Source organism: Caulobacter sp. 1776 (genome assembly GCF_040545685.1).
In the GTDB taxonomy this organism is placed as follows: Bacteria; Pseudomonadota; Alphaproteobacteria; order Caulobacterales; family Caulobacteraceae; genus Caulobacter.
Genome location: NZ_JBEPMI010000001.1, coordinates 57,672 through 168,332, shown reverse-complemented (window position 1 = coordinate 168,332; position 110,661 = coordinate 57,672). Strand labels below are relative to the sequence as shown.

Genomic DNA, 110,661 nt, shown 5'->3' with positions numbered 1-110,661 from the left:
ACGACAACGGCCCGGTGCTGGTCGTGCTGCCCAAGTGGCGGGCCGTTCCCGATCCGCGCCATCGCGGCTGGGTCAGGACCCTCGACGTCGAGGCCGAGCAGGGGGCCTTGAGCGTCTTGCCGGAGGCGCTGCGCAAGGGCCTGGTCCTAAAGACCGGCGCCGGCGAGCACGCGGTGCGGCTGTCGCGGCCCACCGGCCAGGCGATGGGTGGCCGGGTGCGGATCCGGTCGCCACGCACCCTGGCCGGTCCCGGCTGGACGCCGGTGCTGCTGAACGAGACGGGCCAGCCGGTGCTGGTCATGCACGCCAAGACCCAGACCTACGTCTTGGCCGATCCGGACTTCCTGAACACCCAGGGCCTGAAAACCCTGGACGGCGCCCGAACCGCCGTGGCGATCCTGGGCCTGATCCGCGCGCCGGACACGCCGGTGATCTTCGACCTCACTTTGCACGGCTTCAAGCGCACCCGCAGCCTGATCCGCCTGGCCGTGGAGCCGCCGCTGCTGGGCGCGACCCTGGTGCTGGTCGCCCTGGGCCTCCTGGCCGGCGGTCAGGCGGCGGTGCGCTTCGGCCCCGCCCGGCCGACCCGCCGGGCCGTGGCCCTGGGCAAGACCGCCCTGGCCGACAACACCGCCGGCCTGATCCGCCTGGCCCGGCGCGAGCATCGCATGGCCCCGCTCTATGCCGGCCTGATCCGGACCTCGGCGGCGCGGGCGATCGGCGCGCCGCGCGGGCTGGAGGGCCAGGCCCTCGACGACTTCCTCGACCGCGCCAGCACGACCGTCGGCGCGGCCCATACCTATTCGGCGCTCGCCGACCGCGCGCGGGACGCCAGCGCGTCCGACCTGATGCGGGTGGCGCGCGACCTTCATGCTTGGAAACAGGAGCTGATCCGTGGACGCCCATAAAGTCGACGTCGCCGAGGTGGGGGCGCTGGCCGCCAGGATCCGCGCCGAGATTGGCAAGGCCGTGATCGGCCAGGACGAGGCGGTCAACCTCTTGCTGGTCGCCCTGTTCGCCGGCGGCCACGTGCTGCTGGAAGGCCCGCCCGGCACCGCCAAGACACTGCTTGCCCAGAGCTTCGCGCGTAGCGTCGCCCTGGACTACGGCCGCATCCAGTTCACGCCGGACCTGATGCCCGGCGACGTGATCGGGGCCAACCTGTTCAACTTCCAGACCTCGACCTTCACCCTGACGCGCGGGCCGGTGTTCTGCGAGCTGCTGCTGGCCGACGAGATCAACCGCACGCCGCCCAAGACCCAAGCCGCCCTGCTGGAGGCCATGCAGGAGCGCCACGTCACCATCGATGGGATCTCGCACCCGCTGAGCCCGCGCTTCACCGTGGTGGCGACCCAGAACCCGATCGAGCAGCAGGGCACCTATCCGCTGCCCGAGGCCCAGCTGGACCGCTTCCTGTTCAAGCACGTGCTGGACTATCCGACCCCGGAGCAGGAGCGGGCGATCATCGTCGGCCACGGCGCGCGCTCGGGCCAGATGGACCCGGCGGCGTTCGGCGTCACGGCGGTGCTGGAGCGGGCGGCGATCGACGCGGCGGTCGCGACCGTCGCCCAGGTGCGGCTGACCGACGAGGTGGTCGGCTACATCGTCGACCTGGTCAGGGCCACGCGCGAATCCACCGACATCGAGACCGGCGCCTCGCCGCGCGCCGGGGCCATGCTGGCGGTCGCCGCCCGCGCCGCCGCCGCGCTTGACGGCCGCGACTATGTCGTGCCGGACGACGTCAAGAGCTTGGCCATTCCGGCGCTGCGCCACCGGCTGGTGCTGTCGGCCGCCGCCGAGATCGAGGGCCGCAAGGTCGATCTGGTTCTCAAGGGCCTGGTCGAGCGGGTGGCGGCGCCCCGGTGATCTATCCCACGCGCCGCGCGGTGCTCGCCGCCGCCGCCGGCCTGCCGGTGGCGCTAATCGTCGGCGTGCTGACGCCGGCCGGCTGGCTGGCGGGGCCGGCCTGGATCGCGGCGGTCGCCTTGGCCCTGGCCCTGGACGCCCTGTCCGGCGGCTCGCGCGGCAAGCTGAGCCTGGACGCGCCCGAGCGGCCGTTCCTCTCGGTGGCGCGGACGGCGGAGGCGGGGTTCACCGCGCGCTTCGCCGGCCGCGCGCCGGCGCGGGCCGAGGCGGCGCTGGAGGCCGATCCGCGTCTGGGCCTGGCCTCGCCGTTCGCCCGGGGCGAGGTCGAGGACGGCGCGGCGACCTTCGGCTTCCCCCTGACGCCTGAGCGGCGCGGGGACGGCCGGCTGAGCCGGCTGTGGGTCCGCTGGACCGGGCCGCTGGGGCTGGCCTGGAAGCAGAAGGTCTTCGCGCTCGACCTCGACGCCTCGGTCGGGACCGACGTGCGCGGCGTGCGCGAGGAAGCCGTGAAGATGCTGGCCCGCGACGCCCTGATCGGCGCTAAGTCGCAGGTCGATCGCGGCGAGGGCTCGGAGTTCGAGTCCCTGGGCGAGTTCCGGCCCGGCATGGACCGCCGCGCCATCGACTGGAAGCAGTCGGCCCGCCACGCCCACCTGCTGGCCAAGGAGTTCCGCACCGAGCGCAACCACCACGTGGTCCTGGCCATGGACTGTGGCCGGGCCATGTGCGAGCCGGTCGGCGGGGCGCCGCGCATCGACCGGGCCATCAATGCCGGCCTGCTGCTGGCCTATGCCTGCCTGCGCTCCGGCGACCGCGCCGGCTTCTTCGCATTCGACTCCGCGCCGCGCCTGCTGACCGGCGTGGTCGGCGGCGCCGACGCCTTCCGCCAGCTGCAGCACGCGGCGGGCAGGATCGACTACTCGACCGAGGAGACCAACTACACCCTGGCCCTGACCACCCTGGCCACCAAGCTGGGGCGGCGCTCGCTGGTGGTGGTTTTCACCGACTTCACGGACCCGACGGCCGCCGAGCTGATGATCGAGGCTTCGGCGCGGTTGATGAAGCGGCATCTCGTGCTGTTCGTGATCATGCAGGACGAGGAGCTGGAGGACATGGTCGCCGCCGAGCCGGCCGCGCCGGCCGACGTCTCGCGCGCCGTGGTCGCCGCCGGCCTGCTGCGCGAGCGCGACACGGTGGTGGCCCGCCTGCGCCGCCTGGGCGCGCACATCGTCGAGGCCCCGGCGGCCCGGATCGGCCCGGCCCTGATCAACGCCTATGTCGACCTCAAGCGGAGGGAGCTGCTGTGATCGACCTCAAGATCGACCCGCGCTTGAAAAGCCAGCGCTTCCGCCAGGCGCGCGAGGAGGACTGGCGGCGGCTGGAACGGCTGATCGGCAAGGTCGAGAAGGGCGGAGTCGCTGACCTGTCCGACGAGGACATCCTGGCCGCGCCGGTGCTGTACCGCTCGGCCCTGTCGGCCCTGTCGGTGGCCCGCGCCACCTCGCTGGACCGGGGTTTGATCGACTATCTGGAGACCCTCTGCGCGCGGGCCTATTTTTTCGTCTACGGCTCGCGCGAGACGCTGCGCGGACAGCTGGCCGGCTTCTTCCGCCAGGCCTGGCCCGAGGCGGTCAGGGGGCTGTGGCGCGAGACCCTGGCCAGCTTCGCCCTGATGGCCGCCGGCGCCCTGATCGCCGCTTGGCTGGTGAGCCACGAGAGCGACTGGTATTACGCCTTCATGCCGAAGGCGATGGCCGGCGGGCGCGACCCGGCCGCCTCGACCCAGGCCCTGCGCGACACCCTGTTCAGCGGCGGCAAGGACGGGCTGTCGTTCTTCGCGACCTTTCTGTTCACCCACAACGCCCAGATCGCCATCCTGGCCTTCGCGCTGGGCTTCGCCCTATGCCTGCCGACGGCGGCCCTGGTGCTCTACAACGGCGCGACCTTGGGCGCGTTCTTCACCCTGTTCGCCAGCCGAGGCCTGGGCGTCGAGGCCGGCGGCTGGCTGCTGATCCACGGGGTCACCGAGCTGTTCGCGGTGATCCTGAGCGGGGCGGCGGGCCTGCGGATCGGCTGGGCGGTGGCGTTTCCGGGCGAGGCGCGGCGGCTGGACGCCATCGCCCAGGCCGGACGCCAAGCGGCCACGGTCATGGGCGGGGTGGTGGTCATGCTGTTCCTGGCCGGCCTGTTGGAGGGCTTTGGTCGCCAGCTGATCACCCTGACCCCGGCGCGCTACGCGGTGGCGGCCGCCACGGCGGTCATGTGGGGCGCATATTTCTACGGAAGCCATTTCGTCGGGACACGCGGAGCGCGCCACGATGGCTAAGGCCGCCGCCGTTCCGCCCGACGCGAAGATGACCCGCGCTTTCGTCACGCCCGAAGGCGTCGACCTGCGGCTGGAGCTGGGCGACGCGGGCCAGCGCGCGGGCGCCTTCCTGCTGGACGCGGTGTTCATCGTCGGCGCGCTGCTGGCCGTCTCGCTGGCGGTGCTGCTGCTGGGCCTGGGCGCACTGGGGGCCATGGGCCTGAAGGGCGCGGAGATCATGGCGGTGATCTGGCTGCTGGGCTTCTTCCTGCTGCGCAACTTCTACTTCGTCGGCTTCGAGCTGTCGGCCGCCGCCGCGACGCCCGGCAAGCGGATCATGGGCCTGCGGGTCGCCGCCCGCGATGGCGGCCGGCTGCGGCCCGGCGCGATCTTCGCCCGCAACGCCATGCGCGAGCTGGAGGTTTTCCTGCCGATCAGCATCCTGTTCGCCCCGACCGGCGACGGCGGGGTCGAGAGCTGGATGTACCTGCTGGGCTTCGCCTGGGCGGCGATCTTCGCGCTGTTCCCGCTGTTCAACGCCGACCGGCTGCGGGTCGGCGACCTGGTCGGCGGCACTTGGGTGGTGCGTACGCCCAAGCGGACCCTGACCCGCGACATGGCCGACGAAGGCGCCCAGCGCCTGACCCGCTATGCGTTCAGCGTCGAGCAGATGGACGCCTACGGGGCCAAGGAACTGCACGTGCTGGAGGACGTCCTGCGCCAGCGCGACCGCCGCACCGTGCGGGCCGTGGCCGAGCGCATCGCCGGCAAGATCGGCTGGGCCCGGGCGGCGGACGAGGACGACTACGACTTCCTCAGCGCTTACTACGCGGCCCTGCGCAAGCGGCTGGAGGCGCGGCTGCTGATGGGCGTGCGCCGCCGCGACAAGCACGACGTCTAGCGACCGCCCTCAGTCGAAGACGGCCGCCATCTGCTCGGGCGGGACGCCTTCCTTGGTGGTGCGCAGCTCGTAGTAGATCGAGGCCACGCCCGCCGCGACCAGAACGCCCTGAGCGCCGTTGACCAGCGCCGACAGGAAGGTCGAGATCAGGACCATGGGCGTGACGACGTCCAGGGCGCCGCTCGGCGTCGCGCCGCGCAGCGTGCTGAAGCCCGCTGCGGCGCTGACGCCGCCGATCACCGCCCCGACGATCATGCTGAGAACCATGTAGACCAGGAACAGCCCGACGATGGACCAGCGGTGGCCCCGGGTGAGGTCGCGACTGCGTTGCAGGCTCTCGAAGATCCCGCGCTTCTCGACGATGAGGCTGGGGGTCGTGACGGACCACATCACGCTGAGGATGACGCCGGGCACGACGAGCAGCAGCAGGCCGATCATCACGCCCAACCCTTGGATGATCCCCAGTCCCAGCAGCGGAAGCGCGAAGCGTAGCGCCACGCTCAGAGAATCGCCGAATCCCACCGCGCGACCGTTCATGCGGGCGATGACGGTGTGGACCACCAACGCCTGCAGGATCAGACTGCCGAAGGTCGCGACGATCGTTCCGGCCACGAGGCCGACGGAGAAGAAATCGCCAGCCAGCCGCGACTTCAGGCTGACGACCGTGCCGACGAAGATGGGCGTGGAGACCAGGACCAGGGCGCTCAAGGCGAACAGCCCGAGGTTCTGACCCACGACCTTGAAGGTCCGTTGCACCACGCGGCCGAAATCGAACGAGCCGCCGACGGCGTCCAAGGTCGTCATTTGTGTCCACTCACCCCAGGATTGAGGCGAGCTTAGAGGGCCGCCTGTCGAGCCGCAACGGGCTTCAGCCTTTCTTCTTGCGCGAGGCGCCGATCTCTTCGGCGGTCAGCTTGCGCACCGCGGTCACCGGATAGCGGCGCAGGCCGACGATGTCGCCGGGCACCACGATCTCGGCGTCGTATCCCTCGCAGACCCAGGACCGTCCGCGCGAGTCGATGCCGATGCGCAGCGACCAGTCGATGTCGGGCGACGGCGCGAACAGGGTCAGGCGGTAGACGTTTTTCGGGGTGATGGTGACGTCGACGGTCTGGTCGTCAATGACCGTGAAGCCGTTGACGTCCTCGGTCCGGAAACAGGACCGTTCGGGCTTCGGCGCGCCGGCCGCCGGGGCGGGTCCGGCGACGAGCAGGGCGCAAAGCGCGGCGGATCCGATCAGGAAACGCATGTCAGTTCTCTCCAGTTGGCGCCCGCCAGCGGCATCCTCGCGCTGGGGCGACGAAGCCGCAAGGGACCTCTTGGAACTCGAAGTCGGATCCCTACCTTCAAGGCGCTCGCGGATGGCGAGCGGCCACTTGGAATGGAGAGCACTATGCGTAGCGTGTTCGTAGTCTCCCCCTTCGATGGGGGCTGGTGTCTAAAGATCGCCGACACCGGAGAAGTCCTGTTCTTCGACACCGGAGGCCAGGCCGAGCGCCGGGCGCGGGCCATGGCCGAGGAGGCCCGGAGCCTAGGCCGCCCCGCCGAGGTCTGGGTGCACGACCGCGCCGGCCGGCTGGTCGGTCGCTGGGTCGACGATCACTATGTCATCGAGCAGGCGGTCGAGGCCGCCTAGGGCCCTCGCGAGGGCGGGACATCGACGGTCTCGCCTTCCAGGGCGGTGGCGCGCATCGAGGGCCGCTGGGCGAAGGCGTCGTACCAGGCGGTCAGGCGCGGGCAGGTGGCGCGGAAGTCGTGAATGTCCCGGAACTCCAGCCAGCTCAGCGCCGTGGCGGCGGCGACCTCGGCCAGGCCGGGCGTCTCGCGGGGCGTGAAGCGCGCCTCCAGAAAGGCGCAGCCGGCCGCGACCTTGGCCAGATGGCCCTCGGCCAGCGGCGGATAGCGCAGCGCGGGCGGACGGCGGATGGTCTCCCAGCGCACCAGGATCCCGGCCTCGGACAGGCCGTCGGCCACGGCTTGCAGCCGCAGGGCGGCGATGCGCTCGGCCGGGTCGGTCGGGATCAGCGGCGGGCCGGCGCGCAGGCCGTCCAGGTACTGGCAGATCACGCCGGAATCGAAGATCGCCTCCCCGGCGTCGGTGATCAGCACCGGCACCTTGCCCAGCGGGTTGAGCGCGAAGACCTCGTCGTTGCGGGCCGTGGGGCTGGTCTCGTGGTGGACGACCTCGATACGGTCGGCGAGGCCCGCCTCGTGGGCGAAGACCAGGGCCTTGCGGGCGAACGGCGAGTGGGTCTGGTAGAGGAGCTTCACGACAGGGGTCCTTCGGTCAGGAAGATCAGGGGCCGGGCCTCGGCCCGAGGGGCGGCGGCCAGATAGGCGGCGAAGCCGGCCGCGCCCGACGGCGTGGTGGCCAGGCCGGCGAAGGCCAGGTGATCGGCGGCGGTGCGGGCGGCGGCGTCGCTGACGCTGGCGTAGTCGACGTCGCAGCTGGCCAGGATCGCGTGGGCCAGGGTCGATGGGGCCTTGCAGTCCAGCCGGCCCATCACCGAGTCCGGGCCCTCGACCCGCGTCGGCCGGCCAGCGCGGGCGCTGGCGGCCAGGCACGGGGCGGCGTCGGGCTCGACGACGACGATGCGCGGCTGCTGGCGCCAGGTGGCGCGGATCATGTGGGCGATGGCGCCGGCCAACCCGCCGACCCCCGCCTGCAGATAGACCTCGGTCGGCCAGCGGCCCGAGACCTCGAACACCGCCCGCAGTTCCTCGGCGATGATCGTATAGCCCTCCATGACCAGGGCCGGCGGCCGGACGTGGTCGTGGTCGGCGGTGTCGGACAGCAGGATCGCGCCGGTCGCCGCCGCATCGGCTTGGGCGTCCAGAAGACTGTCGTCATAGCGGCCGTCGCTGATCACCACCTCGGCCCCCGCCCCCGCCAGGCGCTCGACGAACACCGAGGGCGTCGCGCGGGAGAGGTGGATCCGGGCCTTGGCCCCGAACAGCCGCGCCCCCGTGGCCACCGCGAAGCCGTGGTTGCCGGCGCTGGCGCAGACGAAGGTGGGAGTGGCGTTCGGATCCTCGCGGCGGATCTCGGCCAGCAGCACCGCCACGGCGTGGATGCCGCCCACGGCCTTGAAGGCTCCCAGCCCCATCCGGTCGCGCTCGTCCTTGACCAGCACGGCGGGGCCCGTCGGCTGGACCAGTGTACGCAGCGGCGTGGCGGCGAAGCCGGGCAGGCCGCCAAGGGTCCGCAGCGGCGCGCGGGGATCGGGGCGGAAGGTCTGGGTGTCGATCATGCCGCAAGGCTAGCGAAGATCGATGCGCTGTTTATCTCGCTCGCTACGACTTGATCGACTAAGTTTCCCGAAATCGAACTTCAATGTGAGTGAAACCGATCATGGCTGTCTCGACGCTGGACCAGGCCGACCGCATCCTGCTGGACCAGCTGCAGCGGGACGCCACCCAGGGCATCGACGCCCTGGCCCACGCCTGCGGCCTGTCGGTCGCCTCGGTGCAGCGGCGATTGAGGCGGCTGCGCGCGGCGGGCGTGATCGAGCGCGAGGCGGCGGTGCTGGACCCGGCGGCCTTGGGCTATCCCATGACCTTCGTGATCATGGTCGAGCTGGAGCGGGAGCGGCGCGAGCAGCTGGCCGCCTTCCGCGCCGCGATCCGTGACGAGCCGCAGGTGCAGCAGGCCTATTACGTGACCGGCGAGAGCGACTTCGCCCTGGTCTGCCTGGCCAGGGACATGGCCGACTTCGAGGCCCTGACCCACCGGCTGTTCTTCGAGAACGGCAATGTTCGGCGCTTTCGGACCTCGGTGGTGATGGAGCGGACCAAGGTCGGCCTGACCGCGCCGGTGGACGTGGAGACCTAGCCGCCCGCGATCAGAGGGTCCTCAGGAACCGGTTGGCGAAGAACAGACCCACGAGGCCCAGGCCGCAGGCGACATAGGCGCCGCCCGCCAGGAACTGGCCCCACGCGATGTCCAGCTTGGCGAACGACTTCACCAGCAGCAGCGAGATGCTGCCGATATAGCCGAACGAGTCGGCCACGTAGATCAGGAACCCGGCCGTCCCGACCCTGCCGGTGGCGGCGATCATCCGGTCGAACAGCATGGCGTTGAACGGCGTGTAGCCCATGTAGAGCCCGGCCCCGGCCAGCACCATCCACCAGACCGGCGGCAGCACATGCAGCTGGTAGGCCAGGGTGGAGACGCCGAGCAGCGCAAAGCCCAGGGCCACGAAGCCAATGTTGAAGGCGACGGCCTTGCGGTTGTCCTTGACCCCCATCAGGGCGGCTAGGCCGACCAGCACGATGGCCGCCACCGGCAGCTCCGACAGGGTGAAGATCGAGGCGGCGTTCTTGAAGCCCAGCTCGGTCCAGATCTCGGCCGAGAAGTTGTCGCGGAAGTCGCGCAGGGCGGTCAGGATCACATAGACGGCGATCAGCAGGATCAGGGCCGGGGCGTGGGCGGCGAACAGGGCTGCGCGGTCCTTCGCGCTCATCGGCGCGCGGCGCACCCGCTCGGCCTCGTCTTGTGGCGTGGGCGGCGGCAGCTGGGCCAGGGCGATCACGGCGACCAGCATCAGCGGCGCGAAGATCAGGCCCGACACGAAGGGCATCCAGCGCTCGTCGACATGGGCCAGTAGCAGCATCTTGCCGACCGACTTGGCGACGCCCGACGACAGGATGAAGCTGGCGCACAGCATGGCCCCCAGCACCTCGGTCAGGCGGCGGCCTTCCAGGAAGCCGAACACCAGGCCCCAGATCATCCCCAGGCACAGACCGTTCAGGTACATGGCCATCGGGCCGATCACGGTGGGCAGGACGCCGAACAGCAGCAGCGCCATCTCCGCCCCGAAGATCAGCGTCAGGATCATCATCGCCCGCCGGCCGGGCTGCATCTCGGAGATCACCTTGACCCCGATGAACTTGGCCGTGGCGTAGCCGGCGACCTGGGCGATCACCAGGGCGATCTTGAAGTCGACGGCGAACGGCCAACCGTCCGGATGGGCGAAGGCGGCGGCCGTGAACGGCTTGCGATAGCCGAACATGGCGAAATAGACGGCGAACGAGGACAGGCCCCCGTAGAGCGCGAACAGCCAGGGCGGGGCCGTGGTCAGGAATCGGGTGACCGGGCTCTTCGGAGCGGCTGCGTCCATGCTGGTTTCGTCTTCCGTCCCGTTGCCAGCCTCCAGCTAGCCCGCTTCGTTCGGCGGGGGCAATCGGAACCGGGATCAGGCGACGGCCGCGCCGCCGCCTGACAGGTTTCAGAGCCGTCTTAGTTGATCGCGAACTTGATCGGGATGCGGACCTTGCCGCCCGCGGTCGGCTTGCCGTCCAGGGTGGCGGGCTTCATCTGGAAGATGGGAGCCAGCTGCAACGCCGCTTGGCCGAAGCCAGCCTGTTCCGGGCCCTCCCGCAGCACGGAGCAGCCGCTCAGGCGGCCCTCGACGGTCACGCCACAATCCAGAACCGCCATGCCCTCGAGCTTGGCCTTGGCCGCCTCGGCAGGATAGTAGCGCGCCATGTCCTGACCGGTCGGCTTCGCGGCCCAGTCCGGGGCGATCACATAGCCGGCGGGCGCGGGATTGGCGGCCCAGACCGCGCCGGCGCCGGCCAGGCCGATGGCGCCGACCAGAACCAGGCCGACCCTGCGCCGCAAGGGCGTCGTGGAGACAGGTTTCAGCATCATCAATCGCTCCTTCAGGGGATGGACGCCGGTCGCCGGCCAGTGGCAGCCGAACGGCGCGGAAAAAGGGGTCAGGGCGGCGCCGAGCAGGAGCTCGGCATAGAGGCGCTGGTCGTCGGGGCGGCGCGCCAGCACGGCGGCGTCGCAGGCGATTTCCTGGTCGATGCGCAGTCGGCGAGCGCCGATGTGGACCAGCGGGTTGAACCAGGCCAGGCACCGCAGGACGACGACCAACCCATTGATCGCCGCATCGCCGCGCCGCAGGTGGACGGTCTCGTGCGCCAGCACCAGGCCGCGCGCAGGGCCGGGGAAACGCTCGTCGAAATCGGCCGGCACGACGATCCGGGGCCGCAGGGCGCCCAGCAGCATCGGGCCCGCGCCGCGATGCTGGCCGCGCAGCACTCTCGGGTCGTCCGTCGAGGGCGTCAGCCGGCCCAGCGAACGGACGAACCGGGCCTGGCGCGAAGCGAAGCCGCCGGCCGCGACGAGGACGCCGATCGCCCACAGGGCCACGAGCGCCGTCGCCAGGTCCGGGGTCCGCTTGAGCGATGCGGCGATATGGGGCCCGCTCGCGACCAGTCGCACCAGGGGCGCGACACTCGCGGGCGGCGCATAGGCGGGCAGCACGCTGGCCGCCAGGCACAGGGGCGCGGCCAGCCACAGGGCATAGGCCGCCAGCGGGCCGAACGTCCGCCGCACCGGGCGGCGCAGGCACAGGATCAGGACGATCGCGCCGGCCAGGGCCAGTTCACCGCGCGCCAGGATCGGCAGGATCGCCGCGCTCATTTGCCCATCTTCTCGATCAGGGCCTTCAGCTCGGCGATGTCCTCGTCGCTGAGCGTCTCGGTCTCGGAGAAGTGGGTGACCAGCGGCGCCAGGCGGCCGCCGAACAGGCGGTCCAGCAGGCCTTGGCTCTCGGTCCCGACATAGGCCTGGCGCGAAACCAGCGGCGAATAGAGATAGCGACGGCCATCGGCCTGGGCGGCGACGGCCTTCTTCTTGACGAGGCGGCTGATCAGCACCTTGACCGTGCCCTCGGTCCAGCCCTGCGGCGCGCCGACCTCGGCGATGATCGCCTCCGAGGTCAAAGGGCTGCGCCGCCACAGCGCCTCCATCACCACGCTTTCCGCCGAACTGATCTTCATGGCCGCCTCTCGATGACAAGTGTCAACGAGTCGACGTTGACACTTGTCATCGGTGTGGTCAACCGGCGTTCGCCGAGAAGCGCCAGCGACACAAGGCGGTGGGCCGGGTCGGCGAGGCGAGCCCCCGCGGGCCTATTTGACCGTGACGACGACCTTGCCCCGGGCGCGCCCGGAGTCGAGATAGGCCATGGCTTCGTTCAGCGCGTCGAAGCGGAAGGTGCGGTCGATCACCGGCTTGATGGCCCCCGCCTCGATCAGCGCGGTGATCTGGTCGAGCTGACGCCCGTCGGCGCGCATGAACAGGAAGGCGTAGCTTACGCGCGCCGCCTTGGCCTTCGCGCGTATGCCGCGGCTCAGCAAGCCCATGACCAGGCGCAGGACGCCGTCGAGCCCAGCCTCCTTGGCGAACCGCGGATCGGGCGGACCCGAGATCGAGATCAGCTTGCCGCCGGGCTTGAGGACGCCGAGCGACTTTTCGAGCGTCTGGCCATCGAGGCTGTTGAGGGCGACATCGTAGCCGGACAGCACCTTCTCGAAAGCCTCGCGCTTGTAGTCGACCGCGACGTCGGCCCCCAGGCTCTTGACCAGCCCGAGATTGGCCGTGCTCGTGGTGGTGGCGACCGTGGCGCCGAGGTGCTTGGCCAATTGAATGGCGAAGGTCCCGACGCCCCCCGAGCCGGCGTGGATCAGGACCTTCTGGCCCTTCTGGAGCTGAGCGCGCTCGACCAGCGTCTGCCACGCGGTCAGGCCGATCAGCGGGATTGAAGCCGCCTCCGCCATGCTGAGAGTCTTGGGCTTCAGCGCCGCGTCCGCCTGGTCGATGGCGATGAACTCGGCGAACGTTCCGATGCGGCCGTCGCGCGGGCGGGCATAGATCTCGTCGCCCACCTTGAAGGCGTGAACCTTGGACCCGACGCGCACGACGGTCCCGGCCACATCGTGGCCCAGGATGAACGGCGGGCGATAGGGCAGGATCGGCTTGAACGCGCCGTCGCGGATCTTGGAATCGAGAACATTGAGCGCGGCCGCATGCACCTCGACGAGCACGTCGTTGTCGCCGGGTTCGGGCAGGGGCGCATCGCCCAGCCGCAAGGCGCCCTTCTTGCCGTATCGATCGAGAAAATAGGCTTTCATGGCGGTCCGTTTCTCCAGCCCCGTCCACGGGTGCGGTCGGCGCGAGGTCTCGGCGCGCACAACCGTCGCCGATATTCATGATGATTATCATGATTGTTGCCAAATATGATCGCCATCATGTAAGTGTCAACAGGGCGTACGGAGGTTTTTTGGATGAAGGTCAGCCGCGATCAGATGCAGGCCAACCGCGTCCGGATCCTGGAGTCCGCCAGCCGGCTGTTCCGCGAGAAAGGTTTCGAGGCGGTCAGCGTGGCCGAGGTCATGAAGGCCGCCGGTCTCACGCACGGCGGCTTCTACGGTCATTTCGAGTCGAAGGACGACCTGATCGCCCAGGCGGTCGCGCATATCTTCGCCGCCTCGGAAGGCGGTGGGCCGGGCGGGCTGGCGGCCTATCTGGACGCCTATCTCTCTCCCGAGCACCGCGACGGCGTGGGAGCGGGGTGCCCGACGGCGGCGCTGGTTTCGGACATCCGCCGCCAGACGCCCGCGGCGCGGGCGGCGATGGCGGAGGGCTTCAAGTCCCAGATCGACCACGTTGCCGCGGCGCTGGGCGACACGGGCGGCGATTCACGGCGGCGGGCCATCGGAACCTGGGCGTCCATGGTCGGCGCCGTGGTCCTGGCCAGGGCCATCGAGGATCCTGGGCTGGCCAAGGAAATTCTCGATGAGACGCGGGCCTGGATCGACGACGGGACGCGCCCAAACAAAAACGCCCCCCGCTGAGCGGGGGGCGTCTTGGTGTTCGTCGATCGAGGAACCGCTTAGGCGGCCTTGACCAGCGACTTGGTCAGGATGCCGATGGCGGCTTCGCGGTCGATGCGCTCGATGGCGGCGACTTCGCGGGCCATGCGGTCTAGGGCCGATTCATACAGCTGGCGTTCCGAATAGGACTGTTCCGGCTGGTTCTCGGCGCGGTGCAGGTCGCGGACCACCTCGGCGATCGAGATCAGGTCGCCCGAGTTGATCTTGGCTTCGTATTCCTGGGCGCGGCGCGACCACATGGTGCGCTTCACGCGGGCGCGGCCCTTCAGGGTGGTGAGGGCCTGGTTGACGACATTGCCTTCCGCCAGCGGGCGCAGACCGGCCGTCTTGGCCTTCTTGGTCGGGACGCGGAGCGTCATTTTTTCATGGTCGAAGGTGATGACGTAGACTTCGAGCGACATTCCGGCCACTTCCTGGGTCTCGACCGCTTGAATGGTGCCAACGCCGTGCGCGGGGTAAACGACGTGGTCGCTGACCGAGAATTCCAGACCGCTCTTGCTCATGTTCGTCCTCATCAATGCGGACCCGCCAGGTCCGAACACAGTCTTAACTTCCAAGCCAAAGGCGACAGGTTCCCGCTCCGCCGAATACTGAGTGCGGGGCCAAGCCTGTCAGGATTTGGAATAGACCTCTAAGACACCCTTCGCCTTCGATCGGGCGAGCCGGTTCAAATTGGCTTTCTTGAAACGGCTTCTTCGACAAGACGGACCGTCGCGAAGAGCCGCAACCGTCACGTCGGCAGCGACAATAGCATAAAATTCAGCCCTATGAAAGGGTTGCGTCCCGGTATGCAGGAACGCGCCGCCAAGCTTTCGCGGCTCGGCGGCGCTTCAGCGTCGAGAAATCGCGGCGGGTGTCAGGAGCCCTTGCCTGGCTTTTCGCTGAAGTACTTCTCGAACTTGCCGGTCTCGCGCTCGAAGTCCTCGCGGTCGGCGGGCGGCTCGCCCTTGACCGTGATGTTCGGCCAGACCTTGGCGTAGTCGGCATTGACCTTCAGCCACTTGCCGTCGGCCTCGTCCTCGGTGTCCGGCTTGATGGCGTCGACCGGGCACTCGGGCTCGCAGACGCCGCAGTCGATGCATTCGTCGGGATTGATGACGAGGAAGTTCTCGCCCTCGTAGAAGCAATCGACCGGGCACACCTCCACGCAGTCCATGAACTTGCAGCGGACGCAGGCGTCGGTGACGATGTAGGTCATCGAAAACTCGGATGAGATCGGACGGAGTTAGGCGCGGGCGTTTTCGAAGTCCCGGGGCCGCTTGTCAATGCGGCTTGGTCGCCGCCGAACCCAGGAATTCTCTAGGCGCGGCCAGAGCGGTCGTCTTTCTGGCGCCGCGCGACATCGGGTCGTCTGGACGCAAACCATTTCTTATTGAACGAACATGAGTATGCCGCCCGGGAAACGTCTAATAAAAACAAGGTCGGAAAGCCGACACATGAGAACTGAAGCCTTGGCTATCCAAACCAGCGTGGAAGCCGACCCCGCCACGCGCGCCCTGGCCAGGGCGCGTGCGCGCGCATTCGGCGAATTCGTTCGCCAAGTTCCGTTCGCCGCCGCGCTCTTGGACCGTGATCTGGCCCTGGTGGCAGTCAGCCGCGAATGGGCGGCGCAAGGCGTCTCGGCCGGCCTCGCGGTCGGCGACGACGCCGCAGCTGGCGGCCTGGTGGCGCCGGGCGACGTCGCGGCCTTGCTGGCCTGCGCCGAGGAGGGGATCGCCTTCTCGCGCTACCTGCCGGCCGTCGACAAGGACGGCGTCCAGCACGTCTGGCGCACCGAGTTCAGCGCCTGCCGCGACGGCCTCGAGGGGGCGGAGGAAACCTACGCCGTGATGGTCACGGCGCGTGACGTCACCGGCTATGCCGACAGCGTGCTGCGCGCCGAGCGCGACAAGCAGCGTCTGACCATGGCGCTGGAGCTGGATGAGCTGCTGGTCCGCGAATACGATCTGAAGACCGGCGAGATCTATTTCTCGGGCGCCGCGCCCGAGCTGCAGAAATACTGCGCGTTCGACAAGGACCCGCTGGAGATCGTCCATCCCGAGGACCGCCAGCGCTGCGCCGACGCGGTGGCCACCCGCAAGCTGGGCGAGGCGCGGGTGTTCGAGTTCCGGCTGAACCGCGACGACGGGGTCGAGACCTGGGTCCGCTCGGTCGGCAAGGTGTTCGTCGGCCAGGACGGCAAGCCCGACAAGCTGGTCAATCTGTTCAAGGACATCACCGACCGCCGTCGCCAAACCGAGGCGATCGAGACGCTGGCGTTCAAGGATTCGCTGACCGGCCTGCCCAACCGCGCCCTGTTCCAGCACCGCTTCCAGGAGGCGGTGACGGCGTCCGAGACCTTGGGCGAGATGTTCGGCCTGATCATGATCGACGTCGATCACTTCAAGGACATCAACGACACGCTGGGCCACGACGCCGGCGACGCGCTGCTCAAGCGTCTGGCCGGCATGCTGCAGCACGCCTTCCGGGCCGGCGACACGGTCGCGCGCCTGGGCGGCGACGAGTTCGCGGTGATCCTGCGCGGCCTGCACGGCGAGGCCGACATGATGCGGCCGATCGCGACCCTGCAGGAGCTGTTGCGCCGGCCGATCGAGCACGCCGGCCGCAGCTTCACGGCCAGCGCCAGCATCGGGGCGGCCCTGCACGGCGACCCGGACGCCGATCCGGCCCACATGATCAAGAACGCCGACATCGCCCTCTATCGGGCCAAGGAGGCCGGGCGCAACCGCAGCATCCTGTTCGAGCCGTCGATGCGGTCCGAGGTCGAGCGGCGGATCGAGCTGCTGCGCGACGTCCGCGCGGCCCTGACCGAAGACGAGTTCGTCCTCTACTATCAGCCCGTCGTCGACATCCGCGAGGGCAAGGTCGCCGGCTTCGAGGCGCTGATGCGCTGGAACCACCCGGAGCAGGGCGTGCTGCCGCCGGCCCGGTTCATGGCCGCCTTCGAGGACCAGGACCTGTCGCTGAAGCTGGGCGACGTCGCCTTCGAGCGGGCTCTGAAGCAGATGCGCGCCTGGATGGACGCCGGCGTCGAGTTCGGCCGGGTGGCGGTCAATATCTCGGCCGCCCAGTTCCGCAGCGGCCGCCTGGCCGAGGAGGTGCAGGAGCGCCTGGCCCGCTGGAACGTGCCGTGCGACCGCCTGACCATCGAGGTCACCGAGAACGTCTATATGGGTTGGGGCTCGGACCTGGTCAGCGACACGGTCCGCCGCCTGCACAAGGCGGGGGTGATGATCGCCCTGGACGACTTCGGCACCGGCTACGCCAGCCTGGCCAACCTGCGCCAGTTCCCGATCGACCGCCTGAAGATCGACAAGTCCTTCGTTCAGAACACCGAGGACGAGGCGATCGTGAAGGCCGTGATCACCCTGGGCTCGTCGATGGGCATGAAGGTGGTGGCCGAGGGCGTCGAGGACGCGGCCCAGCTGAAGGCGCTGGAGCACTACGGCTGCGACCAGGTGCAGGGCTACCACTTCGGCCGGCCGATGCCGGCGGACCAGGTGGCGGCGTTCCTGGCGGGGTTTACGATTTAGAGGCGGACGCGGCTGTTTCCATCTCGCCCTCCGCTCTAGGTTTTCCGCCTCCTGGCGCGATCAGGTCGCGAGACGATCCTTGAGCATCCGCAAAGTGGCGATCACCCCGTGGGCGGGCCAGTCATAGGCGATCGAACCGCCCAGTTGGGCGGACATGCCTCTGACGACCATCTTGCTGCCGAACCCAGATCCCTCGGGCGGCTTGACCGGCGGGCCGCCCCGTTCGGTCCAGACCACCACGACGTCCTGGTCCTGGGCGGTGCAGGACACATCCAGTGTTCCCGCGGCGACCGACAAGGCGCCATATTTCAGGGAGTTCGTGGCCAGCTCATGGATGACCAGGGCCAGCGTCGTGGCCGCCCCCTCGCCAACGCCCATCCGCGGGACGGACACCCGAATGCGTCCGCTGAAGGCGCCCAGGTCGTCATAGGGCGCCAGGAGGACCGAAAGCAGATCGCCAAGCAGCGCCGCCTTGCCCTCTTGGCCAGGAATGGGGCGAACGAGATCGTGGGCGCGGCCCAGGGCCGTTAGCCGATCGGTCAATTCGCGCGCCATGTCGGTCGCTGTCTCGGTCGAGCGCGAGGTGATCGCCGTCAGGGCCGAGGCTATGGTCAGCAGGTTCTTGACCCGGTGGCTCATCTCACCCGCCAGCAGCTCGTTGGCTTCTTCGGCCTGTTTGCGACCGGTGACGTCGAGAAAGACCCCGACCATGATACGGCCGATCATGCCGGCGTCGTCGCCTTGTCCGCGCGCCGAAATCCATCGGACATCGTCTACGACCAGGATCCGGAAGTCGATTTCATAGGGGCCGACGATCCCACGCGTCGCCGCGAACGCGGCGCGGACGCGATCGCGATCGGCGGGGTGGATGTGGGCGGACAGATCTTCGAAGCGAACCGCCGTCGTGATCGGCACGCCCCATAGGCCATAGCCCAGCGCGTCCATGACCAATTGATCGGTGTCGACATTCCATGACCAAAGGGCGACGCCCGCCGCGTCGACCGCCCGCCGGAGCTGCTCGGTGTTCCAGACGTGGGGCGCGGACTCTGGATCGGACAATGGCGTGCTCTCGGACGTTGGCCGTCAGCAGTATCACGGCGCGAGCGTGGCCGTGGATATATCCGGCCGTCACCGAGGGCCGCGTCAGGGGTCTTTCCCTATCGCGGATGCTCGGCGGGTCCGCGTTCCGGTCAAGGGGGCTGTGTTCCGAGAAATAGCCGGTGGCGCTCTAAGCCTACGGCTTGAGCCGCACCGGCGCGATCTGGCCGCTGCCGACCACCCACAGCTCGCCCTTGCCCGTGGTGACGTACATCGGCTGCCGATAGAGCAGACTGAGGAACACGTGGGTCTCGAGCGGGGTCGGCGAGACCAGGTGCGAGACCACCATGCCCTCGGTCTTGGCGCCGGGGGGCAGCTTGGGTTGGGTGACGGTCAGGCAGCTGGCCGACAGGGCGTCGCGCTCCTCGACCGTCGAGCCGTCGGCGCTGATCGTGAAGCGGTAGTGGCCGCCGACCGGAATGACGCCCTGGCCGGGGCTGGGGGCCAGCATCCAGACCAGCCAGCCGTCGCCGTCGGGATCCTTGAGAATGGCGCTGTTGTAGCCAGGCCGGCACGCGCCGGACAGGAAGGACGCGGCGGTCTGGCGGGCGGCGAACATCGCCCGCTCCTCGCCGGTCAGGCGGCGGTTCGCCGGCTCGGTGACCGGGCCGACGCCCTTAGCGCTGACCTCGACGTCGTAGCCGACCTCCAGGCCCTCGCCGACGTCGCGCAGGAAGCGGACCTTGGCGACCGTGCCGTCGTCCTCGACCAGCCAGCCCTTGAGGCCGGCGGCCGCCAGGTCGGGGACCTTGGCCGCCACCGCGTCCGTGGCGCGCCAGGCCGACAGGTCCTGCCGGTACAGGGCCACGCCCATGCGCTGCAGCTGGGGCAGGTCGAAGGCGCGGATCGGCGCCTGGGTCTCGGCCAGCGCCGGCGTGGCGGCGACGAAGCCGGCCAAGGCCAGCCCGAAAAGGTGGGGTCGAAGACGCGTCATGGTTAAGCTCCTCGCCCCGCGATGACCCAGGGTAGCGGATCGGGCGCGAAGGTCTACCCGTCCACCGCCTCGTATAGCCCGCGCGCCTCGCTGGCGGGTCCGCGCCTTTCGCCGCAGTCCAGCACCCGCACGGCGATCAGTCGCCCGGCGAGGCCGAACACCAGGACGTCGCCAGGCTTCACGCTCCGCGATGGCTTATCGACCCGGCTCTCGGCGCCCGAGCGGGTCAGGCGGATCCGGCCTTCGTCGACGAACTTGGCGGCCAGCGAGCGGGTCTTGAAGAACCGCGCCCGCCACAGCCAGATGTCCGCCCTCACCGAATCCTTGGCCGCGTCGTTCGTGGCGTCGGTCATGACGCGGCCTGCCTAGCGGCCTTCTGGGCGGCCGGTTTGCGACGGCGAGGCTTCTTCCGTCGCGGCGGCGGCTCGGTCAGCTTGGCCAGGGCGGCGAACGGCGAGTCCGGTCGCGCCTTGATCGGTTTCTGCTCCAGCTTGGCCGCGCCGCGCCGCTTCCAGACGATCGGCGCGTCCGGCTTGGCGCGGATGGCCGGCGTGTAGTCCAGGGCCCGCAGCACGGCCGAGGCCTGGGGCGCGGTCCAGCCCAGCTCGGCCAAGGCCGCGTCGGTCAGCACCACCCCGCCGGGCCGCTGCTCGGCGCGCAGCAGGGCGTCCAGCTTCTCCAGCGCCTCGATCGGGATGCTGAAGCCGGCCACGGCGCGCAGGCCGCTGGCCGACAGCTCGCGCGGCGACGGCTCGGGCTTGGGCAAGGGCTCCAGCGTGGTCAGGGCCCCGCGCCAGCCTGATGGATTGAGCGCCCGCGCGCAGGCCACGGCCTCGGCCTTCAGCACGCCGGGGCAATAGAGGCTGAACGCCCCGATCCGCACGCCCAGGCTCTTCAAGGTGCGCCGCTCGCCCTGGCTCAGGGCCTTCAGTTCCGGATCGACCGGACCCTTGTCCAGCACCCCGCCGGCCTCGAGCAGGCGGTGGGCGATGCCGCGCGGCAGGCCGCGCAGTTCGCCGCCGGCCAGGGCGCGCTCCAGCTTGCGCAGCGGCGCCAGGCTGCGGTCGACCTCGCCGGCCAGGAAGGCGTCCAGCCGCCGCTCGGCGCGTTCGCGGGCGGGCAGGGGGCCCAGCTCACCCAGCAGGCGGGCGCGCGGCGACAGCAGCGGCAGATCGCGGCGCACCGCCCCGGCCACCTCGCCGCGCCACAGGATCGCGCCGTCGGGCGTCAGGGCGAAGGCGTCGTCGGCCTCGCTGGCCAGCAGGCCCAGGCGGCGGGCGATCTCGGGCCCGACCGCGCGCTGGGCGGCGTTGCGCAGCGCCTTCTCCTCCAGCGGCGAGGCGCCCTTCTCGGGCGTGAAGGCGACGCCGGCCAGGTGGCCGACCACATGGCCCTCCACCGTCACCTCGCCGTCCTGCCCGACCCCGGCCAGCAGGGTCTCGCGCTCGCCCAGCTGCTTCATCAGCACGCTGGTGCGGCGGTCGATGAACCGGGCCATCAGCTTTTCGTGCAGGGTGTCGCTGATCCGATCCTCCAGCTGGCGGGTCAGGCCCTGCCAGTGGGCGGGATTGGCCACCCAGTCGGGACGGTTGGCGATGTAGCTGAGGGTCCGCACGCCCGACAGCCGCGCGGCCAGGCTGTCGATCTCGCCGTCGACGCGGTCCAGCGCCTTGAACTGGCCGCCGACCCAGTCCTCGGGCAGACGCTTGCGGCCGGTGGTCAGGTCGTCGAACAGGGTCCGCGCCATGCGCTGGTGGTCGTCGTCGGTGGTCTTGCGGAAGTCCGGCGTCTGGCAGACGTCCCACAGCCGCAGCAGGGCCGAGCGGTCGGTCTTGCAGCGGGCGATGACCTCGTCCTGCTTGGCCAGGGCCCGCAGGGTGCGCTCGTCCAGCGCCTCCTGCGACAGCGACAGGCCGTTGCGGCGCGGCGTCTCGGCCAGCGACCGCAGCAGGCCGGGCAGCGAGCCGAAGTCCAGGCGCGCGTTGCGCCATTCGGCGGCGACGATCGGCTCGAACGTGTGGCTCTCGACCGCCTCGACCAGATCCTCGTCGATCTCCTCGCAGTCGCCGGTGACGCCGAAGGTGCCGTCGCGGGTGTAGCGGCCGGCCCGGCCGGCGATCTGGCCGACCTCCTGCGGATAGAGCCAGCGGGTGCGCTTGCCGTCGAACTTGCGCAGGCCGGCGAAGGCCACGTGGTCGACGTCCATGTTCAGGCCCATGCCAATGGCGTCGGTGGCCACCAGGAAGTCGACCTCGCCAGACTGGTAGAGCGCGACCTGGGCGTTGCGGGTGCGGGGGCTAAGGCTCCCCATCACCACGGCCGCCCCGCCCCGCTGGCGGCGGATCAGCTCGGCGATCGCGTAGACCGCGTCGGTGGAGAAGGCGACGATCGCCGTCCGCCGGGGCAGGCGGGTCAGCTTCTTGGAGCCGGCGTAGGACAGGTTCGAGAACCGCTCGCGCCCGACGATCTCGGCGTCCGGCAGCAGGCGGCGAACTAGATGGGCCATGGTCCCGGCCCCCAGGAACATGGTCTCGAACTTGCCGCGTGCGTGCAGCAGGCGGTGGGTGAAGATGTGGCCGCGCTCGGGATCGGCGCACAGCTGGATCTCGTCGACGGCGAGAAAGTCGACCTCGCGCCCCAGCGGCATGGCCTCGACCGTGCAGACGAAATAGGCCGCGCGCGGCGGGACGATCTTTTCCTCGCCGGTGATCAGGGCGACGCTGGCCTTGCCGCGCAGCTTGACGATCCGGTCATAGATCTCGCGCGCCAACAGGCGCAGCGGCAGGCCGATCATCCCCGAGGCGTGGCCCAGCATCCGCTCGACGGCCAGATGGGTCTTGCCGGTATTGGTGGGCCCCAAGACCGCGGTGAGCTTGGAAGGGGCCAGGCCGGCCGAACGGTCACTCATGGAGTCAAGGTGGGGCGGGAATCGAGCGGGGGCAAGGCGGGCCTAAGATGTTCCTGAGTGCTCATCAAGCTTGAACAAAAACGGCCCCTTCGCCCCGGCCAAAGACAACAACGGCAACGCCGCGTCGCTACCTTCTCTGTCAGCCATATCCAGCCAATGAGCGACCGCTGCAGTTGCCTCGGCAAAGTCATTCGAAGAGTGATTGGCTATAAAGGTAAAAGCGCTTTGCGATTCATTCTTATATTCGGCATTGAACATGCCGGGGTAGCGAGCGCTAAACCAAAGTAAGTATAGCTTTGTCTCAAAATGCTCTTCTTCGTAAATTTCATAAAAATTACGACAACATTCAAATATCAAGAACTCCGTTGCCGGTGGGTGGTAGTTCTCATTCTTGGTATTCAGGTCCTTGCTTCCGTGCTTCATAAAGTTGTAATTTGTATTCAAGGTGTTGAGGAAAGCGGACTTCGCGTCATCCTTTACCAGTTCGGAAACGGTTGCTCGAAAAGATTTAACGCCATTGGCTGTAGCCGTTGCTTCGATTATCTCATTAGCGGCGCCAGCCAGAACGTGCGCAGAAATCATATCGTGCTGGCATATAAAAAGGCGGATTGCGCGTGCGAGAAGCGAGCAGACGACCTGCTTCTTTGTGATCGTCCATGAACCTTCATGTGGCTGGCCGAGTTTAAGCGTTTTGTTGTTCCGGCCAGCCATTGGACTCCATCCGCATTTGCAATGGGCTGTCTGCCCAGGCAGCCGACCTCCCGGTCGGTGCGATCCTTAAATCTCTTAGAGGCTGCAGCGTGCGGGGCTGTTCAGGTCTGTCAAGGACGACGCTTCGCGTCGCCACGCGTGGCCGCCGGAGGCGGTCCTTGACTGACCTGAACAGCCCCGCGATCGTCTCGCCGTGAGATGTAAGGATGGTTCCTTCCCGAGGCGGGAAGGGTTCTCACACAGCTCCCAAACTCCCGTCATTCCCGCCCTTGTGGCGGGAACCCCTCTGTCCGCCGCAAAGGCGGATGGGTGGCGGGCCAGCCCGCCAATGCGCTTCACGTGTCGGCTGAACCAGGGGTTCCCGCCACAAGGGCGGGAATGACGGATGATGGGGTTGGCGAATAGGAAGCACGGGGATTGATCGCGCTGTATCCCCGGCGTTCGCGAAACAGAACCCAACATAATCAACAGCTTCTCACTTTTACACGCCCCTGAATGATCCGCGTTCAGCGCCAGGCCATACTTCTCCCTGCCCCGTCGCGGGGGAGGGCGTTCAGCTGGCGACCGAACGAGCGATGGGGGCGATCGAGCGGGTAGCGCTCGTCGGGGTCTCCTCGGAGACGCCTTCGCGACCGATCCAGCGGCGGGTTCCCTGAAACATGGGGCGAAGCTCTGGCGGCGAGGGTTCGACGGACGCGCCAGGCGCGGGCTGAAATCGCCCGCGCGGTCCGGAGGGAACGCATCTCTCTCCGCCCGCCGGGGGCCTCTTTCGGAAGCGGGTTAAGACCCCGCGCGTCGAAGGCTCATCGGATAACGATCGCGCGGAGCGCTCCGGCCCAGGCCGAAACGGTACTCCATCAAACCCTACTCCGGGCCTCGCCCGGTCGCTTCTCCATCGCCTCCCCAACACCTTCAGCGGAAAGCCGCGTGAAGCCGATGTCCCTTGCCCCCACCGGGGGAGGAGCGCGCAGCGCGGAGGAGGCCAGTGACCTCACCGTTCGAACACCACCTTGCCGTCCACCACCGTCAGCACGGGCTGGGCCGTCAGGATCGCCTTGGGCTCCACCGTCATCAGGTCCTTGTCGAACGCGGTGACGTCGGCCTTCTTGCCGGCTTCCAGCGTGCCCAGCTCCTTCTCGCGGAACACCGCGTAGGCGGGGGCTAGGGTCAGCATCTTCAGAGCCTCGGCGCGGGTGACGGCTTCCTCCAGATGCCAGTCGGCATTGGCGAAGCCGGTCAGGCTGTGGCGGTAGACGGCGGCGTAGAATTCGATGCGCGGGTCGCCGACCTCGACTGGGGCGTCCGAGCCGGCGGCCACGACGACCCCGGCCTTGAGGAAGTCCTTCCAGCGATAGCCCTCGTGCAGGCGGGCCTGACCCAGGCGGGCGGGCGCGAAATAGAGGTCGCCGATAGCGTGGCTGGGCTGCATCGAGGCGATGACCCCCAGCTTGGCGAAGCGCGGCACGTCGGTGTCGGCGACGATCTGCGAGTGCTCGATGCGCCAACGGGCCTGGGTGTCGCCAGCCAGGCTCTGTTCGAACCAGTCCAGGGTCATGCGGTTGCCGCGGTCGCCGATGGCGTGCATGGCGACCTGGGCCCCGACGGCCTTGGCCTGCTTCATCAAGGCCAGGCCCTTGTCCTGTGGGGTCAGCTGCAGGCCCAGGCCTTCCGCGTCGCTGTAGGGCTCGAGCAGCGCCGCGCCGCGCGAGCCCAAGGCCCCGTCCATATAGAGCTTGATCCCCCGCACCCGGATCAGGCCGGTCGGGTCGACCTGCGGGCCCTTGGCGAGCACCTCGGCCGCGCCGCTGGGGTCCATGTAATTGTCGACCCGGATGTGGAACGCGCCCTTGGCGGCCTCGTCGCGCAGCAGGGCCAGGTCGTCGCCCATGACGCTCATATTGTCGAGGCCGGTCCAGCCGCGCGCCGCGTAGAGCGCCCCGGCCTTGCGCAGGGCCTCGCGCTTCAGGGCTGCGCTAGGCGGCGGGATGACGCCCTCGACCAGGGCCTGGGCGTGGTCGATCAGCATGCCGTCGGGCGCGCCGTCGGGACCTTTCAGGATCTTGCCGCCAGCCGGGTCGGCCGTGGCCGTCGCCACCCCGGCCTTGGCCAGGGCGGCGCTGGAGGCGACGCTGGCGTGGCCGTCGGCCCGCTCCAGCACCATGATCCGGCCCGGCGCGGCGGCGTCGAGATCGGCCTTGGTCGGGAAGCGCTTCTCGGGCCAGTGGGTCTCGATCCAGCCCCGGCCGAAGATCGGCCCGTCCGGATGGGCGGCGGCGTAGGCTTTTACCGTGGTGACCAACTCGGCCAGGGACTGGGTCTGGTCCAGGTTCAGGGTCAGCTCGCGCAGGCCGATGCCGGTCAGGTGGGCGTGGGCGTCGACGAAGCCCGGATAGGCGGCCGCGCCCTTCAGGTCGAGATCGCGAACGCCCTTGGCCGCCTTGGCCTTGGCGGCGGCCAGCGGGCCGACGAACAGGATCCTGTCGTCGCGGATCAGCACCGCCTCGGCGGTCGGGGCGGCGTCGACGCCGGTGTGGATCGGGCCGCCGTGGATCAGCAGGTCTCCGGCCCAACTTTTGGAAGGCGGCGCGGCGGTCATAGAGGTCGCGGCCAGCAGGGCGGCGAGAACAAAACGGCGCAAGAGCGACCTCCAAGCGTAGCAAGAAACGGAAAACGTATGGCGCACCCCTCGAAACTCGCAACAGGCCTGCTATTTTTTCCGCATGACCGCCCAGGGTTTCGCTCTCTTCGACACGGTGATCGGACGCTGCGGCCTCGCCTGGGGCGAGCGCGGCCTGATCGGCGTGCAATTGCCGGAAAGCTCGCCGGGCGCGGCCTGGGCGCGGCTGCGGCGGCGCTTTCCCGACGCGGTCGAGGCCGAACCGCCGCCCGAGATCGAGAAGATCATCGAACGGATCCGCGGCCTGCTGGCCGGCGGTCGTGACGATCTCTCCGACGTCCCGCTCGACCTGGGCCAGCAGCCGGCCTTCAACCTGCGGGTCTACGAGATCGCCCGGGCGATCACGCCGGGCGAGGTCTCGACCTATGGCGAGGTCGCCAAGGCCATGGGCGAGCCGGGCGCGGCGCGGGCCGTCGGCAAGGCCCTGGGCGAGAACCCCTGGCCGATCGTGGTGCCCTGCCACCGCGTGCTGGGGGCTTCGGGAAACATGGGCGGCTTCTCGGCCCCGGGCGGCGCCGAGACCAAGGCCAAGCTGCTGACGATCGAGCGGGCCAAGACCAGCGAAGCGCCGACCCTGTTCGATCTGGAATTCTCGGTGGCCCCGCCGCGCGGGGGGTAAGACGCCGACGCGCAACGGAGAGAATAAAAGAGGGGATGAGAGCTAGCTCAATGACCATCCGTCCACGCGTCTTAACGCGCGGTAACGCTTGCCCGAACAGGGGCGAAACGAATCAGGACCGAATCGGCGACGTTCGCCAATTCGGTGTTTGTTCCCTACAAGCTATTGTATCTCAAAGCGCATTAACCACAAATTGGTTTCGCCGGGACGCTTTGGGCAGGGCCGCTACTTCGCGGCCGTTTCGCCAGGCGGACACTCGGCGGAGATCCGCTTGGCGCGCAGGTCGCCGGCCAGGGGCATGCCGCTGATCGTCTTGATGTGGATGTCCATCTTGAAACTCTCGGGCGCGTAGACGCCTTCGGCCGACACCGGCGAGACCCGGTCCTTCTTGTCGGTCCAGGTGCCCTTGAGCTGGATCTTGCCGTCCTTCACGACATTGGTCGTGTAGTCGCAGCGATAGCGGCGGGTGCAGATGCCGCGCGAGAACTGCTCGGCGTCGGCGGGTTTCAGGCACTTGGTCTCACTGCTGACCGGAATGCCCGCCAGCCGGTAGCCGTACTCCCAGTAGCCCGGGAGAATCGTCGACGGGGCCGCGGCGCGGGCCGTGGCGCGCACGACGGGCTGGGCCAGGCTGAAACCGGCGATCGCGACGCCGGCGGCGAGCGCCAGGGCGGAAGCGGCGAGGGCGGTGGAACGCATACGGCGGGTCTCCTTCATGCCGTTCCTATATAGAGAGCCAAATGAACCGTGCTTGAAGGCGGTGATGAGGCGGCGGGTTCCTTCGCCGATGCGAGAGAGGCTTGGCCGAACGGGCCAGACCAGCCTTGACTCGGGGTGGACCCTTCGCCTATATCGCCCGCTCTCGCGCGGTCGGCCCTCAAGTCAGCCGCGTGTCCGAATTCATATCTTAGCGGGGCCAGGTTCTTTGTTGAGCCAGGCGGCTTCGCCCAAGCCAAGGTAACCACCATGTCGCGCCGTTGCGAACTTACCGGTATCGGTCCGATGGTCGGCCACAATGTGAGCCACTCGAACATCAAGACCAAGCGCCGCTTCCTGCCGGCTCTGTCGCCCGCCACGCTCCAGTCGGAGTCGCTGGGCCAGAGCTTCAAGCTGCGCATCAGCAACGCGGCCCTGCGCACCCTGGACTTCAAGGGCGGCCTGGACGTGTTCCTGCTGGGCGCCAAGGACGAGCAGCTGTCGCCGCGCGCCCTGAAGATCAAGTCGCAGGTCAAGGCCAAGGCCAAGGCCGCCGCCCAAGCCGCCTAAGGCTCGCGACGGTCTAGACTGACGACAAAAAGCCCGCCGGGAGCGATCCTGGCGGGCTTTTCGTCGTGGGCGCGGGGCGGGCTATCCACAACGGCAGGCCATCGACCAGACAAGCAAAACCCGCCGCGACTGAGCCGCGGCGGGTTTGGAAGGCTTGTACTCTACGGGTCGCTTAGCGGGCGACGACGGCGCCCGAGGCGGGGTTGGCCGAGTTGTAGGCGTTCAGGGCCGGGTTGTTCAGCTTCGCCACCGCGTCGTTGACCGAGGCGCGGATGCAGGCCGGGTACAGGTAGCCGGCGAGGGCTTCGCCACGGACGTCCTGCCAGCACACGGTCGAGGCGGCCTTGACGATTTCGGCGCGGACTTCGGCGGCCGACTTGCCGGCGACCTTGACGCGCATTTCCGCGGCCGAGGCCGGAGCGGAAGCGAACAGAGCGATGGCCGAGGCGGCCAGGACGATGGAGCGGATCATGTCGATGTTCCGAAAGAGGGTTGTGAGCAACCCCCTCCAGACGCGTTCCCCTGACGGTCCGTTTTCGGTCTGGCGCCTGTTGAGCCCGTCGCGTTGCATATAGCAACGTTCTGCTGACTTATCAATGGTTATGTTGCAATGCGTCCTTCGCGTGCAAACTAGTATGGTTCGCGTGCGAACAACCGATTGCGGGCCTCGCGAGACGCGAAAAAGCCCGCGAAACCGAAGTCTCGCGGGCCTCTTTTCGGGTCGCTGATCGCGGATTAGCGGGTGGCGACGCGCATGAAGTAGACGCTGCGGCCCAGGGCCTTGTCGTAGGCGACCAGGTCACGGCTGTTGGTGCGGCTGATGGCGTCGCGCGCGACTTCGCGGACGCAGTAGGGGGTGATGTCGGCGGCGTTCGGATTGCCGGCCAGGTCGTCCGCGCAGATCTGCTTGGCGGCGTTGACGATGTCGGCATGCACGGCGGGCGTGGCGCGGCCGGCGACCTTGACGGTGATTTCACCGGCGCTGGCCGAGGTGGCGGCGGCGGTGGCCATCAGGGCGCTGATGGCGATAGCGAGCAAACGGATCATCTTGATAGTCCTGAAAAGGAGGTTGGATTCAACCGCCTCCAGGTGCGTTCCTCTGACGGCCCCCAGGATCTCGCCTCGTCGTCCGTCGAAGACATCCGTATATGGTACCGGTACCTTTCGCAAGTGCGAAATTCAAAAATACCGGAAAAAGTTCAATACAATCATATAGTTGTTAACGAAACCGTCTCGTTCGCAACGAAATCGCTTAGCGTCTGCGAACGGGGCGTTTCTTCACCGGCGCGGGCATCGCCGGCGGAGCGGGGGGCGCGATCCAGTCGAAGGCCAAGAGCAGGGTGCGCTGGTTGGCGCCGACGGCCTGGTCATCCGAGATCAGATAGAGGCGCGTCGCGCCGGGCGCCGCGCCCTGGGGCGCGCTGGTCAGGGAGACGCCCTCGAAGTTGTCGCGCGGCATGGCGCCGTCGATGTGCAGGGCGGCGGACGTCCGCTGCTGGGCCAGGGGACGGGTCGGATCCGAGATGAAGCGCACCACGGACCGCCAGCCCCGGATCGGATCGAAACCGCGGTGCAGGGTGGCCACGGCGGTTCCGGCGAACGGCGCGAAGCCGGTCAGGCCCCAGGTGAAGTCCGGGCCCGATTGGGGCGGCAGCGACTTGCAGTCGGCCGACAGGCGGCACAGCCAGACCTCGCCCTCCTCGCCGCCCACCAGATAGGCGTCGGGGCCGGCGGCGGGATAGGCCGAGATCGCCTCCATGCCCTCGTTGTTCGGGAAGATGGTGGCGGGCTTGGGGACGGAGCGCGGCGTCCCCCAACCGCCGTCCGGCTGGGCCGGATACAGCCAGATCCGGTGATGGCCCTCGAAGCTGACCAGACGGTCGCCGTTCGGCAACACGGCCAGGCCCTCAGCGTCGCCCTCCTGCTTGTTCGGCAACGGCTGGCCGTTCAGGCCGGGCAGGGGGCGAAGCTTGGTCTCGCTGAGGCCGACCAGGCGCCCGGCGGCGTCCAGCTGGATCTTGGCCTCGAAGACGTCGCCCTCGTCGGTGATCGCCGTCAGGCGGCCGTCGGCGGTCACCGACAGGTCCGAGAGGCCGTGCAGGCGGGTGGTGTCGGCGCTGGTCAGGACCAGGCCGCCGGCATAGGTGAAGCCGCCTTCCAGCGTCGTCTTGGCCGGGTTGGCGACGTCCAGCGGCACGGGCGTCGTGGTCACGCCGATCTCGGGCCCGGCCTTGACCGGGGCGGGCGGCGTAGCGACCACCGGCGGCGGCTTGCGAGGCGTGCACTGGGTGGCCAAGCCGCCCAGGCCGCCGATCATCGACAGGACGAGGGCCGAGCGCAGTCCGATCACGCCACGACCTTGGCGGCTTTCGGCGGCTGGGGCGTGACGACGGGCGGCGGCGCGAGGAGGCCGCGTGAGCGCATCACGGCGCGCGGCTCTTCCTCGAACAGGGCCGCCAGTTGCTCGACCAGGACGCCGCCCAGCTGCTCGACGTCGACGATGGTCACGGCGCGGCGGTAGTAGCGGGTGACGTCGTGGCCGATGCCGATGGCGATCAGCTCGACCGGGCTCTTACCCTCGATCTCGGCGATGACCTGGCGCAAATGGCGCTCCAGATAGTGGCCCGAATTGACGCTGAGGGTGCTGTCGTCCACCGGCGCGCCGTCGGAGATCACCATCAGAATGCGGCGGGCTTCGGGCCGGCCGACCAGGCGCTGGTGCGCCCACATCAAGGCCTCGCCGTCGATGTTCTCCTTCAGCAGGCCCTCGCGCATCATCAGGCCCAGGTTCTTGCGAGCCCGACGCCAGGGGCTGTCGGCGGCCTTGTAGATGATGTGGCGCAGATCGTTCAGACGGCCCGGCGCGGCCGGCTTGCCGGCCTTGATCCACTCGTCGCGGCTGGTTCCGCCCTTCCAGGCGCGGGTGGTGAAGCCCAGCACCTCGGTCTTGACCCCGCAGCGCTCCAGGGTGCGCGCCAGGATGTCGGCGCAGATGGCCGCCACCATGATCGGCCGTCCCCGCATCGAGCCGGAATTATCGATCAGGAGGGTCACGACCGTGTCGCGGAACTCCTGGTCCTCTTCCTGCTTGAACGACAGCGGCGCGGTCGGGTCGATGATCACCCGGGTCAGGCGGGCGACGTCCAGCATCCCTTCCTCGAGATCGAAGGTCCAGGCGCGGTTCTGCTGGGCCAGCAGACGGCGCTGCAGCTTGTTGGCCAGGCGCGAGACCACGCTGGAAAGGGCCGACAGCTGCTGGTCCAGATAGGCCCGCAGACGGGTCAGCTCCTCGGCGTCGCACAGATCCTCGGCCTGGACGATCTCGTCGTGGGCCGTGGTGTAGATTTTGTAGAGCGGCTCCGCGCCTTGGGAGGGGCCGGTGTCCGGACGGGCGGGCTTGGCGCCGTCGCCCATGTCGGGGGTCTCGTCGCTCTCCTCGACCTCGCCGTCCTGGTCGGACTGGACCATCTCCTCGTCGCCGGCCTCGGTCTCGCGGTCCGAGGCCTCGCTCTCCTGAGGTGAGGAACCCTCGGGCTGCTCGCCTTCGCCCTCGCCCTGATCCTCGTCGGAATTCTCGGTCGGGCTGTCGTCCTCGCCGTCGTCCTCGTCGGAACTCTCGGTGGCCTCGGACATCTCTTCGCCAAGATCGAGGTCGCGCAGGATCTCGCGGGTCACCCTGGCGAAGGCGGCCTGGTCATCAATGGCGGCGGCCAGACGATCCAGGTCCTTGCCGGCCTTCATCTCGATGTCGTTGCGCAGGATGTCCACGAGGGCCTTGGCCCCGTCGGGCGGCGCGTCGCCGGTCAGGCGCTCGCGCACCATCAGGCCCAGGATCTCGGCCATCGGCGCGGACTGGCGATCGGTGGCGATGGCCCGAGTCAGGCCCTGCTTCTCCAGCCGCGCCTCGAGGGCGGCGGTGAGGTTCTGGCGCACGCCGCCCAGGGCGTTGGCCCCGATGGCTTCCAGCCGCGCCTGCTCGATCGACTCGAAGGCCGCCTGACCGTCGGGCGAGGCGGGACGCGCGCGGGCGTGAGCCATAGGGTCGTGGTGGGCCAGGCGCAGAGCCATCTGATCGGCCAGGCCCCGGATGCGCGCGGCTTCCTTGGCGTTCAGGTCGCGCGGCGGGTGGGGCAGGACCGCCCGCTTGCCCAAGAGCTGGGGACCGTCGCCCGAGAACACGACCTCCAGATCCGGCGTCTCGGCGAGCGAGCGCGCGGCGTGCGCCAAGGCGCGCTTGAAGGGTTCGGTCGGGCTTTCGGGCTTGGAGGCCATGGGCTTCGAGTTAGCGGCGCCGGGCGGCGAAAACAAGGAACGGCGTGCGTCGACGGGACGTTGATTTTCCAACGACGCCATCCGTGCGTCCTTGGAAGGAAACCAAAATGCTCAAGTGGGCCATCATCCTCGCCATCGTCGCCCTGATCGCCGGCGCGCTCGGTTTCACGGGCGTCGCCGGCGCGGCGGCGGGGATCGCCAAGATCCTGTTCTTCCTGTTCCTGCTCGGCTTCGTCGTCGTGATGCTGCTGGGCGCGACCGTGTTCAAGGCGGCGGGCGGTTCGAGATAGCCTCCGCCGCCTTGCGCGGGCCGGAGCGGATGTCGACCCCGCCGCCGGCATTCGATGGCGCTAGGACCCGTGGGTGGGTCCTAGCGTCCCGCGTAGGTCTTGGCCTGCCGGTCGGCCAGGGCGTTCAGGTCGCCCATCTCCAGATTCACATCGATCAGGTGCAGGCCCCAGTCCTTCAAGACATTGCCGGCCACCACGATGTCGCCGGTGATTTCGTCGGTGCGCGCATCGGCCGGATCGGCGTTCACCTTGACCGCTAGATAGGTGAAGTCGCCGTCGCTGACGCAACGCGCCGAGATCAGGCCGGGCAGCGACACGAACGGCGTCGAGACCGTCACGTCCTTGGCGAACGGCTTGGGCGGCGGGCTCGACAGGAAGGGCTTGGTCCCGAGATAGGCGTGCAGCGTCGCCTCGTCGGTCGAGGCCTTGCCGGCCAATAGGGCGGCGGGGTTCACGCAGCCCGCGCGGCGGCCCTGCTCGTCGGTCTTGCCAAAGCGACTGTTGGCCGGCGGCGGCGCGGTGTCGCGGAACGAGACATAGGTCACCAGGCATCCGGCCTGATCGGCCTTCTCGCAGAGCGGGATCGAGCCGTACTTGCCGTCCGTGACGGGCGTGTTCATGCCCAGGACATAGGCCGAGATCATCTGCTTCTGCGCCGGCTTGCCGTCGATTTCGTTCTTCAGCAGGTCCAGCAGCATCCGCGAGCCCTGGCTGTGGCCCATCAGGACCACCCCGCGCCCTTTGTTCTCGTGCGTCAGGTACCAATTCCAGGCGTCGCGCACATCGCCATAGGCCAGGGCGCCGTCGCCGGGGGAGGGCCGGCCCATCATCACCGCGCGCAGCGCCGCCAGGGTCACCTGGCGGTACATCGGCGCGAACACCCGGCATTGGCCGCCAAAGCGGGCCAGCTGCTCCTCGACCACCCGCCGCTCGGCGTCGTCGATGACCATGTCGCTGTTGCCGCCCGGATCGGTCGAGACGGTCGGATAGATGTAGAAGCAGTCATAGGCCGGCTTGGCGGCCAGTTTGAAGGCCTCGATGGAGGTCTTGCCGTCGGCCTGGACGATGGTCGTGGTCTGGTCGACCGCGCAGGCGTCCTGGCGGCCGGGCAGGCACAGCCAGTTCTCGGTCTTGCCGTAGTCGTTGGGGCCGGTCGGAACGGCGGGCGCCTGGGCGCAGGCCGCGGTCGTCAGGGCCAGACCCGCCATCAGGCCGGCCGCCGCCAGAAACTTCGCCATCGTTATCTCCCCAGGACTTGGCCCCTTCGGGCTCAAACGCTCGTTTGGCGCGGAGCATGGCCAAAAGAACGCCAATAGCCAAGAGGGAGGCGCCAAGGGGGGCGGGGGTGGTTTTGGCCCGAGGGTTGCGGGAACAACCTCGAGTCGTCCCACCCCGGGACGGCAAAGCTTTAAGTATCGAGGTGGGTGATGAGCCTCAGGACCCTTTTGATCGCGGGCGCGGCGACGGTTTTCGCCGGGGCGGCCCTGGTTTCGCCTGTTCTGGCCGACGGTTTCCCGGGCGCGCCGGTTCGCGGCGCCCACAAGCCCGTCCATGTCCCGAAACGAGCCACGCCGAGGCCGCGCGTGAAGATCGTCTATGTGGACCGGCCGGTCGTCGTGGAAAAGCGCGTGCCGGTCTATGTCGACCACCCCACGGTCGTCGAGAAGGTGGTCGAGAAGCCGGTGATCATCGAACGTCCGGTCGTCGTCGAGAAGCGCGTCGAGGTGCCGGTCGAGAAGCTGGTCCAGGTGCCCGTGGATCGCATCGTCGAGAAGCCGGTCTATGTCGACCGTCCCGTCGACCGGATCATTGAGAAGCGGGTCGAGGTGCCGGTCGAACGCATCGTCGAGAAGCCGGTCTATATCGATCGCCCCGTCGACCGGGTCATCGAGAAGCGCGTGGAAGTGCCGGTCGAACGGATCGTCGAAAAGCCCGTCTATATCGATCGCACGGTTCGCGTGGACCGCGCGCCGCCGATCCGCGACTGCGATTGCGGTCCGCGTCGCGAACATCGCGACTATCGCGGCGGGGCGGCCGTCGAGACCTACGAGGAAAGCTACGAGTCCGAGAGCTCACGCTACGAGGAAAGCAGCGACAGCTCGTACTACGGCGGCTCGGGGTCCTATTCGGGTTCGCGCTACGGCTTCGGCGGCGGTTGGAACGCCCACGCCGAACCGGCCAGCGCCTGGGGCTATGTCGCGCCGCCGCCACTGCCGATGGGCTATGTCGGGCGGCCGTCGGGCGGACGCGGCGGCGGCTATGGCGGCGTCGGCTATTCGGGCGGCGGTGGCTGGTCGAGCGGCTATGCGAGCGGGTCGGCGTCGAGCGCGGCGTCGGCCTCGGCGTCCGCCTCGTCCTCGGTGCACGTCGGCGGCGGCTATTCGGGCGGCGGCGGCTGCGGCGCCTGCGGCGGCGGCAAGCACCACTAGCTCAGGCGCCACTAGCTCAGAGCGACAGCCAGCGGCGCGGGTTCTTGTCGCCCAGGGACCGCGCCTCACCGGGCTTCAGGCCCAGATCGCGCATGCGATAGGCGACGATCTCGCGCAGCGCCTCGACCGGCTCCTGGCCGCCCACGGGACTGGACGCCACCGCGCCGGCGTTCTGCGCCAGGTCCACGGCCGTCCATTCGGCCTGGGCCCGGTCGGCCTTGCCGACGGCGAAATAGTGACGGACCGGCGCGCGCTCGCCCGGGACCTCGACCATCACGCCGATGACCCAGCCTTGAACGATCAGATCGGCGTCGGGGCGCTGGCGGAACATGGCCCGGATGTAGCCATCCGCGCGCGCTTCGCAAAGGGAAGTTCAACCGATCAGCTGAAACGCCGCCTGACTGATCAGGCCCAGCACCAGCCAGGCCGACAACGCGATGACGACCACGGTCGTCCGGGACTGCCGGCGACGACGGTGGTTTGGAAATTCACGCACGAACGCCATCGATCGCCTCCATGCCTTCAATCTTGGCCGGAGCTGTTAACGCCTGTGGCGAAAATTGGATGCGAGGCGAATTTGGTCGTCACGGGAAGGTGAGGGCGCTGTCATCTGAACTAGCGACGGCGTGAGTTTCGTCACAGTCGCTCCCGGTCGGCGAGCCCAGCCTTCTCCCGCGAAAACAAGCATATAGGGAGGCTGCGATGACCAAGCTGCCGCATGACGGGTTTGTCCGGTTCCATGCCTATCTCGATCCCGCCAACCAGTGGGTCATCGGGCGGGGCACGGAATACCGCAACGGCATCGGGATGGCCGTGTTGAGGCCGCTCAGCCAATACAACGACCTGAGCACGGTGTGGGGCGTCTACTACGTGAACGACACCCAGTTTAAGTTGCGGTGCGCGGACTCCCCCCAGATTTTCCTGGCCTGGAACGTCGACCGCGACGCCCTGCGACTGGTGTCGGAGATGAACTCCCACGGCCGGGACTCGCTGTTCACGATTGATGACCTCGATCCCCATCCGTGGTTCGCCCTGAACAACTGGGACAAGTCGCGTGTGGCCGACATCAGCGAAAGCATGATGGTCAATAACCGCTACGTCATCCGGTTTCCCTGGAACGGCGGCGACAATCAAAAATGGCGCTTCGAGGTGGCGCACCGCTGACGGGCGCGAAAAAGGGCGGAGCCTCGCGGCCCCGCCCTTCGTCTTTTTCAGCGTTTAGCCAACAGGACTTCTTAGAAATCCATGTCGCCGCTCGGGATCGGCATGCCGATCCCGACCTCCTTAGAGGATGGGTGACTTTATGGATTTCTCTTAGAAATCCATGTCGCCCATGCCGCCCATGCCGCCGCCCGGAGGGCCACCGGCGCCGCCGCCCTTCTTGGGGGCTTCGACGATCGCGGCTTCCGTGGTGATCAGCAGGCCGGCCACCGAGGCGGCGTCCTGCAGAGCCGTGCGGACGACCTTGGCCGGGTCGATGACGCCGTCGGCGACCAGGTCGACATATTGCTCGGTCTGGGCGTTGAAGCCGAACGAGGCGCTGTCGCTTTCCAGGACCTTGCCGACCACGATCGAGCCTTCGACGCCGGCGTTCTCGGCGATCTGACGGATCGGCGCCTGCAGGGCGCGACGGACGATGGCGATGCCGGCGGTCTGGTCGTCGTTGTCGCCGGTCAGGTTCGCCAGGACCTGGGAGGCCTTCAGCAGAGCCGTGCCGCCGCCCGGAACGATGCCTTCATCGGCGGCCGCGCGGGTCGCGTTCAGGGCGTCGTCGACGCGGTCCTTCTTTTCCTTCACTTCGACTTCGGTCGAGCCGCCGACGCGGATGACCGCGACGCCGCCGGCCAGCTTGGCCAGGCGTTCTTGCAGCTTTTCCTTGTCGTAGTCCGAGGTGGTGTCTTCGATCTGGCGCTTGATCTGGGCGATGCGGGCCTCGATCGCTTCCTTCTCACCGACGCCATCCACGATCGTGGTGTCGTCCTTGGTGATCGAGACCTTCTTGGCCTTGCCGAGCATGTCGAGCGACACGTTCTCGAGCTTGATGCCCAGGTCTTCCGACACGACTTGCGCGCCGGTCAGGATGGCGATGTCTTCCAGCATGGCCTTGCGGCGATCGCCGAAGCCCGGGGCCTTGACGGCGGCGACGCGCAGGCCGCCCCGCAGCTTGTTGACGACCAGCGTGGCCAGGGCCTCGCCTTCGACGTCCTCGGCGATGATGACCAGCGGGCGGCCCGACTGGACGACGGCTTCCAGCACCGGCAGCAGCGGTTGCAGCGACGACAGCTTCTTTTCGAACAGGAGGATCAGCGGCTCTTCCAGCTGAACTTCCATCTTGTCGCCGTTGGTGACGAAGTAGGGCGACAGGTAGCCGCGGTCGAACTGCATGCCTTCGACGACGTCGAGTTCGGTTTCGGCGGTCTTGGCTTCCTCGACGGTGATGACGCCTTCGTTGCCGACCTTGTCCATGGCGCGAGCGATCATGTCGCCCACTTCCTTGTCGCCGTTGGCCGAGATGGTGCCGACCTGGGCGATTTCAGCGTTGGTCGTGACCTTCTTCGACGACTTCTTGATCTCTTCGACGACGATGTGCACGGCCTTGTCGATGCCGCGCTTCAGGTCCATCGGGTTCATGCCGGCGGCGACCGACTTGAGGCCTTCCTGGACGATGGCTTGGGCCAGCACCGTGGCGGTGGTGGTGCCGTCGCCGGCCTTGTCGTTGGTCTTGCTGGCCACTTCGCGGATCATCTGCGCGCCGAGGTTCTCGAACTTGTCAGCCAGTTCGATTTCCTTGGCGACCGAGACGCCGTCCTTGGTCGAGCGCGGGGCGCCGAACGACTTTTCGATGACGACGTTGCGGCCCTTGGGGCCCAGGGTCACCTTCACCGCATTGGCGAGGATGTTGACGCCGCGCAGCATCTTGTCGCGCGCGTCGGAGGAGAAATAGACGTCTTTAGCGGCCATGTTAGAGCCCTTCTAAAAGAGAAACGTGGAGTCGAAAGCGATTGGGAACGGGGGAGGCTTAAGCCTCGACCACGCCCAGGACGTCGCTTTCCTTCATGATCAGCAGGTCTTGACCGTCGACCTTCACTTCCGTGCCCGACCACTTGCCGAACAGGATGCGGTCACCGGTCTTGACGTCCAGAGCGACGACGTCGCCCTTGTCGTTGCGAGCGCCGGGACCGACCGCGACGACTTCGCCTTCCTGCGGCTTTTCCTTGGCGGTGTCGGGGATGATGATCCCGCCCTTGGTCTTCGTTTCTTCTTCGACGCGCTTCACGAGGACGCGGTCGCCCAGGGGACGAAATTTCATTGTTGTTCTCCGTCGGAACGGTTTGTGTAAGGGCTTCGTCAGCGAGGGGAACGGCGCTGTTAGCAGTCGCGCCCCTTGAGTGCCAACGCCGAGCGTGAGTTAGGCGCCGTCCTCCGGGGAGTCAAGGACGTCGCTGACGAACTTTTTTCGACGCGATCAATGCGGGAGGGTTCGATGTTCGATCATGTGGGGTTCGGCGTGGCCGACTTCCAGCGTTCGGCGGCCTTTTATGACGCGGCCCTGGCGCCGCTCGGAGTTCGCCAGCTGTATGTCGTGCCCAAGGAATTCACCGGCGGAGTCGACGCCGTCGGCTATGGGATCAAGCGGCCGATGTTCTGGATCTCCGAGCAGAACGCGACCCAGGGCAAGCTGCATGTCGCCTTCGCCGCGACGTCCCGGGCCCAGGTCGACGCCTTCTATGAAGCCGCCTTGAAGGCCGGAGGTCGCGACAATGGCCCGCCCGGACTTCGCCCACATTACGATAAAGACTATTACGGCGCGTTCGTGCTGGATCCGGACGGTTTCAACGTCGAAGCCGTCTGCCGCGCGTCTGAGTAACGGGGAGCCCTAGGGCATGTCGAGCTACGTCCTGTCGCTGTTTCTGGCGGTCCTGGCCTGCGTGATCGGCGGAACGCTGGGCGGCATGATCCTGGCGCGGCCGCAGACCATGTTGGCTCTGGCGGGCCTGGCCGACGAGGACACGCCCAAGCCGCCGCTGTTCGCCGAGGGGCGCGCCCTGGGCGGGGTGCTGATCGCCTCGCACGGCGTGGCGGCGCTCTATCTCGGCTATCAGCCCCGGATCGGGGCGGCCATGGCCCTGGCCCTGGCGGTCGCCTGGCTAGGCGCGGCGGCGGGACGAGCCCTGTCGGCCGCCCTGGACGGCGATGCGGGGCGCTACAATGGCGGCGCGATGATCTTCAACGCCCTGATCGGGATCACCCTGAGCCTGCCGTTCTTCCAGGTCGGCCGGGTCGTGGTGCGCGGCATGGGGCTGGCCTAGAGCGGCCGAAACCCTTCGTGGGCCAGCAGCCAGCGCTTGCGTTCGATGCCGCCGCCATAGCCGGTCAATGTCCCGTCCATGCCGATCACCCGGTGACAGGGCGCGACGATGCTCAAGGGATTGGAGCCATTGGCGTGGCCGGCGGCGCGGACCGCGGCCGGGCGGCCAGCGCGGCGGGCCAGTTCCGAATAGGTGATCGTCTCGCCGGCCGGGATTTCCGTCAGCGCCGTCCACACCGCGTGTTGGAAGGCCGTGCCGTTGGTCGCCCAGGCGATCCGGCCCAGGGCCGCGAACTCGCCGGCGAAATAGGCGGCCATGGCCTCGCGGATCGCGCGGGGCGCGGCGCCGGGCTTGGGACGCAGGGTCCGGTAGTGGGTCCGCAGGAGCCGATCCAGCCGGTGCTCATGGTCATGAAAATCGAGGGCGCGCAGGGCGCCGGTCTCGTCGGTGACGATCAACAACTCGCCGATCGGCGAGGGCGCGCGGTCCAGGATCAGGCGGTCGGGGCGACTCATGGGCGGATGTTCGCGCGGCGGGTCGAGACTGTCCGCCCGATTTTTGCGATCACCCCGCGTTGCGCCAAGTTCTTATCCACTTTCCGTGGTTGAGTGTTCGATTCTCGACATTCAGTATCGCGACGAAGCGTTGCTTTATTGAGTCGTCGATGGTGCGACAAAATGCGCGCGGATATTGGTCAAATACATGTCTGTTAACTCAGGATTCGGGCTGAGCATTATTTTCGCGTCAACCCAGAACGCCGCCTAATTCCCTCCAGTCGGAGGGTTTTCTCATGTTCAAGCGTAAAGCCGCGCTGGTCGCGGTCGGCGTCGTCGTGCTGGGCGCGGGTGTCGCGGGCGCGCGCCAGGAGCGCGGCGCGCCGGGGGTCAGCCTGGCGCAATCGGTTGTCGCCGCGGCCAGCGCCTTCGAGCACTACACCCATCACGCCGGCGCCATCTCGGCCGGTTTCCGGGGCGGCGACGACGTGGCCCAGGCCCTGCGCCAGGGCGCGGCCTACAAGCCCGACCAGTTCGAGGAGGGCATGATCGCCTACGGCGCCATCGCCGCCCTGCAGGAGCGCGACTTCGTCGAAGGCGTGCGCCGGGCGGGCCGCGAGATCGGTCCCGAGGCCCTGGCCCAGCGCCTCACCGCCCAACCCGATGCGGTCATGGAGATCGAAGGCGTTGGCCCGGCGGCCGCGCGCGTCCAGGCCGTCCTGCTGCGCCAGAGCGCGCCGCTGGCCTCGACCGGCCGCGCCGTCAAGCAGTCGGCCTACGACATCCAGCACCAGGACTGGTCGAAGGGTTCGATCGTCGACACCGCCGGCCGCCTGGCGCGGGTGAAATCAATCTCGAACACGGCCTTTTCGCCCGACGATGGCGACGCCAGCCGCCTGATCCAGAGCGCGACGGAACGCCAGGAGACCGGCGGGGCCGAGGGCGGCGGCGCGTTCACCCCGGTCACCGCGCGGGCCGCGGCCCTGGCGGCCCTGGCCGTGCTGGGCGCGGCCGGCGACGCGGACGCCGCGAGCCTGACGCCGGTGCTGCACGACCCCAAGGCCGACAGCTGCGTGAAGATGGCCAAGCTGAACCTCTACCAGTGCCTGGCCGTCGCCGGCCCGCACTACGAGGACGTCTTCTGCCTGGGCCAGCACGCGCTGATGGACACCGCCCAGTGCGTCTCGGACGCGGCCGGCGGCGCGCGGATGAGCCCGGCGCCGGCGCGTAGCCGTGGGTTCACCGTGCCGGTGGCGTCGAACTAGTCACCGCGACTTGCCCCCTCCGGGCCTTCGGCCCTCCTCCCCCGAACGGGGAAGAGGGGGATCACCGCGCAACGTCCTCCTCCTCCGGGGGAGGAGCGCGAAGCGCGGAGGGGGCAAGGTCGGTTGCGGATTAGCGGATCCCCGGCACGTGTTGCGCGGCCTCTCGCTCGACCTTCTGCTTGTAGGCCAGGTCGCCGTACTTCGACATTTCCATGCGGGCGATGGTGCGGCAGTGGACCTCGTCCGGGCCGTCGGCCAGGCGCAGGGTGCGGATGCCCGCATACGCTTTCGCGAGGCCGAAGTCGCTGGTCACGCCGCCGCCGCCGTGGGCCTGGATGGCGTCGTCGATGATCTTCAGGGCCAGGCGCGGCGCGGCGACCTTGATCATCGCGATTTCCAGGCGGGCCGACTTGTTGCCGGCCTTGTCCATCATGTCGGCGGCCTTCAGGCACAGCAGGCGGCACATCTCGATGTCGATGCGGGCCTCGGCGATGCGCTGCTCCCAGACCGAGTGGTCGGAGATGTACTTGCCGAACGCCTTCCGGCTCATCAGGCGCTTGACCATCTTCTCCAGCGCCACCTCGGCCGTGCCGATCGTGCGCATGCAGTGGTGGATGCGGCCGGGACCCAGGCGGCCCTGGGCGATCTCGAAGCCGCGGCCCTCGCCCAGCAGCAAGGCGTCCTCGACCGGCACGCGGACGTCCTTGAGGATGACCTCGGCGTGGCCGTGCGGGGCGTCGTCATAGCCGAACACCGGCAGCATGCGAACGATCTCGATGCCCGGCGCGTCCAGAGGCACCAGGACCTGGCTCTGCTGGCTATGGGTCGAGGCGGTCGGATCGGTCTTGCCCATCACGATCGCCACCTTGCAGCGCGGGTCGCCGACGCCCGACGACCACCACTTGCGGCCGTTGATCACGTAGTCGTCGCCGTCGCGCTCGATGCGGGTCTCGATGTTGGTGGCGTCCGAACTGGCCACCGCCGGCTCGGTCATCAGAAAGGCCGAGCGGATCTCGCCGTTCATCAGCGGGCGCAGCCAGCGCTCCTTCTGCGCCAGCGTGCCGTAGCGCATCAGCACTTCCATGTTGCCGGTGTCGGGCGCGGAGCAGTTGAAGACTTCCGAGGCGAAGCCGACCTTGCCCATCTGCTCGGCGATCAGGCTGTATTCCAGGTTGGTCAGCTGCTCGCCTTCGAACTCGAAGGTGTCGTCGACATGGGTCTGGCCGCTGTGCGGCGGCATGAAGAAGTTCCACAGGCCGGCGGCCTTGGCCTTCTTCTTCAGCTCCTCGACGACCTGGACGACCTTCCAGCGCTCGGCGCCCAGCACGTTCATCTCGGCCTCGTAGGCCGGTATCGCCGGATAGATATGCTCGTCCATGAACGCGACGACGCGATCCATGAAGACGCGCTGCTTGGGGGAAATGTCGAAGTCCATGGCGTGCCCTCTACCCGCTTCTCGTTGTGTCAAACAGTTGTTTGAAGTGGTTGTAGACCGGCCTGACGCGCGGGGCAAGCGGTCCTCTTGTCGAAGCGGTCACGAACCGGGTTGTCAGGGCGGACGTCCTGGCGGAAAACACCGCCATGCTGAACCTGACCGCCGACATCCTGCAGGGCCGCTACGTCCGGCTCGAACCGATCACCGTTGATCACCGCGACGAGCTGAAGGCCGCCATCGACTGCGATCCCGCCAGTTGGGAGATCATGTCGGTCAACGGCTGCGGCGAGGGCTTCGAGGACTTCTGGGGCGCGCTGCAGGGCGAGACCGATCGGGGCGAGCGCGTCGGCTTCGCCATCCGCCGCCTGTCGGACGGCCAGGTGATCGGCACGTCCAGCTACCTGAACATCCGCCGCCTGCATGGCGGGCTGGAGATTGGCTCGACCTTCCTGAACCCCGAGGCGCGCTCGGGTCCGGTCAATCCGGAGAGCAAGCGCCTGATGCTGGCCCACGCCTTCGAGAAGGCCGGGGCGATCCGCGTCGAGTTCAATGTCGACGTCCGCAACGCCCGCAGCCAGGCCGCGGTCGAGAAGCTGGGGGCCAGCAAGGAAGGCGTGCTGCGCAGCCACAAGGTCACCTGGACCGGCCACGTGCGCGACACCGCCGTGTTCTCGATCACCGACTACGACTGGCCGGCGATCCGCGAGCGGCTGGAATTCCGGCTCAGCGAGACCTTCGTCTAAGGGTTGTGCCAAAATGTCGCGGCCTGGATGTTCCGAAACGCGCGCCAACTCCTGAAAAAACCGCCGTTATCCTCTCGGTTGTAAGACTTCGCAAATCATGAGGCCCTAGCTTCAGGCCTCATGACCGCCATCGCCTGCTTGCGAATCTTGTTTACCGCCGACGGCGAAAGCGCCCCGGGCGATATCCCCAAGCACAAGGCGCAGGGGGTCGCGGATGCATTTCTGAAAGCCCGCTGGCGTGCGCCGCGCAAGTGCGGGGCCGTCGCGCCCCTGGCCTTCGTGCTCGCCGACCACAATGTCGAACACCTGGACCCGACCGAGGTGCAGGGCCTGGCCGCCGAGCTGGAGAAGGTTCTGTTCCCCGGCCGCCCCATCGGCCAGATCGCTCTGATGACCTTCGAAGGCGACGAAAGCGCGGTGCTGCAGTTCGCCGCCCTGTCGCAGAAGGAACTGCGCGGCCTGCTCGCCGGCGAAGGCTATGAAGGCGAGCCTGGCCGCGTCCACATGATCACGGCCGACTCCATCGAGCCGCTGCCAAGCACGCGCGAAGAAGCCGCCGCCCTCGCCGCCGAGAAGGCCAAGGCCGCCTCGCCGGCGACCGTCGCGCCGATCGCGGTTCAGCCCGCGGCCGAGGCCGCCGCCCCTGTTCCCGCTCCGGCGATCGTCGCGCCGCCGAAGTCGGCCGCCGCCGTGGCGCCGGAGCCGCCGCCGATCATCGCGCCGACCAAGGCCACGCCGAGGGCCGGGCCGGCCATCGTCAAGCCCGCGGCCAAGGTCGAGCCGCCCCCGCCGCCGCCCGAGACGGGTTGGTGGGGCATCTACGACTTGGTCGAGGGCGTCTTCGTCGGCGCCCGGATCGGCATGCGCGCCGACCTGGTCGGACCTCCGCCCGAGGACGACGCCAAGTTGCTCAAGCGCGACCTGATCGCCTTGACCGACACCCAGGCCGCCCTGAAGACCGCGCCATTCGGTGAGATCCAGGTGCCGTTCGGGTTCTGGAACCTGACCACCCCGTCGTCGCAGGACTCCTACAAGAGCCGCCTGTCGCGCTATCCGCTGGACCAGCAGCCGCGCCTGACCGCTACGATCTACTGCACGCCGCGCGAGGCCTCGATCGGCATGCTGCAGCAGATGCGGGCCTTCCTGAAGGGCAGCTTCGCGCGCATGGACGTGCAGGTCGCCGATCCGACCTTTCCGATCCAGGGCATGCCGCCCGAGCTGGTCGACACCATCACCCTCGTCTTGAATGGCGAGTCCGAGCACGACCGCCTGAAGCAGATCCTGAAGTTCGTCGAGCGCAAGGCCGGCTACGTCAGCAAGGGCGTGGAGCAGGCGGTGGCCAACGTCACCTCGGCCGTCGAGCTGGAGGCCTGCCGGGCCGGCGGCATCGCCCGCGTCCAGGGCCCGGCGGTGACCGACCTGATGGACAAGCCGGTCGCCGGCCCCGAAGGCGCGCCGCTGGCCCTGGCGCAGAGCGCGGCCTAACCCTTCGCGGTGATCGTCACGCTGTCGGCCGAGCGCGTGTTCGGGCCGTGGAACACCGCCTCGATATTGTTGCCCTCCGGGTCCCACAGGAACGCGGCGTAGTAGCCCGGATGATAAGGCCGCTCGCCCGGCGCGCCATTGTCGCGTCCGCCGGCGGCCAAGCCGGCTTCGTGGAACCGCTTCACCATGTCCTGGTCCTTGGCCTGGAAGGCCAGGTGGACGTGGGTGGCGGGCTCGCCGACGTCGATCCACAGCTCGTCGCAGCTGAGATGCTTGTCATCCTCGGCGAACGGAACGCCCACGGCGTCGAGCACCGCGCGATAGAACCGCTTGGTCTTTTCGAGGTCCTGGGTCCGCAGGTGGACGTGATCGATCAGTCGGCCGCGCTGGACTTGCATGGGGGGCATGGGAGACCTCCGGGTTTCGGACCCCAACGCCTCGCCGACAAGATCAGTTGCCGGCCCGCTTGACCCTCACGCCGCGTCAGACCTGATTGATCGCTCCATCGAGAGGGAAAGGTCGATGAGCGTCTACACGGTCAGGCGGATGGCGAGGCTTTCGGGCGTTTCGGTGCGCGCGCTGCACCACTACGACGCCATCGGCCTGCTGCGGCCGCGCGCCGTCGGGGCCAACGGCTACCGCTACTACGACCGCGAGGATTTGCTGCGGCTGCAGCAGATCCTGTTCCACCGCGCCCTGGAAACTCCGCTCAAGGACATCCGGGCCGCCCTGGACGACCCGGGCTTCGACCTGCCCGCCGCCTTGCGCGCCCATCGGGTTCGCCTGGCCGCGGAAGTCGAGCGCTACGCGGCTCTGGTGGACGTCGTCGACCGCACCCTCGCCGACCTCGAAGGAGACGAGACGATGGATGACGAACGACTTTTCCAAGGCTTCTCGCCCGAGAAGCAGGCCCAGCACGAGGCGTGGCTGATCGACCGCTATGGTGAGTCGATGGCTCCGCGGATCGCCGAGGCTAAGGAACGGCGCAAGGGCATGAGCAAAAGCGAGATCGCCGCGCTGATGACCGATGGCCAGGCGCTGGAGGCCGACATCGCCAAGGCGCTGAACGCGGGCCTGCCGGCCGATAGCGCGGCGGTGGCGGCGATCATGCGGCGCTGGTGGGACTGGATCGGCGTGAGCTGGAACCGCGAACCGACGCCGGAGGCTTTCACGGGCCTGGGCCGACTCTATCTGGAGCACCCGGAGTTCAACGCCCGGTACGAGGCGTTGGCGCCGGGGCTGACCGAGTATCTGGCCGAGGCGATGCGGGTGTTCGCGGAGAGACAGGCGGCTTAGCGTCCAAGCGCCCCCTCCGTCTCGTCGCCTATCGGCGTCGATCCACCTCCCCCGCTTCGCAAGGGAGGATAAGCCTTCCTCCTCACCCGTGAAACGGGGGAGGTGGCGCGATGCGGATACGCATCGTGACGGAGGGGGCGCTAAGCCCTCAGCGCCGCCCGAACAGCTTCTCGATATCGGCCAGCTTCAGCTCCACATAGGTCGGGCGGCCGTGGTTGCACTGGCCGGAGTGGGGCGTGGCCTCCATTTCGCGGAGCAGGGCGTTCATCTCGGCGCCGTTCAGGCGGCGGCCGGCGCGGACGCTGCCGTGGCAGGCCATGGTCGAGCAGACCTCTTCCAGCCGCTCCTTCAAGGCCAGGGCCTGGCCGTTCTCGGCCAGGTCGTCGGCGATGTCGCGGACCAGGGCGGCGGCGTCGGTCTTGCCTAGCAGGGCCGGCGTCTCGCGCACCAGCACCGCGCCGGGACCGAAGCTTTCGATCACCAGGCCCAGGGCGGCCAGCTCCTCGGCGCGGGCGACGACACGCTCGGCTTCGGCGGGATCCAGGTCGACCACCTCGGGCAGCAGCAGCGTCTGGCGGGCCACGCCGCCGGTCGCCATCTCGCCCTTCATGCGCTCATAGACCAGCCGCTCGTGGGCGGCGTGCTGGTCGACGATGACCATGCCGTCGCGGGTCTGGGCGACGATATAGGTCTCGTGCACCTGGGCCCGGGCCGCGCCCAGCGGGAAGTCGACGGGGTCGAACGGCGCGTCGGCGGGGCGATAGTCCGTCATCGGACGATCTTCGAACGCGACGTTCGTATAGGCCTCGCGGACCACCTCAGCCAGATCTCCGCTATAGCTGGGCTCGACCCGCGCGGAGACTTCGGAGAGCCCCGGCAAGTCCATCGCGCGCTGCGTCGGCGGCGTCCAGCCGCCCTCGCGCCAGGCCGAGAAGCCGGCGGGAGAAGGGCCCGGCTGGTAGCCGGGGAACGGGCTCTGCTGGGCGCGGATGCTGTCCAGGGCCTGGGCGGCGACGGTGGTGGAGGCGCGGTGGCCGGCCCCGGCCAGGGCGTGGCGCAGGGCCCCGACAATCAGGCCGCGCACCAGGGCCGGATCGCGAAAGCGCACCTCGGCCTTGGCCGGGTGGACGTTGACGTCGACCTCGGCGGTGTCCAGCGTGACATACAGGGCCGCCGTCGGATGGCGGTCGCGCGCCAGGAAGTCCGCATAGGCGGCCCGCAGCGCGCCTTGCAGCAGGCGATCGCGGACCGGCCGGCCGTTGACGAACAGATACTGGTGGGCGGCGTTGCCGCGGTTGTAGGTCGGCAGGCCGGCGAAGCCCGACAGCCGCACGCCGTCGCGGGTCTGGTCGATCTCGATGGCGTTGTCCTGGAAGTCGCGGCCCAGCACGGCGGCCAGGCGGGCCAGGCGCCCCTGCGGCCCCGGATGCTCGGGCGGCAGACGCAGGATGCGGCGGCCGTCGATGTCCAGGGAGAAGCCGACGCTTTCGTTAGCCATGGCCTGGCGTTTGATCTCCTCGGTAATCGCCAGGGCCTCGGCGCGCTCGGACTTCATGAACTTCAGGCGGGCGGGGGTGGCGTAGAACAGGTCTCGGACCTCGATCCGCGCCCCGTGCGGGCCGGGGAAGGCGGCGGGAGCGACGTCGCCGACCTGACCGCCCTCGACCAGGATCGAATGGGCGTCGCTGGCGCCCTTGGCCCGCGAGCTGATCGTCAATCGCGCCACCGAGCCGATCGACGGCAGCGCCTCGCCCCGGAAGCCCATGGTGTGGATGCGCAGCAGGTCCCACAGGCCATCCTCGTCCGGGGCCAGCTTCGAGGTGGCGTGGCGCTCGAGGGCGACCGGCAGTTCTTCCGCCGACAGGCCGCAGCCGTCGTCGGCGACCAGGATGCGGGTCAGGCCGCCGCCGTGGGCTTCGACCTCGATCCGCGTGGCGCCCGCGTCGATGGCGTTGTCGACCAGTTCCTTGATGGCGCTGGCCGGGCGTTCGACCACCTCGCCGGCGGCGATGCGGTTGACGGTCTCGGGCGGCAGGCGGCGGATGGGCATCAAGCGGACTTTCAACGAAGCAGGCCGGTCCGCCCCGAAGCGGGACCGTACATTGCAACTCCTTAAGTTGCCGAACGAACCGCGATCGGCCAACGAGGTGGAGACCGAGGAGCTTAGCTCGATTCCGCCGCCGTTCGAGGATCACAGATAGTGACGCTGACCCGTTTCGCCGCCGCCGGCCTGGCGTTTTCCCTTCTGTGCGGCGGTTCCGCCCTGGCGCAAGTCCAGGGAAAGAACGAGGTCTCGATCCACCAGACCAAGCCGGTGGACCTGACGCCGGTCGACAGCCAGGCCAATCTGGTCGAGGAGCTGATCGTCAACGCCCGCCTGCCGGGGCCCGCCTGGTGGAAGGTCACCGACGCCGACACCACGGTCTATGTGATGGGCGTGCCGGCCTTCATTCCGGACAAGCTGGACTTCGACGACTCGGTGCTGCGCCGCCGGCTGGATGGGGCCAATGTGCTGATCCTCGGCCAGGAGCCAGAGGTCAGGATCCTCAGCCTGCTGGCCCTGATCCCCGGGCGCGGCAAACAGTTCATCATGGACAAGCCCATGCGCGAGACTCTGCCGCCCGAGCTGCGCGCGCGGCTGGAAAAGCAGCTGAAGGCCCGGGGCAAGCCGGTGACCGAGCACGACGACATGAAGCCGGCGCTGGCGGGCTTCATCATCGCCAACAACCGGGGCGGCGGTGTTTCGATCACCGTGGGCAAGCTGACCGACCGCATCCGCGACCTGGCCAAGAGCAAGGACATCGCCGTCCAGCCGCGGGTCAAGAAGCTGGACGACTACGACCTGATCGGCATGGTCAAGTCGCTGGCCGAGGCGCCTCAGCCGCTGCAGGAGCTGTGCCTGGACGCGGGCCTCAAGCAGGCCGAGAACGGCCTGGCCGGCGTGCGCGAGACCGCCGACCAGTGGGCCGAGGGGCAGGTGCGCGAGGTCGTCTCGGCCGAGCGCGGCTATCAGCGGTGCCTGGCCTCCACGCCCTGGATCGCCCGCCAGTTCAAGGAGGGCCAGGACGACGCCGTCGGCGCGATCACCTCGGCCCTGAAGAAGCCCGGCAAGGCCGTGGCGGTGATCGAGCTACGTTCGCTGCTGAGCCAGGACGGCGTGCTGGATCGCCTGCGCGCCAAGGGCTTCACCGTGGTCGCGCCCGAATAAGGCCAAGCTTCCGCCGCATCGCCCCGCCAGGGTCGGCATGCTTCGGGGGAGGCTAAGGGGGAAACGATATGCGTTCGATATTGACGGGCCTGGCCCTGGCGCTGGCCGCCGCGACCGGCGCCCACGCCCAGGCGGTCAGCCCACTCATCGACGACCCGCAGGCCAATGTGGTCGAGGCCCTGGTGGTCAGCGCCAAGCTGCCGGGTCCGGCCTGGTGGCGCGTCACCGACGCCGACACCACCGTCTATGTTCTGGGGACTCCCGGCGCGCTTCCCAAGGGGATGAGTTGGGACACCTCGGTGCTGGAGCGCCGGCTGGACGGAGCCTTCGCCGTGCTGACCCAGCCTGTGGCGCGAGCCGGCCTGACCGACGTTCCGGCCATGCTGAAACTGCGCAAGTCCCTGAAGGGCGACGGCGCGTGGGCGCGGCGCTCGCCGGCCCTGGCGGCGCGGCTGCAGCGCGCCTGGACCGCCGTCGAGCCCAAGGATCCCGACGGCTGGAAAGACTGGAAGCCGTTGCTGGTGGCCCTGCAGCTGGACGGCAAGGCCGATCGCAAGGCCGAGCTACAAAGCTCCGAGCCGGAGAAGACAATCGCCCGACTCGCGCGCCAGCATCGGACGAAACCCCGTCCCGCCCAGGTCTATAAGGCGATGCCGATGATCAAGACCCTGGTGCGGGAGCACACCGAGGAGGCGGGTCTGGTCTGCCTGTCCGAGACGCTCGACACCATCGACGCCGGGCCCGAGCCCCAGCGAGCCGCCGCGCGCGCCTGGGCGCAAGGCCAGGTCAGGGCCGCCCTGGCCGAGTCGCGTAGCGCCGAGCGATGCGAGCTGCTGCTGCCGGGCGTCAACGAGATCGTGCGCCGGCAGATGGACGACGAGGCGACCGCGATCGCGGAGCTGCTCAAGACCCCGGGCCATGCCGTCGCGATCTTCCCGATGCGTGGCCTGGTGGCCGAGAACGGCGTGCTGGACAAACTGCGGGCGCGCGGGATCACGGTCCGCACGCCCGGGGATTGACGCGGCGGTCGGTTCGGCCCGAGATCATAGGTCTCAGGTTGAGATGGGGGTCTCGTGAAAACGGTTCTGATCGCCATGGCCATGATCCTGGCCGCGCCCCCGACCCTGGCCCAGGAGGCCGACGGGCCCGACCTGGTCGACGCCCTGGTGGTCAACGCCCGCACGCCCGGCCCGGCCTGGTGGGGCGTCGGCAAGGGGAGCGCCAAGGTCTGGGTGCTGGGCGTCGGCGTCCCGGTGCCCGCCGACGCCAAGTGGGACGGCAAGGCGTTCGAGCGGCGCGTGAAGGCGTCGCGGCGGATCATCACCCTCCTGCCCAGCAAGGCGAAGTTCGAGAAGGGGACGTTGGACGCCGATCGGAACTGGGTCGACGAATTGACCGAGGCTGAGCGGGCGCGACTGGCCGAGATCGCCGCCGCGACCCGACGTCCGACGGAGATGTACGCCAAGCTCCGGCCGAATCTGGCCGGTCTGATCATCGCGTCGGAGCTTGAATCTCGCGCCAAACCCAAGGCGGGCAAGTCCCAGGACCTGGCCGCCAAGGCGCAGCGCCTCGGCGCCCGTCCGATCCCCGTGGGCGGCCAGGAGGCGCAGAGCATGAAGGCCAGCTTCCAAAGGGGCGGTCACGACAGCCTGACCTGTGTCCGGTGGGCCATGCGTCCGCGCGATCCCGCCGCCCTTCGTGAGCAGCGCGCCCAAGCCTGGATGCGCGGCGACGTCCGGGCCTTGCTGATCGGTCCGGCCACCTACGACCCTTGTGTCCAGGCGATGACGGCCATGCAGTCTTCCCTCGAGAACACCGAAAGCCAGATGGCGGACACGATCGCCGCGACCTTGGAACGGGGCGAGGGCGCGGTGGCCCTGGTCGGCCTGATCCCGCTGCTGCGCCAGGACGGGGTCCTCGACCAACTGCGCAAGCGCGGCTATCGCGTCGAGACGCCGGCCCAGCTGGACGACGAGGACTGAAACGAAAACGACCCGGAACCGTGAGGTCCCGGGCCGTTCGAATGTCTCGTGAAGTCCGGCCCTAGAGGCCCGGCAGCTTGATGCCCGACTTCTTCTCGCGGCTGATGACCACGCCGCCCGAGCCCACCAGCTTCTTCAGGCGCGCTTCCTCGGCGGCGGCGTCGACTTCCAGCGGCGCGTTGGCGCCGGATTCGGCGGCCGTGGCGACGTTGGTCTTGGCCTGGCCCTTCTTCCAGAACATCACCTTGCTGGCGAAGCTCTCGTCCTTGTGGGCCAGGTCGCCGTTCTCGTCGTCGACGACGAAGCGGATCAGCGGATCGGCCTTGTCGGACCCGGCGCGCGAGACCAGCAGCTTTTCACCTTCCGAACGACCGGCGGCGTTGCTCTGGCCGATCAGGGCGGCGCGGGCGGCGCTTTCCGGCTGCAGCTCCTGCGGACGCGGCTCGCCGGGCGCCGGCGGGCGCAGGGCGTAGTCCGGCGGCACGGCCAGAGGGGCCTTGCTGACCACGCGGAATTCGTCGGGGACCACCTTGCTCATCCCCAGGGCTTTCTGGGTCGAAGTGCAGCCAGCCAAGCCGATCACGGCCACGGCGGTCAGGGCGCTCACGGTCGCGACCCGATTGAAACTCATCAAACCATGCTCCAGCAGGCCGACCCCCGGCCCAAATTTCGGACGCTCTCGATACGACATCCTCGCGCGGGCGCCAATCTCCCACGCGATTGCGGCGTCATTCGGCCCAATCTGTTCGGCCAAGCTACTCGGTTTCGGCCAGCTTCTTCTCGCCGTAGAGGAAGCTGTCGATCAGCAGCAGGGCCACTCCGACATTGATTCCGGAATCGGCGACGTTGAACACCCAGGGAAAATGCAGGCGCGAGACGTCGATGAAGTCGACGACATAGCCGTACATCACCCGGTCGATCAGGTTGTTGCCGATCGCCGCGCCGATGATCATGCCGATCCCCAAGGCCGGCAGCAGCTTCGTGGCCTTGCGGGCCCAGATCGCCAGGCCGATCACCACCAGGATCGAGAAGCCGATCAGCAGCCAGCGGCCCCAGTCGTTGTCCTTCAGCAGGCCGAAGCTCATGCCGTAGTTATGGACCATGGTCAGGTGCAGCGGGCCCAGCAGTGGAACGCTGCCCCCCTGTTCGCGGCCGAGCAGCCCCAGGACCCACAGCTTGGACAGCTGGTCCAGGATCAGCGTGGCGGCGGCGACGGCGTAGGCGGTCCAGCCGAGGCGGGTGATGGATTTCATACGTCTACCTAAGCCGTCCCCGATAAAACTGTCATCCCGGACGGCCCGAAGGGCCGATCCGGGACCGCCGGAAGCGCCGTGCTTGTAGCGGTCCCGGCTCTTCGGCCGGGATGACAGGGTTTGTTAGCCGCGCCTCGCGTCCCAGTAAGCCACCGCTTCGGCGTCGCGAAGGCTAAGCTCCGGATAGCGGGGGTCGGTTCCCACCTCCGGCAGGATCCGCCACGAGCGGGCGCACTTCTGGCCCTCGGCCCGTTTCGGATCCACCGAGACGCCCTTGATCTCGTCGGTCCGGAACGCGCCGGCGTCCCCGGCCACGAGCGTGGCGGCCGACGTGCGGAACACCTCGGCGGCGTCTAGGCCATCGAAGGCGGCCAGCAGGTCGGCGTCGGCGACATGGACCACCGGCGCGGCTTCCAGGGCCGAGCCGATCCGCTTCTCGCGGCGCTCGACCTCTAGGGCCCCCGTGACCACCGACATCACGGTCTCGACCTTGGCCCAGCGCGCGGCCTCGGCGTCGTTGCGCCATGCGGCCGGCGTTTCCGGGATCACCCGCAGGCTGTTGGAGCCGGCGTCGGGGAAGCGGGTCATCCACGCCTCTTCCATGGTGAAGCTGGTCAGCGGCGACAGCCAGATGGTCAGGCGCTCGAACACATAGTCCAGCACCGTGCGATAGGCCCGCCGCCGCAGGGCGTTGGGCGCGTCGCAATAGAGGCTGTCCTTGCGGATGTCGAAGAACAGGGTCGACAGGTCGCCCTGGCAGAACTCGATCAGCGGCCGGGTCACGTCGCTGAAGCGATAGGCCTCGTAGGCGGCGCGGACGTCGCGATCCAGCTCCCACAGGCGGTGCAGGATGTACTTCTCCAGCGGCGGGAAGTCGGCGTAGTCGGTGACCCGCTCTTCCTCCGTGAAGCCGGCCAGGGCGCCCAGCAGGTAGCGCGTGGTGTTGCGCAGCTTGCGATAGGCGTCGGTGGTGGTGGCCAGGATCGTCTTGCCGATCCGCTGGTCCTCCGAATAGTCGACCATCGCCGCCCACAGGCGCAGGATCTCGGCCCCGCTCTCCTTGGTGATGGTCTGCGGTTCGACGGTGTTGCCCTTGGACTTGGACATCTTCTCGCCGTTCTCGTCCTGGGTGAACCCGTGGGTGAGAACCGCCTTGTAGGGGGCGCGGCCGCGGGTGCCGCAGCCTTCGAGCAAGCTGGACTGGAACCAGCCGCGGTGCTGGTCCGAGCCTTCCAGATAGAGGTCGGCCGGCCAGTGGCTGTCGTCGCGGCCCTCGATCGTGAAGGCGTGGGTGCAGCCGCTGTCGAACCAGACATCGAGGATGTCGCCGACCTTCTCGTAGAGGGCCGGGTCGTGATGGCCCAGGAAGTCGGCGTCGGGACGGGTGAACCAGGCGTCGGCGCCGCCCTCGCGGATGGCGTTCAGGATGCGGGCGTTGACCTCCGGGTCCATCAGCGGATGGCCGGTGTGCTTGTCGACATACATCGCCAGCGGCGTGCCCCAGTTGCGCTGGCGGCTGACCAGCCAATCAGGACGGCTCTCGACCATCGAGCCGATGCGGTTGCGGCCGGCGTCGGGGTGGAATGCGGTGTCGGCGATGGCCTTCAGGGCCTTCTCGCGCAGGGTCTGGCCGTCCTCGCCGGCGTGGTCCATGCGGATGAACCACTGTGGGGTGTTGCGGAAGATCACCGGGGCCTTCGAGCGCCAGCTATGCGGATAGCTGTGCTCGACGCGGCCGCGCGCTAGCAGCGCGCCAGCCTCGATCAATTTCTCCATCACCGCGCCGTTGGCGGGCCCGAACTTGCCGACCTTCTTGCCCTCGGTCTCCAGCACCTTCAGCCCGCCGAACAGCGGGACGTGCGGATAGTAGGCGCCGTCCGGATCGACGGTGTCGGGGATCTCGCGATGACCGTGGGCCAGCCAGACATTGTAGTCGTCGGCGCCGTGGCCCGGCGCGGTGTGGACGAAGCCCGTGCCGGCGTCGTCGGTGACGTGGTCACCGGCCAGCATCGGCACGGCGAAGCCGTAGTGGGTGTCCAGCGCGGCCAGCGGATGGGCCAGGACCATGCCTTCGCAGTCGACGCTTTCCAGCTTCTTGAAGCTGGCGACCTTGGCGGCCTTCATCACGTCGTCGGCCAGCTTTTCGGCCACGACCAGGCGATCGCCCGGCGCGGACCACGGGGCGAACTCGAGGTTCTCCTCCAGCGCCACGACCTCGTAGGCGGCGTAGGCGACGTCGGGATTGTACGAGACCGCGCGGTTGGCCGGGATGGTCCAGGGCGTCGTCGTCCAGATCACCACGCTGGCGCCGACGGCGGCGTCCGAGCCCTCGACGACCGGGAACTTGACCCAGATCGTCGGCGAGACGTGGTCGTGATACTCGATCTCGGCCTCGGCCAGGGCGGTGCGCTCGACCGGGCTCCACATCACCGGCTTGGAGCCGCGATAGAGCTGGCCCGAGGCGGCGAACTTATGGAACTCGGCGACGATCGTGGCTTCCGAGCCGAAGTCCATGGTGGCGTAGCGGTTCCACCAGTCGCCCAGCACGCCCAGGCGCTGGAACTCGGTCTTCTGGGCCTCGATCCAGCCGCCCGCGTATTCGCGACAGCGGGTGCGGAATTCCTCGGCCGGGACCTCGTCCTTGCGACGGCCCTTGGCGCGGAACTCTTCCTCGATCTTCCACTCGATCGGCAGGCCGTGGCAGTCCCAGCCCGGCACGTAGTCGACGTCGTAGCCGAGGGCGAAGCGCGAGCGGACCACGAAGTCCTTCAGCGTCTTGTTCAGGGCGTGGCCGATGTGGATGGCCCCGTTGGCGTAGGGCGGACCGTCGTGCAGCACGAACAGCGGCGCGCCGTCGGCCTGGCGCTTGGCGCGGATCGCGCCGTACAGGCCCTTGTCGGACAGGGCGGCCCAACCCTCGAGGATCTCGGGCTCCTTCTTGGGGAGCCCCCCGCGCATCGGGAACGGAGTGTCGGGCAGGAAGACGGTTTCGCGATAGTCGCGGGCGGTCGTGGCGTCGTCGGCCATGGAAAAAGGTCCGGCTTTCAAAGGGGTCGGAAGAGGGCGGGAAAACCCGGCGCGCGCTGGAGGATCGTCCGGCGGCGTCACGCCGGGCGGATAATTCGCGAAATCTTCCGAACGGAACTCATGGCGGTGGGGATAGCAGAGGGCGGGAAGGGACGCCAGTACTTGCCCCCTCCGCGCTGACGCGCTCTTCCCCCTCCGGGGGAGGAGGGCCGAAGGCCCGGAGGGGGCAAGTGACCTAAGCCCCCGGCTTGCGCAGCTTCGGCGTCACGGTCACGCTCATCAGCCGCGCCTGGCGGATCACGGTGAACGCGATCGCCCGGCCGATGCTGTGGTGGTCCAGGGCCCGCAGCAGATCGTCCAGCCCGGTCAGGGGCTGGTCGTCGGCGGCCACCAGCAGGTCGCCCTCGCGCAGGCCCGCCTTGGCCGCCGGACCGCCCAGATCGACGTGGGCGACATAGACGGCATAGGGCTGGTGCAGGCCCGTCGCCCTGGCCAGGGCCGGTGGGATCGGGGCCTGCTGGGCGACCAGGCCGATCGAGCCGCGCCGCACGTGGCCGTGGACCAGCAGTTCGGCGATCACGAAGCGGGCGGTGTTGGCCGCCACCGCGAAGCACAGGCCCTGGTAGCCGGCGATGATCGCCGTGGCGACGCCCACAACCTCGCCGGTGGAGTTGACCAGCGGCCCGCCGCTGTTGCCAGGATTGAGCGCGGCGTCGGTCTGGATCAGGTCCTCGACCAGCCGACCGCGCTCGCCGCGCAAGGACCGGCCCATGGCCGAGACGACGCCGGTGGTCACCGTGGCCTCGAAGCCGAGCGGCGCGCCGATGGCGATGACCAGCTGGCCGCGCCGCAGCTTCTTGGAGTCGCCCAGTCTGGCGACCGGGATGTCGGCGGCCTGGTCGATCTTGATCAGCGCCAGGTCGGTGTCGGGATCGTCGCCGACGCAGCGCGCCGTGAGACTCCGGCCCTCGGCGGTGATGACCACGAAGCGGCTGGCGCCCTGGATCACGTGGCTGTTGGTCAGGATCAGCCCACCTTCACCGATCGCGAAACCGGAGCCGACGCCGCCCATCCGAGGGTCGTCCAGCATCGGGTGGATGCGGACCACGCTGGGACCCACCCGCTCTACGGCGCGGACCACGGCGTTGGAATAGGCGTCCAGCAAGTCGCCGTCGGGCAGGGCGCAATAGCCACCCTCGACCTCGATCGCCTTGCCGGTGTCGAACACGAACTGGGCGCCGTCGGGATAGGCCAGAATCTCGTGCCGCCGCGACCGCGCGGGACGCCGAGCGCGCGCGAAGACATCGTACTTGCGTCCCTTGAGCATGCGGTCCCCACCCAGCCGTTCAGGAAGGTTAACGGGGCGGGGCGGGGAGGGAAAGGATTTCTCCTCACCCGTGAAACGGGGAAGGTGGCGCGGCGCGGATACGCGACGTGACGGAAGGGGCGTCGCGGGCCGCAAGCGCCCCCTCCACCGCTTCGCGGTCCCCCTCCCCCGCGCGCGGGGGAGGATGAAAACCTAGAACCCCGGCGCCACGATCGCGCGGGCGGCCTGTTCGTCCTTCAGCACCTGCTGCACCAGCAGGTCGATGCTGTCGAACTTCAGCTCCGGGCGCAGGAAGGCGATCAGATCGGTCTCGATCACCTGGCCGTAGAGGTCCTCGTCGAAGTCGAACAGCCAGGTCTCGAGCCGGGTCTCGACCTCGCCGGTGGTCGGGTTGTTGCCGAGATTGGCCACGCCGGGCACCTCGCGGCCGTCGGGCAGGCGGGTGCGGGTGGCATAGACGCCGAGCTTGGGGACCACATAGTCCTCGACCTCGACATTGGCGGTCGGGAAGCCCAATTGACGGCCCAGCTGCTGGCCCCGACGCACCACGCCCTCGATCGCGAACGGCCGGCCCAGGATGCGGGCGGCCTGTTCCGGATGGCCGGCGCGCAGAGCGTCGCGAACGCCCGTCGACGAAAACTTTTCGCCATCTCGGCTGGCCACCGGCTCGGCGATCGAGACGGTGAAGCCGTACTCATGGCCATAAGCCTTCATCAGGTCGGCGCTGCCGGTGCGGCCACGGCCGAAAGAGATGTCGAAGCCGGCCGCGACATGCTTCACGCCCAGGCCCTCGACCAGCACCTTCTCGACGAACTCGCGGTCGCCGAAGCTGGCCATCTCGAAGTCGAACGGCAGCAGATAGAAGAGGTCGACGCCCAGCCCGCCCAGCGCCCGCGCCTGCTGGGCGTGGGTCATCAGCTTGAACGCCGGCTCGGTCGGACGGAACAGGCGGCGCGGATGCGGATCGAAGCTGATCACGCCCAGCGGCGTTTTGCCGGCCAGCGCGGCTTTCGCCGCCTGGGCGATCACCTGCTGGTGGCCGCGATGCACGCCGTCGAAATTGCCGAGGGCGACGGACGCGCCGCGCTCCTCGCGGGGCAGGTTCTTCCAGGCGTGGACGGTCTTCAGATGCATCAGGCGGCCTTGCGGGGGACCATGACCACGGCCTCGCCATCGACGACCGGCTTGCCGTTGACCAGGCAGACGGTGGCGAAGGTGACGCGGGCCTTGGCGGCGTCGATTTCGGTGACGGTGGCGCGGGCGGTGACGGCGTCGCCGATCTTGACCGGCCGCTTGAAGCGCAGGGTTTGAGACAGGTAGATCGCGCCCGGGCCGGGCAGGGTGGTGCCCAGCACCGCCGAGATGTAGCCGGCCGACAGCATGCCGTGGGCGATGCGCTCGCCAAAGCTGGTGGTCGCGGCGTAGGCGGCGTCCAGGTGGACGGGATTGTTGTCGCCGGTGACCTCGGCGAAGGCCTCGATGTCGGCCTCGCCGACCGTGCGGACCAGTTCGGCCGACTGGCCGACGCTCAGCTCTTCCAGATATTTACCCTGCATGACGCGTTCCCCTGCGGCTTTTATTGTGCGTTGCACACAGTCTAACCGGTCAATCCATCTTCACCAGACCAGATCGCCGATGGCGTGGGTCGCGCCCACGGCCTCGGCGTCCAGCAGGGCGTGGACGGCGTCGGGGACGAGCTGGCCATCGGGACCAACGGCCTTCTCGCCATGGATGCCCTTGGCCACGAACAGGCAGGCCAGCTTCTGGTCGTGGGCGCCCTTGACGTCGGTGATCACACCGTCGCCGATGCAGAGCACCCGGTCGCGGTCGACCGGCCGGCCCAGCAACCGCGCCGCCTCGGCCACGGCCAGGTCGTAGATCGCGGGATAGGGCTTGCCGGCCATGACCACCCGGCCGCCCAGGCTTTCATAGAGGTCGGCCAGGGCCCCGGCGCAGAAGATCAGGCGATCGCCGCGCTGCACGACGCGGTCGGGATTGGCGCAGATGAACAGCAGGCCCCGATCGGCGGCGACCTTCAGCCGGTCGCGATAGTCCTCGGGGACTTCCTTCTCGTCCTCATAGAGGCCCGAGCACAGGATGAAGTCGGCGTCCTCGGGGCCGGCCAGCGTCAGGTCGAACCCAGCCCACAGCGGGGCGTCGCGTTCGGGACCGACCTTCCAGACCTTCTTTCCCGTCTGGGGCGTCAGCAGCGCCCGCGTCGCATCGCCCGAGGTGACGAAGCCCTGCCAGGCCGAGCGCGGCACGGAGAGGCCGTCCAGCTGGGCCACGACGTCGTAGGACGGGCGCGGTGAGTTCGAGATCAGCACCACCGGGCCCCTGGTCTCACCCCATCGCGTCAGGGCCGCGCAGGCCTCGGGGAAGCTCTCGACCCCGTTGTGGATCACGCCCCAGACGTCGCAGAGCACCACGTCGTAGCGGTCGGAAAGGGCGGAGAGGCCGGGGGGGAAGTCCATCATGGCGTGGGCGATACGGGGGTAAGGGCGAGGCGTCAATGTCGCCAGGAACCTTAGCTGTTGCTGATCGTCCCGGATTCAAGGGCGATGGCGGAAGGCTTTCGAAGACCCGCGTTCCGTGACTATCCTCCGCGCCGACAAGGGAGGGGCCGATGACGATTCTGATCCTGGGTCTGGTGGTGTTCCTGGGGATCCACTCGGTGCGGATCCTAGCCGCGCCGTTCCGCGACGCGCAGATCGCCGCCAACGAGAAGCGCTGGAAGGGTCTCTATTCGCTGGTCGCGGCCGTCGGGCTGGGCCTGATCATCTGGGGCTGGATCCTGGCCCGGCCGCTGGCGCCGCAGCTCTACGACCCGCCGGTCTGGGGCCGCAAGGTGACTTGGGGACTGGTCTGGATCGCCTTCGTGCTGATGCCGACCGCCAACGCCCCGACCGGGCGGATCAAGGCGACCGTGCGCCATCCGATGCTGCTGGGGGTGATCTTCTGGTCCAGCGGCCACCTGCTGGCCAATGGCGACCAGGCCTCGGTGACCTTGTTCGGGGCGTTCCTGGCCTGGGCGATCCTCGACCTGATCTCGGCCCTGAGCCGCAAGGAGCCGGCGCCGGTGGTGGTCCGGCCCAGGGCGGACGTGATCGCGGTGGTGGCGGGCACGGTGCTGTGGTGCGTGTTCGTGTTCTTCCTGCACCGGTTCCTGTTCGGGGTGTCGCCGTTGGGGTGAGGCGGTAGCGCCCCCTCCGTCTCGTCGCCTATCGGCGCCGATCCACCTCCCCCGTTGCACGGGGGAGGATGAAAACGCTCCCTCCTGCCCCGCTTGCGGGGGAGGTGGATCGCTGCGGATACGCAGCGAGACGGAGGGGGCGCTCTCGCTGCTCCTACGTCGCGTCGTGAAAGATCACGCCCAGCGTCCTACGCCGCCCGGCCCGGATCTCGCTGACCCCGTGCCGCAGCACGCGCCGATGCACGCCGCGCACGCCTTCGGCCGGCCGCTCGCGCACCGCGAAGATCACGCCCTCGCCCTGCCTCAGCGGCACGACCTGGGGCGCGGATTGCTGGCGGGGGCGTTGCTCGACCAGCACGAACTCGCCGCCCTCGAAGTCGCGGCCGGGCTCGTCCAGCAGGAATGCCGCCTGCAGTGGGAAGACGTGCTCGCCATAGAGGTCCTGGTGCAGGCAGTTGTAGTCGCCCGGGCCGTAGGTCAGCAGCAGGGGCGTCGGCCGCGCCTGTCCGGCCTCGCGGCAGCGAGCCAGCATCGCGTCCAGGCTGTCGGGGAAGCGCCGGTCCTCGCCGAGCCGCTCGGCCCAGCGATTGGCGATGGTCGACAATGGGCCGTACAGGCCCTGCCGGAGCCGTTGCACGACGTCCGGCAGGGGATAGCTGAAGTACTTGTACTCGCCGCGCCCGAAGCCGTGGCGAGCCATGACCACCCGACTGCGAAAGCCCGCGTCCTGGGGATAGAGATCGGCGATCCCTTGGCAGGTCTCGGGCTTCAGCAGCGGGCCGGTCAAGGCCCAGCCGCGCGCGTCCAGCTCGGCGGCGATGCGGGTCCAGTCGAGAGTCACGCCGCCTCGCGCGCCAGCAGGGCCCGCTTGCGCTCGACGCCCCAGCGATAGCCGGAGAGGCCGCCGTCGGAGCGGACCACGCGGTGGCAGGGGGTGATCACCGCCAGCGGATTGGCGCCGCAGGCCTGGGCCACGGCGCGGAAGGCGCTGGGCCGGCCGATGGCGCGGGCGATGTCGCCGTACGAGACGGTCTCGCCGGCCGGGATCTCGCGCAGCGCGGCCCAGACGGCCTTCTGCAACTCGGTCCCCTGGTCGTCGATCGGCAGGCTCGGCCGGTGGTCGGGACGGTCGACAAGGTCGACCATGGCCTTCAGGTCGGCGGCCAGGCCGTCGGCGTCGGGGACGATCCGGGCGTGCTTGAAGCGCTTCTCCAGATCGGCCTTCAGCGTCTCGACGTCATCGCCCAAGGTGACCAGGCGCAGGCCGGCGTCGGAGCGGGCGACCAGGGCCAGGCCCAGGGTCGTCTCGACGGTCCCCCAGCGCAGGGTCTCGCGATTGATGTCGGGCTTGCAGCGCAGGCAGGCGCGCAGGCCCGCGGCGCGGGCGTCCTCGCGGGTGGCGTAGAACCTGACGTTCTTGCGCAGCGGACGTCCGCCGCAGCTGGCCAGGCAATAGACGCCGGTCGTGTGCACGCCCATGTAGAAGACGCCTTCGGCGGCGCGGTCCTTGGCGCGGGCGGCGGCCCAGCGGGCGTCGTCGTTGGGATAGATGGGATCGGTCATCGGTAGGTCTCCTTTCGTAGGGAGACCATGCGCCCGGCCCAACGGCCGGTCATTCCGATGCTTGCGATCGGGCGCCCAGAAGTGTCAGCAATCGACGCCCCCGGCCTCCGAGGCGCGGCTAGGCTCCGCAGACGAGGTCGATCGTGGTGGCCGCCATGGCTTCCAGTTCGGCCCGGCTCTCGCCCAGGCGGGCGCGGACGGCCAGGGCGTTCAGCATGCCCGACACCACGCGCGCCAGGGTGGCGGGATCGGCCGAGGCGGGCAGCTCGCCGGCGTCCCTGGCCATCGTCAGGCGGCGGGTCAGGCCCGCGTCCAGTTCGTGGACGCCGGCGGCCACGGTGTCGCGGATCGCCGGATCGACGGCGGCTTGCGACAGGCCCGAACCGATCAGGAAACAGCCGCGCGGCCCGCCGTCCAGATAGACCTCCAGGCCGGCGGCGTAGAACCGGGTCAGGCTCTCGCGCAGGGTTCCGGGCGCGCCCAAAGCCGTCCTCATCGTCGCCCGCGCCTGGGCCTGGTAGCGCTGCATCGCCGCTTGGAACAGCGCCTGCTTGTCGCCGAACGCGCCGTACAGGCTGGGCCGGTTCATGCCGGTGGCGGCCGACAGGGCGTCGAGCGAGGCGGCCGCGTAGCCGCTTTCCCAGAAGGTCTCGGTGGCCTTGGCCAGGGCGGCCTCCGGGTCATAGGCCCGAGGGCGGCCGCGCTTCTTGGGCTCGGTCTTTTGTACCATTTCGCATGAAATCCTTGACGCCCGACAATTTTGTGCGAAACGATACAAAAAACAAGCGGAGGCTTCGATGGATCTCTATTTCTCGCCCCTGGCCTGCTCGATGGCCACGCGCATCGCCTTCTACGAGGCCGGTCAGAGCGCCAACTACCTGCGGGTCGACACCAAGGCCTCGCCCAAGCGGGTCGAGGACGGGACGGTGTTCTCGACGATCAACGCCATGGGCCAGGTGCCGGTGTTGCGCACCGACGACGGCGAGCTGATCCGCGAGAACCCGGTGATCCTGCAATATGTCGCCGAGCGCTTCCCGGACGCCAAGCTGGCCCCGACCGACCCGGCTGGCTGCCGCAAGCTGCAGACCTGGCTCAGCTTCATCGGCTCGGAGCTGCACACCGGCGTGTTCATCGCCCTGCTGCGACCCGACGCGACCGAGGGCGCCAAGGCCTTCGCGCGCCAGGAGGCGGCCCAGCGCTTCGCGTTCGTGGACGCGCACCTGGCGGGCCGGGACTATCTGCTGGACGCCTACAGCGTGGCCGACGCCTATCTGTTCGTGATCCTGAACTGGGCGCGGGCGATCTCGATGGACCTGTCGGCCTATCCGGCGGTGCTGGCCTATCGCGACCGGATCCAGGCGCGTCCGGCGGTGGCCAAGGCGCTGGCCGAGGAGTTCGGGCTGTACAAGAAGGCGGCGTAGCTCACTGTCATCCCGGACAAGCGCATAGCGCGCCGATCCGGGACCGCCGCAGGCGCCGAGTTCGTGGCGGTCCCGGCTCTTCGCTGCGCTCCGGCCGGGATGACAGTTCAAAAAGAAAGGGCCATCGCCTTGCCAGCGACGGCCCTTTTGATTGCTCGCTTGTCGCGGTGACTACCAGCCCACGGCCCGGCGGCGCAGGGCGCCGCGCATGAAGTCCTGCGGCGGTTCGGCCTCGGCCAGGACGGCGTCGCGGATGGCGCGCGGCTCGCCGAACAGGTGACCCTGGCCGTAGCCGATGTCGAGATCCAGAATGTCGACGATCTGCTTTTCGGCCTCGACCTTCTCGACGATTACCTCGATGCCGTAGCGACGGGTCAGGGCGGCGAAGTCGGTGGCGTTGAGATCCGGCAGCGAGGCGATGACCAGCTTGCCGTCCTGCTCTTCCAGCTGGTCCAGCATCATCTGGGCGCCGACCTTCAGATAGCGCACGTCGGCGCGGGCCAGGTCCTGGAAGTCCAGGTCGAGGTCGCTGACCTTGTCGAGGCTGAAGCTGAAGCCCAGGCTGGCCAGGCGCGCCATGTGGCGGGCCTCGACCGGACCGCGGCGATCGAACGCCGCCTGGCCCAGCTCGAAGATCACCGCGCCGGCCAGGTCCTTGTTGCCCTGCATGAATTCCAGGAACTGCGGGAAGAAGCTCTCGTCGCCCAGGCTGGCCAGCGAGATGTTGCAGAAGATCCCGACCTTGCGGTCCTGCTTGGCCAGGCGGCGGACGATTTGCACGCAGCGGAACAGCAGCAGGTTGTCGATGGCCGTCATCAGGCCTTCGGGCTCGGCCACGGCCAGATATTCGGCCGGCATCATCACGCGGCCGGTCTCGTCGCGCAGGCGCGAAAAGCTCTCGTAGAAGACGGTCCGGCGCTGGGGCAGGCTGACGATCGGCTGCAGATAGAGGTCGACCCGGTTCTCGGCCAGGGCGTCCTGCACGACCTGCAGCATGTGGCTGGTCTGCGGGGCGCGCTCGCGGCCGACGGTGTTGCGGGCGGCGGCGGCGACCTGGTGGGTGAGCTGGTGCTCCATCCGGTCGTTCATCCGCTGGATCAGGTCTTCCAGCTGGTGGACCTCGGTCGACAGCTCCTCGGTGCGGCGCTGGGCGTCGGCGGCGACCGACTCCACCAGGTCCGACACCCGGGCGTCGACCTTCTCGATCTGGTCCAGCAGGATGGCGTGGGCTTCACGGACCGTGTCGATGTCGCCGCGCAGGGCGGCGGCCAGGACGGTCTGGCCCAGCAGGCCGTGGAAAGCGAAGCACAGGCCTAGCGTGCCAATGAACGCCGAGACGCCGACAGCCGGCGTCGCGCCCATCCGCCACAGGAAGAGCGAGACGATCAGAGCCAGACAAAGATAGGCCCCCGTCAGGAGCCCGAGCATCAGCCTACGCATGAATTCGCCCACACGAATCGTTACACGCAATCAGACCGGCCGGCGCTTGAAGAGTCGAATCTATTAACGACCCTGCGCCATTCGGTCCCAACAGCCCTTAAGCGTTCAGCATACCTCAAAACGCCAGGATCGCTGAATCGACATTGGTCTCTTAGACTGATAATCGTTCGCAATCTAATCGGAGCCATTATGTCCGAAGCGTTCGTGTTGTCCCCGCAATTCAACCCCGCCGAGATCGACGCCGCCGGCGTGCGCCCGCTGGGCTCGGCCCGGCGCGGCGATCGCGGCCTGATCGTCAAGGTCACCGGCGTGTCCGGCGCGGCCGAGGCCGTGGCCGCCGAGGAGCTGGAGCGCCGCCTGCTGGAGATGGGCTTCGTCGAGGGCGCGACCATCGAGGTGCTGCACGAGGGCCTGTTCGGCCGCGACCCGATCGCCGTGCGGGTCGACGACACCCGCGTGGCCCTGCGTCGGCGCGAGGCCGGCGCGGTCACCGTGAAGTTCGACGGACGCTGAGACCTTGGCCCTCGACACCTCCTTGATCGAAGAGTCCGACGCCGCCGCGGCCCCGCCCGCGTCCGCCGAGCCCGCCCGGGTCGCCCTGGTCGGCAATCCCAACTCCGGCAAGACCGCGCTGTTCAACGCCCTGACCGGCAGCCGCCAGAAGGTCGCCAACTACGCCGGCGTCACCGTCGAGCGGAAGGAGGGCGTGCTGACCACGGCCACCGGCCGCCATATGCGCGTGCTGGACCTGCCGGGCACCTACTCCCTGCGCGCCCGCAGCCCCGATGAGGTGGTGACCCGCGACGCGGTGCTGGGCAAGCTGGCCAGCGAGGTCGCGCCCGAGGCGCTGATCTGCGTGGCCGACGCCACCAATCTTCGGCTGGTCCTGCGCCTGGTGCTGGAGCTGAAGCAGGTGGGCCGCCCGTTCGTGCTGGCCCTCAACATGTACGACATCGCCCAGCGCCAGGGCCTGCGCATCGATCTCGAGCGCCTGTCCCAGGAACTGGGCGCGCCGATCGTCACCACGGTGGCGACCCGCAAGCGCGGCCTGACCGAACTGCTGGCCGAAGTCGAGACCATCGTCTCCGCCCGCCGGGTCGAGACCGAGAGCGTCTGGCGCGAGCCGACCGCCGCCGAGATCCGCGCCGCCCACGCCGAGGCCCAGCGCATCTTCAAGGCCTGCGTGAAGCCGCCCGAGCGGCCCGACACGGTGACCGGCAAGGTCGACGACGTTCTGCTGCATCCCGTGGCGGGCCTGGCGATCCTGCTGACCCTGCTGTTCGTGATGTTCCAGGCGGTGTTCACCTGGGCGAAGGTTCCGGCCGACGCCATCGACGCCGGTTTCGCCAGCCTGGCCGGCTGGGTGGGCGAGATGCTGCCGCGCGGCCTCTTGGCCAGTTTCATCGCCGACGGCCTGATCGCCGGGGTCGGCAGCGTGCTGGTGTTCCTACCGCAGATCCTGATCCTGTTCTTCTTCATCCTGCTCTTGGAAGACAGCGGCTACATGGCCCGCGCGGCCTTCCTGATGGACAAGATCATGGGTGGCGCGGGCCTGCATGGACGGGCGTTCATCCCGCTGCTGTCCAGCTTCGCCTGCGCCATTCCGGGGATCATGTCGACGCGGGTGATTGACAACAAGCACGACCGCCTGACCACCATCCTGGTCGCGCCGCTGATGACCTGTTCGGCGCGGATCCCGGTCTACACCCTGATCATCGGGGCCTTCATCCCGCAGCAGACCGTGTGGGGCGTGCTGTCCCTGCAGGGGCTGGTGATGTTCGGCCTCTATGCCGGCGGGATCGTCAGCGCGCTGGCCGTGTCGTTCGTGATCCGCGGCGTCTTCTGGCGGGGCGCGGTCGAGCCGTTCATGATGGAGCTGCCGACCTATCGCTGGCCCGAGCCGCGCAACGTGCTGATGAACCTGTGGACCCGCGCCCGGATCTTCCTGAGCCGCGCGGGCCGGATCATCCTGCCGCTGATGGTGCTGGTCTGGGTGCTGTCGACCTTCCCCTATCCGCCGGCGGGGGCGACCGGTCCGGCCATCGACTACAGCTTCGCCGGCCGCATCGGCCACCTGATCGCGCCGGTCATGGCGCCGATCGGGTTCAATTGGCAGATGACGATCGCCCTGATCCCCGGCTTCGCGGCGCGTGAAGTCGCCGTGGCGGCCCTAGGCACCGTCTACGCGGTCGGCGGCGACGACGACGCGGGCACCAAGCTCGGCGCGTTGCTGGCCGGCAAGTGGTCGCTGGCCACGGCCCTGTCGTTCCTGTCCTGGTACGTCTTCGCCCCGCAGTGCGCGGCGACCCTGGGCGTGGTCAAGCGCGAGACCAACGGCTGGACCTGGCCGACCGTGATGTTCCTGTACATGACGAGCCTGGCCTATCTGGCCTCGTTCGTGACCTATCACGTCGCCGTGGCGATGGGCGCGGGCTAGAGCGCGAAAGGCCTAGGGACAATCGATATTCGACTCCCAACGCCGCTCATCCCCGCGAAAGCGGGGATCCAAGCCGAGACCGACGATCTATCCCGAACTGTGCGACAAACCGAAAGTCCGCTTGGGTCCCCGCTTGCGCGGGGATGAGCGGATTTAAGGGCTGGTAGACGTTGAATGTCGATCTGCCTTAGGCCGCCGGCAATCCCATCATCCGGGCGAAGGCCACGAAGGCGGGCCAGTCGGGGGCGTGGAACATCGTGGCCTGGATGGCCGCCATGACGACCAGGGTCAACCACCACGGGCTGGCCCACCGCCCCCTGAAGCCGTCCCACAGGATCAATCCGACCAGAACGGCTTCGACGGTCCAGAAGCTGGGCGGCAGGGCGCCGGCCAGGCCGCCCAGCGACGGGATGTTCATGCCATAGGCGCGGCCCAGCGCGGGCGGCAGGGCCACGAACGCCGTCGAGGCCATGAAGCGGGCATGCAGGAACATCGTCCGGCGAAAGGCGATCGCCAGGCCGTAGAGCAGGCTGAACAGCGCCAGCGACCAGACGTCGATCCAGGCCAGGGTCAGGCGCAGCGGAACATCGAAGTGGGAACGCGGGCCCAGCATGTCGGCCACCACGAACAAAGCGCTGATCACCAGCGCCGGCGCGATGACCAGCGTGCTTCGGCCAATCCAGCGATGCCAGCGATTGCGGCCATGGCCGATCAGCCAGCTCTGGACCACCAGCAGGGCCATCCAGGCGGTCGCCAGGCCGCCATGGACCAGCCGCATCGGATCCAGTGGCCCCATCCCGCCCGTGAAGCTCGGCCAGAAGCCGAACAGCGTGACGGCGAAGATCAGCAGAAAGGCCAGATAGAGATGTCGCATGAGCCCGCCCCCGAGACAGGGGACTTGCGTAACACGGTTCCGCGACCGGGCGACAGCCCGCCGAAGACGTCTATCGCGTCGGAACCGGAACCTCGCCGCGATAGTCGTAGAAGCCGCGGCCGGTTTTCTTGCCCAGCCAGCCGGCCTCGACATATTTCACCAGCAGCGGGCAGGGGCGATACTTGCTGTCGGCCAGGCCCTCGTGCAGCACGTTCATGATGCTCAGCACGGTGTCCAGGCCGATGAAGTCGCCCAGCTCCAGCGGGCCCATCGGATGGTTGGCGCCCAGCTTCATCGCCGTGTCGATGGCGTCGACCGTGCCGACCCCCTCGTACAGGGTGTAGATCGCCTCGTTGATCATCGGCACCAGCACGCGGTTGACGATGAAGGCGGGGAAGTCCTCGGCGTTGCTGGTGATCTTGCCCAGCGACTGGGCGAAGGCGACGGCGCGCTCGTAGGTCGGGACGTCCGTGGCGATGCCACGGATGATCTCCACCAGCTTCATCAGCGGCACGGGGTTCATGAAGTGCAGGCCGATGAAGCGCTCGGGGCGGTCCGTGGCCGACGCCAGGCGCGTGATCGAGATCGACGAGGTGTTCGAGGCCAGCAGCGTGTTCGGACCCAGGTGCGGCTGCAGGCTGCGGAAGATCGACTTCTTGATCTCTTCGTTCTCGGTCGCCGCCTCGATCGCCAGGTCCGTGCCGCCGATGGCCTCTAGGCCCTCGGCCGGCGAGATGCGGGACAAGGCCGTCCGCATGGCCGCGTCGTCGATGATGCCGCGGCTGACCTGACGGGCCAGGTTCTTCTCGATCAGGGCCAGGCCGGCGTCGATCCGCTCGCGCGAGACGTCGTGAAGCCGCACGTCATAGCCGCCAAGGGCGACGACATGCGCGATGCCCGACCCCATCTGGCCGGCGCCGATCACGCCGACCGTCTTGATTTCACTCATAAAAGCCAAGCCTTCGCTTGATGTCGCATCGGGCGTCCGCGCCCGCGCCTTCGGATATGCCGACTTTTCTAGCACGAGAAACCGTGGCGCCGCCAAGGCTTTGCTGCGACGCAACGCAAGCGCGGCCGCGTGTCGCGGTCAGGCGATCGGCGGATAGGGACGGAGGGCCCCGCTCGGATCCTCGACCGCGCCCTCGGCCAGATAGTTGGGCCCCACCGGCACCTTGCCGTGGCCGCCCGGGATGTCGAGCACATAGGTCGGCTGGGCCAGGCCCGAGACGGTCCCGCGCAGGGCCTTCATGATCGCCTGACCCTCCTCGAGGGTGGTGCGCAGGTGGGCCGTGCCGGGCGCGTGGTCGCCGTGGTGCAGGTAGTAGGGCCGAATCCGCGTCTCGACGAAGGCTCGCATCAGCTCGGCCAGCACCGCCGGGTCGTCGTTGACGCCGCGCAGCAGCACCGTCTGGCTCAGCATCGGGATCCCGGCCTCGATGATCCGGGCGCAGGCGGCGCGGGCGGCCGGGGTCAGCTCGCGGACGTGGTTGGCGTGCAGGGCGACATAGACGGTCTTGGTCGAGCGCTTTAGGGCCGCGACCAGGTCGTCGGTCACCGCGTCGGGATCGACCGCCGGCACGCGGGTGTGGAAGCGGACGATCTTGACGTGGGCGATCGCCTCCAGCCGGTCCATCAGCGCGGCCAGGCGGCGGGGCGACAGCACGAACGGGTCGCCGCCGGTGACGATCACCTCCCAGATCTCCGGCCGGCCGGCGATATAGGCGAAGGCCGCGTCGAGCTGGGCGGGGGTCAGGTTCGCCAGCCCCTCGGGGCCGACCATCTCGCGGCGGAAGCAGAACCGGCAATAGACCGCGCAGGTGTGGGTCGGCTTCAACAGCACCCGGTCGGGATAGCGATGCACGATTCCATCCACAGGGCTGTGGATAACATCACCGATCGGGTCGCCATTCTCGCCGGGCGCGCTGACCAGCTCCTCGGACGAGGGGACGAACTGTCGGGCGATCGGATCATTGGCGTTGGCCGGATCGATCAGCTCGGCCATCGCCGGCGTGATCGCCACCGCATAGCGCGCCGCCACCGCCTCCAGCGCCGGCAGGCGCTCGGACGGGACCAGCCCGGCCTCGGCCAGCGACCGGACGTCGCGAAGGGTCTTTGCGGGGGGCATGGGCGCGGGGATATGGGGGATTTTCGACGGTGACGCAAGAAACCGGCCACCCTTCGTCTCGCCGTCCGCCTTGCCGGTCGCATATTCTTGATACAACCTTTGCGGACTTATGGGCGAGCTGCACGTCGACGTGGTCTCGCTCATGGCCCAAGGAGCGATGCATGAGCCAGCTACCGGCGGTCCATTACGACCAGAACATCAAGTACGACGTTCCCTATGTCTTCATGGACGACGCCAACGACTGTTGGGAAGCGGCGTTGCGCATGATGTTGAAGTTCAACAAGGCCGAATTGAAGGACGACCGCCTCAGTCACGAGGGACGGCGGTTTGGGGTCAACGACCAGCAGTTGGCCGAGATCCTGTCGCCTTATCTGAACCGGCACAACGAGACCTTCAACACCGAGACCCGAGTCTATGAGTTCCTCAGGGAGCATGGTCCGGCGGTTCTCGTCCTGAACGAAGGCGTGATGATCAACCATGTGCAGGTCTTGACGGGCCGCTGGAGAGGCACGGTCTTCCTGAACAATCCGGACAACGACTTCAGCAAGGCCGACCTCAGCGCCTCGGGGCCCTTCAATCTGATCGAGACCAGCATCAAGCACCGCTATGGCGGACTGTCCTTCCAGGAGTGGCGGGATTGGATCGCCGATCAGGTCAGCGACGAGGCGACGCCTATCGCGGCCTATGGCTTGTCGCCGGCGGACTCGCCGATCTCATCGGGGCGCGCCTCGCCGGTGGCGCCGCGCAGCCGGCCGGGATCGCCCCAGCTTTCTCCTCGCGTGTCTCCGCCTGGCAGTCCCGTCGCGACTTCGCCCCTTCGATTCGGATCGCCGCCTGGATCGCCTAGGCTCTCGCCGCGCGGCGGCTCTCCCAACGGCTCGGGAGCGTCGACACCGACGCAGGGTCCGGCCAATCCCGGCTTCGACGTCCTGGAATTGCGCCGGATGCTGGAGCGTCAATTGCCCAATTCCGGGCGCGAGGAGAAGCTGCGCTACATCGCCGACATGGAGGAGCAGATTCTGTTCCGCCAGCATCGACCCATGCCGTTCCAGACCTTTCGCGAGTTGCTGATGGTCGACAGTGGAGTGTGGACGCTCAAGGACTGGTAGTCGCGGCCGGCGGCTCTCACTCCGCCACCGGCGTCCAGACCACGTCCTCGATCCGCCGCGCGCCGGTCGCCAGCAGCACCAGCCGGTCGAAGCCCAGGGCCGAGCCCGACGCCTCGGGCATGTGCGCCAGGGCGGCCAGGAAGTCCTCGTCGATCGGATAGCGCTCGCCGTAGATGCGGGCCTTCTCGTCCATCTCGATCATGAACCGGCGACGCTGTTCGGCCGGGTCGGTCAGTTCGCCGAACGCATTGGCCAGCTCGACCCCGCAGGCATAGAGCTCGAAGCGCTCGGCCACGCGCGGATCGCCGGCCTTGGGGCGGGCCAGGGCGGCTTCCGAGATCGGATATTCGCACAGCACCGTGGCGCGGTCTTCGCCCAGGCGCGGCTCGACCTTCTCGACGATGATGCGGCTGAAGACGTCCGCCCAGCCGTCGTCCTCGGCGACGCGGATCCCAGCGGCGACAGCGGCGGCGGCCAGGGCGTCGCGGTCGGTGGAGCCGTCGGCGGCGACGCTGGCCAGCAGGTCGACCCCGGCGTGGCGCTCGAACGCCTCCGCCACCGACAGGCGCTCCGGCGCGGCGAACGGATCGCAGGCCATGCCCCGGAAGGCGAAGCGCGTCGTCCCCGCCGTCTCGGCCGCCAGGGCCAGCAGGGTCGCGCAGTCGTCCATCAGGGTCTGGTAGGGGGCGCCGGCCCGGTACCATTCCAGCATGGTGAACTCGGGATGATGCAGCGGCCCGCGCTCGCGGTTGCGCCACACCTTGCCCAGGCTGAAGATCCTGTCCTCGCCCGCCGCCAACAGCTTCTTGCAGGCGAACTCCGGCGAGGTGTGCAGAAAGAGCGGCCGGGCCTCGCCCGCGATCGTCAGGGCCTGGGTGGCGAAGGCGTGCAGGTGCGCCTCGTTGCCGGGCGAGACCTGCAGGGCCGCGGCCTCGACCTCCTCGAAGCCCTGACCTTCGAACCAGGCGCGGAAGGCCTTGGTGATCCGGTTCCGGGCCAGCAGGAACGGGCGGCGGTCGGCGTGGACGTCGGCGCGCCACCAGGGGGGTGAAGTCGAGGACAAGCTTAGCCTTTTGGAGCGCAAACCGAAGAAGCTGGAGATTCTGGCCCGTTCGCTATAGGAGGGCGAGCATAGATCAATAGCATGATGGCGCCCGCGGCCTCGCGCGCGCTTTCTTCCAAGGACGGTAAGTACGTGAAGGTCGCTGCCAGCTCGCTCCGCAAAGGCGCCGTCGTCGATATGGACGGCAAGCTCTATGTCGTCCTGACGGTCGACAACATCCATCCCGGCAAGGGCACCCCGGTGACCCAGCTGAACATGCGCCGCATCTCGGACGGCGTGAAGGTTTCGGAGCGCTACCGCACGACCGAGCAGGTCGAGCGCGCCTTCGTCGACCAGCGCAACCACACCTTCCTGTACCAGGACGGCGACGGCTTCCACTTCATGAACCCGGAAACCTACGACCAGCTCGTGGCCACCGAGGAAGTGATCGGCGACGCCGCGCCCTACCTGCAGGAAAACATGACGGTCCAGCTGTCGACCCACAACGACGTGCCGATCGCCATCGAGCTGCCGCGCACCGTGGTGCTCGAGATCGTCGACACCGAACCGTCGGTGAAGGGCCAGACCGCCTCGTCGTCGTACAAGCCGGCCGTGCTCAGTAACGGCGTCAAGACCACCGTACCGCCGTACATCACCGTCGGCACCCGGGTGATCATCCTGACGGAAGACAACTCGTATCAGGAACGCGCCAAGGACTAGGCGTCCTTCGGTTCCGGAAGACGAAAGGCCCGGGGCGGAAGCTCCGGGCCTTTTTTCGTTGAAAGCTGTCATCCCGGCCAAGCGCGCAGCGCGCCGAGCCGGGACCGCTGGAAGCTCAGAGCTTGTAGCGGTCCCGGCTCTCCGCTGCGCTGCGGCCGGGATGACAGTTTTAAAAGTCCGCCGACAGCGTCACAAAGCCCATGCGCGGCGGCTGCGGGAAGGCGGTGTAGCCGCCCGAGTTGCTGGTCACGCCGGCGGTCGAGACGCCCTTCTTGTCGAACAGGTTGGTGACGTTCGCGCTGATCCGCGCGCCCTTCAGGAGGCCGTCCGACGGCAGGTCGAACGTGTAGCCGGCCTGAAGGTCGACCAGCATCATCGCCTTCACCGACAGGTCGTTGAGGTAGGTGACGAAGCGCTTGCCGACATAGTCGCCGCTGATCTGGGCGTCGAACTTGCCGAAGTCGAAACGGGCGATGGTCTTGTTCAGCCACTTCGGCATCAGCGGCACGTACTTGCCGCCGGTGGCGACGGTGACTGGGGTCGAGACGCCGCCGACGATCGTCGTGCCGCTCTGATAGTTCTGGTCGTACTTGGACTCGTTGTACGACAGCGCGTTGTAGAGCTGGACGTGCTCGCCGAACTTCAGGGTGCCGGCCAGGTCGACGCCCTTGGTGGTCACGCCGCCGACATTGGCCAGGATGGCCGGCGCCGGGTTGATGAAGTTGAAGGGCGCGATGTTCAGCAGGCGGTTGCTGAACTTGACGTCGTAGACATTGACCTGACCCTCGACGCCGGTGATCGGGCCCCAGGTCACGTCGCGGCGGCTGCGCAGGCCGGCTTCATAGGTCCACGAGGTCTCGGGCTTCACCGTGGTCTTGAACAGCTCGAACGCCGCCTGGGTCCCCAGGCTCCAGGCCGAGAAGCCGTAGAAACCGCTGCCCGCGCCGTACGGGATGAACTGGCGCATGTTCTGCTGGACGTTGACAAACACCTGCTCGTGCTCGGTGACGTCCCACAGGGCGCCGACCTGGGGCAGGAACCACTTGTTCGACTCGATGCCGCCCGTCGGATAGTGGACCGGCACGGCCACGGTCGGCAGGTTCTGCTGGTTGATCGGGAACTTGCCGGTGGCGTCCTGCAGGCTGGACTTGAAGCCGGCCTGCAGCAGCAGGTTCGGCGTGATCCGCCACTGGTCCTGCAGGTGCAGCTGGATGTCGTTGACGTAGAACTCGGCGAAGTACTGGGTCAGGGCCTTCTTGCCGCGCGGCACGTCGTAGGGCGACAGGTCGTTGTTTTCCGCCGTCATCGGGTACCAGACGCGGTGTTGGGCCGGTTCGTTGTGCTCGAACCAGACGCCGCCCTTGATCTGGTGGTCGCCCAGCGTCCACTCGACCGTCGAGATCACGCCCGGACGGTTGATGCGGTACTCGGTGGTGCGCACGGCGTTGCCGCTGCCGCCCATCAGGGCGACGATGTTGGCCAAGGTGCCGGGGCTGGTGGCCGAGCCGCCGACCACGAGGTTCGGATAGTAGGTGGCGAACAGGCCGGGCAGGCCGGCCGTGTTGACCGGGCCGGCCACGATGCCGCGACCAAAGTTGTAGTGATAATAGGCCTGGTTGGTCCAGGTGAAGCCTTCCACGGGCGTCCAGGCGTACTTGACGTAGGCCAGGATGTCCTCGCGCTGGGCGGCGCTGAAGCAGTTCGAGAAGTTGGCGCCCTGGGCCGGCGGCGGCGTGCCCGGGCCGCCCGTCAGACGGCTCGTGCAGGCGGCGAGGTCGGGATAGATGAACGGGCGGCTATAGGGCGTGAAGCCGGCCGCCGCGGGGGTCTGCTGGTTGCCCATGGCGGTGGCGTCCTCGTTCGGCTCCACCTTCATCTGCCAGTCGGCATAGAAAGTCAGCACGCCCTTGTCGCCCTCGCGGACCAGCTTCAGATTCACTTGGGGGCCGCGCTGGTGGCCGTCGAAGTCCCAGGCCTTGGCGTCCTGGCGCAGGTACGAGATGTAGCCCCTGAAGCCATGGCCCAGGTCGCCGCCGTCGAGGCGAACGAAGGTGCGGCTGGCGTCGTGGCTGCCCAAGGTCTGGCGGACGTTGAGACCGCGCTCGGCCGCCGGATCGCGGCTGAAGGTCTCGATCGCGCCGCCCAGGTTGCTGGTCGAGGCCACGCCCAGCGAGCCGGCGCCCGACGACAGGGTCACGCGCGAGACATTCTCGCTCGTGACGGCGCGCGAGACCGACAGGCCGTTGTAGTTGCCGTACTGCTGATCACCCAGCGGCACGCCGTCCATCGTGAAGCCCAGCTGCTGGGTCGAGAAGCCGTGGACGAACAGCGACAGGTTCTGCTCGTTGTTGCCCCACGGATCGGCGGTCCGATAGACGACGCCGGGCAGGAACTGGATGGCCTTCAGCGGGCTGGCGCCGGGCAGGACACGCTGGATCTGCGAAGCCTGCATCGCGACGGCCGAGCGCGTCTCGCGCTGGCTGGTGATGATCAGCTGCTCGACGCTGGTCGAGTCGGCGTCGGCCGCTGGCGCGGCGGCGGCGGGCGCGGCCGTATCGGCGGCGTGGGCGCCGGTGGCGAGCAGCGCGGCCAAGGCGGCGCCGCGCCACAGGTGGCGATTGATCGTCTTCGTCGATTGCATCTGGCCCTATCCCCTTCGCGACATGCGACGTCCGAGGGCGGGGATAGGGTGGCCCCAAGACGGCTCCGCGACGGAACCGCAACGCTCCCGTGACGGTGCGTCGGAGCAACAGTCCAGTTAGAGGCCGATGGCCTCCAGCTGGGTGCGGCTCATGGCGTCCAGCTGGGCGGCGGTCAGCTTGTTGACCTGGGCCCGCGACAGCTCGGCCAGCTGGTCGGGCCTGAAGGCCTTGATCTGGTCGGCGGTGAAGCCTGAGACCTGGCTGGGCATGATCTGGTCGATCTGGGTGGCGTTCAGGCTCTGGATCGACACGGTCGGCAGCTGGCCCACCTGGGTGGTGGTCAGAGCCCCAAGCTGCGCGCCCGACAGCCGCGCCAGGCCCTCGGCGCCGAACGCCGTCAGCTGCTCGGCGGTGAAGCCGCGCACCTGGGTGGCGGTCAGGCCGCCGAACTGGTCGTTGCTGAGCGCGTCGATCGCGGTCAGCGACAGCGAGCCGACCTGGGCGCCGGTCAGGGCCGCGACCTGGGTCTTGCTGAACTCGCCGATGTCGCCGGCCGAGAGGCCGCGCAGCTGCACCGGCGTCAGGGCCGCGATCTGGCCGGCGGTCAGGGCGCCGACCTGGGTCACGGTCAGGGCCGAGATGTCGCCGGCCGAGAAGCCTTCCAGCTGCTGCGCGCCCAGGGCGGCGATCTGGGTGGTGGTGATCTCGCCGATGTCGGTGGCGGTGAACTGTTCGATCTGGCTGGCGGTCAGGCCTCGCACCTGGTTGGAAGTCAGGCGGGCGAACTGGGTGGCGTCCAGCGCCGACAGGATCTCGCCACGCACCGCGCCGATCTGGCTGGACGACAGGGCCGCGACCTGGGTGTTCGACAGCAGGCCGAAGGTGTTGGCGTCGAACCCGGCCACCTGGGTGGTCGACAACCCGGCGACCTGGGTGGCCGACAACAGCGGCAGGCGCGAGGTCCCCAGGGCCGCGAAGGCCGAGGCCGACAGGCCCCCGATCTGGTTGGCGGTCAGGCTGGCCACGTCGGTGGTCGAGAGATTGCCGATCAGGGTGGTCGAGAGGCCGGCCATCTGGCTGACGCTGAGCTGCCCCAGCCGTCCCTGGAACACGCTGTCGGGCAGGATGGCCAGCTGGGTGGCGGACAGCCCCGCGAACTGGGCGGCCGAGAGGCTGGTGATCGCGGTGGTCGGCAGGCTGGCCAGGTTGGTCGGCGACAGCGCGCCCACCTGTCCGGCGGTCAGGCCCGCGACCTGGGCCGCGGAGAACTCGGCGAAGTCGGTCGCCGACAGGCCGCCGACCTGGGTGGCGGTCAGGCTCTGCACCTGGGTGGTCGACAGCCGGGCGACCTGGGTGGCGGTCAGGGCGCTGAAGGCCGTGGCCGACAGGGCCGCCAGGAAGCCGCCGCCGAGGCCGCCGACCTGGGTCTCGGCCAGGGCCGCCAGCTGCGCGCCGGTCATCGCGCCGGCTTGCGTGGTCGACAGGCCCGCCAGCTGTCCAGAGGTGAGGCTGGCGACCTGGGTCGCGGTCAGGGCGGGCAAGGTGTCGTTGGCCAGGGCGCTCAGCTGCAGCGAACTCAGCGACGCCAGCTGGGTCGTCGACAGGCCGCCGACCTGGGTGGGACGTAGGGCCGAGACCTGAGACGGGACCAGGGCCCGAACCTGACTGGTGCTGAGCGCGGCCAGCTGTGTGGCGCTGAGCGCCGCGATGTCCGAGGCGGGCAGGGCGGCCAGCTGGCTGGTCGAGATGGCGCCGACCTGGGTGGCGCTGAACTCGGCCATGTCCTCGGGCGTCAGACCGCGCAGCTGGGTGGCGGTCAAGGCCGCCATCTGGCTGGTCGAGAGGCTGGCCGCGTGCGTGGCGTCCAGCGCCGACAGCGCTCCGGGCGCCAGGCCGGAAATCTGGCTCGGGGCCAGCTGGGCGAGGCGCTCGGACTCGATCCCGCTCACCGCCGTCGTCGACAGGCCCGCGATCTGGGTCGAGCGCAGGGCGGTCCACTGGCTGGTCGAGAGATTGCGCAGGTCGGCGGCGTCCAGCGTCGCGAGCTGGGTGGCGCCCAGGCCCTGGACCTGGGTCGTGGTCAGGCCCGCCCACTGGGTGGTCGAAAGATCGCCGATCACGGTGGTCGACAGCGCGCCCACCTGGGTGGGGGTCAGGGCCGCGACCTGGGTGGCGCTGAGCGCGCCGAAGGTGCTGGCGTCCAGGCTCCTGACCTGGGTGGGGGTCAGGCCGCGGATCTGGACGGCCTCGAGCTGCTGCAGGCTCTCTGGCGACAGGCGGCCGAGATTGGTCGCCGACAGCGCGCCGAGCTGGGTGGGCGTCAGGCCGCCGACCTGGGTGGCGGTCAGGCTCCGGGCGATGTCGGACGGCAGGCCGGCCATCTGGTCGGTCGTCAGGCCGCGCAGCTGGGCCTGGCCCAGCGCCGCCACCTGGGCGGCCGACAGGCTGGCCAGGGCGGTGACCGACAGCTTGCCGACCTGGGTCGCGGCCAGGCCGGCGATCGCGGCGGCGGGCAGGTGGGTGACCAGGGCGCCGACCTGGGTCCCGTCCAGCACGCCGATCTGGGTGGGGTTGAGCTGGGCGACGTCGGTGTCCGACAGGCCCTTCAGCTGGGTGGTCGTCAGGCCCTTCATCTGGGCGGTGGTCAGGCGCGAGGTCTGGCCGCCGTCCAGCGCCGACAGCGCCTCGGGAGTCAGGCCGCCGATCTGCACCGCGCTGAGGCCGCCGATCTCGGTGGTGTTCAGGCGGCCGATGTCGGTGGGCGAGAACACGCGCAACTGGGTGGGCGTGACGCCCTGCAACTGGCCGGGCGCGAACGGCGCGACGCCACGCAGGGCGACCAGCTGGGTTCCGGACAGGGCGCTGATCTGGCCGGACACGAACGCGCCGGCCTGCTCGGGCGTCAGGGCCGCCAGATCGCTGGTCGACAGGGCCTTCAGCTGCAGCGGCGACAGGGCCTTGAGCTGGCTGGGCGAGAAGGCGCCGAAATCCTCGTCCGACAGGGCCGCCAGCTGCTCGGGCGGCATTTCGCGGATCTGGGCGGCGGTGAAGGCCTTCAGCTGGGCGCGGGTGAATTCGTTGAAGTCCTCGCCGTCCAGGCCCTTCAGCTGGCTGGGCTGCAGGCGGACGATCTGGCTGGCGCTGAGCGCCCCCACCTGGGTGGCGTCCAGGGCCGACAGGGCCGTGGCCGTCAGTCCGCCCAGGGTCGCGGGATTGATGGCGGCGATCTGCTCCGCGCTGAGGCCGGCGATCGCGGTCACCGACAGGGCGGCGGCCTGGTTGGCGGCCAGGCCGGTCAGCTGGGTCGTCGACAGGCCGGCCAGGAACGCGGGGCCCGCGCGGCCCAACTCGGTCGCCGACAGGGCGCGGATCTGGATCGGGTTCAGCGCGGCCACGCGGCTGGCGCCCAGGCCCTTCAGCTGGTCGGCGTTCAGCACCGACAACTGGGCCGTGGTGGCGCTGGCCCACTGGCCGGGCGTGGTCAGGGCCAGGGCGGACGCCGGTAAGGCGCGCAGGGTGGCGGCCGACAGCGCGCCGAACTGGGTCGCGGTCAGGGCCCCGACCTGCTCGGCCGACAGGCTCGAGACCTGGGTCGCGCTCAGCGCCGCCACCTGGGTGGCGAGAAAGGCGGAGACCTGTTCCGGGCTGAACTCGCCGAGGTCAGTGGTCGACAGGGCGCGCAGCAGGGGCGCCGACAGGGATCGCACCTGGATCGGCGACAGGCTTTGGATCTGGTCGCGCGACAGGGCCGAGAGGGCGGTGATGCTGAGGGCGGCCACCTGGGTCGTGCGCAGACTGTCCAGCAGCTGGGTGCTCATGGACGCGACCTGGGTCCGCGACAGCGCCTGCACCTGGGCCTGGTTCAGCACCGTCAGCTGCGTGGCGCTGAAGCCGATGGTCGTGGGCAGGCGCGGCAGTTGGGCGGCCGTCAGCCCGGCCAGCTGATTGGTCCGGAATTCGGCGAACTGCTCGGCGCTCAGGCCGCTGATCGCCGTGATCGAGATCGCCGAGACCTGGGCCTTGGTCAGCTTGGCGAATTCGGAGGGGGGCGCCGCGGCGATGGCCGCGCCGCTGAGCGCCGCGATCCGCGTTGGCGTCAGGCTGGACAGGACGGGGTCCGAACCGACGACCGCCATACGATACTCCACCGAACTCGAGCGATCCGGGCGTCCCCTTCGAGGACGACGCGGTCGATGGCGTCGCCCATTTTCCGGGCGGCGATTCGTTAATCTCCACTCTAGGTGGAATGTTGTTTAGTTCAAACTGTATTTCCTATCTTGGCGTAGCGGGTCAAGCCCGCGACCAGGGCGTCGAAGACCAGACGCACCCGGCGCACGTCCTTCAGATCCTCGTGGGTGACGACGAAGGTCTCCAGGTCGAAACGGATCGCCTCGGGCAGCACGCGCTCCAGCATCGGATCGCGCGCGGCCAGGCCGACCTGGCAGACGCCGAGACCCAAGCCGGCGCGAATGGCCGCCAGCTGAGCCACGTCGTTGTCGGTGCGAAACGAGAACTCGTCCGGACGCAGGTTCAGGCCGAGGGCCTTGACCGCGCGGACGCCGATCGTCTCGGTCTCGTAGCCGATCAAGGGCAGGCGGCGCGCCTCGTCGAGGGTGGCGGGGCGGCCCCAGGCGTCCAGCAGGCGCTTGTGGGCGTGCATGCCCAGCGTGATGTTTCCGACCCGTTTGGCGACCAGCGCCTCCTGGGTAGGGCGGACCATGCGCACGGCGATGTCGGCCTCGCGGCGCAGCAGGTCCTCGCTGCGATTGGTCAGGGCCAGTTCGAAGACCAGGCCCGGATGCGCCTCGCGCAGCTCGGCCAGGATCGGCGGCAGCACCTCCATGCCGACCACCTCGCTGGCCGTGATCCGCACCGCTCCCGAAGCGGCGTCGGCCTCGGCCGAGGCGGCGCGGGCCAGGGAGGCGGCGGCTATGGCCATGGCCCGCGCGTGCTGCGCCAGCTCCCGCGCCAGGGGCGTCGGCGTCAGTCCCGAGGGCGAGCGAGTGAACAGCGCCACGCCCAGTTGGGTTTCCAGGTCCTCGATGCGCCGGCGCACCGTGGGCTGGGCCGCGCCCAGCTCGCGGGCCGCCGCCGAAAGGCTGCCGGTGTCGAGCACGGCCAGGAAGGCGCGCTGACGCTCCCAGTCGACGGCGGCGGAGACCTCGATGTTCATATATTTTTGATAAGCCGATCGAACATTCTTGGCAATTTCTATTGAGGCGGGCGGACGGCATCTTCTGGTCAACACAAACGTAGGAGCCGGCCATGACCGTCCAGAACCGCATCGCTCTCGTCCTCGGCGCCACCGGCGGCGTGGGCGGCGAAACCGCCGCCGCCTTGGTTCGCCGGGGCTGGACCGTCCGCGCCCTGGCGCGCGATCCGGGCAAGGCCCGCCTGGCCGGGGTGACTTTCCTGAAGGGCGACGCCCTGGACCGCGAGGCCGTGGTCGCCGCCGCCCAGGGCGCGTCGATCATCGTCCACGCCGTGAACCCACCCGGCTATCGCGGCTGGAAGACGCTGGTCCTGCCGATGCTGGACAACACCATTGCCGCCGCCCGGGCCAGTGGCGCGCGGATCCTGCTGCCGGGCACGATCTACAACTACGACCCGGCCGCCCATCCGGTGATCGACGAGGCCACGCCCCAGCGCGCCCACACCCGGAAGGGAAAGATCCGCATCGCGATGGAGGCCCGCCTGGAGGCCGCCGCCGCCCCTGAAGGCGAAAAGGCCGGAGTTCGCTCGCTGATCCTGCGGGCCGGCGACTATTTCGGACCGCGCTCGACCGCCAACAGCTGGTTCGCCTCGGGCCTGGTGACGCCCGGCAAGCCGGTGAAGACCATCCTCTATCCGGGCGACAAGGGGCTCGGCCACGCCTGGGCCTATCTGCCCGACATCGGCGAGACCTTCGCCCGCCTGGCCGATCGCGAGGTCGAGCTGCCGGCCTTCGCCCGCTTCCACTTCGAGGGGGTCTGGGACGCGGACGGAACGGCCATGGTCGGCGCCATCGCCCGCGCGGCCAGCTTGAAGCGTCCGAACGTCCGCCAACTGCCCTGGGGCCTGCTGCCGGTCGCCGGCCTGTTCAGCGAGACCCTGCGCGAGCTTTCCGAGATGAAGCCGTTCTGGCGTCACGCGCTGCGCCTGGAAAACCGCAAGCTGGTCGCCTTCCTCGGCGAGGAGCCGCGCACGCCGCTGGACGTCGCGATCCGAGCGACGATGCAGGGTCTGGACGTGCCGGTGGTCGAGGCGTCGCCGTCGCTGAAGCTGTCGCGAGCGGCCTAAGGCCGCGCCGACGCGCTTCTCCTAGACGGCCTACCGCAGCCGCTCGCCCTCCATCTCCTTCAGGAACCAATCGCGGAGCTTCAGGATCCTCGGCAGCTTGGGGTTCTCCGGGCGCCAGACGAAGTGGTGGCCGGTGGCGACGTCGATCTCGCCGGGCAGGGGGCGGACCAGGCGGCCGTCGCCGAGGTCGCGGCGGGCGATGCCGCTGCGAGCCAAGGCGACGCCCAGGCCCTGGGCGGCGGCGTCCAGCATCATCGACGAGTCGTCGAAGCCCAGGGCCGGCGGCAGTTCGGGCGCTTCCACCCCCATGGCGTGGAACCAGGTCGACCAGGGCAGGCCAGTGTGGCGCAGCAACGGGGCATGCAGCAGGTCCTCGGGCTTGTCGATCGGATAGCGTTCCAACAGCGCCGGACTGCAGACCGGGAACAGCACCTCGTCGATCAGCCGCACCGACTCCGTGCCCGGCCAAGGCCCCTCGCCGAACCGCAGGGCGACGTCGGCGCCGTCGGTGACCAGGTCGGACATGCGGTCCTCGACGCGGATGGTCAGGTCGAGCTCGCCGGTCTCGGCCGAGAGGCGGGCCAGCTGGGTGACCAGCCAGCGCGTGGCGAAGGCCGCGCCAGTGGAGACGACGATCGGGCCGCTGGCGGCGCGACGGGCGCTGTCCACGCCCTGGCGCAGGCTGGCGATAGCCTCGCCGACCCGGGCCGCCAGGGCCGCGCCGGTGGCGGTGGGCTCCATCTGGTTGCCGCGCCGGGCGAACAGCTGGACTCCCAGCTCCTCTTCCAGCTTGCGGACCTGCTGGCTGACGGCGCCGTGGGTGACGAACAGCTCGTCGGCCGCCCGGCTGTAGCTCTTGTGTCGGGCGGCGGCCTCGAGGGCGACCAGCGAGGAGAAGGGCGGCAGGCGCATGGTCAAGATGTGGGGATGTTAGTCCAGCTCACAAGTCCTCGCAGATACCATCGTTCGTAAAGCAGAGATCGTTTTGGCATTGTCCTCATCGCGGCGCCGCACCTGCCATTCACGATCTTTCTGAGGACGGAAACGATGAAGACCCTGCTTCTCGCGGGCGTGCTGACGCTCGCCCTGTTCACCGGCGCGGCCGTCAAGGCGCCGCTGCTGACCCACGACGACTTCCGCTGGGCCGAGGGCATCACCCCTCACACCGTGCGATAGTCCCATGCCGGACGATGCGCGCGGGGGCGCGCCGAGTTACGGACAGCAAAAAGGCCCGGAGGAAAGCCTCCGGGCCTTTTCATTTTCAGAGGCCTTTTCCGACCGCGCGGCTTACTTTCCGGCGGCGGTCAGGGCGTCCATCAGTTCGGGGACGGCCGTCTTGTAGTCGGCGACCAGGCCGAAGTCGGCCACCTGGAAGATCGGGGCGTCGGCGTCCTTGTTGATCGCGACGATCACCTTGGAGTCCTTCATGCCGGCCAGGTGCTGGATGGCGCCCGAGATGCCGATGGCCACGTACAGCGACGGGGCCACGACCTTGCCGGTCTGACCGACCTGATAGTCGTTCGGGGCGTAGCCGGCGTCGACGGCCGCGCGCGAGGCGCCGACGGCGGCGCCCAGCTTGTCGGCCAGCGGTTCGATCACTCGCTGGAACTCCTCGGCCGAGCCCATGGCGCGACCGCCCGAGACGACGATCTTGGCCGCGGCCAGCTCCGGACGGTCGGACTTGACCATCTCCTCGCTGACGAACCGGGTCTTTCCGGCGTCCGCGCCGCTCACGGTCTCAACCGAGGCCGAGCCGCCTTCCGCCGCCGCCGCGAAGGCGGTCGGGCGGACGGTGATCACCTTCTTGGCGTCCGACGACTGGACGGTCTCCAGCGCGTTGCCGGCATAGATCGGGCGCGTGAAGGTGTCGGCCGAGACGACTTCGACGATGTCCGAGATCGGGGCGACGTCCAGCTTGGCGGCGACGCGCGGGGCGAAGTTCTTGCCGCCCGAGGTGGCCGGAACCAGGATGGCGTCGTAGTTGCCCGCCACCGCCAGGACGGCGTCGGCCTGGGCTTCGGCGATCCCATGACCCAGGGCGTCGGACTCGGCCAGCAGCACCTTGCGGACGCCGGCGATCTTGCCGGCGGCGTCGGCCACGGCCTTGGCGCCCTTGCCCAGCACCAGGACGTCGACGTCGCCCGAGATCTTCAGGGCGGCGGTGACGGTCTTGTGGGTGCCATCGCGCAGGTGCGCGTTGTCGTTATCGGCGACGACGAGAACAGCCATTACAGCACCCCCGCGGTGTTGAGCTTCGAAACCAGGTCAGCGGCGGTCTCGACCTTGATCCCGGCCGAGCGCTTGGCCGGTTCGGTGACCTTGATGACTTTCAGGCGCGGCGCGATGTCGACGCCGTAGTCGGCGACCGCCTTCTGGGCGATCTCCTTCTTCTTGGCCTTCATGATGTTGGGCAGGCTGGCGTAGCGCGGCTCGTTCAGGCGCAGGTCGGCGGTGACGATGGCCGGCAGGTCGACGTCCAGCGTCTGCAGGCCGCCGTCGACCTCGCGAGTGACCTTGGCGGTCGAACCCGAAACCTCGATCGCCGAGGCGTAGGTCGCCTGCGGCCAGCCCAGCAGGGCCGACAGCATCTGGCCGACGGCGTTGTTGTCGCCGTCGATCGCCTGCTTGCCCATCAGGACCAGGTTGGGATTTTCCTCGGCCACGACGGCCGCCAGCAGCTTGGCCACGGCCAGCGGCTCGGGATCGGCGTCGGTGGTGATCAGGACGCCGCGGTCGCCGCCCATGGCCAGGGCCGTGCGGATCGTCTCCTGGGCCTGCGCCGGACCGATGCTGACGATGACGACCTCGGTCGCCACGCCCTTTTCCTTGAGGCGCACGGCTTCCTCGACCGCGATCTCGCAGAAGGGGTTCATCGACATCTTGACGTTCGCAAGGTCGACCCCGGTCTGGTCCGCCTTCACGCGGGCCTTCACGTTGTAATCGATAACCCGTTTGACCGGGACTAGGACCTTCATCGGTTTCCACCGCCTCCAGGCTGCTTTTTATCCTGCTTGCCATCCGACTTACCGCTTGTGCGCCGCAATGCAAGTTTCCCTTCGCGTAAACGTAATGCCTTAGGGAGGGTATCGTTCAAACGGTTGTACGATTTCTGGGTTTTCGCGACGCCGACAAGGTCCGCGCGGCCAATTCCCTTAAGGACGGAAAGACGGTAAGGGGCGGCCATGAACAAGACTTTCACCCGTCTGAAGTACATCTTCCTGGGCCTGTTCCTGCTCGGCAGCGCCGGCGTCCTGGCCTATCACGGCCTGTGGGTCTGGCCGAAGGAGCGTTGTGAAGCGCGCGGCGGCGCCTGGGCCGGCAAGTGGCTGAAGTGCGCGACCGTCTATCCGATCGAGACCCTGACGCGCCGGCCGCCGAACACCCCGCCAATCAACGGCCAGACGGACGCGGCGCCGGCGGCTCAGCAAGAGAAGTAGCCCTACATCGTCATCCCGCGCTTTAATGCGCGGACGAGTGCGGAGCGGGGCGATGCTCTCCCGTGAAAGCTGACCCATGGGTCCAGCGAACAAGTCGCGGGATGACGGGTTTGGTAAGGAGATCGGCGCCGCCCCTACCGCGTCGCCCCCGGCTTCCACAGCACGTCCGCGTTCCCCTTGTCGTTGCTCCAGCGCGCCGCGACGAACAGCAGGTCGGACAGCCGGTTCAGATATTTGATCGCGGGCGCGCCGACGATCTCGCCCTCCAGGCCCGACAAGGCCACGCAGGTCCGCTCGGCCCGGCGGCAGACGGTGCGCGCCACGTGCAGGGCCGCGGCGGCCGCCGAGCCGGCGGGGAGCACGAACGACGTCAAGGGTTCCAGCTCGCCGTTCAGTAGGTCGATCTCCTGCTCCAGCCGCTCGACCTGGCTGTCGAGAATGCGCAGGGGCTCCCAGTCCGGCTTGCCGTGCTGCTCGGGGGTCGCCAAGTCCGCGCCCAGGTCGAACAGGTCGTTCTGGACGCGCTCCAGGATCGCATCGAGCACGGGATCCTGTGCGGTGTGCTGTCGCGCCTGGCCGATGGTGGCGTTGGTCTCGTCGACTCCGCCATAGGCCTCGACGCGCGGCGAGGCCTTGCTGACCGGGGCTCCGGTGGCCAGGCGGGTCGAGCCGCCGTCGCCGGTGCGGGTGTAAATGCGGTTCAGCGTGACCATCGGTCGCGGACCCTCGTTCGACGAATAAGGCTAGGTTTTACGAGCCCTTACGCCACCAGAAGGCGGCGGCGACCAGGACGATGATGGCGATGAACTGCAGAAGCACGCGCAGCCGCATCAGCTTGTTCGAATAGGAACGGCCGAAGTCGCCCCCTCGGAACAGGGCATAGAGGCCGGCGGCCAAGGCGATCAGCACCGCCAGCAGCGCGGCGGGAACGAGAAAGTCGAACAGGTGGCTCATGGCCGCCGAGAATAGGGCCTGCGACGGAGCCGCGCCATAGAGGCCGGAGCCGTAAGGAGCCTCACGCGTTCATGCGCCTTCGGCGCGCGACTCGGTTCGGCGACCGTTGTCCGCTGAGTCAACTCGCCGAACCTGTTCGATGAGCGCATTTGTCGCAGTGACGCTTTGAAAGCGCTCCCATATCTCTGTCATGCGCCTTTGTTCGGCGATTTTTGTTCGATTCCGCGGTTGCAAATACGCCCCCCTAGCGTTATTGCGCCCGCTTCCTATTTTTCCAGTGCGCGTTCGTTGAACATGATCAACTCCCCCACCGCGGATCGTTCAACGCCTTTCACTCACCCCAGCGGGGGTAGGAGCTAACCCTATGGCCCAGAGCGCTCGCCTCGCGACCGCCGCTGAGCTCTCCGCGTCCGATCGCGAAGAAGCCCTGGCCGAAGTCCGCCAACTGATCACTGACCTGCGCGACGCCGCGCAGGACGGCCGCCAGCTGGCTCGCCGCTACGCCGACGTCCTTCAGAACGTCGTCGACGAGTATTGCATCGAATTCGAGAAGCGCGCCGAGGCCGCTCTCGCCCGCCTGGAGGCCGCCGCATGAGCTTTGTGTCCGTCAATATCGAGTCCGCCACCGACTCTCCGGTGAAGCTGACTCGCCGGGCTCTCGCCAAGCAGCGCACCCGCGAACGCGTCCTGGCCGCCGCCCGCCGCCTGTTCAGCGAGCGCGGCTACGAAGGCGCCACGATCCGTGACATCGCCCAGGCCGCCGGCATGTCGACCGGCGCCGTGTTCGCCAGCTTCGCCGACAAGTCGGAGCTGTTCGAAGAGATCCTGACCGCCGACTACGAAGTCATCTACGCCCAGATGACCCAGGCGTCGCGCAACGCCAAGACGGTGGACGAAGCCCTGCTGGGCCTGTTCGGCGTCGCCTACAGCTTCCACGTCGAGCAACTGCCGCTGCTGCGCGCCAGTATCGCGGTGTCGTGGACGCGTTCGGAAGCCGCCGAGCGTCGCGCCCGCGCCGACATCAAGCACATCTTCCGCCTGATCGCCGAAGCCACGCAACGCGGCGTCGAACAGGGTCAGTTGAAGAAAGATATCGACGCTAAGCTCTTGGCGGAGATCACCTGGGACGTGTATGTCGCCAACTATCGCCGCGCCGTCTATGACGGTTGGTCGGTGGAGGCTCTGCTGGCGCGGCTTTCGGATCAACTGAAAGTCATCTTCGCGGGCGCCCGCGCTTAACCCGACGACGCTCCGTTCGGGGGAACGGAGCGTCTTCGATTGAACAATGACGCTAGCGTGTTCGAGGGGGACGTGCGTGGGCGTAAGAGATGATCAGAAGGCGGCGACGCGCGAGAAGGTTCTCGAGGCGGCGCGCGACCTCTTCAATGATGTTGGCTACGAAGAGACCACCATCCGCGCCATCGCGGAGCGGGCGGGGGTTTCGGTCGGCAGCGTTTTCACCACCTTCGCCTCCAAGGCGGAGGTGCTCAGCCATGTCATGGAGCATCGGCTGACCGAGCTCTACGCCGAGTTCGATCGGGTGGTCCCGTTCCTGCGCGGCAGCACGGCCGACCGGCTGTGCTCGATTTTCGCCATCCACTACGAGTTCGAGACCCGGCGGGCGAAGCTGTTCCTCGCCCACATCGCCGCCTCGTACAATCCGAACAACGACCCGGGCGTGACGCCCTACGGGCGCAATCCGCGCCTGACCCAGATGCTGCACGATGTCCTGGAAGAGGGCGTGCGCAAGGGCGAGGTGCGGACCGACCTGGACCTGCGCCTGATCGTCGACACCCTGAAGGCCGCCTACGCCTGGAACTACCGCATGACGGCCGCGGCCGGGGCGACCCTGCCGGCGGCCGAGATGTCGGCGGTGATGGACAGGCAGATCGCCGTGATCGCCGAAGGTTGGCGGCCTCGGTAAGAGCGGAAAACTGTCATCCCGGAAGCCTCGCAGAGGCTATCCGGGACCGCCGGGAGCACGGAGCTTTCCGCGGTCCCGGCTCTCCGCTGCGCTACGCCGGGATGACTGGGTGGAGGGTCCCTACAGCGTCGCCATGTCGATCACGAACCGGTAGCGCACGTCGCTGCGGGCCATGCGCTTGTAGGCCTCGTTGATCTGGTCGATGGCGATGGCCTCGATGTCGGCGACGATGCCGTGCTGGCCGCAGAAGTCGAGCATCTCCTGGGTTTCCTTGATCGAGCCGATCATCGAGCCGGCCAGGGTGCGGCGACCGGGGATCAGGGCGAAGGCGTTCAGCGGCACGGGCTCTTCCGGCGCGCCGACCAGCACCATGGTCCCGTCGACCTTCAGCAGGTTCAGATAGGCGCCCCAGTCGATGCCGGCCGAGACGGTGCAGATCAACAGGTCCAAAGTCCCGGCCAGGGTCTCGAAGGTCGCCGCGTCGCTGGTCGCGTAGTAGTGGTCGGCGCCCATCTTCAAGCCGTCTTCGCGCTTGGACAGGGTCTGGCTGAGGACCGTGACCTCGGCTCCCATGGCGTGGGCCAGCTTGACCCCCATGTGGCCAAGGCCGCCCATGCCCAGGATGGCGACCTTCTTGCCGGGGCCGGCGTTCCAGTGGCGCAGCGGCGAATACAGAGTAATGCCCGCGCACAGCAGCGGGGCGGCGGCGTCCAGGGCCAGGTTGTCGGGGATCGACAGGACGTAGCCTTCCTTGACCACCATGTGGTCCGAATAGCCGCCATAGGTCGGCAGGTCGCTGCCCCGCTCGAAGCCGCTATAGGTTAGGACGAGGCCCGGCATGTACTGCTCGCGGTCCAGATCGCGGGCGGCGCAGGTGGTGCAGCTGTCGACGAAGCAGCCGACGCCGACCCGGTCGCCTTCCTTGAAGCGAGTCACCCCGGAGCCGACGGCGGTGACCACGCCGGTGATCTCGTGGCCGGGCACGATCGGATAGACGCTCTGGCCCCAGCCGTTGTCGACCATGTGGATGTCGGAGTGGCAGACGCCGCAGTGCTTGATGGCGATGACGACGTCGTCGGCGTTCGGCTCGCGGCGGTCGAAGGTGAAGGGCGCGAGGGGCGCGCCGGCGGCGGGCGCCGCATAGCCTTTGGCTTTGGCCATTCGATGTATCCTTGAATTGGGGGGACGATCGGGGAGGATCGAACGATGGCAGCAGTGCCACGAGGTGGCAGGAGGGCGTTACGCCGATCCTGCGAGTGTCTTGCACGATCCTGCAAAGCTGGGCGGAAACGGTTTTCCGGCCCCGCGCGGAGGCGTAGAGCTAGGATCTCGCGAAAGCCCGGAAAACCAGACCGTTGAGCGCATTCACCGCCCCCGGCGTCTATGCCGAGATCGCCGACCTCGTCGCCTGTTACGCCGACGACGACCATCCCGAGTCCGCGATCGACGGGCTGTTCCTGACTCGTCGCTGCTCGCCCAGCGGACGGCTGCATGTCGACCAGCGGCCGTCGTTCTGGCTGGTGGCGGGCGGTCGCAAGTGCCTGACGGTCGGCGACGAGGAGCTGCACTACGGCGTCGGCGACTGCCTGCTGGTGGCCCTGGACCTGCCCGCGACGGCGCGGATCGTCGAGGCCAGCGAGGCCGCGCCGCATCTGTGCGTCGGCGTGGCGATCAATCCGGCCCGGCTGGCCGAGCTGATCGGCCGTCTGCCCGACCAGGCGACGGCCGCGCCGAGCGGCCTGCGCGGCGTGGCGGTCAATCCGGCCTCGCCGGAGCTGCTGGACGCCACCCTTCGCCTGCTGCGCCTGCTGGAACGACCCGCCGACGTCGCGGCGATGGCTCCGCTGATCGAGCAGGAGATCCTCTACCGCCTGCTGAGCGGTCCGCACGGCGCGCGGCTGCTGCACATCGCCATGGCGGACGGCCAGGGCCACCGTGTCACCCGCGCCGTCGCCTGGCTGCGCGCCCACTTCGCCGAGCCCCTGCGGATCGAGGCCCTGGCCGACCACGTGGGCATGAGCGAGAGCTCGCTGCACCACCACTTCAAGGCCGTCACCAACATGACGCCGATGCAGTACCAGAAGCAGCTGCGGCTCTACGAAGCCCGCCGGCTGATGCTGGCCGAGAACATGGATGTCGGGACCGCCGGCTACAGCGTCGGCTACCAGAGCCCGTCGCAGTTCAGCCGCGAGTACCGGCGGCTGTACGGGCTGTCGCCGGCGCGCGATCTCGAAGCGCTACGGGCGCCGTTGGCGGCGGAGTAGGGACTTCGAGCGCCCCCTCCGTCACGCTGCGTATCCGCAGCGAGCCACCTCCCCCGCTTCGCGAGGGAGGAGAAAGCCGCACCTTCCTCACCCGTGAAACGGGGGAGGTGGCGCGGCGCCGATAGGCGACGTGACGGAGGGGGCGCTGCCGTTACCTAGGCATCCAGCACCGACCGCACCTTGGCCGCCAGCGACGGGGAGTCGTACGGCTTGTCGATCATCGGATATTCGTCGGCCCAGTCGATGGCCTCCGCGCCGATGAAGCCGGAGGTCAGCAGCACCTTGAGCCCCGGATTGCGACCTCGGGCGCGGCGGGCCAGGTCGAGGCCGCTGACGCCGCCCGGCATGACGACGTCGGAGAACAGCATCTCGAACGCCTGCGGGCCCTTGAGTCTGCGCAGGGCCATGGCGGCGTTGCGAGCCGTGGTCACACGGTAGCCCAGCGACTCCAGCGTATCGACCGCTAGGGCCAGCACCGACGGATCATCCTCGACGACCAGGATGTGCTCCGAGCCGGTGGCCTCCTCCGAGCGCGTGGTCGGAACGGTCTCGACCGCGGCGGGAGCCTCGATGGCGGGCAGGGTGATCTCGAACGCCGCGCCCTCGCCCGGGGCGGTGACGACGGTCACCTCGCCGCCGGATTGCTGCACGAAGCCATAGACCTGACTCAGGCCCAGGCCCGAACCCTTGCCGACGTCCTTGGTGGTGAAGAACGGCTCGAAGATCCGCGAGGCCACCTCGGGCGCCATGCCAGGACCGGTGTCGCGGACGATCAGGCGGTGGCCGGCGGCCGGATCGGCGCGGACCGTGATGGTGATGCCGCCCGCCCCGTCCATGGCGTCGCGCGCATTGACCGCCAGGTTCAGCAGGGCGCTTTCCATCTGGGCCGGGTCGATATGGACGAAGGCCGGGGCGCTGTCGGCCTCCAGCTGAACCGACACCGCCTCGCCGACGGCCTGGCGGATCAAGGGCGAGAAATCGCGGACCAGGTCGTTCAGGTCCACCGCCGCCGGGTCCAGCCGCTGCCGGCGCGAGAAGGCCAGCAGTTGGCGGGTCAAGGCCGCGCCGCGCTCGGTGGCCTGGCGGATCGCCGAGACCTGGCGGGCGAAGGCGAAGCCATCGCCGGAGCGCCGCTGGATCAGGTCGACATTGCCCAGGATCACGGTCAGCAGGTTGTTGAAGTCGTGGGCGACGCCGCCGGTCAGCTGGCCGACCGTCTCCATCTTGCGGGCGTGGCCCAGGGCCTGCTCGAGGGCGCGGCGCTCGGTATTGTCCAGCAGGGTGCCGAACACGACCGGCGCACCGGTGTCCGGATCCTCGCTGAGGATGCCCTGGTCGATCAGCAGCTTGTAGGTCCCGTCCGCGCACTGCCAGCGGTACTCGCAGGCATAGGCGCCGACCCGGCGGGCCTCGTCCTGGGCGCGCGCGACGATCTGGCGATCCTCCGGATGAACGCGGTCGAAGCCGAACGCCGGGTCACCGGTGAAGTCGTCGGCGGTGAAGCCCGTCAGGCCCTTGACGCTGTCGCTGACCGACAGGGCGGCGTAGGGCGGATCGGCGGCGCGGGAATAGAAGACGATCGGCAGCGCGCGCTGAATCGCCTGCTGCCGCCGCAGCGACGCCTGCAGCGAACGCTCGGCCTCCAGCTTCTCGGCGTGGACGCGGGCGTTCTCCTCCATCAGCCGCTGGCGGTTCTCCAGCTCCTGGGCCAACTCGACCCGCTTGAGATGGAGGTCGACCAGCACCTGCACCTTGGAGCGCAGGATGAACGGGTCGACGGGCTTGAACACCACGTCGACGGCGCCGGCCGAATAGGCTTTGAAGATATGGCCCTCGTCACGGAACACGGCGGTCAGGAACACGATCGGCACGTCGCGGGTGCGGCGGCGCTCGCGGATCAGGGCGGCCGTCTCGTAGCCGTCCATGCCCGGCATGTGCAGGTCCAGCAGGATGACCGCGAAGTCGTCGGTCAGCAGCTGGCGCAGCGCTTCGGGGCCCGAGCGGGCGATGACCAGCTCCTGGCCCAGGGCCTCCAGCGCCTGGCTGGCGGCGAACGCATTGCGCTCGTCGTCGTCGACGATCAGCACCTTGGCCCGAGGTCGGTCCAGCGCGACAGGCTCGGGCGGAAACTGGACCGCGGGAATCGACGCCATCGCTATTGCGCCACGCTGGACAGGTTGACGATGTTGTTGCCGACCAGCTTGCGGGCGTCGGCGCGCTGGACCGAGACGCGCAGCACCGAGATCAGCTGGTCCAGATCGACGGGCTTGGACACATAGTCCGAGGCCCCGGCCTGGATGCACTTCTGCCGGTCGCCCTTCATGGCCTTGGCCGTGACGGCGACGACCGGGAGGTCGCCGAAGCGCGGGCGGGCGCGGATCTCGCGCATGGTCTCGTAGCCGTCCATGTCGGGCATCATGATGTCGACCAGCACCATGTCGACCGACGGCAGGCTGTCCAGCAGCTCCAGCCCCGCGCGGCCGCTTTCGGCGTAGCGCAGCTCGATGCCGTACTCCTCCAGGGCGCTGGCCAGGGAGAAGATGTTGCGGATGTCGTCGTCGATGACCACCGCGGTCCGGCCCATCAGCACCGCGTCGGCGTGGCGGGTGCGGGTCAGCATGGCGCGGGCCGTGTCGGGCAGGCGCTCGACCGGGGCGTGCTGGATCAGGGCGACGTGGTCGATCAGCTGCTCGCCAGTCCGGGCCAGCCGCGCCGCGCCGGTGAACACGGCCAGGCGCAGGCGGCGTTCGTCCTCGGCCTCCAGCTCGCCGGGCGCGTAGAGCACCGTCGAGCCGGACGCCGCGCCGCGCTGGCGCAGCAGATCCAGCGTCGAGCCGACCGGACGGCCGCCGCCGCCAGCGCCGACGGGAACGACCAGGCAACCCTGCTCGCCGGTGAAGGTCTCGGGCGACAGGGCGTCGAGGGCGGGCTCGACCTGGACGCCGCCGAACACCGAGGTCAGGAGCTCGGCGGTCTCGGGGTCGCCGCCCACCAGGACGGGCTTGCGCTCGGGCTGGTCGGCCAGGCGGCGGACGCGGTCGAGGGTGGAGACCACCGCCTCCTGCTCCACCGGCTTGCTGGTGAAGCCCAGGGCGCCCATCGACAGCGACAGGCCGCCGCGATCGTCGGCCGAGATCACCTGCACCGGAATGTGACGGGTCTCGGGCGTGCGCTTGAGCAGGTCCAGCAAGGCCAGGCCGTCCATGTCCGGCAGGCCGACGTCCAGCAGGATGGCCTCGGGGGCGAACCGGCGGGCCAGGGACGGGACCGAGGAGCCCTCGGCGGTCACCACGCCCTTGAAGCCGCTGTCGCGGACCAGGGCCAGCAGGATCGAGGCGAAGCGCGGATCGTCCTCGACGATCAGCACCGTGGCGTCGGCGGGGGTGATCGACTCGCGGTCGTCCACCACCGTCTCGACCGGCTCGTACGAGGCGGCGTCGGCCGTCGAGAAGGTGAAGGTCGACGAGGGCATGGCCGGCGCGCGGGGGGCGGGCATGGTCGGCTGCTGCGCGGTCGGGCTGAAGTTCAGCGGCAGGTACAGGGTGAAGGTGCTGCCCTGACCGGGGGTCGAGACCACCTTCAGCTCGCCGCCCAGCAGGCGGGTGATCTCGCGGCTGATCGACAGGCCCAGGCCCGTGCCGCCGTACTTGCGGCTGGTGGTGCCGTCGGCCTGCTGGAAGGCCTCGAAGATGATCCGCTGCTTGTCCTCGGGGATGCCGATGCCGGTGTCCTCGACCTCGAAGGCCAGCACCTGGCCGGCCTTGTTCAGGTGGTCGTTGCCGCTGGCCCAGCCGGACTCGGCCCGGCGCACCGCCAGTTTCACCGAGCCTTGCTGGGTGAACTTGAAGGCGTTGGACAGCAGGTTCTTGATCACCTGCTGCAGGCGCTTGTCGTCGGTGTACATCGCGGCCGGGAGGCCCGGGTCGAGATCGATGGTGAAGTCCAGCTTCTTGTCCTGGGCCAGCTGGGCGAAGGTCCGCTGGGTCTGGTCGCGCAAGCTGGCGAACGGCATCTGGCCGATGTCCAGGGTGACCGTGCCGCTCTCGATCTTCGACAGGTCCAGGATGTCGTTGATCAGGCCCAGAAGGTCGGCGCCGGCGCTGTGGATGTTGCGGGCGAACTCGACCTGCTTCTCGCTCAGATTGCCCTGGGCGTTCTCGCTGAGCATCTTCGACAGGATCAGCAGCGAGTTCAGCGGCGTGCGCAGCTCGTGGCTCATATTGGCCAGGAACTCGGATTTGTACTTCGAGGTCAGGGCCAGCTGTTCGGCCTTTTCCTCCAGCGCCGCCTTGGCCTGCTCGACCTCGGCGTTCTTGGCCTCGACCTGCTTGTTCTGGGCGGACAGCAGCATCGCCTTGTCCTCCAGCTCGGCGTTGGTCTGCTGCAATTCTTCCTGCTTGGAGCGCAGCAGCTCTTCCGATTGGCGCAAGCTGGCGGCCTGCAGTTCCAGGCGGTCGTTGGTCTTCTTCAGCTCGCCCTGCTGGGCCTGCAGCTCGGCGGTCAGCAGCTGCGACTGCTCGAGCAGGCCTTCGGTCCGCATGTTGGCGGCGATGGTCGACAGCACGATGCCGATCGATTCCATCAGCTGGTCCAGGAACGCCTGCTGGGTCTCGTTGAACTCGCCGAAGCTGGCCAGTTCGATCACCGCCTTCAGCTCGCCTTCGAACAGGGCGGGCAGGACGATGATGCTGCGCGGGGCGCTTTCGCCCAGGCCGGAGCTGACCTTGACATAGTCCTTGGGGACGTTGGTCAGCAGGATGCGCTCCTTCTCCGCCGCGCACTGGCCGATCAGGCCCTCGCGCAGGCGCAGCTGGGCGGCCGGCGGCTTGCGGCGGTTGCCGGCGTAGCTGGCCGCCAGGGTCAGCATGGCCTGGCCGTTCTCGTCGTGGTCGGAGACATAGAACACCCCGTGCTGGGCGTTGATCAGCGGGGCCAGCTCGGACAGGACGAGGTTCGACACGGTCGACAGGTCGCGCTCGCCCTGCAGCATGCGGCTGAACCGGGCCAGGTTGGTCTTCAGCCAGTCCTGCTCGGTGTTCTTCAGAGTCTGATCCTTCAGATTGCGGATCATCTCGTTGATGTTGTCCTTTAGGGCGGCCACTTCGCCCGAGGCCTCGACGGTGATCGAGCGGGTCAGGTCGCCCTTGGTCACGGCCGTGGACACCTCGGCGATGGCGCGGACCTGGGTGGTCAGGTTGGCGGCCAGTTCGTTGACGTTGTCGGTCAGGTCACGCCACAGGCCGGCGGCCCCGGGCACCCGCGCCTGGCCGCCCAGCTTGCCTTCCGAGCCCACTTCGCGGGCCACGTTGGTCACCTGGTCGGCGAAGGTGGCCAGGGTCTCGATCATGCCGTTGATGGTGTCGGCCAGCGAGGCGATCTCGCCCTTGGCGTCCAGGGTCAGCTTGCGCTTGAGGTTGCCTTGGGCCACCGCGGTGACGACGTCGGCGATGTTCCGCACCTGGCCGGTCAGATTGGCGGCCATCATGTTGACGTTGTCGGTCAGGTCCTTCCAGGTGCCGGCCACGCCGGGCACCTGGGCCTGGCCGCCCAGCTTGCCTTCGGTGCCGACCTCGCGCGCCACGCGGGTCACTTCCGAGGCAAAGCCGTTCAGCTGATCGACCATGACGTTGATGGTCGATTTCAGCTCGAGGATCTCGCCCTTCACGTCGACGGTGATCTTCTTGCTGAGGTCGCCCTTGGCGACGGCGGTCGTCACGTCGGCGATGTTGCGGACCTGGCCCGTCAGGTTGGCGGCCATGAAGTTGACGTTGTCGGTCAGGTCCTTCCACGTGCCGGCGACGCCCTTCACCTGGGCCTGACCGCCCAGCTTGCCTTCGGTGCCGACTTCGCGGGCCACGCGGGTCACTTCCGACGAGAACGAGTTCAGCTGGTCCACCATGACGTTGATGGTGTTCTTCAGCTCCAGGATCTCGCCCTTCACGTCGACGGTGATCTTTTTGGACAGGTCGCCCATGGCGACGGCGGTGGTCACCTCGGCGATGTTCCGCACCTGGCCGGTCAGGTTGCCGGCCATCAGGTTGACGTTGTCGGTCAGCTCCTTCCAGGTGCCGCCGACCCCCTTCACCTGGGCCTGGCCGCCGAGCTTGCCTTCGGTGCCGACTTCGCGGGCCACGCGGGTCACTTCCGAGGCGAAGGCGTTCAGCTGGTCCACCATGGTGTTGATGGTGTTCTTCAGCTCCAGGATCTCGCCCTTCACGTCGACGGTGATCTTCTTGGACAGGTCGCCGTTGGCCACGGCGGTCGTCACGTCGGCGATGTTCCGCACCTGGCCGGTTAGGTTGGCGGCCATGAAGTTGACGTTGTCGGTCAGGTCCTTCCAGGTGCCGGCGACGCCCTTCACCTGGGCCTGGCCGCCGAGCTTGCCCTCCGTACCCACTTCGCGGGCCACGCGGGTGACTTCCGAGCTGAACGAGTTCAGCTGGTCCACCATGGTGTTGATGGTGTTCTTCAGCTCGAGGATTTCGCCGCGCACGTCGACGGTGATCTTCTTGGAGAGGTCGCCCATGGCGACGGCGGTGGTCACCTCGGCGATGTTGCGGACCTGGCCGGTCAGGTTGCCGGCCATCAGGTTGACGTTGTCGGTCAGCTCCTTCCACGTGCCGCCGACCCCGGTGACGTTGGCCTGGCCGCCCAGCTTGCCTTCCGTGCCGACTTCCCGCGCCACGCGGGTCACTTCCGAGGCGAAGGCGTTGAGCTGGTCCACCATGATGTTGATGGTCGACTTCAGCTCCAGGATCTCGCCCTTCACGTCGACGGTGATCTTCTTGGACAAGTCGCCCATGGCGACGGCGGTGGTCACCTCGGCGATGTTACGGACCTGGCCGGTCAGGTTGGCGGCCATGAAGTTGACGTTGTCGGTCAGGTCCTTCCAGGTGCCGCCGACGCCTTCCACGCGCGCCTGGCCGCCCAGCTTGCCCTCGGTGCCGACTTCCCGCGCCACGCGGGTGACTTCCGAGGCGAAGGCGTTCAGTTGGTCCACCATGACGTTGATGGTGTCCTTCAGCTCCAGGATTTCGCCGCGCACGTCGACGGTGATCTTCTTGCTGAGGTCGCCGCGGGCCACGGCGGTGGTCACCTCGGCGATGTTACGGACCTGGCCGGTCAGGTTGCCGGCCATCAGGTTGACGTTGTCGGTCAGCTCCTTCCAGGTGCCGGCCACGCCCTTGACGTTGGCCTGGCCGCCCAGCTTGCCTTCCGTACCCACTTCGCGGGCCACGCGGGTCACTTCCGAGGCGAAGCTGTTGAGCTGGTCCACCATGGTGTTGATGGTGTTCTTCAGCTCCAGCACCTCGCCCTTCACGTCGACGGTGATCTTGCGCGAGAGGTCGCCGTTGGCGACGGCGGTGGTCACCTCGGCGATGTTGCGGACCTGGCCGGTCAGGTTGGCGGCCATCAGGTTGACGTTGTCGGTCAGGTCCTTCCAAGCGCCGGTCACGCCCTTGACCTGGGCCTGGCCGCCCAGCTTGCCTTCGGTGCCGACTTCGCGCGCCACGCGGGTCACTTCCGAGCTGAACGAGTTCAGCTGGTCCACCATGGTGTTGACGACCTTGCCCATGCGCAGGAACTCGCCGCGCAGCGGGCGATCCTCATTGGCCAGGTCCATGGTCTGGGACAGATCGCCGTTGGCGACGGCGCCGATCACCCGGGCCATTTCGGCGGTCGGGTGGACCATGTCGGTGATCAGGCTGTTGACGGCCTCGACGCTGTCGGCCCAGGCCCCGACCGCGCCGGGCAGCTGGCCGCGCTGGTTGATCTTGCCTTGCCGGCCCACGACGTCGCGCAGGCGCTCGAATTCCTTGGAGAGGCGGTCGTTCAGATCGACGGTGTCGTTGAAGGCCTCGGCCAGCTCCCCATCGAGACCGCTGAGATCATTGGGCAGGCGGACGGAGAAATCGCCCCGCCGGAACGCCCGCAGCGCCGCCAACAACTGATGCCCGTCAAGCTCGCGGCCCGTGGCCCGCTCCAAAACGCCCTGCATGCCTACACCCCCAACCTGTGCTGTTGTCGCTGGGGGCGGGGGCGCGGTCGGGGACGATTTCCCGAAGCGCCACTAGAACAGACCCATCCCCAAACTGATTTCTCAACGCGGCTGTTGAGGGCGGGTTCCGGATCTCTTTTCTTATGGTCTAGCTTTCCTTGATCAGGCGCAGATCCTGGTAGTCGTAGCTGAAATCGGCCAGCGGCGAGACGGCCTTGACCAGGGTCCCGACCACCTTGCCGTCCTTCAGGTCGAAGCTGAAGAAGGCGTCCTCCTGGGTGCGGTCGTCGAAGGTGGTCTTGAAGGTTTCGCCGTCGAACGGGTCGAGCCTGCCGCTCAGGGCGGGGGTCTTGTCGAACGCGACGTGCAGGGCCTGTTTCTTGCCTTTCCCCGTCACGGTGATCGTCACCGTGCCGTACCAGGGATCGCGATAGACGCCGGCATAGGCGGCCAGCGGCAGGCTGGGCTTGGCGCCGCTACTGGGCGTGGTCATCTTGGCCGCGTCCTTGATCGTATTGGCGTCGGCCTCGGCCTGGACACGCTTGCTGGACGCGATCCAGTCGAAGTCGCTGCGCCCCTGCAGCCGGTCGGGGCCGCCGTAGCGCAGCGAGCGCAGCACCGGCGTCTCCTCGGCGTTGGTCATCACCATGATCCCGGACTTCCGGCCCGGCAGCAGGCCCGTATACGAGATGAAGCCCGCCAGGCCGCCGGTGTGCCACAGCAGGCGCTCGCCCCGATGGTCCTGGACGAACCAGCCCAGGGCGTAGGCCTGGATCGAGGGGCGGACCGGGTTCTCGTCGGTCGGGCCGTCGGTCGAGGTGGTGATGGTCTGCGGCTTCCACATCTCCCGAGCGGTCGGCTCGCTCCACAGGCGGCGGGCGTCGGGCAGCATGCCCAAGGCCAGCTGCACCTGCATCCACTTGGCGATGTCCTTGGGCGTGGAGTTGACCCCGCCGGCCGGACCGGCGGCGTCGAAGCTGGCGTCGAACGGCAGGACGGTCTGCGGGCCGAGGCCGCGCACCGGCGGGCCCAGGCGGGCGTGCGGCTCGGCGCGGCGGGCGCGGTCGACCAGGGCGGGGCTGGAGACGGTGCTGGTCATGCCCAGGGGATCGAAGATCCGGGCCTTGATCACCGTCTCCCATTTCTGGCCGGTGACCGCCTCGATCAGCGCCCCCGCGGCGACATAGAGCACGTTGTCATAGGCGTAGCCGCCCCGGAACTGGCCGCCGATCGGCAGGTATTTGAGGCCCGCCACGATGTCGGCGCGGGTGTGGGTCGGGGCCGGCCAGATCATCAGGTCGCCGGCCCCCAGGGTCAGGCCGCTGCGATGGACCAGCAGGTCGCGGACGGTCATCAGCTTGGTGACCGTCGGGTCGCTCATCTGGAATTGCGGCAGGTGCTTGGTGACCGGATCGTCCCAGGCGACCTTGCCCTCCTCGACCAGCATGCCGATCAGGGCGGCGGTCATGGCCTTGGTGTTCGAGGCGATGCCGAAGACGGTGTTCTCGTCGCAGCGGTCCTGGGTTCCCAGTTTCTTGACGCCATAGCCCTTGGCCAGGGTGACCTTGCCGTTCTCGACCACCGTGACGCCCAGGCCCGGCTGGTCGGGGAAGGCGGCCATCACCTCCTGGGCGAACTTGTCGACAGCCGCGCCGACCGCGCCGGTCTCCTGGGCGAACGCCCGATGGCCGAACGCCGCCAGACCCGTGGTCGCGAAGGCCGAAAGCAAGGCGGAGCGGCGGGTCGTGGCGAGCATGGGCGATCCTTCGAAACGAATAGCCACGCTATGCCGATGCTTTAGGAGGCGGCAAGGGCGCAAATATAGACCCCTCTCTCATGGAGAGAGGGAGGGGCCCGCCGCGAAGCGGTGGGAGGGTGAGTGGGTACGCCGGTCGACGGCCTGCGGGCGCTCCGTCAACCCTCGTAACCACTCACCCCAACCCTCTCTCTAAGAGAGAGGGAGCGCGCTTTGCCGCTAGTTCCCCCCGTCCAGCAACCTTCTCGCGATCACCTGGGCCTGGATCTCGCCGGCGCCCTCGAAGATGTTGAGGATCCGGGCGTCGGCCAGCAGGCGGCTGGCCGCGTATTCCATGGCGAAGCCGTTGCCGCCGTGGATCTGCAGGGCGTTGTCGGCGCACGCCCAGGCGACGCGGGCGGCGATCAGCTTGGCCATGCCGGCCTCGAGGTCGCAGCGCTTGCCCTCGTCCTTCTGGCGGGCGGCGTAGTAGGTCAGCTGGCGCACGCCCATGATCTCGGCCGCCATCATCGCCAGCTTGTTGGCGACGCGCGGGAAGTCGAAGATCGCCTGGCCGAACTGCTGGCGGTCCAGGGCGTAGCCGAGGCCGGTCTCCAGCGCCGCCTGGGCCACGCCGACGGCGCGGGCGGCGGTCTGGATGCGGGCGCTCTCGAACGTGGCCATCAGCTGCTTGAAGCCCTGGCCCGGGACGCCGCCCAGCAGGTTCTCGGCGGGCACGGTGAAGCCGTCGAAGGCCAGCTCGTATTCCTTCATGCCGCGATAGCCGATCACCCCGATCTCGCCGCCGCTCATGCCCTGGGCGGGGAAGTCGTCGCCGTCGACGCCGCGCGGCTTGGGGGCCAGCAGCATCGACAGGCCGCGATAGTCGGTTGTGCCCGCCTCGGTGCGGACCAGCAGGGTCATGACGTCGGCGCGGGCGGCGTGGGTGATCCAGGTCTTGTTCCCGGTCACCACGTAGCTGTCGCCCTTCAGTTCGGCGCGCGTGCGCAAGGACCCCAGATCCGAGCCGGTGTTCGGCTCGGTGAAGACCGCGGTCGGCAGGATTTCGGCGCTGGCGATCTTCGGTAGCCAATAGGCCTTCTGGTCGTCCGTACCGCCCGTCAGGATCAGCTCGCCGGCGATCTCCGAGCGGGTGGCCAGCGAGCCGACGCCGATCCAGGCCCGCGACAGCTCCTCGGAGACCACGCACATGGCGGTCTTGCCCATGCCGCTGCCGCCGAACTCCTCCGGGATGGTCAGGCCGAACACGCCCAGTTCGCCCAGCTCCTGAACCAGCTCGATCGGGATCAGCTGGTCCTTCAGGTGCCATTCGTGGGCGAAGGGCGTGACCTTTTCCTCGGCGAAGGCGTGGAACTGGTCGCGGACCATCTCGAACGTCTCGTTGAGGCCGGTGTGCTCCAGGGTCGGGCGGCCGCGCGCCTCGGCCAGGCGCTGGGCGATGCGGGTTTTCACGGCCTGGGTCCCGCCCTCGACCATCAGCTTCATGACGCCGTTCGAGTAGAGCCGGTTCAGGATGGCGCGGTCCTCGACCAGGTGCGCGGGGCGGACGATCTCGCCCTGGTTCATCGGCACGCCGCCGATCAGCTGCGCGGCATATTCAGAGAACAGCAACTGGGCCAGCAGGGCCTCGATCTCGCCGAACCGGCCTTCCGCCTCCAGCCGCTCGGCCCAGCCGGCGACCTGGTTCATCAGCTCGGCATAGGCCGCGTACCAGCCATAGCCGTGGACGCGGTGCTGGTGGACGTCGGCGAGCTTGCGATCGACCTTTCCGCCGTGCGGGACGATGTGGGCCAGCACCTGCGGCTTGGCCTCGGCCACGAACAGGCTCGCGGCGTCGGCCGCTTCGCGCAGCAGGCCCGTCAGGCCCGGTAGGATCAGGACGTCCTTGGCGACCGTATCGGTCATGGCTTGCTCCCCATTCCCAGTTGGCGCTTTGAGCCAAACAGGTGTTTTACTGCCGAACAGTTGTTTTCTTTCACCGTGGCTCATTTCGCACCTGCGAGCAATGTCGCAGCGCAGCATAAATTCGAAAAATCAGGCCAGAAAAAGCAGGGGGATAAACATGCTCACGGTCCACCACCTCAACGAGTCGCGCTCGCAGCGGATCCTTTGGCTGCTGGAGGAGCTGGCGGTTCCGTACGAGATCGTCGCCCACACCCGCGACGCCAAGACCCGCCTGGCCCCGCCGTCGCTGCTGGCCGTGCACCCGCTGGGCAAGTCGCCGGTCGTCGTGGACGGCGACCTGACGATCATCGAGTCCGGCGCGATCATCGACTATGTGATCCGCCGCCACGGCGCGGGCCGCCTGGCTCCCGATCCGGCCAGCGCCGACTACGACCGCTACCAGCAATGGCTGCACTATGCCGAGGGCTCGGCCATGCTGCCGCTGATGCTCAACATGTATGTCGGTCGCCTGGGCGAGGCCGGCGCGCCGCTGCACCCGCGCATCCAGTCCGAGATCGCCAACCACCTGTCGTTCGTCGACGACCATCTGGCCGGCCGCGAAGTCTTCGTCGGCGAGGGCCTGACCGGCGCCGACGTCCAGATGAGCTTCGTGCCCGAGGTCGCCCGGGCCATGGGCAAGCTGGCCGACTACCCGCACATGGCCGCCTGGATCGGCCGGATGCACGCGCGCCCGGCCTGGAAGGCGGCCCTGGACAAGAGCGGGCCCTACGCGCTGGGGGCGTGATCTGAGCGCCCCCTCCGTCACGGCGCGTATTCGCGCCGCGCCACCTGCCCCGTTTCACGGGTGAGGAGGTCCCTTCCTCCCCCGCCTGCGGGGGAGGTGGATCGCCGCGGATACGCGGCGAGACGGAGGGGGCGTTCAGCGCTCTCCAAAACTTTTTCCAACATGAACGAACTCTGTCAGTCGGGTCCCCGACACCGTTCAGCTTGGCCCTGGCATGTTGCGTCTCACGAGGTCGAGACGGCCTCGGAGACATCACAAGGGACGAAGGAGTTTCTCTCATGTTCGGCATCAAGACCAAGACCATCACCCTGACCCTCGGCGCCGCCGCCACCGCCCTGGCGATGGCCGCCGCTCCGCAAGCCAGCGCTGGCGTCGTCGGCTGCAAGGCCTCGGGCTCCAAGCAGGAGATCGGCGCTGTCGTCGGCGGCCTGCTGGGCGCCGTCGCCGGCAACAAGATCGCCGGCAAGGGCGATCGCGGCACGGGCACGGCCATCGGCGCCGTGGTCGGAGCCGGCGCGGGCTCGGCGGTCGGCTGCGGCATGCAGAAGAGCGAGGCGGCCAAGGAGGTCGGCGGGATCTACAAGTCGGGCGGCTATCGCTACGCCCAGACCGTGCAGGCCGCGCCGCTGGTCAAGGTCGAGAAGAAGTACGTCGCCCGCTCGACCCTGAACCTGCGCGCCGCCGCCTCGACCCGGGGCGAACGTCTGGGCGCCCTGGAGTCGGGCACGACCTTCCAGGCCCTGGGCCGCACCGGTGACGGCAAGTGGATCCTGGTTGGCCAGGACGGCGTCGGCGTCGGCTACGTTTCCAGCGCCTACGTCTACCGCGCTTAACACAGGCTGAGTTTCGGGGCGCGTCCGCTCCGTCCCTCTGGCCGCGCCTTCGAGGAGAGCCCGTTCGGTCGCCCCCTGACCGGACGGGCTTTTTCGTGGCGCTAGCTAAGGGCGCTGACCCCGCCCAGCCAGGTCTGCCAGACCACCACCAGGGCCCAGTGCAGCAGCACCGCCGGCCAGATCGAGCCGGTCTTGCGCTTGGTCGCCGCGCAGCCCAGGCCCAGCATCGCGCAGCACAGCAGGAAGTCGGGCCGCAGGAACACGCCGGCCGCGCTCTTCAGAAAGGTCAAGGCCTCGACCACGTGCCACAGCGTGTAGAGGACGGTGGAGACGGCGATCTCCAGCCAGGGCCGCCGGGTTTCGTCCGGACCGGGGGTCAGCAGGCCGCGAAACGGCAGCTCCTCGCCCAGGGCCGGGACGAAGAACACCACCAGCAGCCGCGGGGCGAGGCCAGGCTCGGTCGGCTGGAGGCGGTAGAGCCCGGTGGCGAACCCGATCGCGGCCATGGTCGCCAGGGTGACGGCGGAGACGGCCAGGCAGAACAGCCAGCCGCGCGCGTTAGGCAGGGTGCGGAGGCTGGTGGTGAGGCGGTGGCGGTAGATCGCGAGGTTCAGCGCCATTTCCAACCCCGCTCTCCCCGGCGAAAGCCGGGGCCCAGATCGAACCCATCGTCGCCTGTGGTTACACGAGGCCGTAGGCGCGATCACCCCAAACGCTCAGGCTGTATCTGGGCCCCGGCTTTCGCCGGGGAAAGCGGATTTGGGTTAAGTCCGCCACCGCAGCGTCGAATCCTTCACCGGATTGACGAAGGCCCGGCCCTCGCGGCGGCTGGCGGCCCATTCGCGCTTGCACTGGTGGTACCAGCGGGCCTGCTGGTCGGCGTCGCCCACCCACATCAGCGGCGGGTTCTGCTTCAGGCCGGGGGTCTGGACGCCGACGATGTGGCCGTCCTGGCGCAGGAAGGCGCGGGCCGCGATCCGGATGATCGGATAGAGGGCCGTGAAGGCCCAGTGGTCCGACCACATGATCTGGTTCATCCGGGTCTTCCCGGCATTGATCGGCGTCATGGCCGACAGGGCCAGGACCTGCTTGTCGCCGACCGTCACGTGCTCCCAGCGCAGGCCCGGCAGGCGGAAGGTGATCTCGGTCAGCGGCTCGCCGCCGAGGATGGCGTAGGCCTTGGAGTTCTTGGACGGCTCGTGCCGCGCCATGGTGAAGCCGGCCTCGCTGGCGACGAAGCGCTTCTTCTTCTCGTGCTGGCTGGTCTTGGTCCGCCACCACCATTGCTGATGGACATAGGGGCCGTGGGCCGGATCGATCAGGCCCAGCACCGCGTGGTCGATATGGATGTCGTAGTCCAGGTGGTCGACCAGCTTGGGCTTGCCGCCCACCACGCCCGGAATGGTCGGCGGCGCTTCCGGCGGCTCGCCGTCGAAGCGAGGATCCGACGACATCCAGATCCACACCAGGCCCTGCTGCTCCACGGTCGGATAGCGGCGCACCCGCACCTTGGAGATGTCGAAGTCGCTGTCGCCGGTCAGGGACGGGATCGACTTGCAGGCCCCGTCCGGCCCGAAGCGCCAGCCGTGATAGGGGCACTCGACGCTGTCGGTCCCGTCGGCCTCGCGGTGGACGCGGCCGGCCGACAGGGCGGCGGCGCGGTGGGGGCAGATGTCGCGGATGGCGTAGACCTGGCCCGCCCTGGTGCGGCCCAGCAGCACCGGCTCGCCCAGATACTCGCGCTTGTCCATCTTGCCTGGCTTCAGGTCGGGGGACAGGGCGGCCACGTACCAGGCGTCCCAGACGAAGCCCTCGCCGAACGTGTCGGTCGGAAGCTTGGCGGCCGGCTTGGCCTTCAGGAGCGGAGAGTCGTCGGCGGGGGGCATGGAGAGGCTTCTAACGCGGTTGGATGAACGTCGTCACTTGAGACGCAGTGTCGCAAAACAAAGCGACAGAAACGCTTAAGCTTTCAGAGCAAGGCGGCCGAAAGTGCGTGCGGCTTCGGCGCCCGCCATGCTCCAAGACTAGACGTCACCGCGAGGCGGCCGTCTCCACGAGACGCTGGTAGAAGCGCACCATCCGCTCGACATTGTCCAGGCTGATGTGCTCGTCGGTGCCGTGGATGATCTTGGTCTCGTCGACCTTTAGCACCAGCGGCTGGAAGCGATAGACGTCGCTGGCCACCCCGCCCATGTAGCGGCTGTCGGTGCCGGCGGTGACCAGGCCCGGCACGACCGGGGCCTTGCTCTCGTCGGCGGCCAGCCCCGCCAGGGTCTTCCAGGCGTCCGAGCTGGTCGAGGACACCGCCGAGGGCTCGTCGGGGGTCTTGGTCCAGGAAAGCTCGACCGGCAGCTTGCCGACCGCGTCCTTGGCCCGGGCCATCACCGTGGCCGAGGTGTCGCCGGGCGCGATGCGGTAGTTGATCCAGGCCGTGGCGTCCTGCGGCAGGACGTTCTCCTTGGGCGAGCCCTTCAGCATGGTGGGCGCGATCGTGGTGTGCAGCATGGCCGCCCCGGCCGGGGTCTTGGCCGTGACCTTCACCAGCAGCGGCGAGAACAGCCAGGTGTTGGCCGCGAAGATCTTGACCACCGGCTTAGCGTGCGGGGCGATGGCCTTCAGCATGTCGGCGCCGGGGCCCTGGAACTTCATCGGGAAGGCGTGGTCGCTGATCGCCGCCACGGCCCGCGACAGGGTGACGACGCCGCCGCCGTCCTTGGGCGGGGCCGACGAGTGGCCGCCGACGGCCGGGGCCACCACCTTCATCGTGGCGTAGCCCTTCTCGGCCGTGCCGATGATCGCGGCGGGCTGGCCAGTCACCGGATGGTCGGCGACCACGGCCATGCCTTCGTCCAGCACGAACTGGGCCTTCACGCCGCGCGATTTCAGCAGGGCGGCGGCCGCCCGGGCCCCGACGCCGCGCACCTCCTCGTCGTGGCCGCTGACCACGATGATCGTGCGGACCGGCTTGAAGCCGCTGGCCGCGACCGCGTCGAGGGCCTCGAACAGCGTGACCAGCGAGCCCTTGTCGTCGATCGAGCCCCGGCCCCAGACCGCGCCGTCGGCGACCACGCCGTCGAACGGGGCGTGGGTCCACTGGCCCTCGCTGCCCGGCGTCACGGGCACCACGTCCTGGTGGGCCATCAGCAGGATCGGCGGCAGGGCCGGGTTCGAGCCGGGCCAGGTGTAGATCAAGGTGTGCTCGGCCACGACCTCGCGGGTCATCACCTTGTGGGCCTGCGGATAGGTCGCCTGCAGCCAGGCGTGCAGCCTGTCCCACTCGGCCGGCTGGTCCTCGGCCTTGTCCTGGTGGCTGACGGTCTGGAAGCGGACGGCCTCGGCCAGGTGGCCGGCCGCCTTGGCGACGTCGACGGGGCGGGCCGAGGCCAGCTTGACCGCCGAAGCGTCGACCTGGGCCGGCGCCTTGAACGTGGCGGTACGCACGGCGACCACGCCGGCCGCGGCCAGGACCAGACCCACGGCCGTCAGCGCGACCTTTCCCCCGACACCCATCTCACTCTCCCCGAACACTTGTTGGGCGCGACTGTGCGGCCGGCGAGGGCGACTGGCAATCCTGCCGTTGCGGCCGGCGGACGGGGAAAGTTATCCACAGGGCGGCGCGCGTGGATGCTCCCCCGCATCGCGGGGGAGGAGCTCAATCCCCGTACTTTTTGAGCTCCGGATGAACAAATTCAAGAGCTTACAAGAAAATGCACGTTTCTTATCCCCGGTCGTCCAACCGGCCTCAAGCTATCCGCATGACCCAAACCACCGCCCCCACCTGGTGCGAGCGCCTGCAGGCCAAGCTGATGGACGCCATCGACGCGGCCTGGAAGACGATCGACACCAGCGACGACCCCGTCCTGATCCGCAAGGCGCGCGACAAGGCCAAGGCCTGTGGCGAGATGGCCGCCAACGCCCGCCGGATCGCCGCCATGGTCGTGGTCCGCAAGCCGCTCCGGGCCGGGGCGGCGCTCGCGGCGCCGTTCGCGCCGGAAGCAAGCGAGTCCGAAGACCGCCCGGCCCGCGCGCTCGACCGGCTCAAGGGCGGCGGACGCGGCCGATTGTGAGGGCCTTAGGTCCGGACTCGATGAACAGCAGACTATTCCGTGTCATCCCGGCCGGAGGACCGCCTAGCGGGCCGTAGAGCCGGGACCCAGGGGCGGCGCGCACAGCGTTCCTTCACCCCCTGGGTCCCGGATAGCCTCGTCGAGGCTTCCGGGATGACACGGATTTAGGGCTTTGAAATTCAAGGAAGATCTCAAAGCTGCAATTGAGCGCCGCCAGCCCCCCTCACATCGCCCGGAAGCGGTGGCGGAATGCGTCGCTGACCCGCAGCGGCTCGGCCACGCCCTTCACCCAGACGTGCAGGCGACCGTCGTCGTCCGGCCGGACCTGGCGGATCGCCGCGACCCGAACGATGGCGTTGCGATGCACCCGCCAGAAGACCTCGGGGTCCAGCTGCTCGGTCAGCTCCTTCAGCGGCATGCGGATGTGGGCCGACTCCGTCGCCGTGACCACGCGGGTGTACTTGTCCTCGGATTGGAAGAAGAGGACGTCGTCGATGGCGATCATCTTGACCACCTCGCCGACGCTGGCGGTGATCCAGCGGATCGCCCGCCGGGGCGCGAGCCGGCCGGAGAGCGCCTGCGCCAGCCGCGCCATGTCCAGGCTGGGCGCGGCCTCGCGGGCCCGCAGCCGGGCCACCGTCTCGGCCAGGCGGTCGGCGCGGATGGGTTTCAGCAGATAGTCGACGGCCCCGGCCTCGAACGCCTTCACCGCGAACTCGTCATAGGCGGTGATGAACACCACATGGGCCGGAGTCTCGGCTTGGCGCGCCACCTCCAGCCCGGAGAGGCCCGGCATGCGGATGTCCAGGAACACCACGCCCGGCCGGCGCGCCGCCCAGGCCTCCAGCGCTCCCAGCCCGTCCTCGCACTCGGCGACCACGTCCAGTTCGGGCCACAGGGCGGCCAGCATGGCGCGCAGCTCCTGGCGCTGCGGGGCCTCGTCCTCGGCGATCAGGGCGGTGATCGAGCTCATCACGCGCCCCCCAGTGGCACGCGGATCCGCGCGCGCACCCCGCCCTCGGATCGCGAGGCCACGTCCAGGGTCGCGCGGTCGCCGAACAGACTCGCGAGCTGGGCCCGGACATTGGCCAGCCCCACCCCCGGCGTGACGCCCTCCGCCAGGCCCGCGCCGTCGTCCTCGACGCTGACCGACAGCGTCTCGCCCTCGACCCGCGCGACGATGGCGATCTCGCCGGGGCCGGGCTTGGGCTCGACGCCGTGGGTGACGGCGTTCTCGACCAGGGTCAGCAGCAGCAGCGGGGGAAAGGGCAGGGCCCGCATGGCCGCGTCGGCCTCGACGCGCACGGTCAGGCGGCCGGCCATGCGCACCCGCATCAGCTCCAGATAGCCCCGGCAGAGGTCGATCTGGCGATCCAGCGTGGCCTCGGCCGGACCGGCCTCGCGGAAGCGCGGCAGGGTGGCGCGCAGATAGCCGGCCAGGGCGTCGATAGTCTGGGCCGCGCGCTCGGGCTCGCCGGCGATCAGCGAGCGCACCGAGGCCAGGGTGTTGAACAGGAAGTGCGGCTCGACCTGGGCCTGTAGCACGGCCAGCCGCATGTCGGCCGCGTCGCGCTCGGCCCGCAGGCTCTCGACCTGGCGCCGGGCCGCGTACTGGGCGATGCGCCGCCGCTCGCCGAAATAGTAGATCGTCGCCAGCCCGCCGCCGGCGAAGATCCAGACGAAGACCGAGGCGTCGATGCTGGCGCGGAAGAACCGCGACATGGCCTGGCCGAACACGCTGACCTGCATCGGGCGGTTGGAATAGCCGGCCATCAGGTGGTCGTGGAACTCGCCGGCCCAGCGCAGGGCGACCAGCCCGACCCACAGGCCGACCGCGATCGCGACGACGACCAGGGCGCGCTCGACGATCTCCGGCGGATGCAGGTGGCGGACCAGGGTGGCCAGGGCCGGGCCGGTCGAAACTGTAAGCAGAGTGGCCAGGCAGGCGCGGGCGGCCAGCGGCAGCCAGTCGCTCCACGCGCCCATGCCCGAGGCGTGCCAGGCGGCGAAGGCCGAGCCGGCCAGCAGGGCCAGCGGCCAGAACACCACGCCTCGCCGCAGCAGCCACGGCCAGGTGAAGGTGCGGAAGCTCTGGTACAGCGTCCAGCCGCCCAGGTCCGACAGGACGCCGCGCGGCAGTTTCGAACCGAGATCGTCGTCCAGCGTCGCCATGCCGCCACGCTAGCAAAGCCCGGGCCCGCGCGCACGGCGGCCCATCCCGCGCCTGGCCGTTTCGTCGCCGTTTCGCCCGCTTCGTCGCATCGGCCCGGTTCGGCGGCGCGCCGGCCGTATCGATCGGACGATCGAAGGAGGCGACGATGCGACTGCGAGCTTTGACGGGAGTGGCCCTGACGGCCCTGCTGATGACCGGACCCGCCCAGGCGGCGCCGCGCGAGAACCCGCTGGTGTCCACCGGCTGGCTGGCCAGCCACCTGAAGGACCCCGACCTCGTCCTGCTGCACATCGGCGAGGCGGCCGAGTTCGAGGCCGGCCACATCCCCGGCGCGCGGTTCGTCCGTCTGTCGGACATCGCCACCAATGCCGGCGGCCGGACCCTGGAAATGCCGACCGCCGACGATCTGCGCCAACGGCTGCGGGCGCTGGGCGTCACGGACCGTTCGCGGGTCGTGGTCTATTTCGGCGAGGATTGGGTGTCGCCCGCGACCCGGGTGCTGTTCACCCTGCGCACCGCCGGCCTGGGCGAGCGGGCCGACCTGCTGGACGGCGGCCTGCCCAAGTGGCGGCGCGAGGGCGGGGCGGTCACCGCCGCCGCGACCCCGCCGGCGACGCCCGGCGCCCTGGCGGCGTTCCAGACGCGGCCGACCATCGTCGATGTCGATTTCGTCCGCGCCCACGCCGGTCAGCCGGGCTACGCCCTGATCGACGCCCGCGCGCCGGTCTTCTACGGCGGGCTGCAGGCCGGCGGCGCGCACGACCACATGAAGCGCGGCCACATCCCGGGCGCGCTCAGCGTGCCGTTCACCAGCGTCACCAACGACGACCTGACCTTCAAGTCGCCGGACGCGCTTCTGGCCCTGTTCCGGACGGCGGGGGTCAAGGCCGGCGATCGGGCCATCGTCTACTGCCACATCGGCCAGCAGGGGACGGCGGTGGTGACGGCGGCCCGCGCGGTCGGCATCGACGCGGTGCTCTATGACGGCTCGTTCGAGGACTGGTCGATCCGCGACCTGCCCGTGGCCCTATGAGTGGCCCCATGAGCCGTCGCCCCTACGCCAATCCCTACCTCGCCGGCGTCGGCCTGGGCCTGGTGCTGCTGGCCAGCTTCGCCCTGACCGGCCAGGGGCTGGGCGCGTCCGGCGCCTTCGCCCGGGTCGCCGTCGCGCTGATCGAGGCCTTCGGGCCCAAGACCGACAACGCCTGGGTTCGCGACTATGCGTCGACCGGCGCGCCGTGGAGCGCCTGGATCGTGGTCGAGGTCGCAGGGATCCTGGTCGGGGCCATGGTCTCGGCGATGCTGGCCGGCCGGTTCAAGCTGGCCCAGGCCCGTCCGGGTCGCGCCCGGTTCGTCGCGGCGCTGGGCGGCGGGGCGCTGATGGGCGTCGGCGCG

The 110,661-nt window shown here is 68.8% G+C and carries 104 protein-coding genes and 2 pseudogenes (2 of these 106 running past the window's edge); 41 read left to right on the top strand and 65 right to left on the bottom strand.

What is annotated here, in order from left to right; translation table 11 throughout:
• The 5 genes in view from ABIC66_RS00745 to ABIC66_RS00725 are tightly spaced (each overlapping or abutting the next) and all read left to right on the top strand, a layout consistent with a single transcriptional unit that may run on beyond the window.
• A protein-coding gene (locus tag ABIC66_RS00745; protein ID WP_354067325.1) for a DUF4350 domain-containing protein crosses the window boundary here: on the top strand, positions 1-908 show its 3' portion. Its footprint begins 313 nt before the window's first position; only the last 908 of its 1,221 coding nucleotides appear in the window; its start codon lies beyond the left edge, outside the window; it ends in the stop codon at positions 906-908.
• Positions 895-1,866 (top strand): AAA family ATPase, encoded by a 972-nt coding sequence (locus ABIC66_RS00740; RefSeq protein WP_354067324.1) that lies wholly within the window; start codon positions 895-897, stop codon positions 1,864-1,866. The genes ABIC66_RS00745 and ABIC66_RS00740 overlap by 14 nt, the downstream gene beginning before the upstream one ends.
• Positions 1,863-3,173: a DUF58 domain-containing protein gene (locus tag ABIC66_RS00735; protein WP_354067322.1), complete on the top strand. Its 1,311-nt coding sequence runs from the start codon at positions 1,863-1,865 to the stop codon at positions 3,171-3,173. Before ABIC66_RS00740 ends, ABIC66_RS00735 begins: the two co-directional genes overlap by 4 nt.
• Positions 3,170-4,192 carry a stage II sporulation protein M gene (locus ABIC66_RS00730; protein ID WP_354067321.1) on the top strand — a complete coding sequence of 341 codons (1,023 nt, stop codon included), beginning with the start codon at positions 3,170-3,172 and terminating at the stop codon, positions 4,190-4,192. Before ABIC66_RS00735 ends, ABIC66_RS00730 begins: the two co-directional genes overlap by 4 nt.
• Positions 4,185-5,072: an RDD family protein gene (locus ABIC66_RS00725; RefSeq protein ID WP_354067320.1), complete on the top strand. Its 888-nt coding sequence runs from the start codon at positions 4,185-4,187 to the stop codon at positions 5,070-5,072. The genes ABIC66_RS00730 and ABIC66_RS00725 overlap by 8 nt, the downstream gene beginning before the upstream one ends.
• Positions 5,073-5,081: 9 nt before the next feature.
• Here ABIC66_RS00725 and ABIC66_RS00720 read toward each other — a convergent pair whose 3' ends face one another.
• Together ABIC66_RS00720 and ABIC66_RS00715 are read right to left on the bottom strand one after the other, a co-directional pair.
• Positions 5,082-5,876, bottom strand: coding sequence for a DUF7847 domain-containing protein (locus ABIC66_RS00720; RefSeq protein WP_354067319.1), 795 nt, complete (start codon positions 5,874-5,876; stop codon positions 5,082-5,084).
• 64 nt (positions 5,877-5,940) lie between these two features.
• Positions 5,941-6,321 carry a DUF6491 family protein gene (locus ABIC66_RS00715; protein WP_354067318.1) on the bottom strand — a complete coding sequence of 127 codons (381 nt, stop codon included), beginning with the start codon at positions 6,319-6,321 and terminating at the stop codon, positions 5,941-5,943.
• A 144-nt stretch (positions 6,322-6,465) separates the two neighbouring features.
• On the opposite strand from ABIC66_RS00715, the gene ABIC66_RS00710 reads away from it, so the two are divergent.
• Positions 6,466-6,708, top strand: a complete 243-nt coding sequence (locus ABIC66_RS00710; protein WP_354067316.1) for a DUF2188 domain-containing protein — start codon at positions 6,466-6,468, stop codon at positions 6,706-6,708.
• Here ABIC66_RS00710 and ABIC66_RS00705 read toward each other — a convergent pair.
• Complete coding sequence (locus tag ABIC66_RS00705; RefSeq protein WP_354067314.1) at positions 6,705-7,343, bottom strand: glutathione S-transferase family protein; 639 nt, start codon at positions 7,341-7,343, stop codon at positions 6,705-6,707. The genes ABIC66_RS00710 and ABIC66_RS00705 overlap by 4 nt on opposite strands.
• Positions 7,340-8,323, bottom strand: coding sequence for a pyridoxal-phosphate dependent enzyme (locus ABIC66_RS00700; RefSeq protein ID WP_354067312.1), 984 nt, complete (start codon positions 8,321-8,323; stop codon positions 7,340-7,342). The genes ABIC66_RS00705 and ABIC66_RS00700 overlap by 4 nt, the downstream gene beginning before the upstream one ends.
• Before the next feature lie 101 nt (positions 8,324-8,424).
• Here ABIC66_RS00700 and ABIC66_RS00695 point away from each other — a divergent pair, with 101 nt between their 5' ends.
• The gene (locus ABIC66_RS00695) at positions 8,425-8,904 is read left to right on the top strand and encodes an Lrp/AsnC family transcriptional regulator (RefSeq protein ID WP_354067311.1); all 480 of its coding nucleotides are present in this window, start codon (positions 8,425-8,427) and stop codon (positions 8,902-8,904) included.
• Between the two features lie 10 nt (positions 8,905-8,914).
• On the opposite strand, the gene ABIC66_RS00690 is transcribed toward ABIC66_RS00695, so the two are convergent.
• From ABIC66_RS00690 to ABIC66_RS00675, 4 genes are all read right to left on the bottom strand, one after another.
• Positions 8,915-10,192, bottom strand: a complete 1,278-nt coding sequence (locus ABIC66_RS00690) for a DUF5690 family protein (RefSeq protein WP_354067310.1) — start codon at positions 10,190-10,192, stop codon at positions 8,915-8,917.
• A gap of 119 nt (positions 10,193-10,311) precedes the next feature.
• Positions 10,312-11,508 (bottom strand): TonB family protein, encoded by a 1,197-nt coding sequence (locus ABIC66_RS00685; RefSeq protein WP_354067308.1) that lies wholly within the window; start codon positions 11,506-11,508, stop codon positions 10,312-10,314.
• Positions 11,505-11,867, bottom strand: coding sequence for a BlaI/MecI/CopY family transcriptional regulator (locus ABIC66_RS00680; protein ID WP_354067306.1), 363 nt, complete (start codon positions 11,865-11,867; stop codon positions 11,505-11,507). Before ABIC66_RS00680 ends, ABIC66_RS00685 begins: the two co-directional genes overlap by 4 nt.
• Before the next feature lie 132 nt (positions 11,868-11,999).
• Positions 12,000-13,001 carry an NADP-dependent oxidoreductase gene (locus ABIC66_RS00675; RefSeq protein ID WP_354067304.1) on the bottom strand — a complete coding sequence of 334 codons (1,002 nt, stop codon included), beginning with the start codon at positions 12,999-13,001 and terminating at the stop codon, positions 12,000-12,002.
• 153 nt (positions 13,002-13,154) lie between these two features.
• On the opposite strand from ABIC66_RS00675, the gene ABIC66_RS00670 reads away from it, so the two are divergent.
• Positions 13,155-13,724 carry a TetR/AcrR family transcriptional regulator gene (locus ABIC66_RS00670; RefSeq protein WP_354067303.1) on the top strand — a complete coding sequence of 190 codons (570 nt, stop codon included), beginning with the start codon at positions 13,155-13,157 and terminating at the stop codon, positions 13,722-13,724.
• A gap of 38 nt (positions 13,725-13,762) precedes the next feature.
• Here the strand turns inward: ABIC66_RS00670 and ABIC66_RS00665 are convergent, their stop codons facing one another.
• A complete protein-coding gene (locus ABIC66_RS00665) occupies positions 13,763-14,266 on the bottom strand; it encodes a CarD family transcriptional regulator (RefSeq protein ID WP_047408402.1) in 504 nt (167 codons plus the stop codon).
• 353 nt (positions 14,267-14,619) lie between these two features.
• A complete protein-coding gene (gene fdxA, locus ABIC66_RS00660; RefSeq protein ID WP_354067301.1) occupies positions 14,620-14,961 on the bottom strand; it encodes a ferredoxin FdxA in 342 nt (113 codons plus the stop codon).
• Positions 14,962-15,199: 238 nt separating this feature from the next.
• On the opposite strand from fdxA, the gene ABIC66_RS00655 reads away from it, so the two are divergent.
• Positions 15,200-17,296: a putative bifunctional diguanylate cyclase/phosphodiesterase gene (locus ABIC66_RS00655; RefSeq protein ID WP_354067300.1), complete on the top strand. Its 2,097-nt coding sequence runs from the start codon at positions 15,200-15,202 to the stop codon at positions 17,294-17,296.
• Between the two features lie 60 nt (positions 17,297-17,356).
• Here ABIC66_RS00655 and ABIC66_RS00650 read toward each other — a convergent pair whose 3' ends face one another.
• From ABIC66_RS00650 to ABIC66_RS00620, 6 genes are all read right to left on the bottom strand, one after another.
• Entirely contained in the window at positions 17,357-18,355 is a 999-nt protein-coding gene (locus ABIC66_RS00650) for a sensor histidine kinase (protein ID WP_354067299.1), read from the bottom strand.
• A gap of 175 nt (positions 18,356-18,530) precedes the next feature.
• Positions 18,531-19,328, bottom strand: coding sequence for a hypothetical protein (locus tag ABIC66_RS00645; protein WP_354067298.1), 798 nt, complete (start codon positions 19,326-19,328; stop codon positions 18,531-18,533).
• Positions 19,329-19,381: 53 nt separating this feature from the next.
• A complete protein-coding gene (locus ABIC66_RS00640; RefSeq protein ID WP_354067297.1) occupies positions 19,382-19,681 on the bottom strand; it encodes an RNA-binding S4 domain-containing protein in 300 nt (99 codons plus the stop codon).
• Entirely contained in the window at positions 19,678-22,236 is a 2,559-nt protein-coding gene (locus ABIC66_RS00635; RefSeq protein WP_354067296.1) for a helicase-related protein, read from the bottom strand. The genes ABIC66_RS00640 and ABIC66_RS00635 overlap by 4 nt, the downstream gene beginning before the upstream one ends.
• 42 nt (positions 22,237-22,278) lie before the next feature.
• Positions 22,279-22,947: a hypothetical protein gene (locus tag ABIC66_RS00630; RefSeq protein ID WP_354067295.1), complete on the bottom strand. Its 669-nt coding sequence runs from the start codon at positions 22,945-22,947 to the stop codon at positions 22,279-22,281.
• Positions 22,948-23,938: 991 nt separating this feature from the next.
• Positions 23,939-25,585 (bottom strand): amidohydrolase, encoded by a 1,647-nt coding sequence (locus ABIC66_RS00620; protein WP_354067294.1) that lies wholly within the window; start codon positions 25,583-25,585, stop codon positions 23,939-23,941.
• A gap of 82 nt (positions 25,586-25,667) precedes the next feature.
• Between ABIC66_RS00620 and ABIC66_RS00615 the strand changes: the two genes are divergently transcribed.
• A complete protein-coding gene (locus ABIC66_RS00615; RefSeq protein ID WP_354067293.1) occupies positions 25,668-26,243 on the top strand; it encodes a methylated-DNA--[protein]-cysteine S-methyltransferase in 576 nt (191 codons plus the stop codon).
• A gap of 225 nt (positions 26,244-26,468) precedes the next feature.
• Here ABIC66_RS00615 and ABIC66_RS00610 read toward each other — a convergent pair whose 3' ends face one another.
• A complete protein-coding gene (locus tag ABIC66_RS00610) occupies positions 26,469-26,942 on the bottom strand; it encodes a DUF3617 domain-containing protein (protein ID WP_354067291.1) in 474 nt (157 codons plus the stop codon).
• Between the two features lie 267 nt (positions 26,943-27,209).
• Here ABIC66_RS00610 and rpmB point away from each other — a divergent pair, with 267 nt between their 5' ends.
• Entirely contained in the window at positions 27,210-27,509 is a 300-nt protein-coding gene (rpmB, locus tag ABIC66_RS00605; protein WP_125155294.1) for a 50S ribosomal protein L28, read from the top strand.
• Positions 27,510-27,681: 172 nt separating this feature from the next.
• Here rpmB and ABIC66_RS00600 read toward each other — a convergent pair whose 3' ends face one another.
• The 4 genes from ABIC66_RS00600 to cobT form a co-directional block, all read right to left on the bottom strand.
• Positions 27,682-27,981, bottom strand: a complete 300-nt coding sequence (locus ABIC66_RS00600) for a hypothetical protein (RefSeq protein WP_354067290.1) — start codon at positions 27,979-27,981, stop codon at positions 27,682-27,684.
• 263 nt (positions 27,982-28,244) lie between these two features.
• Complete coding sequence (locus ABIC66_RS00595) at positions 28,245-28,556, bottom strand: hypothetical protein (protein ID WP_354067289.1); 312 nt, start codon at positions 28,554-28,556, stop codon at positions 28,245-28,247.
• Positions 28,557-28,761: 205 nt separating this feature from the next.
• Positions 28,762-29,859 (bottom strand): esterase-like activity of phytase family protein, encoded by a 1,098-nt coding sequence (locus ABIC66_RS00590; RefSeq protein WP_354067288.1) that lies wholly within the window; start codon positions 29,857-29,859, stop codon positions 28,762-28,764.
• Positions 29,856-31,781 (bottom strand): cobaltochelatase subunit CobT, encoded by a 1,926-nt coding sequence (gene cobT / locus ABIC66_RS00585; RefSeq protein ID WP_354067287.1) that lies wholly within the window; start codon positions 31,779-31,781, stop codon positions 29,856-29,858. Before cobT ends, ABIC66_RS00590 begins: the two co-directional genes overlap by 4 nt.
• A 107-nt stretch (positions 31,782-31,888) precedes the next feature.
• Between cobT and ABIC66_RS00580 the strand changes: the two genes are divergently transcribed.
• A complete protein-coding gene (locus ABIC66_RS00580) occupies positions 31,889-32,071 on the top strand; it encodes a DUF1328 family protein (protein WP_354067286.1) in 183 nt (60 codons plus the stop codon).
• 80 nt (positions 32,072-32,151) lie between these two features.
• On the opposite strand, the gene ABIC66_RS00575 is transcribed toward ABIC66_RS00580, so the two are convergent.
• Positions 32,152-33,309 (bottom strand): DUF3089 domain-containing protein, encoded by a 1,158-nt coding sequence (locus tag ABIC66_RS00575; RefSeq protein WP_502910273.1) that lies wholly within the window; start codon positions 33,307-33,309, stop codon positions 32,152-32,154.
• 189 nt (positions 33,310-33,498) lie between these two features.
• On the opposite strand from ABIC66_RS00575, the gene ABIC66_RS00570 reads away from it, so the two are divergent.
• A complete protein-coding gene (locus tag ABIC66_RS00570; protein ID WP_354067285.1) occupies positions 33,499-34,500 on the top strand; it encodes an IMCp domain-containing protein in 1,002 nt (333 codons plus the stop codon).
• A gap of 16 nt (positions 34,501-34,516) precedes the next feature.
• On the opposite strand, the gene ABIC66_RS00565 is transcribed toward ABIC66_RS00570, so the two are convergent.
• A complete protein-coding gene (locus ABIC66_RS00565) occupies positions 34,517-34,831 on the bottom strand; it encodes a hypothetical protein (RefSeq protein ID WP_354067284.1) in 315 nt (104 codons plus the stop codon).
• Between the two features lie 42 nt (positions 34,832-34,873).
• Complete coding sequence (locus tag ABIC66_RS00560) at positions 34,874-35,005, bottom strand: hypothetical protein (protein ID WP_354067283.1); 132 nt, start codon at positions 35,003-35,005, stop codon at positions 34,874-34,876.
• Between the two features lie 197 nt (positions 35,006-35,202).
• On the opposite strand from ABIC66_RS00560, the gene ABIC66_RS00555 reads away from it, so the two are divergent.
• Positions 35,203-35,664, top strand: a complete 462-nt coding sequence (locus tag ABIC66_RS00555; protein WP_354067282.1) for a ricin-type beta-trefoil lectin domain protein — start codon at positions 35,203-35,205, stop codon at positions 35,662-35,664.
• A gap of 150 nt (positions 35,665-35,814) precedes the next feature.
• On the opposite strand, the gene groL is transcribed toward ABIC66_RS00555, so the two are convergent.
• On the bottom strand, positions 35,815-37,461 hold the full coding sequence (gene groL / locus ABIC66_RS00550) for a chaperonin GroEL (RefSeq protein ID WP_354067281.1): 1,647 nt from the start codon (positions 37,459-37,461) through the stop codon (positions 35,815-35,817).
• A 58-nt stretch (positions 37,462-37,519) separates the two neighbouring features.
• Complete coding sequence (groES, locus tag ABIC66_RS00545) at positions 37,520-37,810, bottom strand: co-chaperone GroES (RefSeq protein WP_354067280.1); 291 nt, start codon at positions 37,808-37,810, stop codon at positions 37,520-37,522.
• Between the two features lie 174 nt (positions 37,811-37,984).
• Between groES and ABIC66_RS00540 the strand changes: the two genes are divergently transcribed.
• Together ABIC66_RS00540 and ABIC66_RS00535 are read left to right on the top strand one after the other, a co-directional pair.
• Entirely contained in the window at positions 37,985-38,368 is a 384-nt protein-coding gene (locus ABIC66_RS00540; protein ID WP_354067279.1) for a VOC family protein, read from the top strand.
• A 16-nt stretch (positions 38,369-38,384) separates the two neighbouring features.
• Positions 38,385-38,810 carry a DUF4345 family protein gene (locus ABIC66_RS00535; protein ID WP_354067278.1) on the top strand — a complete coding sequence of 142 codons (426 nt, stop codon included), beginning with the start codon at positions 38,385-38,387 and terminating at the stop codon, positions 38,808-38,810.
• Here ABIC66_RS00535 and ABIC66_RS00530 read toward each other — a convergent pair.
• The gene (locus tag ABIC66_RS00530; RefSeq protein WP_354067277.1) at positions 38,807-39,325 is read right to left on the bottom strand and encodes a methylated-DNA--[protein]-cysteine S-methyltransferase; all 519 of its coding nucleotides are present in this window, start codon (positions 39,323-39,325) and stop codon (positions 38,807-38,809) included. The genes ABIC66_RS00535 and ABIC66_RS00530 overlap by 4 nt on opposite strands.
• A gap of 275 nt (positions 39,326-39,600) precedes the next feature.
• On the opposite strand from ABIC66_RS00530, the gene ABIC66_RS00525 reads away from it, so the two are divergent.
• Positions 39,601-40,569, top strand: coding sequence for a hypothetical protein (locus tag ABIC66_RS00525; protein ID WP_354067276.1), 969 nt, complete (start codon positions 39,601-39,603; stop codon positions 40,567-40,569).
• A gap of 130 nt (positions 40,570-40,699) precedes the next feature.
• On the opposite strand, the gene ABIC66_RS00520 is transcribed toward ABIC66_RS00525, so the two are convergent.
• Positions 40,700-42,004 (bottom strand): acyl-CoA dehydrogenase family protein, encoded by a 1,305-nt coding sequence (locus ABIC66_RS00520; protein ID WP_354067275.1) that lies wholly within the window; start codon positions 42,002-42,004, stop codon positions 40,700-40,702.
• A 146-nt stretch (positions 42,005-42,150) separates the two neighbouring features.
• Between ABIC66_RS00520 and ABIC66_RS00515 the strand changes: the two genes are divergently transcribed.
• On the top strand, positions 42,151-42,747 hold the full coding sequence (locus ABIC66_RS00515; protein ID WP_354067274.1) for a GNAT family N-acetyltransferase: 597 nt from the start codon (positions 42,151-42,153) through the stop codon (positions 42,745-42,747).
• Positions 42,748-42,867: 120 nt separating this feature from the next.
• Complete coding sequence (locus tag ABIC66_RS00510; protein ID WP_354067273.1) at positions 42,868-44,232, top strand: hypothetical protein; 1,365 nt, start codon at positions 42,868-42,870, stop codon at positions 44,230-44,232.
• On the opposite strand, the gene ABIC66_RS00505 is transcribed toward ABIC66_RS00510, so the two are convergent.
• Complete coding sequence (locus tag ABIC66_RS00505; protein WP_354067272.1) at positions 44,229-44,639, bottom strand: VOC family protein; 411 nt, start codon at positions 44,637-44,639, stop codon at positions 44,229-44,231. The two genes, ABIC66_RS00510 and ABIC66_RS00505, sit on opposite strands and share 4 nt — an antisense overlap.
• A gap of 115 nt (positions 44,640-44,754) precedes the next feature.
• On the opposite strand from ABIC66_RS00505, the gene ABIC66_RS00500 reads away from it, so the two are divergent.
• Positions 44,755-45,528 carry a MerR family transcriptional regulator gene (locus ABIC66_RS00500; RefSeq protein WP_354067270.1) on the top strand — a complete coding sequence of 258 codons (774 nt, stop codon included), beginning with the start codon at positions 44,755-44,757 and terminating at the stop codon, positions 45,526-45,528.
• Positions 45,529-45,676: 148 nt separating this feature from the next.
• On the opposite strand, the gene mutL is transcribed toward ABIC66_RS00500, so the two are convergent.
• Entirely contained in the window at positions 45,677-47,578 is a 1,902-nt protein-coding gene (gene mutL, locus ABIC66_RS00490) for a DNA mismatch repair endonuclease MutL (protein WP_354067269.1), read from the bottom strand.
• A 107-nt stretch (positions 47,579-47,685) separates the two neighbouring features.
• Between mutL and ABIC66_RS00485 the strand changes: the two are divergent.
• From ABIC66_RS00485 to ABIC66_RS00475, 3 genes and pseudogenes are all read left to right on the top strand, one after another.
• Positions 47,686-48,736, top strand: a pseudogene (locus ABIC66_RS00485) (TraB/GumN family protein); the annotation flags it as partial.
• Between the two features lie 68 nt (positions 48,737-48,804).
• Entirely contained in the window at positions 48,805-49,755 is a 951-nt protein-coding gene (locus tag ABIC66_RS00480) for a TraB/GumN family protein (protein WP_354067268.1), read from the top strand.
• A 54-nt stretch (positions 49,756-49,809) separates the two neighbouring features.
• Entirely contained in the window at positions 49,810-50,718 is a 909-nt protein-coding gene (locus ABIC66_RS00475; RefSeq protein WP_354067267.1) for a TraB/GumN family protein, read from the top strand.
• Between the two features lie 61 nt (positions 50,719-50,779).
• Here the strand turns inward: ABIC66_RS00475 and ABIC66_RS00470 are convergent, their stop codons facing one another.
• From ABIC66_RS00470 to ABIC66_RS00435, 8 genes are all read right to left on the bottom strand, one after another.
• Complete coding sequence (locus ABIC66_RS00470; protein WP_354067266.1) at positions 50,780-51,349, bottom strand: DUF3035 domain-containing protein; 570 nt, start codon at positions 51,347-51,349, stop codon at positions 50,780-50,782.
• Positions 51,350-51,473: 124 nt separating this feature from the next.
• Positions 51,474-51,971 (bottom strand): signal peptidase II, encoded by a 498-nt coding sequence (lspA, locus tag ABIC66_RS00465; RefSeq protein ID WP_354067265.1) that lies wholly within the window; start codon positions 51,969-51,971, stop codon positions 51,474-51,476.
• A gap of 123 nt (positions 51,972-52,094) precedes the next feature.
• A complete protein-coding gene (gene ileS, locus ABIC66_RS00460; protein WP_354067264.1) occupies positions 52,095-54,998 on the bottom strand; it encodes an isoleucine--tRNA ligase in 2,904 nt (967 codons plus the stop codon).
• A 77-nt stretch (positions 54,999-55,075) separates the two neighbouring features.
• Positions 55,076-55,120, bottom strand: coding sequence for a hypothetical protein (locus ABIC66_RS00455; RefSeq protein WP_181242883.1), 45 nt, complete (start codon positions 55,118-55,120; stop codon positions 55,076-55,078).
• 113 nt (positions 55,121-55,233) lie between these two features.
• Positions 55,234-56,325 (bottom strand): S1C family serine protease, encoded by a 1,092-nt coding sequence (locus tag ABIC66_RS00450; protein WP_354067263.1) that lies wholly within the window; start codon positions 56,323-56,325, stop codon positions 55,234-55,236.
• 192 nt (positions 56,326-56,517) lie between these two features.
• Entirely contained in the window at positions 56,518-57,459 is a 942-nt protein-coding gene (locus tag ABIC66_RS00445) for a bifunctional riboflavin kinase/FAD synthetase (RefSeq protein WP_354067262.1), read from the bottom strand.
• Positions 57,459-57,881: a MaoC family dehydratase gene (locus tag ABIC66_RS00440; protein WP_354067261.1), complete on the bottom strand. Its 423-nt coding sequence runs from the start codon at positions 57,879-57,881 to the stop codon at positions 57,459-57,461. The genes ABIC66_RS00445 and ABIC66_RS00440 overlap by 1 nt, the downstream gene beginning before the upstream one ends.
• A gap of 60 nt (positions 57,882-57,941) precedes the next feature.
• Entirely contained in the window at positions 57,942-58,802 is an 861-nt protein-coding gene (locus ABIC66_RS00435; protein ID WP_354067260.1) for a TIGR01459 family HAD-type hydrolase, read from the bottom strand.
• 149 nt (positions 58,803-58,951) lie between these two features.
• Between ABIC66_RS00435 and ABIC66_RS00430 the strand changes: the two genes are divergently transcribed.
• Positions 58,952-59,518, top strand: a complete 567-nt coding sequence (locus tag ABIC66_RS00430) for an NnrU family protein (RefSeq protein ID WP_354067259.1) — start codon at positions 58,952-58,954, stop codon at positions 59,516-59,518.
• A gap of 28 nt (positions 59,519-59,546) precedes the next feature.
• On the opposite strand, the pseudogene ABIC66_RS00425 reads toward ABIC66_RS00430, so the two are convergent.
• The 4 genes and pseudogenes from ABIC66_RS00425 to ABIC66_RS00410 form a co-directional block, all read right to left on the bottom strand.
• Positions 59,547-59,659 (bottom strand): annotated as a pseudogene (locus ABIC66_RS00425) (hypothetical protein); the annotation flags it as partial.
• A 13-nt stretch (positions 59,660-59,672) separates the two neighbouring features.
• Positions 59,673-60,359 (bottom strand): 2OG-Fe(II) oxygenase, encoded by a 687-nt coding sequence (locus ABIC66_RS00420; RefSeq protein WP_354067258.1) that lies wholly within the window; start codon positions 60,357-60,359, stop codon positions 59,673-59,675.
• Positions 60,356-61,081 (bottom strand): methylated-DNA--[protein]-cysteine S-methyltransferase, encoded by a 726-nt coding sequence (locus ABIC66_RS00415; protein ID WP_354067256.1) that lies wholly within the window; start codon positions 61,079-61,081, stop codon positions 60,356-60,358. Before ABIC66_RS00415 ends, ABIC66_RS00420 begins: the two co-directional genes overlap by 4 nt.
• A gap of 118 nt (positions 61,082-61,199) precedes the next feature.
• On the bottom strand, positions 61,200-61,811 hold the full coding sequence (locus tag ABIC66_RS00410; RefSeq protein WP_354067255.1) for a TetR/AcrR family transcriptional regulator: 612 nt from the start codon (positions 61,809-61,811) through the stop codon (positions 61,200-61,202).
• A gap of 67 nt (positions 61,812-61,878) precedes the next feature.
• Between ABIC66_RS00410 and ABIC66_RS00405 the strand changes: the two genes are divergently transcribed.
• Positions 61,879-62,502, top strand: a complete 624-nt coding sequence (locus ABIC66_RS00405; RefSeq protein ID WP_354067254.1) for a glutathione binding-like protein — start codon at positions 61,879-61,881, stop codon at positions 62,500-62,502.
• 171 nt (positions 62,503-62,673) lie between these two features.
• Here ABIC66_RS00405 and tipF read toward each other — a convergent pair whose 3' ends face one another.
• Entirely contained in the window at positions 62,674-63,942 is a 1,269-nt protein-coding gene (gene tipF / locus ABIC66_RS00400) for a flagella assembly cyclic-di-GMP phosphodiesterase TipF (RefSeq protein WP_354067253.1), read from the bottom strand.
• A 189-nt stretch (positions 63,943-64,131) separates the two neighbouring features.
• Here tipF and ABIC66_RS00395 point away from each other — a divergent pair, with 189 nt between their 5' ends.
• On the top strand, positions 64,132-64,455 hold the full coding sequence (locus tag ABIC66_RS00395) for a FeoA family protein (RefSeq protein ID WP_354067252.1): 324 nt from the start codon (positions 64,132-64,134) through the stop codon (positions 64,453-64,455).
• 25 nt (positions 64,456-64,480) lie between these two features.
• Complete coding sequence (gene feoB / locus ABIC66_RS00390) at positions 64,481-66,379, top strand: ferrous iron transport protein B (protein WP_354068340.1); 1,899 nt, start codon at positions 64,481-64,483, stop codon at positions 66,377-66,379.
• Between the two features lie 187 nt (positions 66,380-66,566).
• Here feoB and ABIC66_RS00385 read toward each other — a convergent pair whose 3' ends face one another.
• The 3 genes from ABIC66_RS00385 to ABIC66_RS00375 form a co-directional block, all read right to left on the bottom strand.
• Complete coding sequence (locus tag ABIC66_RS00385) at positions 66,567-67,253, bottom strand: hypothetical protein (protein WP_354067251.1); 687 nt, start codon at positions 67,251-67,253, stop codon at positions 66,567-66,569.
• A 70-nt stretch (positions 67,254-67,323) separates the two neighbouring features.
• Positions 67,324-68,202 carry a 3-hydroxybutyryl-CoA dehydrogenase gene (locus tag ABIC66_RS00380; protein WP_354067250.1) on the bottom strand — a complete coding sequence of 293 codons (879 nt, stop codon included), beginning with the start codon at positions 68,200-68,202 and terminating at the stop codon, positions 67,324-67,326.
• A gap of 138 nt (positions 68,203-68,340) precedes the next feature.
• Positions 68,341-69,378 (bottom strand): lysine-2,3-aminomutase-like protein, encoded by a 1,038-nt coding sequence (locus ABIC66_RS00375; RefSeq protein WP_354067248.1) that lies wholly within the window; start codon positions 69,376-69,378, stop codon positions 68,341-68,343.
• A gap of 161 nt (positions 69,379-69,539) precedes the next feature.
• On the opposite strand from ABIC66_RS00375, the gene ABIC66_RS00370 reads away from it, so the two are divergent.
• Positions 69,540-70,487 (top strand): papain-like cysteine protease family protein, encoded by a 948-nt coding sequence (locus tag ABIC66_RS00370; RefSeq protein ID WP_354067247.1) that lies wholly within the window; start codon positions 69,540-69,542, stop codon positions 70,485-70,487.
• 16 nt (positions 70,488-70,503) lie between these two features.
• Here the strand turns inward: ABIC66_RS00370 and epmA are convergent, their stop codons facing one another.
• Positions 70,504-71,571 (bottom strand): EF-P lysine aminoacylase EpmA, encoded by a 1,068-nt coding sequence (gene epmA / locus ABIC66_RS00365; RefSeq protein ID WP_354067245.1) that lies wholly within the window; start codon positions 71,569-71,571, stop codon positions 70,504-70,506.
• A 111-nt stretch (positions 71,572-71,682) separates the two neighbouring features.
• Here epmA and efp point away from each other — a divergent pair, with 111 nt between their 5' ends.
• A complete protein-coding gene (efp, locus tag ABIC66_RS00360; protein ID WP_354068339.1) occupies positions 71,683-72,249 on the top strand; it encodes an elongation factor P in 567 nt (188 codons plus the stop codon).
• A 169-nt stretch (positions 72,250-72,418) separates the two neighbouring features.
• On the opposite strand, the gene ABIC66_RS00355 is transcribed toward efp, so the two are convergent.
• From ABIC66_RS00355 to ABIC66_RS00345, 3 genes are all read right to left on the bottom strand, one after another.
• Positions 72,419-74,890 (bottom strand): TonB-dependent receptor, encoded by a 2,472-nt coding sequence (locus ABIC66_RS00355; RefSeq protein ID WP_354067244.1) that lies wholly within the window; start codon positions 74,888-74,890, stop codon positions 72,419-72,421.
• Positions 74,891-75,007: 117 nt separating this feature from the next.
• Positions 75,008-79,027, bottom strand: coding sequence for an ice nucleation protein (locus ABIC66_RS00350; protein ID WP_354067243.1), 4,020 nt, complete (start codon positions 79,025-79,027; stop codon positions 75,008-75,010).
• A gap of 122 nt (positions 79,028-79,149) precedes the next feature.
• Positions 79,150-80,064: a LysR family transcriptional regulator gene (locus tag ABIC66_RS00345; protein WP_354067242.1), complete on the bottom strand. Its 915-nt coding sequence runs from the start codon at positions 80,062-80,064 to the stop codon at positions 79,150-79,152.
• A 92-nt stretch (positions 80,065-80,156) separates the two neighbouring features.
• Here ABIC66_RS00345 and ABIC66_RS00340 point away from each other — a divergent pair, with 92 nt between their 5' ends.
• Positions 80,157-81,170, top strand: coding sequence for an NAD(P)H-binding protein (locus tag ABIC66_RS00340; protein ID WP_354067241.1), 1,014 nt, complete (start codon positions 80,157-80,159; stop codon positions 81,168-81,170).
• Between the two features lie 30 nt (positions 81,171-81,200).
• On the opposite strand, the gene gcvA is transcribed toward ABIC66_RS00340, so the two are convergent.
• A complete protein-coding gene (gene gcvA, locus ABIC66_RS00335) occupies positions 81,201-82,082 on the bottom strand; it encodes a transcriptional regulator GcvA (RefSeq protein WP_354068338.1) in 882 nt (293 codons plus the stop codon).
• A gap of 135 nt (positions 82,083-82,217) precedes the next feature.
• Between gcvA and ABIC66_RS00330 the strand changes: the two genes are divergently transcribed.
• Entirely contained in the window at positions 82,218-82,346 is a 129-nt protein-coding gene (locus tag ABIC66_RS00330; protein WP_354067240.1) for a hypothetical protein, read from the top strand.
• Positions 82,347-82,457: 111 nt separating this feature from the next.
• Here ABIC66_RS00330 and ABIC66_RS00325 read toward each other — a convergent pair whose 3' ends face one another.
• Both ABIC66_RS00325 and ABIC66_RS00320 read right to left on the bottom strand, forming a co-directional pair.
• Positions 82,458-83,399, bottom strand: coding sequence for an electron transfer flavoprotein subunit alpha/FixB family protein (locus ABIC66_RS00325; protein WP_354067239.1), 942 nt, complete (start codon positions 83,397-83,399; stop codon positions 82,458-82,460).
• Positions 83,399-84,145, bottom strand: a complete 747-nt coding sequence (locus ABIC66_RS00320) for an electron transfer flavoprotein subunit beta/FixA family protein (protein WP_354067238.1) — start codon at positions 84,143-84,145, stop codon at positions 83,399-83,401. Before ABIC66_RS00320 ends, ABIC66_RS00325 begins: the two co-directional genes overlap by 1 nt.
• Before the next feature lie 207 nt (positions 84,146-84,352).
• On the opposite strand from ABIC66_RS00320, the gene ABIC66_RS00315 reads away from it, so the two are divergent.
• A complete protein-coding gene (locus tag ABIC66_RS00315; RefSeq protein WP_354067237.1) occupies positions 84,353-84,607 on the top strand; it encodes a hypothetical protein in 255 nt (84 codons plus the stop codon).
• Between the two features lie 134 nt (positions 84,608-84,741).
• Here ABIC66_RS00315 and ABIC66_RS00310 read toward each other — a convergent pair whose 3' ends face one another.
• Both ABIC66_RS00310 and ABIC66_RS00305 read right to left on the bottom strand, forming a co-directional pair.
• On the bottom strand, positions 84,742-85,320 hold the full coding sequence (locus tag ABIC66_RS00310) for a cob(I)yrinic acid a,c-diamide adenosyltransferase (protein ID WP_354067236.1): 579 nt from the start codon (positions 85,318-85,320) through the stop codon (positions 84,742-84,744).
• 37 nt (positions 85,321-85,357) lie between these two features.
• Positions 85,358-85,561, bottom strand: coding sequence for a twin transmembrane helix small protein (locus ABIC66_RS00305; RefSeq protein ID WP_354067235.1), 204 nt, complete (start codon positions 85,559-85,561; stop codon positions 85,358-85,360).
• Between the two features lie 364 nt (positions 85,562-85,925).
• On the opposite strand from ABIC66_RS00305, the gene ABIC66_RS00300 reads away from it, so the two are divergent.
• The 3 genes from ABIC66_RS00300 (at position 85,926) to ABIC66_RS00290 (ending at position 87,485) form a co-directional block, all read left to right on the top strand.
• On the top strand, positions 85,926-86,156 hold the full coding sequence (locus ABIC66_RS00300) for a CC0731 family SpdR-regulated protein (protein WP_354067234.1): 231 nt from the start codon (positions 85,926-85,928) through the stop codon (positions 86,154-86,156).
• Positions 86,153-86,800: a TetR/AcrR family transcriptional regulator gene (locus tag ABIC66_RS00295; protein ID WP_354067233.1), complete on the top strand. Its 648-nt coding sequence runs from the start codon at positions 86,153-86,155 to the stop codon at positions 86,798-86,800. The genes ABIC66_RS00300 and ABIC66_RS00295 overlap by 4 nt, the downstream gene beginning before the upstream one ends.
• Positions 86,801-86,876: 76 nt before the next feature.
• Positions 86,877-87,485, top strand: coding sequence for a TetR/AcrR family transcriptional regulator (locus ABIC66_RS00290; RefSeq protein ID WP_354067231.1), 609 nt, complete (start codon positions 86,877-86,879; stop codon positions 87,483-87,485).
• Positions 87,486-87,605: 120 nt separating this feature from the next.
• On the opposite strand, the gene ABIC66_RS00285 is transcribed toward ABIC66_RS00290, so the two are convergent.
• Positions 87,606-88,646 carry an NAD(P)-dependent alcohol dehydrogenase gene (locus ABIC66_RS00285; RefSeq protein ID WP_354067229.1) on the bottom strand — a complete coding sequence of 347 codons (1,041 nt, stop codon included), beginning with the start codon at positions 88,644-88,646 and terminating at the stop codon, positions 87,606-87,608.
• Positions 88,647-88,840: 194 nt separating this feature from the next.
• Between ABIC66_RS00285 and ABIC66_RS00280 the strand changes: the two genes are divergently transcribed.
• Entirely contained in the window at positions 88,841-89,749 is a 909-nt protein-coding gene (locus ABIC66_RS00280; protein ID WP_354067228.1) for an AraC family transcriptional regulator, read from the top strand.
• Between the two features lie 155 nt (positions 89,750-89,904).
• Here ABIC66_RS00280 and ABIC66_RS00275 read toward each other — a convergent pair whose 3' ends face one another.
• The 4 genes from ABIC66_RS00275 to ABIC66_RS00260 form a co-directional block, all read right to left on the bottom strand.
• On the bottom strand, positions 89,905-91,902 hold the full coding sequence (locus ABIC66_RS00275) for a PAS domain-containing hybrid sensor histidine kinase/response regulator (protein WP_354067227.1): 1,998 nt from the start codon (positions 91,900-91,902) through the stop codon (positions 89,905-89,907).
• Between the two features lie 2 nt (positions 91,903-91,904).
• Positions 91,905-97,748, bottom strand: coding sequence for a HAMP domain-containing protein (locus ABIC66_RS00270; protein ID WP_354067226.1), 5,844 nt, complete (start codon positions 97,746-97,748; stop codon positions 91,905-91,907).
• 148 nt (positions 97,749-97,896) lie between these two features.
• Positions 97,897-99,504 (bottom strand): serine hydrolase, encoded by a 1,608-nt coding sequence (locus ABIC66_RS00265; RefSeq protein ID WP_354067225.1) that lies wholly within the window; start codon positions 99,502-99,504, stop codon positions 97,897-97,899.
• Positions 99,505-99,723: 219 nt separating this feature from the next.
• Complete coding sequence (locus ABIC66_RS00260) at positions 99,724-101,409, bottom strand: acyl-CoA dehydrogenase family protein (protein ID WP_354067224.1); 1,686 nt, start codon at positions 101,407-101,409, stop codon at positions 99,724-99,726.
• Positions 101,410-101,566: 157 nt separating this feature from the next.
• On the opposite strand from ABIC66_RS00260, the gene ABIC66_RS00255 reads away from it, so the two are divergent.
• Both ABIC66_RS00255 and ABIC66_RS00250 read left to right on the top strand, forming a co-directional pair.
• Positions 101,567-102,193: a glutathione S-transferase family protein gene (locus ABIC66_RS00255; protein ID WP_354067223.1), complete on the top strand. Its 627-nt coding sequence runs from the start codon at positions 101,567-101,569 to the stop codon at positions 102,191-102,193.
• Positions 102,194-102,471: 278 nt separating this feature from the next.
• Positions 102,472-103,026, top strand: a complete 555-nt coding sequence (locus tag ABIC66_RS00250) for an SH3 domain-containing protein (RefSeq protein ID WP_354067221.1) — start codon at positions 102,472-102,474, stop codon at positions 103,024-103,026.
• Between the two features lie 101 nt (positions 103,027-103,127).
• Here ABIC66_RS00250 and ABIC66_RS00245 read toward each other — a convergent pair whose 3' ends face one another.
• The 3 genes from ABIC66_RS00245 to ABIC66_RS00235 all read right to left on the bottom strand — a co-directional run bounded on the left by ABIC66_RS00245 (position 103,128) and on the right by ABIC66_RS00235 (position 106,536).
• Entirely contained in the window at positions 103,128-103,646 is a 519-nt protein-coding gene (locus tag ABIC66_RS00245) for a CPBP family glutamic-type intramembrane protease (protein WP_354067219.1), read from the bottom strand.
• Between the two features lie 144 nt (positions 103,647-103,790).
• On the bottom strand, positions 103,791-104,912 hold the full coding sequence (locus tag ABIC66_RS00240; protein ID WP_354067217.1) for a Rieske 2Fe-2S domain-containing protein: 1,122 nt from the start codon (positions 104,910-104,912) through the stop codon (positions 103,791-103,793).
• Positions 104,913-105,057: 145 nt separating this feature from the next.
• Positions 105,058-106,536, bottom strand: coding sequence for a M20 family peptidase (locus ABIC66_RS00235; RefSeq protein WP_354067216.1), 1,479 nt, complete (start codon positions 106,534-106,536; stop codon positions 105,058-105,060).
• A gap of 245 nt (positions 106,537-106,781) precedes the next feature.
• On the opposite strand from ABIC66_RS00235, the gene ABIC66_RS00230 reads away from it, so the two are divergent.
• Positions 106,782-107,093: a hypothetical protein gene (locus ABIC66_RS00230; RefSeq protein WP_354067215.1), complete on the top strand. Its 312-nt coding sequence runs from the start codon at positions 106,782-106,784 to the stop codon at positions 107,091-107,093.
• Positions 107,094-107,316: 223 nt separating this feature from the next.
• Here ABIC66_RS00230 and ABIC66_RS00225 read toward each other — a convergent pair whose 3' ends face one another.
• Complete coding sequence (locus tag ABIC66_RS00225) at positions 107,317-108,066, bottom strand: LytR/AlgR family response regulator transcription factor (protein WP_354067214.1); 750 nt, start codon at positions 108,064-108,066, stop codon at positions 107,317-107,319.
• Positions 108,066-109,265 carry a sensor histidine kinase gene (locus ABIC66_RS00220; RefSeq protein ID WP_354067213.1) on the bottom strand — a complete coding sequence of 400 codons (1,200 nt, stop codon included), beginning with the start codon at positions 109,263-109,265 and terminating at the stop codon, positions 108,066-108,068. The genes ABIC66_RS00225 and ABIC66_RS00220 overlap by 1 nt, the downstream gene beginning before the upstream one ends.
• A gap of 146 nt (positions 109,266-109,411) precedes the next feature.
• Here ABIC66_RS00220 and ABIC66_RS00215 point away from each other — a divergent pair, with 146 nt between their 5' ends.
• Positions 109,412-110,299 (top strand): sulfurtransferase, encoded by an 888-nt coding sequence (locus ABIC66_RS00215; RefSeq protein ID WP_354067212.1) that lies wholly within the window; start codon positions 109,412-109,414, stop codon positions 110,297-110,299.
• 8 nt (positions 110,300-110,307) lie between these two features.
• A protein-coding gene (locus ABIC66_RS00210; protein ID WP_354067211.1) for a YeeE/YedE thiosulfate transporter family protein crosses the window boundary here: on the top strand, positions 110,308-110,661 show its 5' portion. It continues 138 nt past the right edge of the window; the window shows 354 of its 492 coding nt (coding positions 1-354); it begins with the start codon at positions 110,308-110,310; the stop codon falls past the right edge of the window.

Bases quoted from the DNA above. Each gene is read 5' to 3' on its own strand.
- ABIC66_RS00725 (WP_354067320.1), top strand. From the start codon at position 4,185: ATGGCTAAGGCCGCCGCCGTTCCGCCCGACGCGAAGATGACCCGCGCT.
- ABIC66_RS00720 (WP_354067319.1), bottom strand. From the start codon at position 5,876: ATGACGACCTTGGACGCCGTCGGCGGCTCGTTCGATTTCGGCCGCGTG.
- ABIC66_RS00715 (WP_354067318.1), bottom strand. From the start codon at position 6,321: ATGCGTTTCCTGATCGGATCCGCCGCGCTTTGCGCCCTGCTCGTCGCC.
- ABIC66_RS00710 (WP_354067316.1), top strand. From the start codon at position 6,466: ATGCGTAGCGTGTTCGTAGTCTCCCCCTTCGATGGGGGCTGGTGTCTA.
- ABIC66_RS00700 (WP_354067312.1), bottom strand. From the start codon at position 8,323: ATGATCGACACCCAGACCTTCCGCCCCGATCCCCGCGCGCCGCTGCGG.
- ABIC66_RS00695 (WP_354067311.1), top strand. From the start codon at position 8,425: ATGGCTGTCTCGACGCTGGACCAGGCCGACCGCATCCTGCTGGACCAG.
- ABIC66_RS00690 (WP_354067310.1), bottom strand. From the start codon at position 10,192: ATGGACGCAGCCGCTCCGAAGAGCCCGGTCACCCGATTCCTGACCACG.
- ABIC66_RS00685 (WP_354067308.1), bottom strand. From the start codon at position 11,508: ATGAGCGCGGCGATCCTGCCGATCCTGGCGCGCGGTGAACTGGCCCTG.
- ABIC66_RS00680 (WP_354067306.1), bottom strand. From the start codon at position 11,867: ATGAAGATCAGTTCGGCGGAAAGCGTGGTGATGGAGGCGCTGTGGCGG.
- ABIC66_RS00675 (WP_354067304.1), bottom strand. From the start codon at position 13,001: ATGAAAGCCTATTTTCTCGATCGATACGGCAAGAAGGGCGCCTTGCGG.
- ABIC66_RS00670 (WP_354067303.1), top strand. From the start codon at position 13,155: ATGAAGGTCAGCCGCGATCAGATGCAGGCCAACCGCGTCCGGATCCTG.
- ABIC66_RS00665 (WP_047408402.1), bottom strand. From the start codon at position 14,266: ATGAGCAAGAGCGGTCTGGAATTCTCGGTCAGCGACCACGTCGTTTAC.
- fdxA (WP_354067301.1), bottom strand. From the start codon at position 14,961: ATGACCTACATCGTCACCGACGCCTGCGTCCGCTGCAAGTTCATGGAC.
- ABIC66_RS00655 (WP_354067300.1), top strand. From the start codon at position 15,200: ATGAGAACTGAAGCCTTGGCTATCCAAACCAGCGTGGAAGCCGACCCC.
- ABIC66_RS00645 (WP_354067298.1), bottom strand. From the start codon at position 19,328: ATGACGCGTCTTCGACCCCACCTTTTCGGGCTGGCCTTGGCCGGCTTC.
- ABIC66_RS00640 (WP_354067297.1), bottom strand. From the start codon at position 19,681: ATGACCGACGCCACGAACGACGCGGCCAAGGATTCGGTGAGGGCGGAC.
- ABIC66_RS00635 (WP_354067296.1), bottom strand. From the start codon at position 22,236: ATGAGTGACCGTTCGGCCGGCCTGGCCCCTTCCAAGCTCACCGCGGTC.
- ABIC66_RS00630 (WP_354067295.1), bottom strand. From the start codon at position 22,947: ATGGCTGGCCGGAACAACAAAACGCTTAAACTCGGCCAGCCACATGAA.
- ABIC66_RS00615 (WP_354067293.1), top strand. From the start codon at position 25,668: ATGACCGCCCAGGGTTTCGCTCTCTTCGACACGGTGATCGGACGCTGC.
- ABIC66_RS00610 (WP_354067291.1), bottom strand. From the start codon at position 26,942: ATGCGTTCCACCGCCCTCGCCGCTTCCGCCCTGGCGCTCGCCGCCGGC.
- rpmB (WP_125155294.1), top strand. From the start codon at position 27,210: ATGTCGCGCCGTTGCGAACTTACCGGTATCGGTCCGATGGTCGGCCAC.
- ABIC66_RS00600 (WP_354067290.1), bottom strand. From the start codon at position 27,981: ATGATCCGCTCCATCGTCCTGGCCGCCTCGGCCATCGCTCTGTTCGCT.
- ABIC66_RS00595 (WP_354067289.1), bottom strand. From the start codon at position 28,556: ATGATCCGTTTGCTCGCTATCGCCATCAGCGCCCTGATGGCCACCGCC.
- cobT (WP_354067287.1), bottom strand. From the start codon at position 31,781: ATGGCCTCCAAGCCCGAAAGCCCGACCGAACCCTTCAAGCGCGCCTTG.
- ABIC66_RS00580 (WP_354067286.1), top strand. From the start codon at position 31,889: ATGCTCAAGTGGGCCATCATCCTCGCCATCGTCGCCCTGATCGCCGGC.
- ABIC66_RS00575 (WP_502910273.1), bottom strand. From the start codon at position 33,309: ATGGCGAAGTTTCTGGCGGCGGCCGGCCTGATGGCGGGTCTGGCCCTG.
- ABIC66_RS00570 (WP_354067285.1), top strand. From the start codon at position 33,499: ATGAGCCTCAGGACCCTTTTGATCGCGGGCGCGGCGACGGTTTTCGCC.
- ABIC66_RS00565 (WP_354067284.1), bottom strand. From the start codon at position 34,831: ATGTTCCGCCAGCGCCCCGACGCCGATCTGATCGTTCAAGGCTGGGTC.
- ABIC66_RS00560 (WP_354067283.1), bottom strand. From the start codon at position 35,005: ATGGCGTTCGTGCGTGAATTTCCAAACCACCGTCGTCGCCGGCAGTCC.
- ABIC66_RS00555 (WP_354067282.1), top strand. From the start codon at position 35,203: ATGACCAAGCTGCCGCATGACGGGTTTGTCCGGTTCCATGCCTATCTC.
- groL (WP_354067281.1), bottom strand. From the start codon at position 37,461: ATGGCCGCTAAAGACGTCTATTTCTCCTCCGACGCGCGCGACAAGATG.
- groES (WP_354067280.1), bottom strand. From the start codon at position 37,810: ATGAAATTTCGTCCCCTGGGCGACCGCGTCCTCGTGAAGCGCGTCGAA.
- ABIC66_RS00540 (WP_354067279.1), top strand. From the start codon at position 37,985: ATGTTCGATCATGTGGGGTTCGGCGTGGCCGACTTCCAGCGTTCGGCG.
- ABIC66_RS00535 (WP_354067278.1), top strand. From the start codon at position 38,385: ATGTCGAGCTACGTCCTGTCGCTGTTTCTGGCGGTCCTGGCCTGCGTG.
- ABIC66_RS00530 (WP_354067277.1), bottom strand. From the start codon at position 39,325: ATGAGTCGCCCCGACCGCCTGATCCTGGACCGCGCGCCCTCGCCGATC.
- ABIC66_RS00525 (WP_354067276.1), top strand. From the start codon at position 39,601: ATGTTCAAGCGTAAAGCCGCGCTGGTCGCGGTCGGCGTCGTCGTGCTG.
- ABIC66_RS00520 (WP_354067275.1), bottom strand. From the start codon at position 42,004: ATGGACTTCGACATTTCCCCCAAGCAGCGCGTCTTCATGGATCGCGTC.
- ABIC66_RS00515 (WP_354067274.1), top strand. From the start codon at position 42,151: ATGCTGAACCTGACCGCCGACATCCTGCAGGGCCGCTACGTCCGGCTC.
- ABIC66_RS00510 (WP_354067273.1), top strand. From the start codon at position 42,868: ATGACCGCCATCGCCTGCTTGCGAATCTTGTTTACCGCCGACGGCGAA.
- ABIC66_RS00505 (WP_354067272.1), bottom strand. From the start codon at position 44,639: ATGCCCCCCATGCAAGTCCAGCGCGGCCGACTGATCGATCACGTCCAC.
- ABIC66_RS00500 (WP_354067270.1), top strand. From the start codon at position 44,755: ATGAGCGTCTACACGGTCAGGCGGATGGCGAGGCTTTCGGGCGTTTCG.
- mutL (WP_354067269.1), bottom strand. From the start codon at position 47,578: ATGCCCATCCGCCGCCTGCCGCCCGAGACCGTCAACCGCATCGCCGCC.
- ABIC66_RS00480 (WP_354067268.1), top strand. From the start codon at position 48,805: ATGCGTTCGATATTGACGGGCCTGGCCCTGGCGCTGGCCGCCGCGACC.
- ABIC66_RS00470 (WP_354067266.1), bottom strand. From the start codon at position 51,349: ATGAGTTTCAATCGGGTCGCGACCGTGAGCGCCCTGACCGCCGTGGCC.
- lspA (WP_354067265.1), bottom strand. From the start codon at position 51,971: ATGAAATCCATCACCCGCCTCGGCTGGACCGCCTACGCCGTCGCCGCC.
- ileS (WP_354067264.1), bottom strand. From the start codon at position 54,998: ATGGCCGACGACGCCACGACCGCCCGCGACTATCGCGAAACCGTCTTC.
- ABIC66_RS00450 (WP_354067263.1), bottom strand. From the start codon at position 56,325: ATGCTCAAGGGACGCAAGTACGATGTCTTCGCGCGCGCTCGGCGTCCC.
- ABIC66_RS00445 (WP_354067262.1), bottom strand. From the start codon at position 57,459: ATGCATCTGAAGACCGTCCACGCCTGGAAGAACCTGCCCCGCGAGGAG.
- ABIC66_RS00440 (WP_354067261.1), bottom strand. From the start codon at position 57,881: ATGCAGGGTAAATATCTGGAAGAGCTGAGCGTCGGCCAGTCGGCCGAA.
- ABIC66_RS00435 (WP_354067260.1), bottom strand. From the start codon at position 58,802: ATGATGGACTTCCCCCCCGGCCTCTCCGCCCTTTCCGACCGCTACGAC.
- ABIC66_RS00430 (WP_354067259.1), top strand. From the start codon at position 58,952: ATGACGATTCTGATCCTGGGTCTGGTGGTGTTCCTGGGGATCCACTCG.
- ABIC66_RS00415 (WP_354067256.1), bottom strand. From the start codon at position 61,081: ATGACCGATCCCATCTATCCCAACGACGACGCCCGCTGGGCCGCCGCC.
- ABIC66_RS00410 (WP_354067255.1), bottom strand. From the start codon at position 61,811: ATGGTACAAAAGACCGAGCCCAAGAAGCGCGGCCGCCCTCGGGCCTAT.
- ABIC66_RS00405 (WP_354067254.1), top strand. From the start codon at position 61,879: ATGGATCTCTATTTCTCGCCCCTGGCCTGCTCGATGGCCACGCGCATC.
- tipF (WP_354067253.1), bottom strand. From the start codon at position 63,942: ATGCGTAGGCTGATGCTCGGGCTCCTGACGGGGGCCTATCTTTGTCTG.
- ABIC66_RS00395 (WP_354067252.1), top strand. From the start codon at position 64,132: ATGTCCGAAGCGTTCGTGTTGTCCCCGCAATTCAACCCCGCCGAGATC.
- ABIC66_RS00385 (WP_354067251.1), bottom strand. From the start codon at position 67,253: ATGCGACATCTCTATCTGGCCTTTCTGCTGATCTTCGCCGTCACGCTG.
- ABIC66_RS00380 (WP_354067250.1), bottom strand. From the start codon at position 68,202: ATGAGTGAAATCAAGACGGTCGGCGTGATCGGCGCCGGCCAGATGGGG.
- ABIC66_RS00375 (WP_354067248.1), bottom strand. From the start codon at position 69,378: ATGCCCCCCGCAAAGACCCTTCGCGACGTCCGGTCGCTGGCCGAGGCC.
- ABIC66_RS00370 (WP_354067247.1), top strand. From the start codon at position 69,540: ATGAGCCAGCTACCGGCGGTCCATTACGACCAGAACATCAAGTACGAC.
- ABIC66_RS00355 (WP_354067244.1), bottom strand. From the start codon at position 74,890: ATGCAATCGACGAAGACGATCAATCGCCACCTGTGGCGCGGCGCCGCC.
- ABIC66_RS00350 (WP_354067243.1), bottom strand. From the start codon at position 79,027: ATGGCGGTCGTCGGTTCGGACCCCGTCCTGTCCAGCCTGACGCCAACG.
- ABIC66_RS00345 (WP_354067242.1), bottom strand. From the start codon at position 80,064: ATGAACATCGAGGTCTCCGCCGCCGTCGACTGGGAGCGTCAGCGCGCC.
- ABIC66_RS00340 (WP_354067241.1), top strand. From the start codon at position 80,157: ATGACCGTCCAGAACCGCATCGCTCTCGTCCTCGGCGCCACCGGCGGC.
- gcvA (WP_354068338.1), bottom strand. From the start codon at position 82,082: ATGCGCCTGCCGCCCTTCTCCTCGCTGGTCGCCCTCGAGGCCGCCGCC.
- ABIC66_RS00330 (WP_354067240.1), top strand. From the start codon at position 82,218: ATGAAGACCCTGCTTCTCGCGGGCGTGCTGACGCTCGCCCTGTTCACC.
- ABIC66_RS00325 (WP_354067239.1), bottom strand. From the start codon at position 83,399: ATGGCTGTTCTCGTCGTCGCCGATAACGACAACGCGCACCTGCGCGAT.
- ABIC66_RS00320 (WP_354067238.1), bottom strand. From the start codon at position 84,145: ATGAAGGTCCTAGTCCCGGTCAAACGGGTTATCGATTACAACGTGAAG.
- ABIC66_RS00315 (WP_354067237.1), top strand. From the start codon at position 84,353: ATGAACAAGACTTTCACCCGTCTGAAGTACATCTTCCTGGGCCTGTTC.
- ABIC66_RS00310 (WP_354067236.1), bottom strand. From the start codon at position 85,320: ATGGTCACGCTGAACCGCATTTACACCCGCACCGGCGACGGCGGCTCG.
- ABIC66_RS00305 (WP_354067235.1), bottom strand. From the start codon at position 85,561: ATGAGCCACCTGTTCGACTTTCTCGTTCCCGCCGCGCTGCTGGCGGTG.
- ABIC66_RS00300 (WP_354067234.1), top strand. From the start codon at position 85,926: ATGGCCCAGAGCGCTCGCCTCGCGACCGCCGCTGAGCTCTCCGCGTCC.
- ABIC66_RS00295 (WP_354067233.1), top strand. From the start codon at position 86,153: ATGAGCTTTGTGTCCGTCAATATCGAGTCCGCCACCGACTCTCCGGTG.
- ABIC66_RS00285 (WP_354067229.1), bottom strand. From the start codon at position 88,646: ATGGCCAAAGCCAAAGGCTATGCGGCGCCCGCCGCCGGCGCGCCCCTC.
- ABIC66_RS00275 (WP_354067227.1), bottom strand. From the start codon at position 91,902: ATGGCGTCGATTCCCGCGGTCCAGTTTCCGCCCGAGCCTGTCGCGCTG.
- ABIC66_RS00270 (WP_354067226.1), bottom strand. From the start codon at position 97,748: ATGCAGGGCGTTTTGGAGCGGGCCACGGGCCGCGAGCTTGACGGGCAT.
- ABIC66_RS00265 (WP_354067225.1), bottom strand. From the start codon at position 99,504: ATGCTCGCCACGACCCGCCGCTCCGCCTTGCTTTCGGCCTTCGCGACC.
- ABIC66_RS00260 (WP_354067224.1), bottom strand. From the start codon at position 101,409: ATGACCGATACGGTCGCCAAGGACGTCCTGATCCTACCGGGCCTGACG.
- ABIC66_RS00255 (WP_354067223.1), top strand. From the start codon at position 101,567: ATGCTCACGGTCCACCACCTCAACGAGTCGCGCTCGCAGCGGATCCTT.
- ABIC66_RS00250 (WP_354067221.1), top strand. From the start codon at position 102,472: ATGTTCGGCATCAAGACCAAGACCATCACCCTGACCCTCGGCGCCGCC.
- ABIC66_RS00245 (WP_354067219.1), bottom strand. From the start codon at position 103,646: ATGGCGCTGAACCTCGCGATCTACCGCCACCGCCTCACCACCAGCCTC.
- ABIC66_RS00240 (WP_354067217.1), bottom strand. From the start codon at position 104,912: ATGCCCCCCGCCGACGACTCTCCGCTCCTGAAGGCCAAGCCGGCCGCC.
- ABIC66_RS00235 (WP_354067216.1), bottom strand. From the start codon at position 106,536: ATGGGTGTCGGGGGAAAGGTCGCGCTGACGGCCGTGGGTCTGGTCCTG.
- ABIC66_RS00230 (WP_354067215.1), top strand. From the start codon at position 106,782: ATGACCCAAACCACCGCCCCCACCTGGTGCGAGCGCCTGCAGGCCAAG.
- ABIC66_RS00225 (WP_354067214.1), bottom strand. From the start codon at position 108,066: ATGAGCTCGATCACCGCCCTGATCGCCGAGGACGAGGCCCCGCAGCGC.
- ABIC66_RS00220 (WP_354067213.1), bottom strand. From the start codon at position 109,265: ATGGCGACGCTGGACGACGATCTCGGTTCGAAACTGCCGCGCGGCGTC.
- ABIC66_RS00215 (WP_354067212.1), top strand. From the start codon at position 109,412: ATGCGACTGCGAGCTTTGACGGGAGTGGCCCTGACGGCCCTGCTGATG.